The organism is Azospirillum sp. CT11-132 (assembly GCF_047302835.1).
Lineage (GTDB): Bacteria > Pseudomonadota > Alphaproteobacteria > Azospirillales > Azospirillaceae > Azospirillum.
This window is the reverse complement of the sequence record NZ_JBGLZA010000006.1, coordinates 1-114,068: the sequence shown is the minus strand read 5'-3', so window position 1 is coordinate 114,068 and position 114,068 is coordinate 1. Positions and strand designations below refer to the sequence as shown.

The 114,068-nt window shown below is 68.3% G+C and carries 104 protein-coding genes, 1 tRNA gene and 1 pseudogene (1 of these 106 running past the window's edge); 63 read left to right on the top strand and 43 right to left on the bottom strand.

The features are described 5' to 3' along the window. A protein-coding gene (locus ACCD06_RS24540; protein WP_413344167.1) for an ATP-binding protein crosses the window boundary here: on the top strand, positions 1–972 show its 3' portion. It extends 1,248 nt beyond the left edge of the window; the window shows 972 of its 2,220 coding nt (coding positions 1,249–2,220); the start codon falls outside the window, past its left edge; its stop codon occupies positions 970–972. A gap of 386 nt (positions 973–1,358) precedes the next feature. Continuing rightward, positions 1,359–1,967: a transcriptional regulator gene (locus tag ACCD06_RS24535; RefSeq protein WP_109156451.1), complete on the top strand. Its 609-nt coding sequence runs from the start codon at positions 1,359–1,361 to the stop codon at positions 1,965–1,967. Between the two features lie 15 nt (positions 1,968–1,982). On the opposite strand, the gene ACCD06_RS24530 is transcribed toward ACCD06_RS24535, so the two are convergent. Next, positions 1,983–2,486, bottom strand: coding sequence for a helix-turn-helix domain-containing protein (locus ACCD06_RS24530; protein ID WP_109149696.1), 504 nt, complete (start codon positions 2,484–2,486; stop codon positions 1,983–1,985). A 585-nt stretch (positions 2,487–3,071) separates the two neighbouring features. Here ACCD06_RS24530 and fliF point away from each other — a divergent pair. The 10 genes from fliF to ACCD06_RS24480 are packed head-to-tail and all read left to right on the top strand — an operon-like array spanning position 3,072 to position 15,057. Beyond that, a complete protein-coding gene (gene fliF, locus ACCD06_RS24525; RefSeq protein WP_109156450.1) occupies positions 3,072–4,733 on the top strand; it encodes a flagellar basal-body MS-ring/collar protein FliF in 1,662 nt (553 codons plus the stop codon). A 47-nt stretch (positions 4,734–4,780) separates the two neighbouring features. Continuing rightward, positions 4,781–5,557, top strand: coding sequence for a FliH/SctL family protein (locus ACCD06_RS24520; protein WP_109156449.1), 777 nt, complete (start codon positions 4,781–4,783; stop codon positions 5,555–5,557). A gap of 34 nt (positions 5,558–5,591) precedes the next feature. Beyond that, on the top strand, positions 5,592–5,909 hold the full coding sequence (gene fliN / locus ACCD06_RS24515) for a flagellar motor switch protein FliN (protein WP_109156448.1): 318 nt from the start codon (positions 5,592–5,594) through the stop codon (positions 5,907–5,909). Beyond that, entirely contained in the window at positions 5,909–6,853 is a 945-nt protein-coding gene (locus tag ACCD06_RS24510; RefSeq protein WP_109156447.1) for a motility protein A, read from the top strand. The genes fliN and ACCD06_RS24510 overlap by 1 nt, the downstream gene beginning before the upstream one ends. Positions 6,854–6,857: 4 nt before the next feature. Continuing rightward, positions 6,858–8,417, top strand: a complete 1,560-nt coding sequence (locus ACCD06_RS24505) for a sigma-54-dependent transcriptional regulator (RefSeq protein ID WP_109156446.1) — start codon at positions 6,858–6,860, stop codon at positions 8,415–8,417. Positions 8,418–8,458: 41 nt separating this feature from the next. Next, on the top strand, positions 8,459–10,639 hold the full coding sequence (gene flhA, locus ACCD06_RS24500) for a flagellar biosynthesis protein FlhA (RefSeq protein ID WP_109156445.1): 2,181 nt from the start codon (positions 8,459–8,461) through the stop codon (positions 10,637–10,639). A 46-nt stretch (positions 10,640–10,685) separates the two neighbouring features. Further along, positions 10,686–11,963: a GTPase gene (locus ACCD06_RS24495; protein ID WP_109156444.1), complete on the top strand. Its 1,278-nt coding sequence runs from the start codon at positions 10,686–10,688 to the stop codon at positions 11,961–11,963. Further along, positions 11,960–12,757 carry a MinD/ParA family protein gene (locus ACCD06_RS24490; protein WP_109149703.1) on the top strand — a complete coding sequence of 266 codons (798 nt, stop codon included), beginning with the start codon at positions 11,960–11,962 and terminating at the stop codon, positions 12,755–12,757. Before ACCD06_RS24495 ends, ACCD06_RS24490 begins: the two co-directional genes overlap by 4 nt. 21 nt (positions 12,758–12,778) lie before the next feature. Beyond that, entirely contained in the window at positions 12,779–14,638 is a 1,860-nt protein-coding gene (locus tag ACCD06_RS24485; protein WP_109156443.1) for a hypothetical protein, read from the top strand. Beyond that, on the top strand, positions 14,635–15,057 hold the full coding sequence (locus ACCD06_RS24480; protein WP_413344161.1) for a hypothetical protein: 423 nt from the start codon (positions 14,635–14,637) through the stop codon (positions 15,055–15,057). Before ACCD06_RS24485 ends, ACCD06_RS24480 begins: the two co-directional genes overlap by 4 nt. A gap of 54 nt (positions 15,058–15,111) precedes the next feature. Here ACCD06_RS24480 and ACCD06_RS24475 read toward each other — a convergent pair whose 3' ends face one another. From ACCD06_RS24475 to ACCD06_RS24455, 5 genes are all read right to left on the bottom strand, one after another. Further along, positions 15,112–15,561, bottom strand: coding sequence for a diheme cytochrome c (locus tag ACCD06_RS24475; RefSeq protein ID WP_109157108.1), 450 nt, complete (start codon positions 15,559–15,561; stop codon positions 15,112–15,114). A 10-nt stretch (positions 15,562–15,571) separates the two neighbouring features. Next, entirely contained in the window at positions 15,572–16,018 is a 447-nt protein-coding gene (locus ACCD06_RS24470) for a DUF1924 domain-containing protein (protein WP_109157107.1), read from the bottom strand. Continuing rightward, the gene (locus tag ACCD06_RS24465) at positions 16,015–16,566 is read right to left on the bottom strand and encodes a hypothetical protein (protein ID WP_109157106.1); all 552 of its coding nucleotides are present in this window, start codon (positions 16,564–16,566) and stop codon (positions 16,015–16,017) included. The genes ACCD06_RS24470 and ACCD06_RS24465 overlap by 4 nt, the downstream gene beginning before the upstream one ends. Positions 16,567–16,591: 25 nt before the next feature. After that, positions 16,592–16,744: a hypothetical protein gene (locus tag ACCD06_RS24460; RefSeq protein WP_158282063.1), complete on the bottom strand. Its 153-nt coding sequence runs from the start codon at positions 16,742–16,744 to the stop codon at positions 16,592–16,594. Positions 16,745–16,823: 79 nt separating this feature from the next. Next, entirely contained in the window at positions 16,824–17,237 is a 414-nt protein-coding gene (locus tag ACCD06_RS24455; RefSeq protein ID WP_109157105.1) for a cytochrome c maturation protein CcmE, read from the bottom strand. 240 nt (positions 17,238–17,477) lie between these two features. On the opposite strand from ACCD06_RS24455, the gene ACCD06_RS24450 reads away from it, so the two are divergent. From ACCD06_RS24450 to ACCD06_RS24405, 10 genes are all read left to right on the top strand, one after another. Next, positions 17,478–17,804 (top strand): PepSY domain-containing protein, encoded by a 327-nt coding sequence (locus ACCD06_RS24450; protein WP_247871569.1) that lies wholly within the window; start codon positions 17,478–17,480, stop codon positions 17,802–17,804. 4 nt (positions 17,805–17,808) lie between these two features. Then, complete coding sequence (locus ACCD06_RS24445) at positions 17,809–18,468, top strand: response regulator transcription factor (protein WP_109157104.1); 660 nt, start codon at positions 17,809–17,811, stop codon at positions 18,466–18,468. A gap of 22 nt (positions 18,469–18,490) precedes the next feature. Further along, positions 18,491–19,852, top strand: a complete 1,362-nt coding sequence (locus ACCD06_RS24440; RefSeq protein WP_109157103.1) for a sensor histidine kinase — start codon at positions 18,491–18,493, stop codon at positions 19,850–19,852. Positions 19,853–20,070: 218 nt separating this feature from the next. Then, complete coding sequence (locus ACCD06_RS24435; RefSeq protein WP_109157102.1) at positions 20,071–20,457, top strand: EF-hand domain-containing protein; 387 nt, start codon at positions 20,071–20,073, stop codon at positions 20,455–20,457. Between the two features lie 335 nt (positions 20,458–20,792). Beyond that, positions 20,793–21,866, top strand: a complete 1,074-nt coding sequence (locus ACCD06_RS24430; protein ID WP_109157101.1) for an aldose epimerase family protein — start codon at positions 20,793–20,795, stop codon at positions 21,864–21,866. A 48-nt stretch (positions 21,867–21,914) separates the two neighbouring features. After that, positions 21,915–23,414, top strand: a complete 1,500-nt coding sequence (gene pyk / locus ACCD06_RS24425; protein ID WP_413344156.1) for a pyruvate kinase — start codon at positions 21,915–21,917, stop codon at positions 23,412–23,414. 331 nt (positions 23,415–23,745) lie between these two features. Beyond that, the gene (locus tag ACCD06_RS24420; protein ID WP_109157099.1) at positions 23,746–25,221 is read left to right on the top strand and encodes an MHYT domain-containing protein; all 1,476 of its coding nucleotides are present in this window, start codon (positions 23,746–23,748) and stop codon (positions 25,219–25,221) included. A 199-nt stretch (positions 25,222–25,420) separates the two neighbouring features. Beyond that, positions 25,421–28,630 carry an EAL domain-containing protein gene (locus ACCD06_RS24415; RefSeq protein ID WP_413344153.1) on the top strand — a complete coding sequence of 1,070 codons (3,210 nt, stop codon included), beginning with the start codon at positions 25,421–25,423 and terminating at the stop codon, positions 28,628–28,630. Between the two features lie 111 nt (positions 28,631–28,741). After that, positions 28,742–29,077 carry a hypothetical protein gene (locus ACCD06_RS24410; protein WP_413344151.1) on the top strand — a complete coding sequence of 112 codons (336 nt, stop codon included), beginning with the start codon at positions 28,742–28,744 and terminating at the stop codon, positions 29,075–29,077. Positions 29,078–29,197: 120 nt separating this feature from the next. Next, entirely contained in the window at positions 29,198–30,016 is an 819-nt protein-coding gene (locus tag ACCD06_RS24405) for a formate/nitrite transporter family protein (RefSeq protein WP_413344148.1), read from the top strand. A gap of 64 nt (positions 30,017–30,080) precedes the next feature. Here the strand turns inward: ACCD06_RS24405 and ACCD06_RS24400 are convergent. Continuing rightward, positions 30,081–30,157: transfer RNA gene (locus ACCD06_RS24400), tRNA-Arg, on the bottom strand. Between the two features lie 274 nt (positions 30,158–30,431). Here ACCD06_RS24400 and ACCD06_RS24395 point away from each other — a divergent pair. The 8 genes from ACCD06_RS24395 (at position 30,432) to ACCD06_RS24360 (ending at position 39,263) form a co-directional block, all read left to right on the top strand. Then, a complete protein-coding gene (locus tag ACCD06_RS24395) occupies positions 30,432–31,469 on the top strand; it encodes a LacI family DNA-binding transcriptional regulator (protein ID WP_413344146.1) in 1,038 nt (345 codons plus the stop codon). Positions 31,470–31,498: 29 nt separating this feature from the next. Next, positions 31,499–32,515: an ABC transporter substrate-binding protein gene (locus ACCD06_RS24390; protein WP_413344144.1), complete on the top strand. Its 1,017-nt coding sequence runs from the start codon at positions 31,499–31,501 to the stop codon at positions 32,513–32,515. Then, complete coding sequence (locus ACCD06_RS24385) at positions 32,512–33,399, top strand: ABC transporter permease (protein WP_413344142.1); 888 nt, start codon at positions 32,512–32,514, stop codon at positions 33,397–33,399. Before ACCD06_RS24390 ends, ACCD06_RS24385 begins: the two co-directional genes overlap by 4 nt. 6 nt (positions 33,400–33,405) lie before the next feature. Further along, a complete protein-coding gene (locus ACCD06_RS24380; RefSeq protein WP_413344140.1) occupies positions 33,406–34,209 on the top strand; it encodes an ABC transporter permease in 804 nt (267 codons plus the stop codon). A gap of 12 nt (positions 34,210–34,221) precedes the next feature. Beyond that, positions 34,222–35,271: an ABC transporter ATP-binding protein gene (locus tag ACCD06_RS24375; RefSeq protein WP_413344138.1), complete on the top strand. Its 1,050-nt coding sequence runs from the start codon at positions 34,222–34,224 to the stop codon at positions 35,269–35,271. A gap of 229 nt (positions 35,272–35,500) precedes the next feature. Continuing rightward, a complete protein-coding gene (locus tag ACCD06_RS24370) occupies positions 35,501–36,319 on the top strand; it encodes a phosphodiesterase (protein ID WP_413344136.1) in 819 nt (272 codons plus the stop codon). An 85-nt stretch (positions 36,320–36,404) separates the two neighbouring features. Further along, positions 36,405–37,406 carry an ABC transporter substrate-binding protein gene (locus ACCD06_RS24365; protein WP_413344134.1) on the top strand — a complete coding sequence of 334 codons (1,002 nt, stop codon included), beginning with the start codon at positions 36,405–36,407 and terminating at the stop codon, positions 37,404–37,406. Positions 37,407–37,595: 189 nt separating this feature from the next. Beyond that, positions 37,596–39,263, top strand: a complete 1,668-nt coding sequence (locus ACCD06_RS24360) for an ABC transporter permease (protein ID WP_247871733.1) — start codon at positions 37,596–37,598, stop codon at positions 39,261–39,263. A gap of 24 nt (positions 39,264–39,287) precedes the next feature. Here ACCD06_RS24360 and ACCD06_RS24355 read toward each other — a convergent pair whose 3' ends face one another. Beyond that, a complete protein-coding gene (locus ACCD06_RS24355; RefSeq protein ID WP_109157782.1) occupies positions 39,288–40,304 on the bottom strand; it encodes an oxidoreductase in 1,017 nt (338 codons plus the stop codon). 69 nt (positions 40,305–40,373) lie between these two features. Then, the gene (gene pgl / locus ACCD06_RS24350) at positions 40,374–41,063 is read right to left on the bottom strand and encodes a 6-phosphogluconolactonase (protein WP_109157783.1); all 690 of its coding nucleotides are present in this window, start codon (positions 41,061–41,063) and stop codon (positions 40,374–40,376) included. Between the two features lie 294 nt (positions 41,064–41,357). Between pgl and ACCD06_RS24345 the strand changes: the two genes are divergently transcribed. From ACCD06_RS24345 to ACCD06_RS24315, 7 genes are all read left to right on the top strand, one after another. Continuing rightward, entirely contained in the window at positions 41,358–42,323 is a 966-nt protein-coding gene (locus tag ACCD06_RS24345) for a carbohydrate ABC transporter permease (protein WP_247871734.1), read from the top strand. Further along, complete coding sequence (locus ACCD06_RS24340) at positions 42,316–43,206, top strand: carbohydrate ABC transporter permease (protein WP_109157784.1); 891 nt, start codon at positions 42,316–42,318, stop codon at positions 43,204–43,206. The genes ACCD06_RS24345 and ACCD06_RS24340 overlap by 8 nt, the downstream gene beginning before the upstream one ends. Before the next feature lie 7 nt (positions 43,207–43,213). Further along, positions 43,214–44,323 carry an ABC transporter ATP-binding protein gene (locus tag ACCD06_RS24335; protein WP_109157785.1) on the top strand — a complete coding sequence of 370 codons (1,110 nt, stop codon included), beginning with the start codon at positions 43,214–43,216 and terminating at the stop codon, positions 44,321–44,323. Positions 44,324–44,616: 293 nt separating this feature from the next. Beyond that, positions 44,617–45,135 (top strand): 2Fe-2S iron-sulfur cluster-binding protein, encoded by a 519-nt coding sequence (locus ACCD06_RS24330; RefSeq protein ID WP_109157788.1) that lies wholly within the window; start codon positions 44,617–44,619, stop codon positions 45,133–45,135. Then, entirely contained in the window at positions 45,132–46,121 is a 990-nt protein-coding gene (locus tag ACCD06_RS24325; protein ID WP_413344130.1) for an FAD binding domain-containing protein, read from the top strand. The genes ACCD06_RS24330 and ACCD06_RS24325 overlap by 4 nt, the downstream gene beginning before the upstream one ends. Beyond that, positions 46,118–48,403 carry a xanthine dehydrogenase family protein molybdopterin-binding subunit gene (locus ACCD06_RS24320; protein WP_413344128.1) on the top strand — a complete coding sequence of 762 codons (2,286 nt, stop codon included), beginning with the start codon at positions 46,118–46,120 and terminating at the stop codon, positions 48,401–48,403. The genes ACCD06_RS24325 and ACCD06_RS24320 overlap by 4 nt, the downstream gene beginning before the upstream one ends. Positions 48,404–48,542: 139 nt before the next feature. Then, positions 48,543–49,367, top strand: coding sequence for an aldo/keto reductase (locus tag ACCD06_RS24315; protein ID WP_413344126.1), 825 nt, complete (start codon positions 48,543–48,545; stop codon positions 49,365–49,367). Positions 49,368–49,415: 48 nt separating this feature from the next. Here the strand turns inward: ACCD06_RS24315 and ACCD06_RS24310 are convergent, their stop codons facing one another. The 4 genes from ACCD06_RS24310 to ACCD06_RS24295 form a co-directional block, all read right to left on the bottom strand. Further along, complete coding sequence (locus tag ACCD06_RS24310; protein ID WP_109154215.1) at positions 49,416–49,712, bottom strand: CcdB family protein; 297 nt, start codon at positions 49,710–49,712, stop codon at positions 49,416–49,418. After that, a complete protein-coding gene (locus tag ACCD06_RS24305) occupies positions 49,712–49,966 on the bottom strand; it encodes a type II toxin-antitoxin system CcdA family antitoxin (RefSeq protein ID WP_247870961.1) in 255 nt (84 codons plus the stop codon). The genes ACCD06_RS24310 and ACCD06_RS24305 overlap by 1 nt, the downstream gene beginning before the upstream one ends. 86 nt (positions 49,967–50,052) lie before the next feature. After that, positions 50,053–51,513 (bottom strand): ATP-binding protein, encoded by a 1,461-nt coding sequence (locus tag ACCD06_RS24300; protein WP_413344123.1) that lies wholly within the window; start codon positions 51,511–51,513, stop codon positions 50,053–50,055. Continuing rightward, entirely contained in the window at positions 51,503–52,264 is a 762-nt protein-coding gene (locus ACCD06_RS24295; protein ID WP_413344121.1) for a response regulator, read from the bottom strand. Before ACCD06_RS24295 ends, ACCD06_RS24300 begins: the two co-directional genes overlap by 11 nt. 249 nt (positions 52,265–52,513) lie before the next feature. Between ACCD06_RS24295 and ACCD06_RS24290 the strand changes: the two genes are divergently transcribed. From ACCD06_RS24290 to ACCD06_RS24280, 3 genes are all read left to right on the top strand, one after another. Then, positions 52,514–53,782 (top strand): ABC transporter substrate-binding protein, encoded by a 1,269-nt coding sequence (locus ACCD06_RS24290; protein ID WP_247871430.1) that lies wholly within the window; start codon positions 52,514–52,516, stop codon positions 53,780–53,782. 623 nt (positions 53,783–54,405) lie between these two features. Next, the gene (locus ACCD06_RS24285) at positions 54,406–55,851 is read left to right on the top strand and encodes a hypothetical protein (RefSeq protein ID WP_413344119.1); all 1,446 of its coding nucleotides are present in this window, start codon (positions 54,406–54,408) and stop codon (positions 55,849–55,851) included. Positions 55,852–55,951: 100 nt separating this feature from the next. After that, positions 55,952–57,076: a hypothetical protein gene (locus ACCD06_RS24280; RefSeq protein ID WP_413344117.1), complete on the top strand. Its 1,125-nt coding sequence runs from the start codon at positions 55,952–55,954 to the stop codon at positions 57,074–57,076. A gap of 25 nt (positions 57,077–57,101) precedes the next feature. Here the strand turns inward: ACCD06_RS24280 and ACCD06_RS24275 are convergent, their stop codons facing one another. The 3 genes from ACCD06_RS24275 to ACCD06_RS24265 form a co-directional block, all read right to left on the bottom strand. Further along, positions 57,102–58,178, bottom strand: a complete 1,077-nt coding sequence (locus ACCD06_RS24275) for an NAD(P)-dependent alcohol dehydrogenase (RefSeq protein ID WP_109156684.1) — start codon at positions 58,176–58,178, stop codon at positions 57,102–57,104. Positions 58,179–58,310: 132 nt separating this feature from the next. Then, positions 58,311–58,694: a type II toxin-antitoxin system HicB family antitoxin gene (locus ACCD06_RS24270; RefSeq protein WP_109156685.1), complete on the bottom strand. Its 384-nt coding sequence runs from the start codon at positions 58,692–58,694 to the stop codon at positions 58,311–58,313. After that, positions 58,691–58,969 carry a hypothetical protein gene (locus ACCD06_RS24265; protein ID WP_109156686.1) on the bottom strand — a complete coding sequence of 93 codons (279 nt, stop codon included), beginning with the start codon at positions 58,967–58,969 and terminating at the stop codon, positions 58,691–58,693. Before ACCD06_RS24265 ends, ACCD06_RS24270 begins: the two co-directional genes overlap by 4 nt. A 487-nt stretch (positions 58,970–59,456) precedes the next feature. Here ACCD06_RS24265 and groES point away from each other — a divergent pair, with 487 nt between their 5' ends. Both groES and groL read left to right on the top strand, forming a co-directional pair. After that, entirely contained in the window at positions 59,457–59,774 is a 318-nt protein-coding gene (gene groES / locus ACCD06_RS24260) for a co-chaperone GroES (protein WP_109154222.1), read from the top strand. A gap of 18 nt (positions 59,775–59,792) precedes the next feature. Further along, positions 59,793–61,418 (top strand): chaperonin GroEL, encoded by a 1,626-nt coding sequence (gene groL / locus ACCD06_RS24255; protein WP_109156687.1) that lies wholly within the window; start codon positions 59,793–59,795, stop codon positions 61,416–61,418. 77 nt (positions 61,419–61,495) lie between these two features. Here groL and ACCD06_RS24250 read toward each other — a convergent pair whose 3' ends face one another. Further along, positions 61,496–62,527, bottom strand: a complete 1,032-nt coding sequence (locus ACCD06_RS24250) for a sensor histidine kinase (protein ID WP_158282075.1) — start codon at positions 62,525–62,527, stop codon at positions 61,496–61,498. A 222-nt stretch (positions 62,528–62,749) separates the two neighbouring features. Here ACCD06_RS24250 and ACCD06_RS24245 point away from each other — a divergent pair, with 222 nt between their 5' ends. Then, a complete protein-coding gene (locus ACCD06_RS24245; protein WP_109156689.1) occupies positions 62,750–63,895 on the top strand; it encodes a PQQ-dependent sugar dehydrogenase in 1,146 nt (381 codons plus the stop codon). 31 nt (positions 63,896–63,926) lie between these two features. Continuing rightward, positions 63,927–64,403: a GNAT family N-acetyltransferase gene (locus ACCD06_RS24240; RefSeq protein ID WP_109156690.1), complete on the top strand. Its 477-nt coding sequence runs from the start codon at positions 63,927–63,929 to the stop codon at positions 64,401–64,403. A 19-nt stretch (positions 64,404–64,422) separates the two neighbouring features. Here the strand turns inward: ACCD06_RS24240 and ACCD06_RS24235 are convergent, their stop codons facing one another. Beyond that, a complete protein-coding gene (locus tag ACCD06_RS24235) occupies positions 64,423–65,400 on the bottom strand; it encodes a quinone oxidoreductase family protein (RefSeq protein WP_199232035.1) in 978 nt (325 codons plus the stop codon). 115 nt (positions 65,401–65,515) lie between these two features. Between ACCD06_RS24235 and ACCD06_RS24230 the strand changes: the two genes are divergently transcribed. Continuing rightward, positions 65,516–66,391, top strand: a complete 876-nt coding sequence (locus tag ACCD06_RS24230) for a LysR family transcriptional regulator (RefSeq protein ID WP_109156692.1) — start codon at positions 65,516–65,518, stop codon at positions 66,389–66,391. 346 nt (positions 66,392–66,737) lie between these two features. Here the strand turns inward: ACCD06_RS24230 and pcl are convergent, their stop codons facing one another. Continuing rightward, positions 66,738–67,967 (bottom strand): 4-coumarate--CoA ligase, encoded by a 1,230-nt coding sequence (pcl, locus tag ACCD06_RS24225; RefSeq protein WP_109156693.1) that lies wholly within the window; start codon positions 67,965–67,967, stop codon positions 66,738–66,740. A 10-nt stretch (positions 67,968–67,977) separates the two neighbouring features. Beyond that, positions 67,978–68,367 carry a photoactive yellow protein gene (pyp, locus tag ACCD06_RS24220; RefSeq protein ID WP_247870963.1) on the bottom strand — a complete coding sequence of 130 codons (390 nt, stop codon included), beginning with the start codon at positions 68,365–68,367 and terminating at the stop codon, positions 67,978–67,980. Positions 68,368–68,806: 439 nt separating this feature from the next. On the opposite strand from pyp, the gene ACCD06_RS24215 reads away from it, so the two are divergent. The 3 genes from ACCD06_RS24215 to arsB are packed head-to-tail and all read left to right on the top strand — an operon-like array spanning position 68,807 to position 70,812. Then, the gene (locus ACCD06_RS24215; protein ID WP_247871431.1) at positions 68,807–69,205 is read left to right on the top strand and encodes an ArsR/SmtB family transcription factor; all 399 of its coding nucleotides are present in this window, start codon (positions 68,807–68,809) and stop codon (positions 69,203–69,205) included. A 22-nt stretch (positions 69,206–69,227) separates the two neighbouring features. After that, positions 69,228–69,746, top strand: a complete 519-nt coding sequence (locus tag ACCD06_RS24210) for an arsenate reductase ArsC (protein WP_109156694.1) — start codon at positions 69,228–69,230, stop codon at positions 69,744–69,746. A gap of 34 nt (positions 69,747–69,780) precedes the next feature. Next, the gene (gene arsB, locus ACCD06_RS24205; protein WP_109156735.1) at positions 69,781–70,812 is read left to right on the top strand and encodes an ACR3 family arsenite efflux transporter; all 1,032 of its coding nucleotides are present in this window, start codon (positions 69,781–69,783) and stop codon (positions 70,810–70,812) included. 13 nt (positions 70,813–70,825) lie between these two features. Here the strand turns inward: arsB and ACCD06_RS24200 are convergent, their stop codons facing one another. Next, a complete protein-coding gene (locus tag ACCD06_RS24200; protein ID WP_109156736.1) occupies positions 70,826–72,418 on the bottom strand; it encodes a DHA2 family efflux MFS transporter permease subunit in 1,593 nt (530 codons plus the stop codon). Beyond that, the gene (locus ACCD06_RS24195; protein ID WP_109156695.1) at positions 72,415–73,545 is read right to left on the bottom strand and encodes an HlyD family secretion protein; all 1,131 of its coding nucleotides are present in this window, start codon (positions 73,543–73,545) and stop codon (positions 72,415–72,417) included. The genes ACCD06_RS24200 and ACCD06_RS24195 overlap by 4 nt, the downstream gene beginning before the upstream one ends. Before the next feature lie 540 nt (positions 73,546–74,085). Between ACCD06_RS24195 and ACCD06_RS24190 the strand changes: the two genes are divergently transcribed. The 3 genes from ACCD06_RS24190 (at position 74,086) to ACCD06_RS24180 (ending at position 78,405) form a co-directional block, all read left to right on the top strand. Beyond that, positions 74,086–75,741: an SLC13 family permease gene (locus ACCD06_RS24190; RefSeq protein WP_109156696.1), complete on the top strand. Its 1,656-nt coding sequence runs from the start codon at positions 74,086–74,088 to the stop codon at positions 75,739–75,741. 138 nt (positions 75,742–75,879) lie between these two features. Beyond that, a complete protein-coding gene (locus tag ACCD06_RS24185) occupies positions 75,880–76,464 on the top strand; it encodes a GAF domain-containing protein (protein ID WP_109156697.1) in 585 nt (194 codons plus the stop codon). A 123-nt stretch (positions 76,465–76,587) separates the two neighbouring features. Then, positions 76,588–78,405, top strand: coding sequence for a sensor domain-containing phosphodiesterase (locus ACCD06_RS24180; protein WP_247871433.1), 1,818 nt, complete (start codon positions 76,588–76,590; stop codon positions 78,403–78,405). A 1-nt stretch (position 78,406) separates the two neighbouring features. Here the strand turns inward: ACCD06_RS24180 and ACCD06_RS24175 are convergent, their stop codons facing one another. Continuing rightward, positions 78,407–79,810, bottom strand: coding sequence for a VOC family protein (locus tag ACCD06_RS24175; protein ID WP_109156699.1), 1,404 nt, complete (start codon positions 79,808–79,810; stop codon positions 78,407–78,409). Positions 79,811–79,926: 116 nt separating this feature from the next. Next, the gene (locus tag ACCD06_RS24170; RefSeq protein WP_109156700.1) at positions 79,927–80,838 is read right to left on the bottom strand and encodes a LysR family transcriptional regulator; all 912 of its coding nucleotides are present in this window, start codon (positions 80,836–80,838) and stop codon (positions 79,927–79,929) included. A 191-nt stretch (positions 80,839–81,029) separates the two neighbouring features. Between ACCD06_RS24170 and ACCD06_RS24165 the strand changes: the two genes are divergently transcribed. Next, entirely contained in the window at positions 81,030–82,325 is a 1,296-nt protein-coding gene (locus ACCD06_RS24165) for an NAD(P)/FAD-dependent oxidoreductase (protein ID WP_109156701.1), read from the top strand. Positions 82,326–82,353: 28 nt separating this feature from the next. Here the strand turns inward: ACCD06_RS24165 and ACCD06_RS24160 are convergent, their stop codons facing one another. The 3 genes from ACCD06_RS24160 to ACCD06_RS24150 all read right to left on the bottom strand — a co-directional run bounded on the left by ACCD06_RS24160 (position 82,354) and on the right by ACCD06_RS24150 (position 84,502). Continuing rightward, a complete protein-coding gene (locus ACCD06_RS24160; protein ID WP_109156702.1) occupies positions 82,354–83,055 on the bottom strand; it encodes a CBS domain-containing protein in 702 nt (233 codons plus the stop codon). A 237-nt stretch (positions 83,056–83,292) separates the two neighbouring features. Further along, positions 83,293–84,159, bottom strand: a complete 867-nt coding sequence (locus ACCD06_RS24155; protein WP_109156703.1) for a cell wall hydrolase — start codon at positions 84,157–84,159, stop codon at positions 83,293–83,295. Between the two features lie 148 nt (positions 84,160–84,307). After that, entirely contained in the window at positions 84,308–84,502 is a 195-nt protein-coding gene (locus tag ACCD06_RS24150; RefSeq protein WP_109156704.1) for a hypothetical protein, read from the bottom strand. A gap of 326 nt (positions 84,503–84,828) precedes the next feature. On the opposite strand from ACCD06_RS24150, the gene ACCD06_RS24145 reads away from it, so the two are divergent. Together ACCD06_RS24145 and ACCD06_RS24140 are read left to right on the top strand one after the other, a co-directional pair. Next, a complete protein-coding gene (locus ACCD06_RS24145; RefSeq protein ID WP_109156706.1) occupies positions 84,829–85,365 on the top strand; it encodes a dihydrofolate reductase family protein in 537 nt (178 codons plus the stop codon). Then, the gene (locus ACCD06_RS24140; protein WP_109156707.1) at positions 85,362–85,925 is read left to right on the top strand and encodes a TetR/AcrR family transcriptional regulator; all 564 of its coding nucleotides are present in this window, start codon (positions 85,362–85,364) and stop codon (positions 85,923–85,925) included. The genes ACCD06_RS24145 and ACCD06_RS24140 overlap by 4 nt, the downstream gene beginning before the upstream one ends. A 94-nt stretch (positions 85,926–86,019) precedes the next feature. On the opposite strand, the gene ACCD06_RS24135 is transcribed toward ACCD06_RS24140, so the two are convergent. From ACCD06_RS24135 to ACCD06_RS24075, 13 genes are all read right to left on the bottom strand, one after another. Continuing rightward, complete coding sequence (locus ACCD06_RS24135) at positions 86,020–86,499, bottom strand: VOC family protein (protein WP_109156708.1); 480 nt, start codon at positions 86,497–86,499, stop codon at positions 86,020–86,022. Positions 86,500–86,548: 49 nt separating this feature from the next. Continuing rightward, positions 86,549–86,983: a CopD family protein gene (locus ACCD06_RS24130; protein ID WP_247871434.1), complete on the bottom strand. Its 435-nt coding sequence runs from the start codon at positions 86,981–86,983 to the stop codon at positions 86,549–86,551. A gap of 43 nt (positions 86,984–87,026) precedes the next feature. Then, entirely contained in the window at positions 87,027–87,977 is a 951-nt protein-coding gene (locus ACCD06_RS24125; protein ID WP_109156710.1) for a zinc-dependent alcohol dehydrogenase family protein, read from the bottom strand. A 320-nt stretch (positions 87,978–88,297) separates the two neighbouring features. Continuing rightward, the gene (locus ACCD06_RS24120) at positions 88,298–89,257 is read right to left on the bottom strand and encodes an isoaspartyl peptidase/L-asparaginase family protein (RefSeq protein WP_109156711.1); all 960 of its coding nucleotides are present in this window, start codon (positions 89,255–89,257) and stop codon (positions 88,298–88,300) included. 11 nt (positions 89,258–89,268) lie between these two features. Further along, positions 89,269–90,102: a M55 family metallopeptidase gene (locus tag ACCD06_RS24115; protein WP_109156712.1), complete on the bottom strand. Its 834-nt coding sequence runs from the start codon at positions 90,100–90,102 to the stop codon at positions 89,269–89,271. Next, complete coding sequence (locus ACCD06_RS24110; protein WP_109156713.1) at positions 90,099–91,178, bottom strand: P1 family peptidase; 1,080 nt, start codon at positions 91,176–91,178, stop codon at positions 90,099–90,101. Before ACCD06_RS24110 ends, ACCD06_RS24115 begins: the two co-directional genes overlap by 4 nt. Next, entirely contained in the window at positions 91,153–92,040 is an 888-nt protein-coding gene (locus tag ACCD06_RS24105; RefSeq protein ID WP_109156714.1) for an ABC transporter permease subunit, read from the bottom strand. The genes ACCD06_RS24110 and ACCD06_RS24105 overlap by 26 nt, the downstream gene beginning before the upstream one ends. Then, positions 92,037–92,957, bottom strand: a complete 921-nt coding sequence (gene gsiC, locus ACCD06_RS24100; RefSeq protein ID WP_109156715.1) for a glutathione ABC transporter permease GsiC — start codon at positions 92,955–92,957, stop codon at positions 92,037–92,039. The genes ACCD06_RS24105 and gsiC overlap by 4 nt, the downstream gene beginning before the upstream one ends. A 214-nt stretch (positions 92,958–93,171) precedes the next feature. Next, positions 93,172–94,704, bottom strand: coding sequence for a glutathione ABC transporter substrate-binding protein (locus ACCD06_RS24095; RefSeq protein ID WP_109156716.1), 1,533 nt, complete (start codon positions 94,702–94,704; stop codon positions 93,172–93,174). A 23-nt stretch (positions 94,705–94,727) separates the two neighbouring features. Beyond that, positions 94,728–96,638 (bottom strand): ABC transporter ATP-binding protein, encoded by a 1,911-nt coding sequence (locus ACCD06_RS24090; RefSeq protein WP_109156717.1) that lies wholly within the window; start codon positions 96,636–96,638, stop codon positions 94,728–94,730. Beyond that, entirely contained in the window at positions 96,635–97,480 is an 846-nt protein-coding gene (locus tag ACCD06_RS24085; protein WP_109156718.1) for a D-amino acid aminotransferase, read from the bottom strand. The genes ACCD06_RS24090 and ACCD06_RS24085 overlap by 4 nt, the downstream gene beginning before the upstream one ends. A 41-nt stretch (positions 97,481–97,521) precedes the next feature. Continuing rightward, positions 97,522–98,415, bottom strand: coding sequence for a MurR/RpiR family transcriptional regulator (locus ACCD06_RS24080; protein ID WP_109156719.1), 894 nt, complete (start codon positions 98,413–98,415; stop codon positions 97,522–97,524). A gap of 155 nt (positions 98,416–98,570) precedes the next feature. Next, positions 98,571–99,272 (bottom strand): MORN repeat-containing protein, encoded by a 702-nt coding sequence (locus tag ACCD06_RS24075; protein WP_109156720.1) that lies wholly within the window; start codon positions 99,270–99,272, stop codon positions 98,571–98,573. 171 nt (positions 99,273–99,443) lie between these two features. Between ACCD06_RS24075 and fliG the strand changes: the two genes are divergently transcribed. The 6 genes from fliG to ACCD06_RS24045 all read left to right on the top strand — a co-directional run bounded on the left by fliG (position 99,444) and on the right by ACCD06_RS24045 (position 105,410). Then, entirely contained in the window at positions 99,444–100,466 is a 1,023-nt protein-coding gene (gene fliG, locus ACCD06_RS24070) for a flagellar motor switch protein FliG (RefSeq protein WP_085084489.1), read from the top strand. A gap of 225 nt (positions 100,467–100,691) precedes the next feature. Beyond that, entirely contained in the window at positions 100,692–101,705 is a 1,014-nt protein-coding gene (locus ACCD06_RS24065) for a TRAP transporter substrate-binding protein (RefSeq protein WP_109156721.1), read from the top strand. A gap of 101 nt (positions 101,706–101,806) precedes the next feature. Further along, positions 101,807–102,316: a TRAP transporter small permease gene (locus ACCD06_RS24060; RefSeq protein WP_109156722.1), complete on the top strand. Its 510-nt coding sequence runs from the start codon at positions 101,807–101,809 to the stop codon at positions 102,314–102,316. Between the two features lie 3 nt (positions 102,317–102,319). Next, positions 102,320–103,621 carry a TRAP transporter large permease gene (locus ACCD06_RS24055; RefSeq protein WP_109156723.1) on the top strand — a complete coding sequence of 434 codons (1,302 nt, stop codon included), beginning with the start codon at positions 102,320–102,322 and terminating at the stop codon, positions 103,619–103,621. Continuing rightward, a complete protein-coding gene (gene pxpB / locus ACCD06_RS24050; RefSeq protein ID WP_413344102.1) occupies positions 103,618–104,352 on the top strand; it encodes a 5-oxoprolinase subunit PxpB in 735 nt (244 codons plus the stop codon). Before ACCD06_RS24055 ends, pxpB begins: the two co-directional genes overlap by 4 nt. Further along, entirely contained in the window at positions 104,349–105,410 is a 1,062-nt protein-coding gene (locus tag ACCD06_RS24045; RefSeq protein WP_413344100.1) for a biotin-dependent carboxyltransferase family protein, read from the top strand. The genes pxpB and ACCD06_RS24045 overlap by 4 nt, the downstream gene beginning before the upstream one ends. Before the next feature lie 36 nt (positions 105,411–105,446). On the opposite strand, the gene ACCD06_RS24040 is transcribed toward ACCD06_RS24045, so the two are convergent. The 3 genes from ACCD06_RS24040 to ACCD06_RS24030 form a co-directional block, all read right to left on the bottom strand. Continuing rightward, positions 105,447–107,147, bottom strand: coding sequence for an ELWxxDGT repeat protein (locus tag ACCD06_RS24040; RefSeq protein ID WP_158282076.1), 1,701 nt, complete (start codon positions 107,145–107,147; stop codon positions 105,447–105,449). Positions 107,148–107,323: 176 nt separating this feature from the next. Next, positions 107,324–108,463 carry a GGDEF domain-containing protein gene (locus tag ACCD06_RS24035; protein WP_109156725.1) on the bottom strand — a complete coding sequence of 380 codons (1,140 nt, stop codon included), beginning with the start codon at positions 108,461–108,463 and terminating at the stop codon, positions 107,324–107,326. A gap of 240 nt (positions 108,464–108,703) precedes the next feature. After that, on the bottom strand, positions 108,704–111,250 hold the full coding sequence (locus tag ACCD06_RS24030) for an EAL domain-containing protein (protein ID WP_158282077.1): 2,547 nt from the start codon (positions 111,248–111,250) through the stop codon (positions 108,704–108,706). Positions 111,251–111,587: 337 nt separating this feature from the next. On the opposite strand from ACCD06_RS24030, the gene ACCD06_RS24025 reads away from it, so the two are divergent. The 3 genes and pseudogenes from ACCD06_RS24025 to ACCD06_RS24015 all read left to right on the top strand — a co-directional run. After that, positions 111,588–112,226 carry a tyrosine-type recombinase/integrase gene (locus tag ACCD06_RS24025; RefSeq protein WP_413344817.1) on the top strand — a complete coding sequence of 213 codons (639 nt, stop codon included), beginning with the start codon at positions 111,588–111,590 and terminating at the stop codon, positions 112,224–112,226. Between the two features lie 83 nt (positions 112,227–112,309). Then, complete coding sequence (gene glmU / locus ACCD06_RS24020) at positions 112,310–113,662, top strand: bifunctional UDP-N-acetylglucosamine diphosphorylase/glucosamine-1-phosphate N-acetyltransferase GlmU (protein WP_109156727.1); 1,353 nt, start codon at positions 112,310–112,312, stop codon at positions 113,660–113,662. A gap of 52 nt (positions 113,663–113,714) precedes the next feature. Beyond that, a pseudogene (locus tag ACCD06_RS24015) lies at positions 113,715–114,068 on the top strand (glutamine--fructose-6-phosphate aminotransferase); the annotation flags it as partial.

The window sequence follows — 114,068 nt, the reverse complement described above, 5'->3', positions numbered from 1 at the left end:
ATCTGCAAGCGGCTGGTGGAGGCGATGGGCGGCGAGATCACCGTCTCCAGCGCGCCCGGCCGCGGGTCCACCTTCCGCTTCTCGATCCGCAGCCGGCTGGCGGAGGCGCAGCCGGCCGCCGACCTCGGTTCCCGGCCGGCCCTGTCGGCGGCGGAGATGCCGGAGCCGACGCGGGTGCCGCTGCGGCTTCTGCTGGCTGAGGACAACGACATCAACCGCATGCTGATCGTCGCCATGATGACCCGCATCGGCCATCAGATCGACGCGGTGGCCGACGGGCGGGCGGCGCTGGCCGCGGTCACGGCGGCCGATTACGACGCGCTGATCCTGGACATGGAAATGCCGGTGCTGGATGGCCGGTCGACGGCGCGGGCGATCCGCCGGATGGACGGGCCGGTGGCGCGCATCCCCATCGTCGGGCTGTCGGCCGACGCCCTGCCGGAGCATCGCGACGGCCATATGGCCGCCGGGCTGGACGCCTATCTGACCAAGCCGATCGACTGGGAGCAGTTGAACGCCGTGCTGATCGATCTGGCGACCCGGCCGCAGGACGGACGGGTGGTGCCGATGCCCAGCCGCCCGGCGGCGGAGGGCGGCCAGTTCTCGTCCCTGCCGCTGATCGACCGGGTCAAGCTGGCGGAGCTGCGGCTGGCGCTGGGCGGCGAGGCGCTGGACGGCATGCTGCAACTGCTGCCGGAGACGGCGTTGCGCGAACTGACGGCGATCCGCTCCGCCCTGCAGGCCGGCCGGCCGAAGGAGCTGAAGCAGGCGGCCCACACGCTGACCGGGCTGGCCGCCAATTTCGGCGCTCCGCGCATGGCCGCCATCGCCCGCGCCATCAACGACAGCCCGGCCGACACCGAGAAGGTCGCAGCATTGCTGCCCCTGCTGGAGACCACCGTCGCCGCCACCAGCAGCCTGGTGCGCGACCCGGCAGAAAGTATCCCCTCTCCCCCCCGGGGAGAGGGTTAGGGTGAGGGGGTCGCGCGGCGAGGATCTTCAAGAATCGCGCACTCTCCGCTTCCCACCAAATCCACCCTGTGCATCCCCCTCACCCCGACCCTCTCCCCGGGGGCTATGGCATTCACACAATCCCAACTATTGCTAAGCATCTGGAACAAAAGGAACTTTGCGTCATCCCCGCGAAGGTGGGGAACCAGGAAACTCCGCGGATCAGCGGCGGATGTGGCTGGATTCCCACCTTCGCGGGAATGACGGCCGACAAAAGACGGCCGACAAAATTGCTTTATCCCAATGCCTTACGTGACGCTGAGATGTGTGAATGTCATAGCCCCGGGGGGAGAGGGAGATTACGCGCGGTTGAGCGGCGCGGGACCGATCTGCTAGAGACTCGGGGCATGAAGAAAGCAGCGCCGAAGCGGCGCGGCGGGTCGCCGCGCGTCACCCATCCCGACCAGTTCGATCTGCTCGACGTACCCGAGCCGACGGCGGTGATGATCACCTATTCGGGTCGCACCGTCGATCTGGAGCGGCCGGACTTCGGCCCCTTCGACATCGAGGACATTGCCCGGCCGCTGGCCTACCAGTGCCGCTTCGTCGGCAACACCCAGCGCTTCTTCAGCGTGGCCCAGCACTGCGTCCTGGCCAGCCGGCTGGCGCCGCAGGGCTATGCCTACGACGCGCTGATGCATGACTGCGAGGAGGCCTTCACCGGCGACTGGCCGACGCCGTGGAAGGTGCGGATCGGCCGCGACGCCATCCGGCAGGCAGTGGAGCCGATCAAGAGCGCGCTCGCCCTGCGCTTCGGCTTCCGCCATCCGGAGCCGAAGGCGGTCAAGCTGGCCGACCAGCGGGCGCTGGCGACCGAACTGCGCGACCTCTGCGCGCCGCACCGCGTCAACTGGCGCGACCTGCCCGACCCGGACGAGGCCGCCATCGTGCCGCTCGGCCCGGAGGAGGCGCTGGCCGATTTCCTGGAGCATTACCGGCGGCTGAAGCCGGCCTGAGACCCCCAGTCGGAATCAGGCGTGGCCGCCCTGCTCCGCCCTGCGGCCACGGCCGCGCTTGGGGGCCGGCGCCGCGCCGGTGGAGGCGCCGTCGGCCTGCTGCTCGGCGCAGCGCTCGGCAAGCTCGCGGATGGCCGCGCGGATCTGCGGGTCGCGGATGCTCTGGAAATAGCGCGCCAGCATCAGCGCCTCGCGCGATTGCAGCGTGTTCTCCTGCTCCTCGCCGCCGGCCGCCGCGGGCATCTCGCCGCCCTCGCCCGCCTGCTGGCGGTTCTCCAGCCCTTCGAAGAAGACGGAGACGGGCACACGGAAGAACTGGCCCAGCTTGAACAGGCGGCTGGAGGACACGCGGTTGAAGCCGCGCTCGTACTTCTGCAATTGCTGGAAGGTCAGCCCCAACGCCGCGGCGACGTCGCTCTGGCTGAGGCCGGCGAGCATGCGCAGCTCCCGCAGGCGCTGGCCGACGAACACATCGACCTCGTTCAGGCCTTCCTTCTTTTCGCGCCCACGCCGTTTCATGGCTTTTCCCCTTCGATCCTGTACTGGCCCGCACTGGTCCCGGCAGCCGACTCCTCCCGCCGCCATCCGGAACGCCTCCACTGGCGCCGAAGCTTAGGAACACGTCGCCGGGAAGACGAATCGGCCGGTCACGGGGACGGATTGCAACTCAGCTATGACCGCGACCTGCCGATGTCAACCGCTGCTGGACCAGTTACCTCTTTTGGGCAGGGCGGTTTTCGCGGGAATCGGCCGGTTGGTCATAGGACCGCACTCTTTTCGCGCATTGAGCGGTATCGCCCTACCCACAGTCGCGTCCGCCGGGCGGCTCCGCTCACGCCCGGAGCCGGCTGCGGCATTGTGACCCAAGGTTGCGAGCGAAGCCGTTGCACAGCCGCCGCAGGGCTGCAACATTTGCGGGGCACTAGGCATATTTTGCCGGGCGCCCGGCAAAAACTGCCGCCGATTAACCCTCTCTTCATCAAGACACCGCAGCATGCCCCAACATAGGCATGCCCGGCGCGGAACTTGCACAAACCGTCTCGCAATCGCGAAACGGAGACGTGTGGAGAGTATGCCGGGAAGATTTCCGATCGGGGACCGCGCGTGAACAACCTGCTGCAGACCTTGCGCAATCTCGGACCCGCACGCCTTGCGGCGATCGGCGGCGTCGGGCTGTTGCTGATCGGATTCTTCGTCTATCTGACCACCCGGCTGTCCACGCCGGAAATGGAGCTGCTCTATTCCGACCTCCAGCAGTCGGAGGCGGCGGCCATCGCCAAGAAGCTGGAGGAGGCCAAGGTCCCCTACAGCGTCGACAAGTCCGGCACCAAGATCACCGTCCCCGCCGATCAGGTCGGACCGATGCGCATGCGCATGGCGGCCCAGGGCCTGCCGTCGGGCGGATCGGTCGGCTACGAGCTGTTCGACAAGGGCGAGGGGTTCGGCGCCACCAGCTTCATGCAGAACATCAACCACCTGCGCGCGCTGGAAGGCGAGATGGCGCGCACGGTGCAGACGCTGAACGGCGTCATGCAGGCCCGCGTGCATCTGGTGCTGCCCAAGCGCGAGCTGTTCGCCCGCCAGCAGAACCCGGCGACCGCCAGCGTCTTCCTGAAGCTGCGCCCCGGCGCCAAGCTGAGCCGCGAGAACATCCAGGCCATCCAGCAGCTGATCGCCGCCTCCGTCCCCAACCTGGACCCCAACCGCATCTCCATCGTCGACGACAAGGGCAACCTGCTGGCGCGCGGCACCGGCAGCGACACCGCCGAAGCGATGATGGCGAGCGCGGAGGAGAAGAAGCAGGCCTTTGAGGGGCGGATGGCCCGCACCATCGAGGATCTGTTGGGCCGGACGCTGGGCTACGGCAAGGTCCGGGCCGAGGTGTCGGCCGACCTCGACTTCGACCGCATCACCACCCAGTCGGAAATCTTCGATCCGGAAAGCCAGGTCGTCCGCTCGACCCAGACCGTCAACGAATCGAACGAGAGCAGCGACCGCGATCCGCTGGCCCCGGTGACGGTGGACCAGAACCTGCCGACGGCCCAGGCCAGCAGCAGCGCCAGCCCGCTGTCCTCCAACAAGTCGTCCCGCGCCGAAGAGACGATCAACTACGAGATCACCAAGACCACCAAGTCGCATGTCCGCGAGGCGGGTCAGGTGCGCCGCATGTCGGTCGCCGTCCTGGTCGACGGCACCTATCAGACCAGCAAGGACAACGGGCCGACCTACCAGCCGCGCAGCGAGCAGGAGATCGAGAGCATCAAGGCGCTGGTGCGGTCCGCCGTCGGGCTGGACGCCGTGCGCGGCGACTCGCTGGAAGTGGTGAACATGCGCTTCTGGTCGCCCGAGGACGACATCCAGAAGCCGGAAGAGCTGTTCATGGGCATGACCAAGGACGACCTGTTCCGCATCGCGGAGATGGTCGTGCTGGGCATCGTCGCCGTCCTCATCATCCTGCTGGTCATCCGCCCGCTGATCTCCCGCGCCTTCGAGAAGGCGGAGATGCAGGAGGAGGACGAGATGGACCGCCTGCTGACCGATCAGGCCGGCATGCCGGCCGCGCTCGCCGCCCCCACCGGCGCGCTGGCCCAGGATCTGGCGCTGGAAGCGGCGCAGGCCGACGAGGAGCTGGAGCAGATGATCGACATCAACCGGGTGGAAGGCCGCGTCCGCGCGTCCTCCCTGCGCAAGGTCGGCGAGATCGTCGACAAGCATCCGGAAGAGGCGGTCTCCATCCTGCGCAACTGGCTGTATCAGGAGAGCTGAGCGATGCCGGCCTCCGTTTCCACTGACTTCGGGGAAGGACCGCGGCGATGAGCGTGCGCAAATTCCTCTTCGACGAGTCCTTCGACGTGGACGCCGTTCCCCGCATGACCCATGTGGAGGACGACGACCTGCTGCCCGAGGACGAGCTGTCGGCCCATCCGGAACCCGAGCCGGAGCCGGAACTGCCGCCCGCCCCGACTTTCGGCGAGGAGGAGCTGGCTGCCGCCCGCGCCCAGGGCTACGAGGAGGGCATGGCCGCCGGTAAGTCGGCGGGCACCTCCGAGGGCTATGGCAAGGGCTTCACCGACGGCATGGCCGCCGGCCAGAACACCGGCTACGAGCGCGGCAAGGCGGAGATCGAGGCGACGGTGAACAACCGCATCGCCAACGCCCTGTCGCAGATCGCCGACGGGGTGCAGCGGCTGCTGGCGGAGCGCGAGGCGGGCAACGCCGCGCGCGGCGAACAGCCGGTCCATCTGGCGCTGGCCATCGTCCGCAAGCTGCTGCCCGAATGGGCGCGGCGCGGCGGCATGGTCGAGGTCGAGGGCATGGTCCGCGCCTGCCTGACCGACCTGATCGACGAGCCGCGGCTGGTCATCCGGGTGGCCGAGGACACGATGGGGCTGGTGCGCGACCATCTGGACGAAACGGTGGGCTCGCGCGGCTTCGGCGCCAAGCTGATGGTGATCGGCGACCCGTCGATCGCCCCCGGCGGCTGCCGCATCGAATGGGCCGAGGGTGGCATGGAGCGGGACACCGCCCAGCTGCTGGCCGAAATCGAACGCCGCGCCGCGCACATGCTGGAGGCTCCGGCCCCCGTCTAAGGGGTGTCCGGAATGAAGGAGGTCCGAGACCGACATGCCGAGCGACAATTTCTCGCTGAACGATCTGCAGAGTGGCGATGGCGACGAATACGCCAGCCCCGGAATCACCAAGGATCTGGAGGCGGTGTACGACATCCCCGTCCAGATCTCCGCGGTGCTGGGCAAATCGACCATGCAGGTGGCGCAGCTGCTGAAGCTGGGCCGCGGCGCGGTGGTGGAGCTGGACCGCAAGGTCGGCGAGGCCATCGACATCTACGTCAACAACCGCCTGGTCGCCCGCGGCGAGGTGGTGGTGGTGGAAGACCGGCTGGGCGTGACCATGACGGAAATCATCAAGTCGGACCGGGGCTGATGGCGATTTCGTCCGACAGCGCCGCGTCCCGCGCGAAGGCCGCCGCCGGCAATGGCGCAGGCGGCCCCCGTGCCGCTGCTGCTCAGGCCGAGCCGGCCGGCGCCCATACCGGCGCCACCGCGCCGGGGCGGAGCGTGCGGCTGCGCGGCGGGCTGGACGTGGCGACGCTGGTCGGGCTGGCCGCCGCCGCCGCGGTGATCCTGATCGCCATCACCACCGGCGGCTCGGCCCGCGCCTTCCTCGATCCGCCGTCGCTGCTGATCGTGCTGGGCGGGACGCTGGCGGTCACCACCGCCTCCTTCTCGCTGGGCGACGTGGCGGTGGCCTGGAGGAACGCGGCGGCGGTGCTGGTCCACCAGACGCTGGACCCCAAGGGCGTGGCCCGGCAGGTGATCCTGCTGGCCGAGGCCGCCCGCCGGGCCGGGCCGGAGACCCTGCGCAACGTCCTGCCGGAACTGCGCGGCGAACCTTTCCTGCATCGCAGCGTCACCCTGATCACCGAAGGGCTGCCGCCCGACGCCATCGAACGGATGCTGACCGGCGAGGTCGAGGCGACCGCGGGCGGCCACGGCAAGAGCGCCGGCGTGCTGCGCCGCGCCTCGGAAGTGGCGCCGGCGATGGGGCTGATCGGCACGCTGGTCGGTCTGGTGCAGATGCTGGGCAGCCTGAGCGACCCGTCGGCCATCGGGCCGGCGATGGCGCTGGCGCTGCTGACGACCTTCTACGGGGCCGTGCTCGGCAACGTCGTCCTCTCCCCGCTCGCCGCCAAGGTGGAGCGGGCGGCGGAGGAGGACGCGCTGGTCAAGACCCTCTATACCATCGGCGCCGTGTCCATCGCGCGCCAGGAGAATCCGCGGCGTCTGGAGATGCTCCTGAACGCCGTCCTGCCGCCTGGAAAGCGGATCCAGTATTTCGACCGGGAAGCCCCGAGAGTGGGAGCGTAAGGCTATGCGTCTGCTGATCGTTGGAACGTTGGAAGGCTACATCACCGCCGCCGGCAAGATCGCCATGAAGCGGGGGGCCAAGGTGTCGCACACCGACAGCATCGAAGGGGCGCTGAACGCCTTGCGTACCGCCGCCGGCGCCGATCTGGTGATGATCGACGTCAAGCTGGATATCGCGACCTTCATCGACAGCCTGAAGTCGGAGCGGATCACCATCCCGGTGGTCGCCTGCGGCATCGGCACCGATGCGGCCGCCGCGGTGCGCGCCATCCGCGCCGGTGCCAAGGAATACCTGCCGCTGCCGCCCAACGCCGAGCTGATCGCCGCGGTGCTGGAGGCGGTTGCCGAGGAAAGCCATTCCATCGTCTGCAGCGACCCCGCCATGCTGGCGACCCTGCGGCTGGCCGAGCAGGTGGCGCCAAGCGACGCTTCGGTGATGATCACCGGCGAGAGCGGCACCGGCAAGGAGCTGATGGCCCGCTTCATCCACCGCAAGAGCCGGCGGTCGGGCGAGCCCTTCGTCGCGGTCAACTGCGCCGCCATTCCGGAAAACCTGCTGGAATCGGAGCTGTTCGGGCATGAGAAGGGCGCCTTCACCGGTGCCGTCGCCCGGCGTCTCGGCAAGTTCGAGGAGGCAAACAACGGCACCCTGCTGCTGGACGAGCTGTCGGAGATGCATCCGCGCCTGCAGGCCAAGCTGCTGCGCGCCATCCAGGAGAAGGAGATCGACCGCATCGGCTCCAGCCAGCCGGTGAAGGTCAATGTCCGCCTGATCGCCACCTCCAACCGCAATCTGGAGGCGGAGGTCCGCTCCGGCAATTTCCGCGAGGATCTGTACTTCCGCCTGAACGTGTTCAGCGTGGCGATCCCGTCCTTGCGCGAACGCCCGGCCGATATCCCGATGATCGCCGAGCATTTCCTGAAGAAATACGCGGAGGCCAACGGGCTGGGCGACAAGCGCCTGACCGAGGACGCGATGCTGATGCTGAAGTCGCATCACTGGCGCGGCAATGTGCGCGAGCTGGAAAACACCATGCACCGCGCCGTCCTGCTGTCGCGCGGGGAAGAGGTCGGACCGGAAGCGATCATGCTGACCAGCAAGCTGCTGGCCCCGGAAGGCAGCGCCCAGGCCTCCATCCCCAGCGATTCGCCGGTCGCCAACCCGTTCGCCGGACCCGGCGGCACCGTGCCGGCCGCGCCGTCCCAGCCGCAGCAGCCGTCCACCCCGCTGGTGGTTCCGCCGCAAGGCGCCCTGCCGAGCAGCTACGGCCCGCCGAAGGGCGGCAAGCCCGGTCCCTATGGCATGGCGGCCAACAGCAGCGCGGCGGCAGCCGCCAGCGCCGGGAACAGCGGCGCCGGCCTGGCGGCGCTGATCGGCCGCACGGTGGCGGATGTCGAGCGCGACCTGATCCTGGAGACGCTGACCCACTGCCTGGGCAACCGCACCCATGCCGCCAACATCCTGGGCATCTCGATCCGCACGCTGCGCAACAAGCTGAAGCAGTATGGCGACGAGGGCCGCAGCGTGCCCACCCCGGGCAACGACGAACGGGCGACGGCCTGACGTCCCGACCGGGACCTGGGACCTGAGCGGCGGGAGCATCCATGGCGCTGACGGAGCAGAATAGCGGCGGGGGCGGCGGCCCTGGTTTGGGGGGCGGCAACATGGCCGCCTTCGGCGAGATGTGGGCGGTCACCAAATCGTCGCTGAAGCGCGGCGACGTGGCGATGGCCATCGGCATCCTGATCGTCGTGGTCGGGCTGATCATGCCGCTGCCCAGCGTCATGCTCGACATGATGCTGGGGCTGAACGTCACCATCTCCATCCTGATCCTGATGGTGGTGCTGTTCATCTCCAAGCCGCTGGAGCTGTCGTCCTACCCGACGATCCTGCTGATCACCACGCTGTTGCGCCTGTCGCTCAACATGGCGTCCACGCGCCTGATCCTGACGCATGGACATGAGGGCACGTCGGCCGCCGGCCATGTGATCGAGGCCTTCGCCAGCCTGGTCATGGGCGGCGATTTCGTCATCGGCGTGATCATCTACGCCATCCTGACCATCGTGAATTTCAAGGTCATCACCGCCGGTTCGGGCCGCATCGCCGAAGTGGCGGCGCGTTTCACCCTCGACGCCATGCCCGGCAAGCAGATGGCCATCGACGCCGACCTGTCGGCCGGCATGATCGACGAAGGCACGGCGCGGGCGCGGCGCAAGGAGCTGGAGGACGAAAGCGCCTTCTTCGGCTCGATGGACGGTGCGTCGAAGTTCGTGAAGGGCGACGCCGTTGCCGGCTTGATGATCATGTTCATCAACATCATCGGCGGCGTGACCATCGCGGTGCTGCGCCACGACATGCCGGTGATGACGGCGCTGGACACCTTCACCAAGCTGACCATCGGTGACGGTCTGGTGTCGCAGATCCCGGCGCTGGTGATTTCGATCTCCGCCGGTTTCCTGGTGTCGAAGGCCGGCATGGGCGGCTCGACCGACAAGGCGGTGGTCGGGCAGCTGACCGGTCACAGCCAGGCGCTGGCCCTGTCGGCCGGCGCCATCGGCGTGCTGGCCCTGCTGCCGGGCATGCCGATCCTGACGCTGGCCCCGGTCATCGGCATCGTCGGTGCCGCCGCCTGGTACATGCCGCGCCTGCGCGCGAAGCAGGAGGCGGAAGAGGCCGCTGCGGCGGAGGAAGCGGCGGCGGCCGGCGGAGCGCCGGGCGGCGGGCCGGGCGGCGGGCCGGCGCCGGACGAACCGATCGCCACCGCGCTGGCCATCGACCTGATCCGGCTGGAGCTGGGCTATGGCCTGCTGTCCCTCATCAACCAGCCGCAGGCGGGAAGCCACCGGCTGACCGACCAGATCAAGGGCCTGCGCCGGCAGATCGCCGGCGAGGTCGGCTTCGTCATGCCGGCGGTCCGCATCCAGGACAACCTGCAGCTTCCGCCCAACACCTACATCATCCGCGTCAAGGAGATCGAGGCCGGGCGCGGCGACATCCGGCCCAACATGCTGTTGGTGATGGACCCGCGCGGCGACGCCATGAGCTTGCCCGGCGAACAGACGGTGGAGCCGACCTTCGGCTTGCCCGCCATCTGGATCGAGCCGGGTTATCGCGAGGAGGCGCTGTTCAAGGGCTACACCGTGGTCGATCCGTCGACCGTGGTGACCACCCACCTGACCGAGCTGATCAAGGACAACATGCCGGAGCTGCTGTCCTTCACCGAGACGCAGAAGCTGCTGGACGAGACCGACAAGGAACACCAGAAGCTGATCGCCGATGTGGTGCCCAGCCAGATCACTGTGGGCGGATTGCAACGGGTGTTGCAGAATCTCCTTGCCGAACGGGTCTCGATCCGGGATCTTCCCACCATATTGGAAGGGGTATCCGAAGCGACCAGCCAGACCCGCAGCATCACCCAGATCACCGAGCATGTGCGGTCCCGCCTTGCCCGGCAGATTTGCGACGCGAACACGAACGAGATGGGCTTCATCCCGCTCGTCACCCTGTCGCCCGAATGGGAGCAGGGGTTCGCCGAATCGCTGGTGGGCGACGGCGACGACCGGCAGCTGACGATGGCCCCGTCCCGCCTGCAGCAGTTCATCACCTCCGTCCGTCAAACCTTCGAGCGACATGCCATGATGGGCGAGAGCCCCGTACTGCTGACCAGCCCGCTGATCCGGCCCTTCGTCCGCTCCATCGTCGAGCGGTTCCGACCGGCGACCGTGGTCATGTCGCAGAACGAGATCCACCCGAAGGCCCGCATCAAGACCCTGGGGCAGATCTGATGGTGCGTGCCCGTCCCCTCCCCTTACCTGACGGAAGGCGCTGCCGATGCGGCTGAAGTCCTTCCACGCCAAGACCATGTCCGACGCCATGCGGATGGTGCGCCAGTCGCTGGGCGACGACGCCATCATCGTCGCCACGCGCGAGGAGGAAGGCGGCGGCGTGCGCGTGACGGCGGCGGTGGAAGAGGACGACCTGCCGCCGGCCCAATCCTCCGGCACCGCGCGCGGCGGCCGGGGCAAGGCACCGCCGAAGCCGGTGGAACCCGAGATCGACGTGGGCGAGGTGGTGGCCGACGCCCTGCAGCGCCATGGCGTGCCGGCCGCGCTGGCCGAACAGCTGATCGACGCGGCGTCCGGGCTGGACACCGAGGATCCGCGGCTGGCGCTGGGCTCGGCGCTCGATTCCTTCTTCACCTTCAACCCGCTGCCCGACGGCCGGTCGCCGGTGAAGCCGCTGGCGCTCGTCGGGCCGCCGGGATCGGGCAAGACGCTGGTCGCGGCCAAGCTGGCGGCGCGGGCGGTTTTCCGCAAATGCTCGGTCGGCGTCATCACCACCGACACGGTGCGGGCCGGCGGCGTCGACCAGCTGGCCGCCTTCACCCGGCTGATGAAGCTGAAGCTGGCGACGGTGGAGGACCCCGACGCGCTGGCCGGCGCCTTCGAGGTGCATCGCCGCACCGATCTCGTGCTGGTCGACACAGCCGGGCGCAACCCGTTCGACGCCGAGGACATGCAGGATCTGCGCGCCATGCTCTCCGCCGGGGAGGTGGAGCCGGTGCTGGTGCTGCCGGCCGGGCTGGACGCGATGGAGGCCGCCGACATGGCGCTGGCCTTCAAGGCGGTCGGCGTGCGGCGCATGCTGGTGACCCGGCTGGACATCGCGCGCCGGCTGGGCAGCGTGCTCGCCATCGCCGCGCGCGCCCGGCTGTCCTTCTGCGACGCCAGCATCTCGTCCAAGGTGGCGGAAGGGCTGACGGCGTTGAACCCGCTGGCGCTGGCCCGCATGATGATTCCGGCCGAGGAGAAGGCCCCCGCCGTCAAGGAGCCGGCGCCGCGCCGCGCCGCCCGCACCGCGGAGTGGGACGAGGACGACGACATCGGCGAAGGCGGCCAGCCGGATCATGAGCCGGACCATACGCCCGAGCGCAAGCCGAAGTTCGGGCGGGGCTATGAGCCGGAAGAGGACGAGCCGGAGATGGAACCGGCACCACCGCCGCCGCCACCGCGCAGGGCCGCCGCCGCCAAGCCGACGAAACCCGCATCCGCAAAACCCGCAACCAAGGCTAAGGCCGCCAGTTCCCCCTCGTCGAGGACCCTGCCATGACCGATCCGGTGTTCCCGGCCGCCCTCAAGAACGTTCGCCCGCTGCGCGGCGCCAACGTCATCGCCGTGGCCAGCGGAAAGGGCGGCGTCGGCAAGACGTGGTTCTCCATCACGCTGAGCCACGCCCTGACCAAGGCGGGCATGAACACGCTGCTGTTCGACGGCGATCTGGGCCTTGCCAACGTTGACATCCAGCTGGGCTTCTCGCCCAAGAACGATTTGGGTGCCGTCATCAACGGCGAGGTGACGCTGGCCAAGGCGGCGCAGCGCTTCCCCGACACCGGATTCGACATCATCGCCGGCCGGTCGGGATCCGGCACGCTGGCGCAGCTGCCGAGCCAGCGGCTGTCGGGCCTGCGCAACGACCTGCTGGAGCTGGCGAAGAGCTATGACCGGGTGGTGATGGACATGGGCGCCGGCGTCGACCGCACGGTGCGCACCCTGTCCGGCCCGGCCGGCACCACGCTGGTGGTGACGACGGACGAGCCGACCTCGCTGACCGACGCCTATGCCTTCATCAAGCTGACCCATGCCACCAACCCGTCGGCCGACCTGCGGATCGTCGTGAACATGGCGCAGAGCGTGAAGGACGGCGAGCGCACCTACGGCACCATCCTGAAGGCCTGCCAGAACTTCCTGAAATACAAGCCGGCGTTGGCGGGCATCATCCGCCGCGACCTGAAGGTGCGCGACGCCATCCGCAACCAGACCCCGCTGCTGACCCGCTCGCCGTCCAGCGATGCGGCCCGCGACGTCGAGGCGATCGTGCAGCGGCTGCTCGCCAGCGCCAAGTAACGGCCGGGAGTAACGGCAAAAATGGGCGGGGCGATCCCACCGTCGGTCACGCCTGCCGCCGCCACCGCCGCGGCAGCCCCCGCCGCGCCCGCCCCCGTCACGGCCGAGGCCACGGTCGTCCAGCTTCCCGAACGGCTGCCGGAGGTCACGCGCCCGGTGGTGCTGACCGGCACCGTCGCCGGCCAGACTCCGGAAGGCCTGACCCGCGTGCGCACGGCGGCGGGCGAACTGCTGCTCGACAGCGCGGCGGAGCTGCCGCCGGACAAGCAGGTCACGGTGCAGATCACACCGGGAAGCACGCCCTCGACGGGGGCGCCCACCACCGCCCTGCCGGCCAAGCCGACGGCGCTGATCCTGCTGCAATCCTTGGGGAATCCTACCGTAGGCAGCCCGGCCGCGCCGCAGACGGGTGGAACGACCGCGACCCCGGCAGGCGGAAGCGGCGCGGCGCCCGCCGTCCTGCTGCCCACCCCGACAGGGGCGACCGTCCCGACCAACCTGCCGCCGCTGCTGCCGGGCACCGTCGTGCCGGCGCTGGTGCTGGCCGGCGGGTCGGGCGCCAAGCCGTTGGCTCCCGCCGCGACGCCGTCGCAGGGTACGCCCGCCACGCCGGCTCCAGGGACGCCCGGCCCGGCGAAGCCCGAGGCTCCGGCTGGTGGAGCGCCAGCCACGCCGACAGCTGGTTCACCGACACCCGCCCCGACGATGGGCGGCGGCAGCGCCACCTTCGGCACGCCGGTCCAACTGGGCGGCGACGCTGCCCATCCCGGCGCCGAAACGCCGACGATGCCGAACCAGCCCGGCAAGACCGCCAGCAATCCCGAACCGCCCGACCTGCCGCGCGGCGCCACGGTGGCGCTGAAGATCCTGACCGTCACCCCGCCGCCGCAACAGCCGCGCCCGCCCGGCGACCCGGAGGCGGGCGGACGCAACGGGCAGGCCGGGAACCAGCCGGGCCAGCAATCCGCCGGGCAATCAACTCCACTGTCCCAACCTTCGCCCGACGAGGCGGCGCTGCCGCCCGACACGCCCATCCTGCACGGCACGGTGGCCGGCAGCACGCCGCAGGGGCAGCCGATCCTGGCGACCAAGCAGGGCATGCTGGCGCTGAACGTCCCGGCCAGCCTGCCTCCGGGGGCCAAGGTGACGGCGGCGCTGGCCGACCTCGCCCAGGCGACCCAGGCGGCGGCCCCCACCCTGCCCGGCCCGCCGGGTCCGCTGGACGGGCGCGACTGGCCGGCGATGCGGCAACTGATGGAGACGCTGGCGGCGGCCGATCCGGCGCTCGCCAAGTCGATGCTGGCGACGATGCCGCAGCCGAACCGCAAGCTGACCGCCGCCATCGGCTTCTTCCTGGCGGCGATGCGCGGCGGCGACGCGCAGGGCTGGCTGGGCGACGACGCGGCAAGCGCCCTGGACAAGGCGGGCCGCCGCGATCTGCTGGAGCGGCTGGAGAAGGATTTCGACGGTCTGCGCCGCGAGGCGGCCGAGCCGCTGCCGGGCGACTGGCGCAGCTACACCATTCCGCTGATGGACGCCAACGGGCCGAAGCCGATCAAGCTGCATGTCCATCCGCTGAAGGAGGACGAGGAGGGCGGCGGCAAGGAACGGTCGAAGCCGGGCAGCCGCTTCGTCATCGACCTGGACCTCAGCCGCTTCGGACCGATGCAGCTGGACGGTCTGGTGCGGCCCAATCATTTCGACCTGATCCTGCGCAGCCATGCCGCTTTGCCGCCGGAGCTGCGGGTGGAGCTGATCCAGGTCTTCGCCGACAGCGTGCGGGCCGTCGGCTACACCGGCGGCCTGTCCTTCCAGTCGGGGGCGCGCAGCTGGGTGAAGCTGACCCGCGCCGGGCAGGCCGGCCTGGGGGTGTCGGCATGAGGCGCGAGCGTTTGACCACCCGCCGCTCCCCCGACGCCCGCCACGACTTCCTGGTCGAACTGCGCGGCGAGCCGCTGCCGGGGGTGCGTCTGACCCTGCGGCTGGTGCCGGACCTGCTGGTGCCCGATCCGGCGTCGGTGGTGGCCTATCTGGCGGAGTTCGCCGGCTTCGCTGATGGGCTGGAGGCGCTGGCCATCGCCATTCTGGACGACGTCAACAACGAGCTGGTTCCGCGCTGGGTCGAGGTGGCGGTGGAGAGCGACACGCCCCTGCCCCACCGCGTGGTGATCGAGGACCGGCAGCCGACCTGGGACAATCCGCGGCTGTTCCCCCTCTCCCCCCTGGGGAGAGGGCCGGGGTGGGGGGGGGGCACGGAGTGGATTTTCGAGAATCCTCGCTGTGCGTCCCCCTCACCCTAACCCTCTCCCCGGGGGGGAGAGGGGATTGTTGCGGTGTTGCGAGGGCCGGGCGGCTCAATCGTCCTCATACAGCCCCTGCGCAGCGGTGCGGTGGCAGGCTTCGCAGTTGCTCTTGGCGCCGACCGACTTGCGCGTCCAGATCGACGGCGAGAAATCATGCTTGTGCAGCCACCAACGCTGTTCGGTGATGCGGATCAGCCGGCCGTCGCCGCTGCCGGCATTTTGCGTCAGATAATTGCGGATGGCCGCGGCGGTGTCGGCCGGCAGGCTGGCATTCTCGCCGAAATGGTCCTGCAGGCCGTCCATGATGCGGTTCCAGGACGCCGCCGGCAGCAGGCCCGGCTGATAGGCCATGTGGCACTCGCCGCATTCCTTCTGGGTGGCGGCGTGGGTGACCGGCCGCACCCGTTCGAACTCGCTGGCGATTGCCGCTCCAGCGGTCACGGCAAGCATGGCGAGCACGGCGATGCCCGTGAGCGGGCGGAGGCTGCGGTTGGGGGACATCGGCGGCTCGCTATTGGTTCGACAGGAAGGTGATGAAGTCGCCCTTTTCCTGCGCCGTGCAGGCGCGGCCGAGGACGTTGACGCAGTCGCGCTCGAAGCGCTTTTCGACCTCGGCGGGATCGGTGAAGCGCTTGGGATTGGCCGACACCGCCATCGGCAGGATGTCGCGCCCGGTCTTGTAATGGCGGCCGGTTCCGGCCGGATCGCGGGTGTGGCAGCTGGCGCAGCCGGGGGTGTCGGCCACCTTGCCGCCGGCATGCGGCCCGAGATAGAGCGCGCGTCCACGCTCCGCCGAGAAGCCGGCGAAGCCGGGTGTCTGCGCTTTCGCCTGGGCGGCATAGCCGTCGAGGATGCGGGCACGCTCCGGATCGCCGGACGCCGCCAGGGCGACCCCGGCGCCCAAGGACACCGCGGCGGCGAGGAGGAGGATCGGTTTGGTCGGTCTGGTCGGTCTCATGGGATCACCCGGTTGGAAATGGTGGACAGCCACGCGGTGCAGCGGGACGCGATATCGGACGGAATCCGCTTCAGGCCGTGCAGCGCGAAGACCAGGGAGATGTGCGCCAGGATGAGGAAGAGGGAGGCCTCGCCGATCTCCTTGTGCAGATGCTCGACCTTGACGAAGAAGTCGGCGAGAGCACCGGTCGCCGCCGCGATCCCGACGCCGATCAGAAGGGCGGCGGACATCCAGGCGGTCAACGGGCTGCGCTCCGCCCTCGCCTTCGCATCGCCGGTGAACAGGCGGCGGAGCCATCCGGCGACCGCCGCCACCGAGGGGCGTGGAAGGCGCAGCGGGCTTCCCGCCGGGGCCAGCACGCCGGCCGCCACGCGCAGGCCGATGGCACCGAGGACGGCATAGCCGGAGAAGACATGCATGCCGTAGGTGTCCTCGTCGCCGGTGAGATTGGCGACGATGAAGGCGCCCGAGACGATGGCGTGGAAGGCCAGCAGGGCGGTCATCTCGGCGCGGGAAGGTTTGCGGGCTATCGGCTTGCAAGCGGACATGGCGGTCTCCCTTTCCGAAGGCGGCTCAGTCGTCGTGGCTGGCGTCGTGGCTGGCGTCGTGGGTGAGGCCGCCGGTCAGCAGGGCGGCGATGCCGTCGGCCCTGGCCTGATAGGCGGTGGCGAGGGCACCGACGACCAGGGCCGTCAGCAGGGTGTGGAGGATCATCTTCTTCAGCATGGCGCGGACCCGGTTCGGGAGTGGTCGGGGGTGGCGGAGCGGACCGGGAGCGGATCACCGGCCGGCTCCGCGGCTCCGGTCAGTCGTCGTCGCGGTCGCTGTCATGGCCGTGACGGCGGCCCTCATGCTTACCCATGGCGTCGCGGCCGAAGGCGGTGCCGTCCTGGCGGATGATCTGGCCGGCCTGGATCGCGCCCTGGCGGACGCCGCCGACGACGGTGATCTGGTCGCCGCTCTGGATGCCGTCGGGCAGGAAGCCGCGGCTGGCGACGTCGATGCGGTCGCTGCCGTCGGTCATGACGAACCAGTTCGCCGCGACCTTCTCCACGGTGCCGGTCACGGTGCCGCCGCCGGCCTTCACCACGTCGGCGATCGGCTGCGGGCTGGTCGGCTGGATGGCCGCGCCGCGGTGGTGGTCGCCGGCGAAAGCGGCAGTCCCGGCGGTCGCGAGGGTGGCGGTCAGGAGGGCGGCGAGGGAAACGGCTTTCAACATGGCATCACCTGTGGTGTGGAGGAGAGCGTCGAAGCGCCCGATGAACCGCACTCTGACCCACCGTGGCTGAGCCGAGCCTGAACGGACCGTTCATCCGCCGTTCAGGATCAAAAAATGTGATGCCCCCGACATTCAGCCGTCATCCGGGGGCCATTCAGCGGCGGTTCAGGGATGCGACGATATGCTGGTTCGATCGCGCGTCCCCGATGCGCGATGGTGTCCCAGGCAGAGAGGTCGATCATGAGGACCGGTCCCGCATTGCTCCTTCTCCCCATCCTGCTGTTCGCAGCGGGGACGGGTGCTCATGCCGGCGACGACCACGAGCGCGCCCGCGACGCGCTGCGGGAGGGGCGCATCCTGCCGCTGGAGCGGATCGTCGAGAGCGCCAAACAGCAATTCGGCGGCGACGTGCTCGACGTCGATCTGGAGGATGAGGAGGACGGCTTCCGCTATGAATTGAAGCTGATCGCGCCGGACGGCCGGATCCTGAAGCTGGACTATGACGCCGCCACGGGGGAACTGCTGCGGACCAGGGGCCGCCACCGGTCCCACGGCGACGGGAGGTAAGGCCATGCGCGTGCTGGTGGTTGAGGACACGCCGGAACTGGCCCGGCAACTGAAGCAGCGGCTGGAGGGTGAAGGTTATGCCGTCGACACCGCCGCCGACGGCGAGGAGGGCCGCTTCCTGGGCGAGACGGAGCCCTATGACGCGGTGATCCTGGATCTGGGGTTGCCGAAGGTCGATGGGCTGACGGTGCTGCGGTCGTGGCGACGGGCGGGCATGGCCGTGCCGGTGCTGATCCTGACCGCGCGCGACGCCTGGAACGAAAAGGTGCAGGGCATCGACGCCGGCGCCGATGATTATCTGGCGAAGCCCTTCAGCATGGAGGAGCTGCTGGCCCGCGTCCGCGCGCTGATCCGCCGCGCCAAGGGCCACGCCACCGCCGAAATCGCCTGCGGCGGGGTCGTGCTCGACACCCGCACCGGACGGGTCACGGTGGATGGCGAGCCGATCGAGCTGACCGCCTTCGAATACCGGGTCCTGTCCTACCTGATGCACCGCAAGGGGCAGGTGGTGTCGCGCACCGAGCTGATCGAGCATGTCTATGCCCAGGATTTCGACCGCGATTCCAACACCATCGAGGTCTTCGTCGGACGCCTGCGCCGCAAGCTGGGGGTGGACGTCATCAAGACGGTGCGCGGGCTGGGATACCGGGCGGACGAGCCGTAAGGACAGGGCATAGGAGCGGGCGATGAGATGGACGGAGTCGCTGCGCTTCCGGCTGCTGGCCGGCGCGGCCGTTTGGGTGGCGCTGGCGCTAATGCTGGCGGGATGGATCATCGCCGACCTGTTCCAGAGCCATGTCCGCCAGCGCTTCGAGGCGGAACTCAGCAACCATCTGGAACAGCTGGCGGCGGTGCTGGAAATCGGCCCGGACGGCAGGCCGGCGCTGCGCCAGCCCTTGAGCGACCCGCGCTTCCGCCGGCCGCTGTCGGGCCTGTACTGGCAGGTGGGAGAGAGCGGGGACGCGCCGTTGCGCTCGCGCTCGCTGTGGGACAGCGTGCTGACCCTGCCCGACGACCGGGTGGAGGATGGGGTGCTGCACCGGCACGACGTGACCGGGCCGGCGAACCAGTCGCTGTTCGTGCTGGAGCGCTTCGTCCTGCTGCCTGAACGGGCGGAGCCGATCCGCATCGCCGTGGCCGCCGACCGCGCCGAGTTGGCCGGCGTCACCCGCGCCTTCAACGCCACGCTGGCGCTGTCGCTGGCCGTGCTGGCGGCGGCGCTGATCGTCGCGGCGCTGATCCAGGTTCAGATCGGGCTGAGGCCGCTGTCCCGCCTGCGCGGCGCGCTGGTCGAGGTGCGGGCCGGGCGGAAGAAGCGCTTCGACGTGGCGATGCCGACGGAGATCCGGCCGCTGGTGGAGGATCTGAACGCGCTGCTGGCCCATGCGGAGGAAACCGTCGGGCGCGGACGGCTGCAGGCCGGCAATCTGGCCCACGCGCTGAAAACCAACCTCGCGGTGCTGGCGAACGAGGCCGCCACGCTGGACGAGCGCAACGCGCGCGAGGTGGGGGCGGCGATGGTCCGGCAGGTGGAGTTGATGCGCCGGCATGTCGATCATCACATGGCCCGCGCCCGCGCCGCCGCCGCCCGTGGCGTGCCGGGCATCAGCACGCCGGTGCCGGACTGCGTCTCGGCGCTGGCACGGGTGATGCGCAAGCTGCATTCGGACAAGGGGCTGGACATCCGTGTCGATGTCGCCGACGGCCTGCTGTTCGCCGGCGAGCGCGAGGATCTGGACGAGATGCTGGGCAACCTGCTGGACAATGCCTGCAAATGGGCGCGCGGCCGGGTCGATGTGACGGGCCGAGTGGGGGTTGGCGGCATGCTGTCCGTCACGCTGGACGACGACGGCCCCGGCTTGCCCGATGACTGCCGCGAGGCGGCGCTGGAGCCGGGGGTGCGGCTGGACGAGAGCACGCCGGGGACCGGGCTCGGCCTTGCGGTGGTGCGGGATGTGGCGCGGCTCTATGGCGGCGACATCCAGCTCGGCGCATCGCCGCTGGGCGGGCTGCGTGCGACGTTGCGGCTGCCGGCGGCGGGGGCGTGACGGGGGCAGGGTCTTGCGCCGGGGGCATCGCGGTTATGCGTCGGCCAACACCGCCGCGCCATGGAATCGGGCTGGCGCAGGGCCTTGCGCTGCATGTTGGGCGCATTCCAAATCCAAGGCTCCGCCGGCCCGGATCTGCGACAAGCTGGCGCGGTCGCCCTTTTATCAGAGGGGACTAATATCGCGGTGGGGGTGCTGATTTCCGACGGGAGGTTCCGATGAAACGCTTCCTCATCGCTGCGTTGTGCACCGGGTTGCTGGTTGGCGGCTCCGCTCTCGCCCAGACCGGGCCGGGTCCCGGCATGGGTCAGGGAATGGGTGGTCAGGGTATGGGTGGCCAAGGAATGGGCCAGGGCATGGGTCCGGGTAAGGGCATGGGCGGCACCGGTGCGATGCACCAGCAGATGTTCGACCAGCTCGACACCGACAAGGACGGCGCCATCAGCCGGAAGGAGTTTGTCGATGCGCCGCGCGGCGGTCCCGGTTCGATGACCGACCTTGCCAAGGATCGCCGGGGCGCCCGGTTCGACCAGTTCGACAAGAACAAGGACGGCAAGCTGACGCCCGAGGAATGGGGCGCCTGGACGCCGGCCAAGACCAAGTAAGCCCTCTGCCAGACAAGCACACCGGCAGGAGCCCGGCCAACGCCCCTCCGCCACCATTTCCACCCTGTTGGGAATGACGGCCGAGGGGCATTGGCGTCTCGGCATCATGCACGGCTTCCCCCTCCCTGCGGCAAACTGTCCGGCGGGAGTTTGGGCTGCGAATGCGATTTGCCTTTCACGCTGATATATTAGTATAATAATCTCACGATCCATCCGGTGAGGCTCCATCATGACCGCGGATCCATTGGAGACGGCGCTGCTCCTGCGCGTGGTGATGATCCTGGGGCTGCTGCTTCTCGGTTTTTACTAACCACTTCCACAGGGATGCCTGGACCATGGCGACCGACCTCAAGCGTGAGAATTTCTCCGCCACCATCGACGGCAAGCCGGTGGATCTGTTCACCCTGCGCAACCGCCGCGGCATGGTGGTGCGCATCACCAATTACGGCGCCAAGATCGAGCAGATCCTGGTCCCCGACCGCGACGGCGTGATGGGCGATGTCGTCCAGGGCTATGACGGGATCGAAGGCGTGATGGGCGGGCAGGCGTCGATGGGGTCCTTCATCGGGCGCTATTGCGGGCGCATCGACGGCGGGCGCTTCACGCTGGACGGCGTCGCCCATCAGGCCGCGGTGAACAGCCCGCCCAACACCCTGCATGGCGGCCTGCGCGGGTCGCGCTTCCGCGTCTTCGACGCCCGGCAACTGGACGAGGCCAGCCTGGAGCTGACCTATGTCTTCCAGGATGGCGAGGAGGGCTTTCCCGGCACCCTGCCGCTGCGGCTGGTCTATACGGTCGGCGACGACAACGCCCTGACCATCGCCTGGACCGCGGTGGCGGCCGACAAGACCACCATCGCCAACTTCACCGACCACACCTTCTTCAACCTGTCGGGCAATCTGGGGTCGTCGATCCTCGACCATGTCGCCACCGTCCAGGCCGGCCGCTATCTGGCGCTCGGCGAGACGGCGGTGCCGACGGGGGAGATCGTGGACGTCACCGGCACCCCGCACGACTTCCGCACCCCGGCGGCGCTGGGCGCCCGCATCGACGCCGACGACCCCATGCTGGCGCTCGGCAAGGGCTATGACCTGCATTACGTGATAGACAGACCGGCGAACGGGTCGGCGCCGGTCCTTCATGCCCGCTTCCTGCACCCAGCCAGCGGCCGGACGCTCGAGGTGCTGTCGACCGAACCCGGTCTGCAGCTCTACACCGGCAATTTCCTGGAGGGCAAAGCCCCGCGGGACGTCGGCAAGGGCGGCATCCTCTACACCAAGCACAGCGCCTTCTGCGCCGAGCCGTCGAAATTCCCCAACGCCGTCAATATCCCCTCCTTCCCGTCGACGGTGCTGCGTCCCGGCCAATGGTCCGCCGGGTCCATCGTCTACCGGTTCGGGGTCGCCTGAGGCGGCGCCACGCCGCCCGCCCCCATCCTTTTCGGAGTCTCTACCGTCATGAACACCGCCAAACCGATCCGCCGTTACCGGCAGACGAAAGTCGTCGCCACGCTGGGTCCGTCCTCGTCCTCGCCGGAGATGATCCGCCGCCTGTTCGAGGCCGGCGTCGACGTCTTCCGCCTGAACTTCAGCCACGGCAGCCACCAGGACCATGGCGAGCGGGTCCGCGCCATCCGCGCGCTGGAGGAGGAGACCGGCCGCCCCATCGCCATCATGGCCGACCTGCAGGGGCCGAAGCTGAGGCTGGGCCGCTTCGCCAATGGACCGGTGACGCTGACCGCCGGCCAATCCTTCTGCCTCGACCTGCTGGCGGAGCCGGGCGACGCCCGCCGCGTCGGCATGCCCCATCCGGAGATCTTCGCCGCCCTGGTGCCGGATGCCGAACTGCTGCTGGACGACGGCAAGGTGCGGCTGCGGGTGACCGCCTGCGGCGCCGATTTCGCCGAGACCGTGGTGGTGTCGGGAACGAAGCTGTCGGACCGCAAGGGCGTCAACGTCCCCGGCGTTGTGCTGCCGCTGTCGCCGCTCACGCCCAAGGACCGCGCCGATCTGGACTTCGCGCTCGACCAGGGAGTCGACTGGGTGGCGCTCAGCTTCGTCCAGCGGCCGGAGGATGTGGCGGAGGCGCGCAAGCTGATCGCCGGCCGCGCCGCCCTGCTGTCGAAGCTGGAGAAGCCGCAGGCGATCCAGCATCTGGACCGCATCGTCGAGATGTCGGACGGCGTCATGGTGGCGCGCGGCGACCTGGGCGTCGAGATGCCGCCGGAGGATGTGCCGTCGATCCAGAAGCGCATCATCCGCGCCGCCCGTCTGGCCGGCAAGCCGGTGATCGTCGCCACCCAGATGCTGGAATCGATGATCTCGGCCCCCGCCCCGACGCGGGCCGAGGCGTCCGACGTCGCCACCGCGGTGTTCGACGGCGCCGATGCCGTCATGCTGTCGGCGGAGACCGCGTCGGGCGAGTATCCGGTGGAAGCGGTGTCGATCATGGACCGCATCGCGCGGCGGGTGGAAGGCGATCCGCTGTACCGCGGGTTGATGGACGCTCAGCATGCCGATCCGGAACAGACGGAATCGGACGCCATCACCGCCGCCGCCCGGCAGGTCGCCCATACGGTGAAGGCGGCGGCCATCGCCACCTTCACCACCAGCGGCTCCACCACGCTGCGGGCGGCGCGCGAGCGGCCGGAGGTGCCGATCCTCTGCCTGACCGAAAACCCCGCCATCGCGCGGCGGATGGTGCTGGCCTATGGCGTCCACGCGGTGCTGACGGAGGATGTGCAGAGCTTCTCCGACATGGTGCACAAGGCGGCCCGGCTGGCCTATGTCCACGGGCTGGCCGAGGAAGGGCAGCGGCTGGTCATCACCGCCGGCGTGCCGTTCGGCATGCCGGGATCGACCAACGTCCTGCGCATCGCCTGGGTCGAGCCGCCGAGCCGTCTGAACCGCGAGCGTGATGACCGCGAGCGCCAGCCGATGGCCTTCGCCGACGCCTGAGTCGGGAGCCAAATCCAACCGGAGCGGTGCGGCTTTCCGGCCGCCCTGCCCCCGGTTCGGATCGCACCTTTCGCAGGCCGCCAAGCTTCCGATCCGAACAAAGGGCGGCTTGGCAAAGTACCAAACATATGATTGCTCGGCCTTGCGGCCTATCGACTTCTGTAGCCTTGACATCGATCAAATAAAGATAGCTTTTTAGATAACTACCGGACGTTGCCGGGCGCCAGCCGGTGCCCGACCACCGCAGTCGGGGTTTCCCCCTTCTTGAACCCGTCCGGTGGAGCGGGCAATCAGGAAGACCGGCGGTCGGGTGTTGCAGGAGAGCTGTTGGATGTCGATCGAACTGGCCGGGCTTTGTTTCACGTCGGCGTCCGGCCTGCCGTTCTCCCATGACCATTGGCTGGTGGCGCTGTCCTATGCCGTCGCCGCCTTCGCCTCCTACTCCGCGCTCGACATGGCGGAACGGATGCACCGGACCGCCGGGGTCGCCCGCATCATGTGGCAGGGCTGCGCCGCGGCGGCGCTGGGCGGCGGCATCTGGGCGATGCACTTCATCGCCATGCTGGCGCTGACCATCGACACGCCCGTCGCCTACGACCCGATGAAGACCCTGCTGTCGCTGGTGACGTCGGTCTCCTTCGTCGCCATCGGCTTCCGCATCATCCAGGGCCGCCGGTCGCCGGCCGCGATCGCTGCGGCCGGCAGCATCGTCGGGCTTGGGGTGGCGGCGATGCATTATCTCGGCATGGCGGCGATGGTGCTGCCGGCCCGGATCGCCTACCAACCCGGTCTGTGGAGCCTGTCGGTCGCCATCGCCATGGCGGCGGCGACCGCGGGGCTGTGGCTGTCCACCCGCATCCACCACCGTCTGCGCGACCGCGTGCTGGCCGCCCTGGTGATGGCGGTCGCCGTCTGCGGCATGCATTACACCGGCATGGCCGCCCTGGTGGTGCAGGTCGACCCGATGTTGATGCCGGCGGACGGCGCGCTGGCGGATGGGGTGTCGAGCGGACCGCTGGCCGCAGCGGTGGCGATCGGCAGCTTCGGCCTGCTGCTGCTGGCGCTGGTCTCCACCGCCGCCGACCGCCGGATCTCCGCCGCCGCCGCACGCGAGGCCGCCGCCCTGCGCATCGCCAACATGGAGTTGCAGGCCGCCCGCCTGCAGCTGGAGGCGACCCAGCGCGAGATCATCCGCCGCCTGTGCAGCGCCGGGGAGTTCCGCGACAACGAGACCGGCCAGCATGTGGCGCGCATGGCGCAGATCGCGCATCATCTGGCCCTGTCGGCCGGCTGCGCGCCGGGGTTCGCCGCACAGCTGCTGGAGGCGGCGCCGCTGCACGACATCGGCAAGATCGGCATCCCCGATCATGTGCTGTTGAAGGCCGGGCGGCTCGACGCCCAGGAGTGGGTGACCATGCGCCAGCATGCGGTCATCGGCCAGCGGCTGTTGGGCGGCAGCGGGCTGCCCCTGCTCGACCTCGCCGCCGAGATTGCCGGGACCCACCACGAGAAATGGGACGGCACCGGCTATCCCGCCGGCCTGCGCGGCACCGACATCCCGCTGTCCGGCCGCATCGTCGCCATCGCCGACGTGTTCGACGCCCTGCTGTCCGCGCGCCCCTACAAGGAGCCCTGGCCGCTGGAGGCCGTCGTCGCCCACATGCGCGAGCAGGCCGGCCGCCATTTCGACCCGGACCTGGTGACGGTCTTCCTCGGCCGGCTCGACGCCATGCTGGAGATCCGCAGCCGCTTCGTCGACGAGGGGGCCGCTCCGCAGCTTTTGTCACAGTCGGACGCCGCCGAGTGAGTATCGGGGTTTTCCCCTATGGAGTTCCTTGAAAACAGTCGATCCCGGCCGTCGATGTTCTGGAAACGCTTCACAATTACCGCGACTGAATTGGCAAGAACCGCCATCCGCCATTAACTTTTTCTTCGGCGATACAGGAATAAGCGTGTGATCCGGCCCTCTTCACGCCGGACATCGCCATCCTTATCGATCCGGGACAATGCACCAAACCCTGAGCGCCGAGTTCGACTTGCTCCCGGACCGCAAGCCCGCGCGGATCAACGCGATCTACGACGCGATCCCGGTGGGGATTGCGTTCCTCGACCGCCAGCTCCGCTGCCTGCGGATGAACCGGCGCATGGGGGCGCTGGCGGGACTTCCCGCGACCGCCGCGACGGGACTGCCCTTCATCGATGTCTGGCCGGAGGCGGAGGACGCACTGCTGGCCGCCGCATCGCTCGCCCTGGCCGGCACGGTGGTGGAGGACATCGCCCTGACCGGTCCCCTCACCGGTGCGGAGCGGGCGCTGGTCGCCAGCCTGCATCCTCACAGCGATGGAAATGGGGACGGCGCCGCCCTGCTCTGCATCGTGGAGGACCGGACCGCGCTGCGGCGGTGCGAGGCCGAACTGCGCCACTTCAAGGAGCTGCGCCGCCAGACGCTGGAACTGAGCGACCTGTATCCATGGTACGGCGCCCCGGACGGCACGCCGCGCACGACCCGGCGCTGGCGCGAGCGCACCGGTCTCGGCGCGGCGGATGTCGCGACGCCGCAGGGCTGGATCGCGGCGCTCCACCCCGACGACCGCGCGCCCTTCGAGGCCGCCTGGACCTGCAGCCTGACCGGCGGTGCCGCGCTGGAGATCGACCTGCGCCTGCGCGTTGCCGGGGACGGAGTACCGGGCAGCGAGTATCGCTGGTTCCGTCGCCGCGCCGCCGCCCAGCGCGACGCGGAGGGACGCATCGTCCAGTGGCACGGCACCGACGAGGACATCCACGAACGCCGCCTTGCCGAAGACGCCCTGCGCGAGAGCGAGGACCATTACCGCCATTCGGTCGAGCTGAACCCGCAATTCCCCTTCACCCTCGACGCCGACGGCCGGCTGCTGGAGGTCTCGTCGCGCTGGCGCGCCCTGGTCGGGCTGAGCCACGAGGAGACGCTGGGGCATGGATGGATGCGCGCCGTCCATCCCGACGACCTGAACGGCGCCCGGCAGAACTGGGCCGACGCCATCGCCAGCGGCGTCCGCATCGACAACGAAAAGCGCATCCGCATGGCCGACGGCAGCTACCGCTGGTTCCGCGCGCGCGCCACCGCACGCCGCGACGCCACCGGCCGGGTCGTCCGCTGGTACGGTTCGACCGAGGACATCCACGAACGCAAGATGACCGAGGCGGCCCTGCGCGAAAGCGAATCCTTCGCCCGCCAGATCCTGGACAACAGCCCGGAATGCGTGAAGGTGCTGGACATGGAGGGGCGGCTGACCTTCATGAACATTCCCGGCGTCCGCCTGATGGAGCTGGACAGCTTCGAGTGCCTGAAGAACCAGCCCTGGGAGGCCAACTGGCCGGAGGAGCGCCGGCCGCAGCTGCGCGCGTCGATCGACATCGCGAAGCGGGGCGGCACCGGGCGTTTCCTCGGTTTCTGTCCGACAGCCAAGGGCACGCCGAAATGGTGGGACAATCTGGTCTGCCCCCTGCCCGGCGCCGACGGACGGCCACAGCGGCTGCTCGCCATTTCCCGCGACGTCACCGACATCCAGATGGCCCGGCAGGCGCTGGAGGAGACCACCGCGCTGTTGTCCGGCGTGCTGGAAAGCACCACCGACGCCGTGGTGTTCATCGACCGCGACTGGCGCATCACCTACCGCAACCCGGCCGCCGCCGCCATTCATGAGGGCCGCGGCATCCGGCTGGGCGACGCCTTCTTCGACGCCTTCCCGCAGCAGACCGAAAGCCGCAGCCTGTTCCGCAAGGCGATGGCCGACCAGACGCCGGTCGTCTTCGAGGAATTCGTCACGGCTCTCGGCCAATGGACGGAAATCCACGCCTTTCCGACCGCGCAGGGACTGTCCGTCTTCTTCCGCAACGTCACCGAACGCCGGCGGGTGGAGGAGGAGCGGCGCGCCGCCCAGGAGAAGATCGCCCAACTCGCCCGGCTGGATTCGCTGACCGGCCTGTCCAACCGGCTCTATTTCCAGGAACGGCTGGAACAGGCGCTGCGCGAGGCGCCCGACGAGGGCGTGATGGCGGTCCATTACATCGACCTCGACCAGTTCAAGGCCGTCAACGACACGCTGGGCCACCATGCCGGCGACGCGCTGCTGCGGCAGGTGGCCGGCCGTCTGCGCGGCTGCATCGGCGGCGCCGACCTCGTTTCCCGCTTCGGCGGCGACGAGTTCGCCGTCCTGCAGCCCAACCTGTGGGGACCGGCGGAGGCGGAGGATCTCGCCCGCTGCATCATCTCGGCGCTGGCCGAGCCGATCGAGATCGACGGCGCCCAGGTCCGGACCGGAACCAGCATCGGCATCGCCCTGTCCCGGCGCGACGGCGTCGAGGCCGACGCGCTGCTGAAGGCGGCCGACATCGCGCTCTACCGCGCCAAGGCCGACGGCCGCAACACCCACCGCTTCTTCGCGCCCGAGATGGCGGAGCGGCTGAAATCCTTCCACGACCTGAAGCTGGGACTGCACGAGGCGCTGCGACAGGGCGAGTTCGAGCTGCATTACCAGCCGCTGGTCTGCACCGGCGAGTCCCGCATCCGCGGGTTCGAGGCGCTGATCCGCTGGCGCCGTCCCGGCCGCGGCCTGATCCGCCCGGCCGACTTCATCCCCGTCGCGGAGGAAACCGGCCTGATCGGCCCGATCGGCGAGTGGGCCCTGCGCGAAGCCTGCCGCGAGGCGACGCGCTGGCCAGACGGCATCGGGATCAGCGTCAACGTGTCCTCCGTCCAATTCCGCGACAAGGGGCTGGTGGAGTCGGTGCGCCAGGCGCTGGCCGACACCGGGCTGGCGCCGGAGCGGCTGGAGCTGGAGATCACCGAGTCCGTCCTGCTGCAGGACGACGACGCCAATCTCGGCACCCTGCGCGAGCTGCGGGCTCTCGGCGCGCGGATCGTCATGGACGATTTCGGCACCGGCTATTCGGCGCTGGGCTATCTCTGCCGCTTCCGCTTCGACAAGGTGAAGATCGACCGCAGCTTCGTCGCCAATCTGCCGCGCTGCGACGGCTCCACCGCCGTGGTGCAGGCGGTGGCCGGGATGGGCCGCAACCTGGGCATCGTCATCACCGCCGAGGGGGTGGAGGAGCAAACCCAGCTCGACGCCGTCCGCCGGCTGGGCTGCCACGAGGCGCAGGGCTATCTGTTCTCCCGCCCGGTCCCGGCGGCGGAGGTGCCGGCGCTGATCGCGCGGCTGCAGGACGAGGGCTGAACCATCCAGGAATCCGGACGGACCGCAACGCCTTCCGGTGACGGCTGTTCTGGTACGGGAACGCATCCTGCCAGGACACCGCCCCGCCAGGACACCGATCCGGAGGACCACATGGCCAAGACCACCACCGACCACGACGAGATCCGCCGCTGGGCCGAAAGCCACGGCGGCAAGCCGGCCGTCGTCCGCAGCACCCATGACGAGGCGCATGGAAGCGGCAAGAAGAGCCGCAAGACCGGCGTCGGCCTGCTGCGCCTGATGTTCCCCAAGGCCCGCCAGTCCGACCATGGCGAGCTGGAGGAAATCGACTGGAACGAGTTCTTCCAGCAGTTCGAGGACTCCAAGCTCGCGCTGCTCTACGAGGAGGACTCCAACTTCAACAAGCTGATCGGCCGCGATACCGCGGAAAAGCGCGAGCATGGCGACCACAAGGTGGCACGCCATTGACCGGCATACGATCGGCCGCCCCGCCCCTCTCCCGCTCAAACGCGTAATGGATATCGAAGGGAACGCCCTGCAGGACGTTCCCTTTTCTCTTTCGTCAGCCCTTTATCGGAGGTTCCGCCCGTGCCCGACGCCAGCGATACCCGCCTGAACCAGGATGAGCGGGACGAGGTCAAGGAACGCTCCAACCCGCCGGCGCTGATCCTGCACGAGGCCATTCGCCTGGAGGGGCAGGAGGAGCTGAAGCGCCCGACCTCCTCCCTGCTGTGGTCGGGTCTGGCGGCCGGGCTGTCGATGGGCTTCTCGATGGTGGGCGAGGCGCTGATGACGACCCATCTGCCGGACGAGCCGTGGCGGCCGCTGATCGCCAGCTTCGGCTATTGCTTCGGCTTCCTGATCGTCATTCTGGGGCGCCAGCAGCTGTTCACCGAGAACACGCTGACGGTGATCCTGCCGCTGCTGCATCGCTGGTCGACCGATACCCTGATGAAGGTGGTGCGGCTGTGGGCGCTGGTCTTTGCCGCGAACATCGTCGGCACTCTGCTGTTCTCCGCCTTCGCCGTCGGAACGGAGGCCTTTTCCCCGCAACTGCGCGCCGCCTTCGTCGAGTTGGGCACGACCGCGGCGCGGTCGGGATTCACGACGACGCTGCTGCACGGGGTGCTGGCCGGCTGGCTGATCGCGCTGCTGGTCTGGATCACGCCGTCGGTCGGGCAGGCGCGCTTTTTCATCATCGTCGCCCTGACCTGGCTGATCGCGTTGGGCAAGTTCGCCCATGTCATCGCCGGCTCGGTCGAGGTGTCCTTCGCCGCCATGTCCGGCGAGATCGGCTGGGACCGCTACGCCTTCGGTTTCCTGCTGCCGTCGCTGATCGGCAACGTGCTGGGCGGAGTCGGCATGGTGGCGCTGATCAACCACGCACAGGTGCGGCAGGACCAGTGAGGGAAATCAGGAGCGCGCAAACGAAAAGGGCCTAGCCGCTGAAGCGGCTAAGCCCTTGAATTCGTGGCGGACCCGACGAGATTCGAACTCATGACCTCTGCCTTCGGAGGGCAGCGCTCTATCCAGCTGAGCTACGGGTCCATCGCTGGTGGAGGCGCAACATAGCCTAAGGTCTGCGGGGACGCAAACACTAAAATCGCTGTTTTTTCGGCGGCTTGCAGAGGCCGCTTCCATCCCCATGACCGCTGCCTTCGGAGGGCAATGCTCACGCCGTAAGGCCGTATGGAAACGTTTCCATTCTTCACGAAACCGTTTTCACGGCGTCACGCGATTGCAACACGCCGCCGCCACTCTGCAGCCGCACCGGATCGACGGGTGCGGGAACAGGGATGATGGACGGCAGATGGATGGCGGGATGACGGATCGGCGGACCATGGACCGGGTGGCGACGATCCGCGACGTGGCGGCGCTCGCCGGGGTGTCGATCGCCACTGTGTCGCGCGTCCTCAACGGCAGCGGCAACGCCACGCCGGAAACCATGGAGAAGGTGCGCGCCGCCGCCTCCGACCTGTCCTTCCGGCCCAGCACCATCGGACGCAGCCTGAAGGCGGCGCGCACCCGCACCGTCGGTGTGCTGGTGCCGTCGCTGACCAACCCCGTCTTCGCCGAAAGCGTCGCCGGCATCCAGGACGCGGCGGCGGAGGTTGGGTACAGCGTGCTGATCGCCTCCACCGACTATGATCCGGCCCGCGAATCGCGCGCCATCGAAGGGCTGCTATCGAACCGTGTTGAAGGGCTGGTGCTGACCGTCGCCGATGCCGATCGCAGCGGCTCGCTCGATACGCTGGACGAGGTGCGGCTGCCCTATGTGCTGGCCTACAACCAGCCGGAACGGGCACCGCGCGCCCATGTGTCGGTCGACAATGTCGCCGCCTCCCGCGCGGTGGTGGAGCGGATGGCGGAGCTGGGACACCGGCGCATCGGCATGATCGTCGGGCGCTTCCGCCAGTCCGACCGCTCGCGCCGGCGCCATGCCGGCTGGCTGGCGGCGCTGGCCGATGCCGGGTTGCCGCCGGGGCCGGTGGTGGAGGTCGATTTCAACGAATTGCGGCTGGCCCACCGGCTGGCCCCCCATCTGGAGGGGGCGGAGCGGCCGACGGCCTTCTTTGCCTCCAACGACATGCTGGCGCTCGCCACCATCCGGGCGCTGCGCGACCTCGGCCTGTCGGTGCCGGACGATGTTTCGGTCTGCGGATTCGACGGCATCGAGGTCGGACGGCTGATGGCGCCCAGCCTCGCCACGCTGGTGCAGCCGGCCCGCGCCATGGGCGCCACCGCCTTCGAATGTTTGCGCACCGGCTTTTCCGGCGAGCTGCAAGGCCGCGCCGTGATGATGCCCTTCACCCTGCGTCCGGGCGAATCGCTCGGGGCCGCACCGTCAGAATCGACCTAAGCGCTTTCCGAACGGAGACACACGCCATCATGTTCAAGCCGTTCCTTCTTGGTGCCGCCGCCCTGGCTGCCGCCCTCACCGCCACGGCCGCTCCCGTCCTGGCGGCGGAGCAGACCGCCATCTGCTACAACTGCCCGCCGGAATGGGCCGACTGGGCGTCGCAGCTGAAGGCGATCAAGGCCGATCTCGGCATCGCCGTACCGTTCGACAACAAGAACTCCGGCCAGTCGCTCGCCGCCATGCTGGCGGAAAAGGACAAGCCGGTGGCCGACGTCGTCTATCTCGGCGGGCCGGTGGGCATCCAGGCCAAGGCGGCCGGCATCGTCACCCCCTACAAGCCGGCAGCCTGGGCCGAAATCCCCGACGGGATGAAGGACGCCGACGGCAACTGGTTCGCCATCCACAGCGGCACGTTGGGCTTCTTCGTCAACACCGAGGCGCTGGGCGGCAAGCCGGTGCCGCAGAGCTGGGCCGATCTGCTGAAGCCGGACTATTCGGGCATGATCGGCTATCTCGACCCGACCAGCGCCGCCATCGGCTATGTCGGCGCGGTGGCGGTCAACCAAGCGCTGGGCGGCGATTACGGCAGCTTCGACAAGGCCATCGGCTGGTTCAAGGACCTGCAGAAGAACCAGCCCATCGTGCCGAAGCAGACCTCCTACGCCCGCGTGCTGTCGGGCGAGATTCCGATCCTGATCGACTACGACTTCAACGCCTACCGCGCCAAATACACCGACAAGGCGCCGGTCGCCTTCGTCATCCCCAAGGAAGGCACGGTGTCGGTCCCCTATGTGATGGCGCTGGTCAAGAACGGCCCGAACCCGGAGAACGGCAAGAAGGTTCTGGACTACGTCCTGTCGGACAAGGGCCAGACCCTGTGGGCCAACGCCTTCATGCGCCCGGTCCGCGCCGAGGCGATGTCGCCGGAGACCGCCGCAAAGTTCCTGCCGGCCGCCGACTACGCCCGCGCCAAGCCGGTCGACATGGTGCGCATGGCCGAGGCGCAGAAGGGCTTCATGGACCGCTATCAGGCGGAGGTGAAGTGAGCGCCTGCGTGCAGGACGCTCCCCTCCCCCACCGGCCGGCGGCGAGTCCGTCGGCCGGTGGGGGTTGTGCGGGCGAACCGCTGCGGCTGGCGGCCCTGCTGGCGCCGGCGGCGGCGGTGTTCGCGGCCTTCTTCCTGCTGCCGCTGGTCCGCCTGATCCTGATCGGCGCCGGCGGGGCGGAGGGGTGGTCGGCCTATGTGACCACGCTGGCCGATCCCGGCCATCTCGACAGCCTGCTCTCCACGCTGGCGCTGTCGGCGGGGGTGACCCTGGTGACGCTGGCGGTGTCCACTGTCGCCGGGCTGTTCCTGGTGCGGCACCGCTTCCCCGGCCATGCCCTGCTGGTGGCGCTGCTGACCTTCCCGCTGGCCTTTCCCGGCGTGGTCATCGGCTTCATGGTCATCATGCTGGCCGGCCGCCAGGGGCTGATCGGCACCATCACCCAGGTGCTGACCGGGGGAAAGCTGGTGTTCGCCTATTCCATGGCCGGGCTGTTCCTCGGCTACGTCTATTTCTCGATCCCGCGCGTGATCCTGACGGTGATGGCGGCGGCGGAGAAGCTGGACCCGCGGCTGGAGGAAGCGGCGCGGTCGCTGGGAGCGGCCCCGTGGCGGGTGGTGGCCGACGTGATCCTGCCGGCGCTGAATCCGGCGCTGATCTCGGCCGGCGCGCTCAGCTTCGCGACCTCGATGGGCGCGTTCGGCACCGCCTTCACGCTCGCCACCCGGATCAATGTGCTGCCGATGACGATCTATACCGAATTCACGCTCCAGGCGAACATCGCGGCGGCGGCAGCGCTCAGCGTCCTGCTCGGCCTCATCACCTGGGCTGCCCTGGCGGTGGCGCGCAGCATCGCCGGCACCTCCGTTGCGGCGGCGGGGTGACGGGCGATGCACAGTCTGTCGAATCGCCGGGGCTGGGGGTTCTGGCTGCAATTGGGCTTCACCCTGCTGGTCTGCGCCCTGCTGACCGTGCCGATGGTGATGTCGATGCTGGCCGGGCTGACCGCCAACTATTTCGTCGGCTTGAAGAGCGGCCTGACCCTGCGCTGGGTCGATGAGGTGCTGCGGGTCTATTCCGGCACCATCCTGCTGTCCTTGCAGATCGCCTTCGCCTGTCTGGCCTGCACGCTGGTGCTGGGCGTACCGGCGGCCTATGCGCTGGCGCGCCGTCCCGGCCGGATCGCGCGGCTGGTGGAGGAGATGCTGATGATGCCGGTCGCCATCCCCGGCCTCGCCACCGCGCTGGCGCTGATCGTCACCTATGGCGGCGTCGGGGATCTGCGCAGCAGCTGGCTGTTCATCCTGATCGGCCATGTGCTGTTCACCCTGCCCTTCATGGTCCGCGCCGTGCTGGCGGTGATGGGCGCCATCGACCTGACGACGCTGGAGGAGGGGGCGGCCAGCCTGGGCGCCGGCTTCCTGCGCCGCTTCGCCACGGTGGTGCTGCCCAACTGCCGATCCGGCATCCTGGCCGGGTCGCTGATGGTGCTGACCCTGTCGGTGGGAGAATTCAACCTGACCTGGCTGCTGCACACGCCGCTGACCAAGACGCTGCCGGTCGGGCTGGCCGACAGCTATGCCTCGCTGCGGATCGAGATCGGCAGCGCCTACACCCTCGTCTTCTTCCTGATGATTGTGCCGAGCCTGATCCTGCTGCAGGGTCTGGCGAAGCGCGGCCGTCCGTCCGTTTGAGGCCACCCCCAGATGCCCGACAGCTTCCACCTCGACGCCGTGCCGATCCGCCTGGAGCGCTGCGGCAAGACCTTCGCCGGCAGCGCCCGCGCGCTGGAGCCGCTGGACCTGACCATCCGCGGCGGCGAGACCATCGTCTTCCTGGGCCCCAGCGGCTGCGGCAAGACCACGACGTTGCGCATCATCGCCGGGCTGGAAAGCCCCGACCCCGGCGGCCGCGTGCTGTTCGGCGAGGAGGACGTCACCGCCCTGCCGATCGAACGGCGCAATGTCGGCATGGTATTCCAGAGCTACGCCCTGTTCCCCAACATGACGGTGGCGGAGAACGTCGCCTACGGCCTGAAAGTACGCAAGCTGCCCAGGCCCGAGCGCGCCCGCCGGGTGGAGGAGATGCTGGACCTGATGCATCTCGGCGAGTTCGCCGGGCGGCGGATCGACCAGCTGTCCGGCGGCCAGAGGCAGCGGGTGGCGCTGGCCCGCGCGCTGGTGGTGCGGCCGCGCGTGCTGCTGCTGGACGAGCCGCTGACGGCGCTCGACGCCAAGCTGCGCGACAGTTTGCGGCTGGAGATCGACCGGCTGCTGCGCGGGCTGGGCATCACCGCCGTCTATGTCACCCACGACCAGGGCGAGGCGATGGCGCTGGGCGACCGCATCGTGGTGATGGCCAAGGGGCGGGTGGCGCAGGTCGGTACGCCGCGGGAGATCTACTATCAGCCGGCCGACGGCTTCGTCGCCGACTTCATCGGCACGATGAACCGGCTGGGCGGGACGGTGCGCGGCGGGACGCTGAGCATCGGTACGGCGTCGCTGCCCTGGTCCGGGGCGGACGGTGCGGTGGAGTTGCTGGTGCGGCCGGAGGATCTGGCGCTGGCTGGCGAGGCCGACGGGCATCTCGGCGGCACCGTCGCCGCCGCGGTGTTCCTGGGCGACCGCACCCGGCTGGTGGTGGAGCCGGCGGACGGGCCGGCGCTGACGGTGGACACCTTGGGGCGCAGCGAGTTGGGGCGTGGCGACCGGGTGTGGCTGCGGGTCGATCCGGCAAGGGTGCTGGCGGTGCCGTGAGGTTCTTCGATGCGGAGTTAGACCCCCACCTAACCTCCCCCGCTCTCAGCGGACCTGCGGTCCGCCTGCCGCGTCAGCACAAAGCGAAGCTTTGTGCGAGAGCTGGGCGAGGGAGGGACTGCCGCCACTCTCCCGCCTCAGCACCTGCCCCCTCCCCCGCCCAGCGGGGGAGGGTTGGGGTGGGGGTCTAACGCTTCCAAATTAAACACTTACTCCCAAGGCGCACCCCATGATCATCGTCCAGATCACCGACACCCACATCAAGCCCCCCGGCCGCCTCGCCTACCGCCGCGTCGACACCGCGCCCTTCCTGGAGCGCGCCGTCGCCGCCATCCTGGCGCTCAACCCGCGCCCCGACGTCATTCTCGCCACCGGCGACCTCGTCGACGCAGGCCATGCCGAGGAATATGAGCGGCTGCTCGGTCTGCTGCGCCCGCTCGACATCCCGCTGTTCGCGGTGCCCGGCAACCATGACGAACGCACCGGGCTGGCCGAAGCCTTTCCCGACCTCAAGGCCCGCGTCGGCGACAGCCGTTTCTTCCACTACACGGTGGAGGACTGGCCGGTGCGGCTGATCGCCATGGACACCGTCCTGCCCGGCTCCGGCGCGGGAGAGGTCTGTGCCGAGCGGCTCTCCTGGCTCGACGCGCGGCTGGCGGAGCAGCCGGAGCGGCCGACCATCGTCTTCCAGCACCATCCGCCCTTCGCCACCGGTATCGGCCATATGGACCGGCTGGGCTTGAACGGCGCCGACGCGATGGCCGACGTGGTCCGCCGCCATCGCCAAGTGGAGCGGGTGCTGTGCGGCCATCTGCACCGGCCGATCCAGGTGCGCTGGGCCGGCACCATCGCCTCCACCGCGCCGTCGACCGCGCATCAGGTGGCGCTCGACCTGCGCGACGACGCGCCGTCCGCCTTCGTGATGGAACCGCCGGGCTATCAGATCCACATGTGGCGCGCCGACACCGGCGTGGTCAGCCACACCGCCGTGATCGGCGACTATGACGGCCCCTATCCCTTCTTCAAGGACGGAAAGCTGATCGACTGACTGGGTCATTCGACCGGCCGTCACATGCCTGTCACGGGCTTGGGCTAAGACACAGCTCACCGCCGATCCAACGGAGACGACAGAGATGAAGGCGTTCCTCACCACCCTCGCCACGGTGCTGACGCTGGCGCTCGGCCCAGCCGCCGTTTCCCAGGCCGCGCAGGCGGACGGCGCCACCGGCAAGCTGGTGCTCTACACCTCGCAGCTGGAGCCGGACGCCCGCCAGACGGTGGAGGCCTTCAAGGCGAAGAACCCCGACGTCGAGGTGGAGTGGATCCGCAACGGCACCACCGAGCTGATGAACAAGCTGCGCGCCGAGTTCACCGCCGGGGCGCCGCAGCCGGACCTGCTGCTGATCGCCGATGCGGTGACGATGGAATCGCTGAAGGCGGAGAAACGGCTGCAGCCCTATCAGGGCGCGCCGGTGGCCGGCTACCGCCCCGGTACGCACGACCCGCAGGGCTATTGGTTCGGCACCAAGCTGATCACCACCGGCATCGTCTACAACACCGCCGCCCCGATGAAGCCGACCTCCTGGCAGGATCTGCTGAAGCCGGAGGCCAAGGGCACGACGGTGATGCCGAGCCCGCTCTATTCCGGCGCCGCCGCCATCCACATGGCGTCGATCAAGGCGCAGCCGTCGCTCGGCATGGCCTATTACGAGGCGTTGCAGCGCAACGGCGTCACCGCGGCAAAGGGCAACGGCGGCATCTTGAAGGATGTGGCCGGCGGGGCGAAGCTCTATGGCATGGTCGTCGATTACCTGCCGATCCGCGAGCATCTGAAGGGCGCCCCCGTCGCCTTCGTCTTCCCCACGGAGGGCGTCAGCGCGGTCAGCGAGCCGGTGGCGATCCTCAGCACCGCGAAGAACCCGGCGGCGGCCAAGGCCTTCATCGACTTCCTGCTGAGCCGGGAGGGGCAGGAGCTGGCCTCGGCCCAGGGCTTCCTGCCGGCGCTGCCAGGGGTGACACCGCCGGCGGGCTTCCCCAATCCGGCGACGATCACCCTGCTGCCCTTCGACCCTGCCAAGGCGCTGGCCGAGGACGACGCCAACAAACGCGCCTTCGCCGACCTGTTCGGCGGGTGAGTGGGTTGGTGCGGACCGAGACGGATCCCCTCTCCCCCCCGGGGAGAGGGTTAGGGTGAGGGGGACGCGTTGCGAGGACTTTCAAGAATCGCGCACGTGGACCCTCCTGGGAAAATCCACGCCATGCATCCCCCTCACCCCGACCCTCTCCCCGGGGGGGAGAGGGGGATCGCCTCGGGTAGTCGAACGGTGGGGAAAGGCGCGTTCCCCACCCTCCCCGGCTGGCCCCTGCTCATCGGCCTGCTCGTCCTGCTCCCGGTCCTGCGCCTCCTATGGGAGGCCGGCGACGCGGCGGTGCTCGCGCGCGTGGCCGACTCCCCCGCGACTTGGCGGGCCACCACGAACAGCATCGCCATCGCGGCCGGCGCCACGCTGACCGCAGCGCTGATCGGCGGGCCGTTCGCCCTGCTGGTCGGGCTGACGAACCTGCGCGCCCGCACCGCGATGACCTTCGCCCTGATCCTGCCGCTGATGATTCCGCCGCAGATCGTGGCGATGGCCTGGACGCATCTGGCCGGGTCGGGCAGTCCGATCCTGAAGCCGCTCGGCCTTGCCCCGCCGGTCGGAACGGCGAACCCGGTGCAGTCGGCGGCCGGCATGATCCTGGTGATGGGGATCGAGCATGCGCCTCTGGTCTTCCTCGCCCTGCGCGCGGCGTTGCGCGCCATTCCCGGCGATGTGCTGGAGGCGGCGCGGGCGTCGGGGGCCGGGCTGTGGCGGGCGGTGCGAAGCGTGGTGCTGCCGCTCTGCCTGCCGGGGCTGATCGCGGGTCTGGCGATGGCCTTCGTCGCCGCGCTGGGGAATTTCGGGGTGCCGGCTCTGCTGGGCGTGCCGGCGGGCATTCCGATGCTGCCGACGCTGATCTACCGGCGGCTGGCCGGCTTCGGGCCGTCTGCCCTGCCGGAGGTGGCGGTGCTGGCCGCCCTGATCGGCATCGTCGCCTGCCTCGGCATCGCCACCCAGACCATCCTGCAGGCCCGCATCTCCAGCCGCCTGCCCGGCGGCGCCCGGTCGATGGCGCCGGTGGCGCTCGGCTCCGCCCGTGTGGCGGTGGAGGGGCTTGCCTGGGGCGTGCTGGCGCTGATGGTCGCGGCGCCGCTGACGGCGCTGCTGGCGACCAGCCTCGTCAGCGTCTATGGCCTGCCGATCGGTTTCGGCACGCTGACGCTGGCCCATTACCGCGAGGTGCTGGCGCTCGATCAGGTCGGACGGGCCTTCGTCAATTCGGTGCTGCTGTCGGGATCGGCGGCGCTGCTGCTCGCCCTGCTGGCGGTGCCGCTGGCCCATGCCATGGCGCTGGGCGGAGGGACCGGACGGATCGCGCGGGCGGTCGGTGTGCTGGTGGAGTTGCCGCACGCCGTGCCGGGGGTGGTGCTGGGCATCGGCTGCATCCTGCTGTTCCTGAAGCCGCTGCCGGGGCTGGGCGTCAGCCTCTACGGCACGCTGTGGATCATCCTGGCGGCCTATCTGGTCCGCTTCCTGCCGCTGGCGCTGCGGCCGGTGCAGGCGGCTTGCGCCGCGCTCGACCCGACGGTGGAGGAGGCCGCCCGCGCGTTGGGCGCCGGCCCGCTGCGGCGGCTGGTGACGGTGGTGGCGCCGCTGGTTGCCCCGGCTGCTGCCGCCGGCGGGCTGCTGGTCTTCCTGACCGCATTCAACGAGCTGACCGTCTCCATCCTGCTATGGTCGCAGGGGCGGGAGACGCTGGGCGTCGTCGTCTATGCGCTGGAGGAAGGCGGCAGCCCGACGCTGGGTGCCGCCCTCGGCGTCATCGCCATCCTGGTGGTGCTGGCGGCGATGATCGCCGCCGGGCTGCTGGGCCGCCGACTGCCGCCGGGCGTGGTGCCCTGGCGGAATTAAAATTAAGGGGGCGGGGGTGAGATCTCAGGCCGGCAGTCCCGCCGCCTTGCGCACCGCTTCCAGCACCGTCAGCACGTCGCGTGCCTGCTCGGCCGTCACCGGCGGCGGGGCGCCGTCGAGGATGGATGCCGCCACGCCGCGGTAGAAGGCGGGATAGTCGCCGGGGATGGTCTCGACCCGCCGCTCCGTGCCGTCGGCCTGGACCAGCAGGGCGAAATTCTCCGGATCGTCGCCGCCCCAGCCGGCTTCGGTCGGCAGGCGGCCGGCGCGCAGGGCCGCCTCCTGCCCGTCCATGCCATGCTTGAGGAAGCTGCCGCGGTCGCCATGCAGCTGGAAGCGCGGACCCGGCCGGCAGACCACCGTGCCGCAATGCAGGATCGCCCGCATGCGCCCATAGCCGAGCACGATGTGGAACCAGTCGTCGACCTGCGCGTCCGGCCGCTGGGATCCCACATCGGCGAGGATGCGATCGGGCATGCCGAACAGGGTCAGCGCCTGATCGATCAGATGGGCGCCGAGGTCGAACAGCACGCCCGACCCGGCCAGCGTCTGCTCGCGCCAGCCCTGCTTGATCTGCGGGCGGAAGCGGTCGAAATGCGCCTCGTAATGATAGGGGCGGCCGACCTCGCCCTTGTCCAGGCAGGCGCGCAGGGTCAGGAAGTCGTTGTCCCACCGCCGGTTGTGGAAGACGGTCAGCAGCCGGCCCTGCCGTTTGGCGAGGTCGATCAGCTCGTCGGCTTCGGCGGCGGTGGTCGCCATCGGCTTGTCGATCACCACATGCTTGCCGGCCAGCAGAGCCTCGCGGGCCAGGGGGGCGTGGCTGGTGTTGGGGGTGGCGATCACCACGAGGTCGATGCTTGGGTCGGCGATCACCGCGTCCGCCGTCGTCGCAACCGCCTCCGGTGCTGCACGGCGGATGTCGTCGGTGCGCGAACTGGCGATTGCCGTCAGGCGCAGGCGCGGCTCACATTGGATCAGCGGCGCGTGGAACACCGACCCGGCAAGGCCGAAACCCAGCAGGCCGACCGACAGGCTCTTCATCGTCGCACAAACTCCTATTCACATTGCCAGCGCGTCAACGCCCTCTCCCGCTCCGGGAGAGGGCATTCATCACGGCGCCCAGCAGACCATGGTGTCGACCCCGCCCCGGCGCAACAGGGCGCGCACCGGCATCGCGTCTTCCGGCCCTGCCGCGCGGGCCTGTTCCAGCACCGCGCGCTTGGCGCCGCCGGTGATCAGCACGACGATGCGCCGGCTGTCGAGCAGGCGCGGCAGGGTCAGCGTCATGCGCGGATGCGGCGCGGTGGGGGAGCGCATCGCCCGGCAGGGTGCGGTTCCTTCCCACGCAGAGGCGAGGGCCGGCGCATCGGGGAACAGCGAAGCGACATGCCCGTCCTCCCCCATGCCGGTCACCATCAGGTCGAACGGTCCGTCGAGGACGCGCAAAGCCTCGGCGCAGGCGGCCTCCCCCTCCTCCGGCGTCTTGGCGCCGGTGTAAAGCGGGATGAAGCGGATGGCGGGAGCGGCGGCCAGCAGCGTTGCGTGCAGGGTGGAGGCGTTGCTGTCCGGGCTGTCGGGCGGCAGCCAGCGGTCGTCCACCAGCGTCGCCGTCACCCGGCTCCAATCCACATCGCGCCGGCCGAGCGCCGTCAGGAACGGCGTCGGCGTCCGCCCGCCCGGCAGCGCCATGGTGGCCCGCCCGCGCGCCGCGATGGCGGCGGTCAGCAGGGCCGCCGTCTCGTCGGCCAGCGTCTCGGCAAGGTCCTGGGCATCGCGGAACACACGAAGGCGCGCGGTCATGATGGAAGCTCCCCGATAAGTCTTGTTCGTTGGCGCAGACCATAATCCGCCCGCCACGCATGTGCGCGCGCATCTGTGTAACAGCCACGTAACAACGTGGGCTCCGGGAAAGCGCCGCGTTACCAAATTGTCCGCCCCGCGCATCATCGGCGGCGTACAGTGACCGCCAAGCGAACGACCGCCGGGCGAGACCTCATCCGGGTGGTCCAACAGCAACCCGTCACGGGAGGGAACCGACATGCGCGACCTGCATCCGTGTGCAGCGCCGGCACAAATGCTGCCGAGCATCTCACCATGACCATGCAGACCCCATCCTATCGGCCGGCCCCCGGAGAAGATGCCGGGACCGTCGTCAGCAGCGCCGCTCCGCCGCGGGCGACCGGGCTGCGCGCGGTGGCGCAGCGACATCTGTCGAAGCTGGTGGTTGCCCCGTCCTTCGCGGCGATCCTGCTGTTCGTCTACGGCTTCATCGCCTGGACGGTCTATATCAGCTTCACCAATTCGAAGATGCTGCCGTCCTACGATCTGGTCGGCGCCGACGCCTTCTCCAAGCTTTGGCGGATCGAGCGCTGGTACGTCGCCATCGAGAATCTGCTGATCTTCGGCGGGCTGTTCATCGGCATCAGCCTGATCGTCGGCATCCTGCTGGCGGTGCTGCTCGACCAGCGCATCCGCGGCGAAGGGGCGTTGCGCACCATCTATCTCTACCCGATGGCGCTCAGCTTCATCGTCACCGGCACCGCCTGGAAATGGATTCTCAATCCCGGTATCGGCATCCAGCAATTCGTGCGCGACCTGGGATTCCCCGGCTTCACCTTCGACTGGATCGTGCAGCAGGACACCGCCGTCTACACGCTGGTGATCGCCGCGGTCTGGCAAAGCTCCGGCTTCGTGATGGCACTGTTCCTGGCGGCGCTGCGCGGCGTCGATCAGGAGATCATCAAGGCGGCCTATCTCGACGGCGCCAGCCTGCCGCGCATCTATTGGGGCATCGTCCTGCCGTCGGTCCGGCCGGTGTTCATGAGCGCCTTCGTCATCCTCGCCCACCTCGCGGTCAAGAGCTACGACCTCGTGGTGGCGCTGACCGGCGGCGGTCCCGGCTATGCCTCCGACCTGCCGGCGACCTTCATGTACGAGATGACCTTCCGCCGCAACCAGATCGCCATCGGTTCGGCCAGCGCGCTGATGATGCTGGCGACCGTGGTGGCGATCATCGTGCCCTACCTCTATTCCGAACTGAAGGGAGGCAAGCGTGTCTAGCCTGACCTCCGCCCTGCCGCCGGCGCAGGGCACCGGCGCGCGCATCGCCCGCTGGGGCCTGTACCTGATCCTCCTGCTGTTCGCGGCCTATTACCTGCTGCCGCTGCTGCTGATGATCACCACCTCGTTCAAGAGCCCGGAGGAGATCCGCACCGGGTCGCTGCTGTCGCTGCCGCGCGACTTCAGCCTGGATGCCTGGAGCTATGCCTGGAACCGCGCCTGCATCGGCGCCGATTGCCGCGGCATGGCACCCTATTTCCTCAACTCCATCGTCATCGTCGTGCCGGCGGTCGTCATCTCCACCATCTTCGGGGCGTTGAACGGCTATGCCCTGACCAAGTGGCGGTTCCGCGGCGCCAACATTGTGTTCGGCATGATCCTGTTCGGCAGCTTCCTGCCGTCGCAGGTGATCCTGCTGCCGATGGCGCAGACGCTGGGCTTCCTCGGGCTGGCCGGCAGCGCCGGCGGGCTGATCCTGGTGCATGTGGTGTACGGCCTCGCCTTCACCACGCTGTTCTTCCGCAATTACTACGTCAGCATCCCCGACGATCTGGTGAAGGCCGCGACCATCGACGGCGCCGGCTTCTTCCAGATCTTCACCAAGATCATGCTGCCGCTGTCGCTGCCGATCCTGGTGGTGACGATCATCTGGCAGTTCACCCAGATCTGGAACGACTTCCTGTTCGGGGCGTCCTTCGCGGCGGGCGGCGCCCAGCCGGTGACGGTCGCGCTGAACAACCTCGTCAACACCACCACCGGCGTGAAGCAGTACAACGTCGACATGGCGGCGGCGATGATCGCCGGCCTGCCCACCCTCGTCGTCTATGTGCTTGCCGGGAAATACTTCATCCGCGGTCTGACCGCCGGCTCCGTCAAGGGGTGATCTTCCGATGGCGACTCTCAGCATCAACAACGTCCGCAAGCAGTATGGCAGCGTCGAGGTCCTGAAGGGCATCGACCTGGACCTGACGGACGGCGAATTCCTCGTCCTGCTCGGTCCGTCGGGCTGCGGGAAATCCACCCTGCTCAACATGATCGCCGGCCTGGAGACGATCAGCGCCGGCGAGATCCGCATCGACCAGCGCGTGGTCAACGAGGTCCATCCCAAGGACCGCGACATCGCCATGGTGTTCCAGTCCTACGCGCTCTATCCCAACATGACGGTGGCGCGGAACATCGGCTTCTCGCTGGAGATGCGCGGGCAGTCGAAGACCGAGCGCGACGGCGCCATCCGCCGCGTCGCCCGGCTGCTGCAGATCGAGCATCTGCTGGACCGCAAGCCGGCGCAGTTGTCGGGCGGCCAGCGCCAGCGCGTCGCCATGGGCCGCGCCCTGGTCCGCGACCCCAAGGTCTTCCTGTTCGACGAGCCCCTGTCCAACCTGGACGCCAAGCTGCGCGTCGACATGCGCACCGAGATCAAGAAGCTGCACCAGCGGCTCGGCACCACCGTGGTCTACGTCACCCACGACCAGATCGAGGCGATGACGCTGGCCAGCCGCATCGCCATCATGAAGGAGGGCGTTGTCCAGCAGTTCGCTCCGCCGCAGGAGGTCTACGAGCGGCCGGCCAACATGTATGTGGCGAGCTTCATCGGCTCCCCCACCATGAACTTCGTGCGCGGCACGCTGTCGGCCGAGGGCGACCGGCTGGGCGTCAGCGTCGGGCGCGAGCGCAGCGGCTTCCTGCCGCTGTTCCAGGCGCCGGAGCAGGCCGGCAATTGGCTGGGCCAGGAGGTGATCCTGGGCATCCGTCCGGAGGCCATCACCTGCCACGACCCGGCGATCGCAGCCGGCAACCCGGCGCTGGTGAAGGTCGCCTGCGGCGTCAACGTGCTGGAGCCGACCGGCGCCGACACCATCACCTATGTCGAGCTGAACGGCCACGAGGTGGTCGCCCGCATCAAGCCGAGCGACCGGGTGGCGGAGGGCGAAACCGCCGACTTCATGATCGACATGGCGCGGGCGAACCTGTTCGATCCGAAAACTGAACAGCGGATCTGAATGGCGATAGATCCCCTCTCCCCCCGGGGAGAGGGAGGGGACCCGCGCCGCAGGCGTGGGGAGGGTGAGGGGTAAGGCAAGGATCAAAAATCCATGTCTGGATCACCCCTCACCCTTCCCATGCTCCGCATGGGCCCCTTCCCTCTCCCGGGGCGGGAGAGGGCTTTTTTACCCGACCAGCGTGATTTCCAGCGCCGTTGACGGTTGACAAGCCGGCTCAATCCGCCAGCGAGGCGGGGGCCGGCCGTGGTCTGCCGTCGGGCAGGACCCGTTCCGATATGGGGAATGCGCTGATGAACTTCACCATCAATGGGCAAAGCGTCGAGGTCGAAGCGGACATCCGCAGCTCGCTGCTCGACCTCCTCCGCAACAGCCTGGGATTCACCGGGACCAAGAAAGGCTGCGATCAGGGCGCCTGCGGCGCCTGCACCGTACTGGTCGACGGCGAACGCATCAATTCCTGCTTGGCGCTGGCGGTCCAATATCAGGGCCGCAACATCACCACCGTCGAAGGGCTGGGCAGCGACGGTACCCTGCATCCGCTGCAGCAGGCCTTCGTCGAGCATGACGGCTTCCAGTGCGGCTATTGCACGCCCGGCCAGCTCTGTTCCGCCGTCGCCATGGCGCGCGAGATCGAACGCAACATCCCGAGCGTCGTTACCGCCGACCTGTCGGCGGACAGCGTCGCCATCGACGAGACCGAACTGCGCGAACGCATGAGCGGCAATCTCTGCCGCTGCGGCGCCTACAACGGCATCATCGAGGCCATCTCCGAAACGCTGGTCAAGACGCAGGAGGGGGCACGGGCATGAACCCCTTCACCTATGAACGGGCTTCCGACGCCTCCGCCGCCATCGAACTGGCCAAGGGCAACGCCGCGGCGCGTTATCTCGGTGGCGGCACCAATCTGATCGATCTGATGCGCGAAACGGTCGAGCGGCCGGAGATGCTGGTCGATGTCACCGGCCTGCCGCGCACGATCGAGCCGCGCGCCGACGGCGGTCTGCTGATCGGGGCGGCGGCGACCAACACCGCGCTGGCCGCCGATGGCCATGTGCGCAAGCATTACCCGCTCCTCACCCGCGCGATCCTTGCCGGGGCCAGCGCCCAGATCCGCAACATGGCGACGGTCGGCGGCAACATCCTGCAACGCACGCGCTGCCGCTACTTCTATGACAATGCTGCGGCCTGCAACAAACGGCAGCCGGGGTCCGGCTGCGACGCGCGCGACGGCTTCAACCGATACCACGCCATCCTCGGCGCGTCGCCGGCCTGCGTCGCCACCCATCCGTCCGACATGTGCGTGGCGCTCGCCGCGCTCGACGCCACGGTGCATCTGGAGGGTCCGGCGGGGCCGCGCAGCATCCCACTGATCGACCTGCACCGCCTGCCCGGCGACCGGCCGGACATCGAGACCGAACTGAAGCCGGGAGAACTGATCACCGCGGTCGAGATCCCAGCCCTGCCCTTCGCCCACCGCTCCACCTACCGCAAGGTCCGCGACCGCGCGAGCTACGCCTTTGCCCTGGTTTCGGTCGCCGCCGCCCTCGACATCGACAATGACGAGACGGTGCGCGACGTGCGGCTGGCGCTCGGCGGTGTCGCCCACAAGCCGTGGCGGGCCTCGGCGGCGGAAGCGGCGCTGAAGGGCCGGCCGGCCAGCCCGGAGAGCTTCCGTGCCGCTGCGGAGGCGGAACTGGCCGCCGCGACCGGGCTTCGCGACAACGCCTTCAAGATCGAGCTGGCGAAGCGGACGATCGTCGCCGTCCTCGGCGAACTGACGGGAGACGACGCATGAGCATGCAATCCGATTCCGCGAACACCCGGCCCGGCCGCTGGCAGCCGGCAGTCACGCAGGATCCGATGCTGCACAAGCATGGGGCACTGGGGCAGCCGGTCTCGCGCATCGACGGGCCGCTGAAGGTGCAGGGCAAGGCTCAATTCGCCGCGGAGTTTCCTTATGAGGGCCTGTGCTACGCGGCGCTCGCCTTCAGCACCATTGCGCGCGGGCGGATCACGGCGCTCGATACCGCGGCGGCCGAAGCGGCGCCCGGCGTCGTGCTGGTCATGACCCACCGCAACGCGCCGCGGATGAAGGCGCCGTCCCTGATGATGTCGTCGCCGACCGCCGCCGGGGCGAGCGACCTGCCGGTCATGCAGGATGACGAGATCCATTGGAACGGCCAGCCCATCGCCGTCGTCCTGGCCGAGACTCAGGAGCAGGCCGACCATGCCGCCTCGCTGGTGACGGCCGACTATGCGCCGCTGCCGGCCGTGACCTCCTTCGACGAGGCGAAGAAGACGCCGCGCCAGCTGGACAACATCCTGGGCCAGCCACCGGTGGTCGAGATCGGCGATGCCGAGGCCGCCCTGAAAGCCGCCGCGGTGCAGGTCGACCAGATCTACCGGACGCCGCGGCACAACCACAATGCCATCGAGCTGCACGCCGCGACCGTGGCCTGGAGCGGCGACGAGCTGAGGGTGCATGACGCCAGCCAGCTTCTCGACCTGACGGCGGGGCAGTTGGCCGACATCTTCGGCCTGGCGCCCGACAAGGTCCGCGTCTCCTCCCCCTTCGTCGGCGGCGGTTTCGGCGGCAAATGCCTGTGGGACCACCAGATCCTCGCCTGCGCCGCCGCCAAGCTCGCCGGCCGGCCGGTGCGCATCATGCTGTCGCGCGAGGGGGTGTTCCGCATCGTCGGCGGCCGGACGGTGACGGAGCAAAGGGTGGCGCTGGGCGCCGGCGCCGACGGCAAACTGGACGCGCTGATCCACATCGGCATCGTGGCGATGACCACCCACAACTCCTGTCCGGAGCAGTTCACCTTCCCGGCCCGCCACCTCTATGCCGCCAAGTCCATCCGGCTGGCCCAGGAGGTCGCCGACATGGACATGCTTGCGAACACCTTCATGCGGGCGCCCGGCGAGTCCGTCGGCACCTTCGCGCTGGAATGCGCGATTGATGAGCTTGCGGAAAAGCTCGGGCTCGATCCGATCGAACTGCGCCGCCGCATCGAGCCGGACAAGGACCCGACCAGCGGCAAGCCCTTCTCCTCCCGCCACCTGATCGACGCCTATGACAAGGGCGCGGAACGGTTCGGCTGGGACCGCCGCAGCCCGACGCCGCGCGGGCGGCGGGACGGCGAATGGCTGATCGGCATGGGCTGCGCGACGGCAACCTACCCCTACCACCGCTTCCCCGGCGGTGCGGCGCGGATCAGGCTGACAGCCGGCGGGCAGGTCACCGTCTCGACCGCGGTGCACGACATGGGCATGGGCACGGCGACGGCGCAGGTCCAGCACATCGCCGCCCGGCTCGGCGTGCCGCTCGAAAAGGTCAGTTTCGAGTATGGCGACACGACCCTGCCGCGCGGGGTGATCGCCGGCGGATCGACGCAGACGGCTTCGGTCGGCGGCGCCGTCATCGCCGCGGCGGAGGTCTTCGTCGAGGAACTGCTGAAGCTCGCCGGCAACGATTCGCCGCTGGCCGGCCTGTCGCTCGCCGAGGTCGAGACGCGGGACGGCGGCATCGGCCACCGCGACGATGCCGCGCGCTTTGAAAGCTACGAGTCGATCCTGCGGCGGGCGGCCCGCGACGAGCTGGTCTGCGAGGCCGCCGCCCCGCCGCCGGCGGAGATGGAAGCCTTCTCGATGCACTCCTACGGCGCGCAGTTCTGCGAGGTCCGGGTTAGCGAGATCACCGGCGAGGTCCGCGTCTCGCGCTTTCTCGGCTCCTTCGACGCCGGTCGCATCCTGAACGCCAAGACGGCGACGAGCCAGTTCAAGGGCGGCATCATCATGGGGATCGGGCTGGCGCTGACCGAGGAGACCAACTTCGACCCGCGCAGCGGCCGCGTCGTCAACGCCTCGCTCGCCGAGTATCACGTGCCGGTGCAGATGGACGTTCCCAACATCGAGATCCTCTATACCGACATCCCCGACCCGCAGGCGCCGATGGGTGCCCGCGGCATCGGCGAGATCGGCATCACCGGCGTCGGCGCCGCCGTCGCCAACGCCGTCTACAACGCCACCGGCAAACGCATCCGCGACCTGCCGATCACGCTCGACAAGCTGATGTGACGCTTCGCCGGGTAGGATCTGTGAATTGAATTCACAGGTGATATGGCGGGAGAGGCGGTTTCCAGACTGCGCCTCCCGCCATATGTCTCCATCCGACACATGAAGAAGCGCTGCGGCGCCGATCAGGAGAGAGAGCAGGATGCAGACCGTGAAGGCGAATGGAGCCGAGATCCCCGCGCTGGGCTTCGGCGTGTTCCGCATGTCGGACGAGGAGGTCGAGCGGGTGGTCCCGGCCGCGCTGGAAGCCGGTTTCCGTCATTTCGACACCGCACAGATCTACCGCAACGAGGCGGCGCTGGGCCGCGCCCTGCAAGCGGCGGGCGCCCGCCGTGACGAGCTGTTCCTGACCACCAAGGTCTGGGTCGACAAGTACAGCCCCGACCTGTTCGCCGCATCAGTGGACGAGAGCCTGGAAAAGCTGAAGGTCGACAGGGTCGATCTGCTTCTGCTGCACTGGCCGGCCGATCAGGTCGCCATCGCCGACCAGATCGAGATGCTGAACGCGGTGCAGGCCGCCGGCAAGACCCGCTTCATCGGCGTCAGCAACCAGAACATCGCCCAGCTGCGGGAGTCGGTGCAGCGCAGCCGCGCCCCCATCGTCACCAACCAGATCGAGGTGCACCCCTATCTCGACCAGAGCAAGATGGCGGCGGCGGTCAGGGAACTGGGCGTGGCGATCACCGCCTATTACGCCATGGCCGACGGCAAGGTGCCGCGCGATCCGGAATTGCAGCGGATCGGCGCCAAGTACGGCAAGACGGCGGCGCAGGTGGCGCTGCGCTGGCTGATCCAGTTGGGCCACATCGTGCTGTCGAAGACCGCCAAGCCGGAACGGGTGCCGGAGAACTTTGCGGTGTTCGACTTCGCGCTGGACGACGGCGACATGGCCGCGATTGCGAAGCTGGCGCAGCCGAATGGACGGATTGTCAGCCCTGCGGGGCTGGCGCCGGTTTGGGACAAGTGAGAAGCGAACAAAGCTGACGATTGAGGCGCGTGTCGTCGGCTCTCCGACTCACGCGCCAATCAGCATGTCCAAGGCGGCTACGATTGCGGTGTCCTCGGACAGCAAGTTACTGACCTGGGGGCCAAGCTCTGAAAGCATCACCGCACTGGCGAACTGGGTCACCATGACATGCGGGCGGCCTTCGACAGAGAACACGGGGTTAAGACGCGCTGCCGGACGCGGAGCCTTGTCCGGCGGAAGCAGCGGAGCCACGAAGCGCGTGTTCAGATCACGCAAAATATCGGCTTGAAGGTCCAGTAGATAACCCGGTCCGTCCAGCCGGCGATAAACGTCGAAACGCGCCATCAGTACGGCCGGTTCTTCGCCAGCGGAAGGCCATGCGCCTCCACATAGGCATTGGACGACTGTATGGCTTCCCGGTTCTCTTCCAGCCACTGCCGGTCGCGCAGTTCGGCAATCTGCTGTGCCAATCCGCGTTCGCAGGCACGCGACACATTGATGCCGAGTGCCTTTGCCTGCTCCAGCAAATCGCTGTTCAGGCTGATGTTCGTTGCCCGCCGGGGTGCAGACGCATCGAAGGAGTGGCGCTCACCGGCCATCGGAGCCTCCATGATAATACGCATAGAGAGTGCGCACACCTGACGCCCAAATCAAGCCGCAACCGCTCCCATAGCGACCAGAACAGTCACAACATCCGCGGCAGCGTCACCCTGACGCGCAACCCGCCGCTGGCGCGGTTGCTCAGCTCGATGCGGCCCTGGTGGGCCTCGACGATCGACTTCACGATGGACAGGCCCAGCCCGCTGCCGCCGGTCTTGCGGTTGCGGGAGCCTTCCAGCCGGACGAAGGGCTTGAAGACGTTGGCGATCTCCGCCTCCGGGATGCCCGGCCCCTCGTCGCAGACATCGACCACGATCTCGGCGGCGTCGGCATCGACGGAGATGGTGGCGCGCTCGCCATACTTGATGGCGTTGTCGATCAGGTTGGCGAAGGCGCGGCGCAGGCTGGACGGGCGGCCGGCGAGGCGGAGCTGGCGCGGCTGGTCGAAGCGGTCGTTGCGCTCCACCCCGCCGCCGAAGATGGTGCGGACGGCGGCGAACTGCAGCGGCGGCGGCTCGTGGTAGGTCACCGGGGCGCCGGTGTCGGCGTAATCGTCGCACAGGCTCTGCAACAGGCTGGCGAAGGCGACGACCTCCACCTGTTCGCGCAGCACGTCGTCGCCGAGGAACTCCAGCGTCGCGGTCACCATCGCCGCCATCTCGTCGATGTCGGCCATCATCTTGGCGCGCAGCGCGTCGTCGTCGACATACTCGGCGCGCAGCCGCAGCCGCGTCGCCGGGGTGCGCAGGTCGTGGCTGATCGCCGCCAGCAGATGGGTGCGACCCTCCATCAGGTCGCGCAGCGCGTTGCGTGCCTGGTTGAAGGCGCGAGCGAGCGAGGCGACCTCCTCCGGCCCGTCTTCCGGCAGCGGGCGGGGGTGGAGGCGGTCGTGCGGGCGGGTCGCCTGCTCCGCCAGCGCCTCCAGCGGGCGGACCAGCCGGCCGGGCAGCCAGAGCAGCAGTCCCAGCGCCAGACCTAAAGCCGCCAGACCGGCCAGCACCATCTCGAACGGCGTGCTGCGCGGCCGCCAGAAGCGCGGGCTGGCGAACTCCAGCCAGCCGCCGCCGGCAAGCTGGACATAGACGCGGGCGTCGCGCAGCTGGGCCGCCGTGTCCTCCGCCACCATGGACAGCGATTCGGCGAGTGTCTGGGCATGGGCGGGCTGGAGCGGCAGCAGGGCGCGCGCGGCGGCGACGAACACCGGACGCGGCGCGTCGACAACGCCGTCAAGCACCCAGCCTGCAGGCACGGTCGGGGTTCCGGGGGCCTGCCAGGATACCGACAGGTCGGGCAGTCCGCTCAGCGCCAGCGCCGGCCCGGCGGCAACCCCGTCCAGTACGGCGCGGTCGGCCGCCTCCACCGCCGCGGCCATCGCCGGTCCCAGCCGGTGGGCGGTCAGCAGTTCCCGCGCGCGGTCATCCACCAGCCGCATGCCGACCAGCGCCCCGCCATGGGTCAACGCCAGCAGCGCCACCATCGCCAACAGGATACGGTGGCGCAGGCGGGCGGCGCGCAGCCGGGCCGGCAGCAGACGCTCAAGCGCCACGGCCGGTCCCGGAGCTGGGTCCGGAAGAGGCGGATTCGCCCTGGTCCACCACCGTCGCGATGAACTGGTAGCCGATGCCGCGCACCGTCTTGATCAGGGCCGAGCCGCCCGGCCCCTCCTCCAGCTTGCGGCGCAGGCGGCTGATCTGGATGTCGATGCTGCGGTCGAAGGGGATGGAGGTGTCGCCGCGGTGCTTTTCCAGCAGTTCGGTGCGCTCCACCACCTGCGGCGCGCGTTCCAGCAGCGTGCCGAGCAGAGCATATTCCCCCTGGCTGAGATGCACCACCACCCGGTCCGGCGTGCGCAGCTCCCGCCGGCCCTGGTCGAGCGACCAGCCGGCGAAGCCCAGCACGCGCGGCCGTTCGCGCACCGGCTCCGGCCCGCCGCAGCGGCGCAGGATGGCGCGGATGCGGGCCAGAAGTTCGCGGGCGCTGAAGGGCTTCACCAGATAATCGTCGGCGCCGACCTCCAGCCCGACGATGCGGTCGACCTCGCTGCCCATGGCGGTCAGCATGATGACCGGGGTTTCCGACTTGGCGCGCAGTCCGCGGCACAGGCTGGTCCCGTCCTCCCCCGGCAGCATCACGTCCAGCACGATGAGGTCGACCGGCCATTGCGCCAGCACCCGCGCCATCTCGCGCCCGTCGCCGGCGGTGGAGACGCGGAATCCGCTCTTCACCAGGAAATCATGCAGCATGTCCCGGATCTCGGGATCGTCGTCCACGACCAGGAGATGGCGCGCGCGCTCCATGGTTTCCCTTCCCTATTCCGTATGGCGCATTCTTCTTTGTTGGCGCCGAGTGTAGCCTCCCCGGCCGGTCCGGGTACAGTGCGCCGCCAGGGCCGGTTTGTAACGGTTGCGTAACAGCGGCGGCGCCGTGAAAAGGCGTTGTTACCAAATAATCCGGGCGCCGAATTGCGTGCGGGATAGAGTTCCTCCAGCGGCCGAACGGCCAGCCGGAATACCGAACGAAGAAGGGAACAGGGGGAAATGTCCAAGATGCCGTCTCTCAGCACATCGATCCTCGGCATGACCGCGATCGCGACCGTGATGGCCGGCGCCCTGCTGGCCGCTCCGGCCCGGGCCGAGCCGAAGGTGGAGGTGCTGCATTACTGGACCTCCGGCGGCGAATCGAAGGCGGCGGGCGCGCTGCGCCAGGACTTCGAAGCGGCGGGCGGCAAGTGGATCGACGCGCCGGTGGCCGGCGGCGGCGGCGACGCGGCCAGCACCGTGCTGCGCTCCCGCGTGCTGGCCGGCGATCCGCCGAACGCGGTGCAGCTGAAGGGCCCGAACATCAAGGACTGGGCGGCGCAGGGCAAGCTGGCAACGCTGGACGATGTCGCCAAGGCGGAGAATTGGGACGCCATCCTGCCGCCGCAGATTCGCGACGTGGTGACCTACAAGGGCCATTATTACGCCGTTCCGGTGAACATCCACCGCGTCAACTGGATGTGGGTGAACCCGCAGGCGATGAAGAAGGCCGGCGTCGAGATCCCCAAGACCTGGGACGAGTTCAACGCCGCCGCCGAGAAGCTGAAGGCCGCCGGCATCATCCCGCTCGCCCATGGCGGCCAACCCTGGCAGGAAGGCGCGCTGTTCGAGGATGTCGTCCTCGGCCTCGGCGGTCCCGACTTCTACCGCAAGGCCCTGGTGGAGCTGGACGAGAAGTCGCTGACCAGCGACACGATGGTCAAGGTGTTCGACCAGATGCGCAAGCTGCGCGGCTATGTCGACGACGGCTTCCCCGGCCGCGAATGGAACCTCGCCGCCGGCCTGCTGATGAACGGACAGGCGGCCATGCAGATCATGGGCGACTGGGAAAAGGGCGAGCTGACCGCCGCCGGCAAGGTGCCGGGCAAGGACTTCGTCTGCGCCCATGTGCCGGGCAAGTCGGGCTACATCGTCAATTCCGACAGCTTCGTCATGTTCAGCTCGGCCGACCCCGACCGCGCCGCCGGCCAGAAGCTGCTGGCCAAGCTGATCCTGGGCAAGAAGTTCCAGGAGACCTTCAACGTGCTGAAGGGCTCGATCCCCGCCCGCCAGGACATGGCGCGCGACAGCTTCGACGAATGCGCGGTGAAGTCGATGGATGATCTGAAGGCCGCCATCGACAACAACAGCGCCGTGCCGTCGATGGCGCATGAAATGGCGGTGCCCGGCGCCGTGCGCGGTGCCTTCCTGGACGTCGTCACCGCCCACTTCAACTCCACCATGTCCTCGCAGGACGCGGTGAAGCGTCTGGCCGAGGCGGTCGATCTGGCGAAGTAAGTCTCCGTTTTTCTTTGGTGTCGTCTCTCCTTCTCTGGTGTTGCGCGTGACCTTGAAGCCCCCCTTCCACCATGGGAGAGGGGCTTTCTTCTTTCGCCCCGCGAATTGCGGGAGCCCCGCGGTTCCGGTGGTGAAACAGGATGGCGCCGGGCAGCCGAAAGTTCGCCGCGGCAACCCGACAGCCATTCCGGTGATCTCCGATGGGAACCGGATGGGTCCGACAGGCCGGACATTTGCCGGCGGCTTGCGGCCCACTTACCCCGATCGTGCGGAAGCGAAGGAAACCGGCGCGCACGCAAGGCGAATGGCCGCCGTCCGACAGGCAATGCGGGCATTAGCGCCGGAGCAATCTCTCTAGAATCTCTTTAGAAATTTATCGGTTCCGCCGACTTCCGCTAACGTGTTCACCGGCCTTTCCGTCGGGAACATCATTGGTGGGCGAAATGCGGATGCCGTTCCAAAAACAAACACTGCCTGCGGACACCAGTTTACCCGGCGGATTCGGCAACGGATCAATCAAGATCCTTGACCGTCTTGGACTGACGACAACCCTGTGCCTTTTGTCGCTCTCGGTGTTGAGCTATTTCCTCGCCGCGTCGAATACCCATTATGGGGAAGTCGGCTTGCCCAATCAGGCGGCGTTCTTCGACCGCTTGGCGGCCTCCATCGCCGATCTGCCCATCCCGCTGGCCCTCCAGTTGGCCCACGCGCTGACCGCCGGCAACGTCTTCACCCATGACGGCCTGTATTTCCTGGCCTATTGCCTGCCGCTCGCCCTTCCGGTCGCCTTGGCCGCATGGCTGTTCCGCTGGCTGTCCGACGCCGACGGGCCGGTTCCGAAGGCGGTGACGGACCGGCTGTTCCTGTGGCCGGTCGTCTTCACCGCCGTCAGCATCCTCTCGTTTCCGGTGATGACGCAGGACATCTGGTTTTCCGCGCTGTGGGGCGAGGAAGTCGTTCGGGGACAGAACCCCTATTATGTCCCCTTCACGCCGGAGCAGGCCGCCGCCTTCCCGTTCGACGAGGTGCCGGCAATGATGACCTACGGCCCGCTGTGGGCGGTGGTCTCGGCCGGCGTCATGGCGCTCAGCGGCGGGAACGTCTGGGTGACCGCGCTTCTGTTCAAGCTGCTGCTGGCGGGGGCCTGGATCGGCGGGCTCGCCATCATCCGGAAGATCGGCCGCAGCCATGACGAGGCGACCGCCGCCACCGGGCTCGTCGCCTTCGGCTGGCTGCCCATCGGCCACATCTATTCGGCCGGCGAGGCGCACAACGACATGGCGATGGTCGTCCTGATGCTGTTGTGGCTGATGCGCCTTTCCGCCGGCGACCGCGCCGGCCCGCTGGCTCTGGCGGCCTCGGCCGCCTGCAAATACACCAGCGCCGCCTTGGTCTCCGTCGACCTGCTCTACAGGTTCGGCAAATCCAGGAAGCTGGATTTCAAGGACAGGCTCACCGCCTACCTGCTGCGCGGAATCCCGGCCGCCGCCTTCTTCCTGGCCGTCCTGTTCCTCTTCTACCGCTCGCCCGCCTTCTTCGACGCCGTGCGCGGCATGTCCGGATGGCAGTGGCTGCAGCCGGCGGACGTCGTCCGGGTGGCGGAACGGATGCTGGGCATCGACATGGCCCCCTTGCGCTGGCTGGTACGCGGAGCCTTCGCCGGCTTCGCCCTGTGGACGCTGGCCGCGCTGTACCGGCGGCCGACCTCGGAGAATGCCTGGAAGGCCGCCACCGCGGTGATGGCGGCGGTGGTGTTCGGCCTGTCGACCCACCTGTGGCCCTGGTTCATGCTGTGGCCGCTGGCGCTGGCCGCGCTGGTGCCGTCCTGGTGGTTCTCGCGCTGGATCTTCGGCGTCGCGGCCCTGGCCCCCTTCGCGGTCGTCCCCTTCTGGCGCTACGAAGACGGATTCGATCCCTTCTACACCAAGACGCTGACCGCCCTGCCGCTCTATGCGGGGGCGACCCTCTTCATGGTCTGGATGCTTGGCCGCGGGGAGAGGGCGGCGGTCGCCGCATGGGCGGCGTCGCTGCCGGGACGCCTGCGCATGGCCCGGGCGCACCGATCATGAGGGGCCGGCCATGAGCGAGCACCGGATTCCAGCCAGCACGATCGAAACCCTCGCCACGACAGGCCGGACCACGGCTCCGCCCTTGCCTGGGAGTGACCCTATGCTGATGCCGACCCCGCAGCCGGCCAGGGACAGAAGCCTGGACGTCATCCGCGTCACCGCCCTTGTCTTCATGGTGGCGGCCCATTGGGGCCGCACGATCAAGGACGCCGACCACTTCGTCAACGTCCTGCAGTTCGTATTCGAACTGGCGCCGGTGATGTTCTTCTTCGCCTTCGGAATGACGCTCGATCATTTCCTGAGAAAGCCGCTGGCCCGGCGGATCGAAGGCCATCTGAAGCTGTTCATCCTGGCGGCCATCCACGGCCTGTACCAGGAGAAGAATCCGTTCACCAGCGACTTCTTCATGTTTCTCTTCGCCGCCCGGCTTCTGTTCGACATCCACGCCAGTGTCGGCGCCGCCAACCGGGTGTTCATCGCCCTTTTCCTTCTTGCGCTGTGCGGCGCCTGGGTCGTCCTTCCGCTCCCCTACGTCTACGACCTGTTCGCGTCGCCGTTTCCGGGCTGGTTTCCGGTGTTTCCCTGGATCCTCTTCGTCGTCGCCGGGCGGATGTTCGCCCATCACCGGCAGTCCTCCCGCACCGCGGTCATCGCCCTGCTGGGGTTGTCGGTGGCGCTGTTCGACATCCTGATCCTCGGGCACAGACTGTCGAAATGGCCGCTGTCGCCCGATTATGCGCTGCTGTTCGGCAGTGCGACCGCGCTGGCGTTCCTCGCCCTCGACCGCGTTCGCTGGCCGGGCTTCCTGTCCTGGCGGACCGTGGACCTGCTGTCCGGCAATCTGCTGCTGGCGACCGCGCTGCATTACTTCGCCGTCGCCGCGGTGAGGTCGGCGCATGGCGCGCTGTCTCCGGTCCTCGCCGGATCGGTACCCGCCGTCTATCTGCCGGCGGCAATCACCCTGGAATATGTCCTGCTTGCCGGCATCGCCTTCCTCATCCTGATCGCGCTGGTCCGCGCGACCCTGGCGGTGGGAGCCTGGCTGGACGGCCGCGGCATCCTGGGCATCGCCGACGCCCTGCTGCCGACGATCGCGGTGACCGGCATCGGTCTCTATGCCGCCATGCTCCACCTCAACAACGACCTGCGCGACGCCGGGCTCCCCTTCCTGTGCGCCGTGGCCTTCCTGATCGTCTACAAACGAGGCATAGGAGGGCGCACGTAGGGGGAAGCCGGCGTCGCGACGGCGATCAGTTCGGCGTGATCGCCACTTTCAGCACGCCGTCGCGCTGGTGGCCGAACAACTCATAGGCCGCCTCTATCTGGTCCAACGTGAAGCGGTGGGTGACCAGCGGCTTCAGGTCGACGCGGCCGGAGGCGACGACGCCAAGCAGCCGGCGCATCCGCTCCTTGCCGCCGGGGCAGAGCGAAGTGACGATGGTGTGGTCGCCCAGCCCTGCCGCGAACGGCCCCAGCGGCAGGCGCAGGTCGCCGGAATAGACGCCGAGGCTGGACAGCGTGCCGCCGGGCCGCAGGACGCGCAAGGCCGCCTCGAACGTCGCCTGGGTGCCCAGCGCCTCGATGGCGACATCGACGCCGCGGCCGTCGGTAAGGCGCATGATCTCCTCCACCGGATCGACACTGCGAAAATCCACCACATGGTCGGCCCCCATGCGCCGCGCCATCTCCAGCCGCGCCGGCACGGTGTCGACGCCGATGATGGTGGTGGCACCCTTCAGCTTGGCCCCGGCGGTGGCACAGAGGCCGATGGGGCCCTGCGCGAACACCGCCACCGTGTCGCCGATGCGGATGTTGCCGCGCTCCGCCCCGGCGAAGCCGGTGGACATGATGTCGGGGCACATCAGCACCTCCTCGTCCGTCAGCCCGTCGGGGACGGGGGCGAGGTTGGTCATCGCGTCGGGCACCAGCAGATATTCGGCCTGGGCACCGTCGATGCTGTTGCCGAAGCGCCAGCCGCCCAGCGGCTTCCAGCCATGCCTGGTGCCGGCGCCGTCCTGGGAATGGCAGCCGCACAGGCAGGCGTTGCTGTGGCCGCTGGGGGTGATGGCCCCGGCGATCACCCGCTGCCCTTCCTGGTAGCCGGTGACGGCGGAGCCCAGCTTTTCGATGATGCCGACCGGCTCATGGCCGATGGTCAGGCCGCGATTGACCGGATATTCGCCCTTCAGGATGTGGATGTCGGTGCCGCAGATCGTCGTCGTGGTGATGCGGATCAGCGCGTCGAGCGGTCCGACGTCGGGGACCGGCTTGTCGTCCAGCACGATGCGGCCCGGTTCGACGAACACCGCCGCTTTCATCATGACCATGGCGTCCTCCCCTGGATGGTGGCCGCCGGTCCCGGAGCTGCGTCGCGCAAACATCGCAAACGGCCCGCGGCCGGCGTTGTGCTTCACGCCGTCCAGTCTGGCATGGCGGGGAGGGCCTCGCGTTGATGCAGATTAAATGGAGGGAGCTTTGGCGTCGGGGCCCGCGCTGTCACGACGCCCCAACCCTTCCGAGAGGAGCGAGACGACCAGGGTGTTCAGGCTGACGCCCTCACGCCCGGCCCGTTCGGTGAGCCGCCGATGCAGCGATTTCGGCACCCTCTGCTGCCACTTGCCGCTGAAGGCCCCGTCATCGGCGACCGACGGCGGCGGGATCTCCCGCCCTGCGGCACGCATCGCCTCGATCCAGCCGTGCATGGCGTCGGCACCGTTGGCAAGCGCCTCTTCGATGGAGTCACCGTCGGACATGCAGCCGGGAAGATCCGGAAATTCGATCAGGTATCCGCCGCCATCCTCTTCGCTGAGGGGCCGGATGGTGAAAGGATAGTCGAGTTTCATCGGTCATTCTCCTGTGCTTCACGCCGCTCCGTCGCCTGCCGTTCTCGGACGGCTTCGATGAAGGAGAGGAAGGCTTTGACATAGACCGCCTTGATCGGGCGATGAGCGGGAACGGATGGCGCCTCGACAACACCGGCATAGTCGAAAATGACGTGGCTGCCGGAGGGTTTGCGGATATTCACACCTTGTGCGCGGGCGACAGCCTCAAGATCCTCGATCCGCCAATCCCGCGGATTGTTCTTCATGCGGGCGAGGATCTTGTCCGTCTGAGTCATGAACGGATAGTATCACGGGCGGTACTGACGAACAAGCTGCCGACGGTCTCGCCGCCCCATCTTGACGCTCGCCCGGGCCTGGCTAAATTTTGCCCGCGCCGGGTTGCCTTACCCAACAGGGTCCCGGCTTACCCGAAGACCGTGTCCTGCATGTTGCTCTGCGGAGGATGTGTGCGATGCCGACGACAAGACTCTTGCGCGCCCCACCCCACCCGGTCCAGCCGGAATCGGCGCCCGCCTGAGACGACGGCCACTCCCGGCCGGCAAGACCTCAAGAACAGCCGAACAGATATATCGACCCGTGCCTGCAACAGCGGCCACGGACACTTGCCGTTGTCTAAGAAAAAACAAAAATACGCTGATTTTTCCTTCAAAAATCCCCTTGACGACCAAAACAGCCTGAGTAAATTTCCCAACCGAAAGCGCGGCCCATTCGGGCGTGCTTGGGAAAGACAGACATTCGCTTACGCTCAAGGAGTGTCACACCATGAAGTTCAAACCGCTTCACGACCGCGTTCTGGTCCGCCGCGTCGAATCCGACACCAGGACGAAGGGTGGCATCATCATCCCCGACACCGCCAAGGAAAAGCCGCAGGAGGGCGAGGTCATCGCCGTCGGTGCGGGCGCGCGGGACGAGGCCGGCAAGCTGATCGCCCTCGACGTGAAGCCCGGCGACCGCGTGCTGTTCGGCAAATGGTCCGGCACCGAGGTGAAGATCGACGGCGAGGATCTCCTGATCATGAAGGAGAGCGACATCCTCGGCGTGATCGAGGCTGCCGCCGAACCCGCCAAGAAGGCCGCGTGATAGGGGAGGAACAGGACCATGGCTGCGAAGGACGTGAAGTTCGGCTCCACCGCCCGCGACAAGATGCTGCGCGGCGTGGACATCCTGGCCGACGCCGTGAAGGTCACGCTGGGCCCGAAGGGCCGCAACGTGGTGATTGAGAAGTCGTTCGGCGCCCCGCGCATCACCAAGGACGGCGTGTCGGTCGCCAAGGAAATCGAGCTGGCCGACAAGTTCGAGAATATGGGCGCGCAGATGCTGCGCGAGGTTGCGTCGAAGACCGCCGATCTGGCCGGCGACGGCACCACCACCGCCACCGTGCTGGCCCAGGCCATCGTTCGCGAGGGCGCCAAGTCGGTCGCCGCCGGCATCAATCCGATGGACCTGAAGCGTGGCATCGACATGGCAGTCGACGCCGTGGTGACCGAGCTGAAGGCCCGCTCCAAGAAGGTGACCACCAACGAGGAGATCGCCCAGGTCGGCACCATCTCCGCCAACGGCGACCGTGAGATCGGCGACATGCTGGCCCGCGCGATGGAGAAGGTCGGCAACGAGGGCGTCATCACCGTCGAGGAGGCCAAGAGCCTGGAGACCGAGCTGGACGTGGTCGAGGGCATGCAGTTCGACCGCGGCTATACTTCGCCCTACTTCGTCACCAACGCCGACAAGATGCAGGTGGAGCTGGATGACCCGTACATCCTGATCCACGACAAGAAGCTGTCCGGCATCCAGGCCATCATCCCGGTGCTGGAGAAGGTCGTGCAGTCGGGCAAGCCGCTGCTGATCATCGCCGAGGAGGTCGAGGGCGAGGCCTTGGCGACCCTAGTGGTCAACCGCCTGCGCGGCGGCCTGAAGGTCGCGGCGGTGAAGGCCCCCGGCTTCGGCGACCGCCGCAAGGCCATGCTGGAGGACATCGCCATCCTCACCGGCGGTCAGGTGATCAGCGAGGAGGTTGGCATCAAGCTGGACGGCGTCACCATCGACATGCTGGGCCGCGCCGGCAAGGTGGTCATCACCAAGGACAACACCACCATCGTCAACGGCGTCGGGTCGAAGGACGACATCAAGGCCCGCTGCGGCCAGATCCGCCAGCAGATCGAGGAGACGACCTCCGACTACGACCGCGAGAAGCTGCAGGAGCGGCTGGCCAAGCTGGCCGGCGGCGTCGCGGTGATCCGCGTCGGCGGCGCCACCGAGGTGGAGGTGAAGGAGCGCAAGGACCGCGTCGACGATGCCATGCACGCCACCCGCGCGGCGGTGGAGGAAGGCATCCTGCCGGGCGGCGGCGTGGCGTTGGCCCGTGCGGTCGCGGTGCTGGAGAGCGTCAAGCCGGCCAACGACGACCAGCGCGTCGGCGTGGAGATCGTGCGCCGGGCGCTGACCGCCCCGGTGCGCCAGATCGCCACAAACGCCGGCGTCGACGGCTCGATCATCGTCGGCAAGCTGACCGACAGCAAGGACTACGGCGTCGGCTATGACGCGGCCAAGGGCGAGTGGTGCGATCTGGTGAAGGCCGGCATCATCGACCCGGCCAAGGTGGTGCGCACCGCGCTGCAGGATGCGGCCTCCGTCGCCGGCCTGCTGATCACCACCGAGGCGATGGTCGCCCAACTGCCGGAGAAGAAGCCCGCCATGCCCGCCCCCGGCGCCGACATGGACTTCTGATCCGGACGGCCGCACATCGCCTGCAGTCTGGATGTTCCCTGGACGGGGTCGCGCCCATGGTGGCGCGACCCCTCTTTTCATGAGGCGGCGGGCCTGTCGTCCGGCAATGCCTCCCGGCAGCAGGGAAAGCGCAGGGTGACCTTCAGTCCCTGCTCCGGCCGGGGCTCGAGGTCGAGGCTGCCGCGCAGCTGCATGGCAAGCTGCCGCATGATCCGGCCGCCCAGCCCGGTTCCCTGCGGCCGGTCGGACAGGATGCCCACGCCGTCGTCGCAGACGCGCAGCACGCACTCCGTCTCCTCCTTGCGGAAGGACAGGTCGATGCGGCCGGATCGGCCGTCGGGGAAGGCGTATTTCAGCGCGTTGGTGATCAGCTCGTTGGCGACGGTGCCGACCGCCACGGCGACGCCCATGTCGAGGTCGACGTCGTCCACCTCCGCGCTGACCGCAACCGGCCGGACCCCGACGACGCCGAGCTGGATGTCCTCCACCAGGCTTTCCAGGAAGTCCCTGGAACCGACGATGTTGACGCCCTCCACCCGGCGCAGGCGGACATAGACGCGGGACAGCACGCCGATCCGCTCGATGGTGCCGTTGACGATGTCCTGCCCGGTCCCCGACTTGTGGGCCGCGAGTGTCAGCTGGGCGCAGATCTGCTGCAGGTCGTTGCGGATCCGGTGATGGATCTCGTGCAGCATCAGGTCCTTTTCCGCATTGGCGGCGGACAGCTGGTCCCAGGACAGACGCAGCTGCTCGTTCGCCCGGCGCAGGGCGTGAGCCCCGGCGGCGATCCCGAAGCCCAGCGCCATATAGATGAGGAAGGCCAGCCGGTCGCCCGGTTCGGCGATCCACAGCTGCCATTCCGGCTTCATGAAGAACCAGGCCGAACACAGCCCGGACAGGGCCACGGACAGATAGCCCGACCCGCGGTCGAACAGCAGCGAGATGACGAAGATGGTCGGGATGAAGACCAGGAACGGGTATTTGAACAGCAGCGGGTCCAGCGCGTAGCGCAGCAGTGCCGTCAGCCCCACCAGCAGCAGCGTGATCCCATATCGTGCCCAGGCCGCGTGCGGCAAGCTGGAACTCAGCCGGCGCAAGATGCTGTCCATACCCCGTGCCTTGCTCCCCGCAGCGCAACCCACGACACAACCGACGGGATAACAGCCGGGATCCGGATTCGGATGACCGGGGTATGCGCACAATGTTGTGACGAATTTCGTCGATGCCCCTTTTCGCGGTGGCGGCATCGAAGTCTTTCGGAGTGGCCGGCCTTGGCCGCCGGTGCGGCACCCCCACCTACAAGGCCAACCAATTGAAACCGGAGGATCGTGATGCGCAGCACCCTGACCCTGTCGGCCCCAAGCCCTGTTGCCGCCCTTGTTGCCGCCGGTCTTTTCGCCACCGGCCCTGCCCTGGCGCAGGCGGTCAAGACCGTTCCGACCAGTGCCGGGCCGGTGGAGGTCAGCCGCTTCGCCGACGGGCTGGAACGGCCCTGGGGCATCGATTTCCTGCCGGATGGCCGGGCGCTGGTTACGGAGAAGCCGGGGCGGCTGAGGATCATGGCGCGCGACGGCTCTCTGTCCCCGCCGCTGGCCGGCACGCCGAAGGTCTTCGCCCAGGGCCAGGGCGGGCTGATGGACGTGGCGGCCGATCCGGATTTTGCCCGCAACCGCACCGTCTATCTCGCCTATGCCGAGCCGGGCGAGAACGGAACCGCCGGGACGGCGCTGGGACGCGGCACGCTGGGCGAAAGCGGAATCGAGGACTTCCAGGTCATCTTCCGCCAGTCGCCCAAGGTGGACGGCGGCAACCATTTCGGCACCCGTATCGCCTTCGCCCCCGACGGCCACCTCTTCCTGACGCTGGGCGAACGCTACAAGTTCGACCCGGCGCAGAAGCGCGACAACACGCTGGGCAAGGTGGTCCGGCTGAACCGCGACGGCTCGCTGCCGAAGGACAACCCCTTCGCCGGCGAGGGCAAGACGGCCGGCGCCATCTGGTCCTACGGCCACCGCAACATCGAGGCGGCGGCCATCGACCCGCGCAGCGGCTCGCTATGGATCGGCGAGATGGGACCGCTGGGCGGCGACGAGTTGAACCGGCCGGAAGCCGGCAGGAATTACGGCTGGCCGGTGGTCAGCTGGGGCAAGCATTACGACGGCCGCGACATCCCCGATCCGCCGACCCGCAAGGACTTCGCCGATGCGGCGATCCATTGGACGCCGGTGATCTCGCCCTCAGGCATGGTTTTCTACACCGGCGGGCTGTTCCGCGACTGGCAGGGCAGCGCTTTGCTCGGCGGCCTGAGCGCCAGGGGACTGGTGCGCGTCGCCATCGACGGAAGCAGCGCGAAGGAAGTGGAGCGCATTCCGCTCGACGCGCGCATCCGCGATGTGGCACAGGGACCGGACGACGCCCTCTATGTCATCACCGATGCCGCCGACGGCGTGGTTCTGAGGCTGGCGCCGGCGAAGTGACCGCCTGAAGATGGGCCGAAAGAAGGGGCAGATGAGGATCAGAGACTACCGACCGTCGGACGCCCCGGTTCTGGCGGAGATCTATGCCCGCTCCGTCCGCGGCATCGGCTGGCGATTCTACAGCCCCGAGCAGGTGGAGGCCTGGGCCGCGCAGGCGCCGACGGTGGAGCGGGTGCGGGAGGCCTATGGCGACGGCCGCGTCGCCCTGGTCGCGGTGGACGAGGCCGACCGGCCGGTGGCCTTCAGCGACGTCGAATCCGACGGCCACATCAACTTCCTCTATTGCGCGCCGGAAGCCGCCGGCCGCGGCGTGATGTCGGCGCTGGTCGACATGCTGGAGGCGCGCGCCCGGGCGCTCGGCCATCCCCGCCTGCATGTGGAAGCGAGCGAGGCGGCCCGCCCCTTCTTCCTGCGCCGCGGCTTCACCCTGCTGGAGCGCCGCGAGCTGCGGATCGGCGACGTGCCGATCCACAACTATGCGATGGAGAAGTGGCTGGCGCCGCGATAGGCGGCGCGTCAGGCCGGCGTCAGTTGGGCATCAGCACCAGGGCGCCGCTGGTGCCGCGCCCTTCCAGCGCGCGATGGGCCTCGGCGGCGGCGTCCAACGGCAGGCAGGTCACCGGGCCGGCACTCAGGCCATTGGCGACACGCGACAGCACCTCCTCGGCGGCGACGCGGTAGGCGGCGAGGTCGGACATGTAGCCGAACACGCTGGGCCGGGCGAGGCAAAGCGAACGGCGCGGCCCAAGTTCGGACAGCTCGATCGGCGAAACCGGGCCGCCGGCCTGACCGACGCTGGCCACCGTGCCGAACAGCCGCACCGCGTCGAAGGTCCGGCGCAGCGTGTCGCCGCCGATGCCGTCCACCGCGACGTCGGCTCCGCGCCCGCCGGTCAGGTCGCGCACCGCGGCGACGAAGTCCTCCTCCTGGTAAAGGATGGCGTGGTCGAGCCCGTGGGCGCGGGCGGTCTCCGCCTTGGCGGCGCTGCCGACGGTGCCGATGACGGTGGCGCCCAGGCTCTTCGCCCATTGGGTCAGCAGCAGGCCCAGCCCGCCGGCGGCGGCGTGCACCAGGATCGTACTGCCGGGACCCACCGGGCAGACCCGGTTCAGCAGCATATGCACGGTGATCCCGCGCAGCATCAGCGAGGCGGCAGTGACCGGCTCGACACCGTCGGGCAGGCGTACGGCGCGGTCGGCGGCGAGCAGGCGCGCCTCGGCATAGCCGCCGGCCGGCAGACCGGCCCAGGCGACGCGGTCGCCGACGGCGAGCCCCTCCACGCCCGGCCCGACCGCCTCCACCACGCCTGCGCCTTCGACGCCGAGCGTGGCGGGATAGCATGGCAGCGGGTACAGGCCGGTGCGATGGTAGATGTCGACGAAATTGACCCCGGCGGCCTCATGGCGCAGGCGGATTTCCCCGGCGCCCGGCGCCGGCAGGTCGATAAGGGCGTGCTTCAGCACCTCGGCGCCACCCGGCGCGGTCATCTGAATGGAGCGGATCATCGCGGCTGTCTCCGTCAATCGTTGCGATGGAGCGGAGGTTAATCTGTGGCGCAGTACGCGGACATTCGGCAAGATTGCTCACAAGCCGGGTGTTTTTACGCAGAACTGGTGAGCGATGAATTGGGATGACTTGCGCATCTTCCTGGCGCTGGCGGACAGCGGCAGCCTGTCGGCGACGGCGCGGAGGCTGGGAGTCGACCATTCCACGGTCGCCCGCCGGGTGGCGGCGCTGGAAGCCGATCTGGGCGTGCGCCTGTTCGACCGGCTGCCGCGCGGCTACGCCCCGACGGCGGAGGGGGAGGAGTTCGCGGCGCTGGCCCGCCGGGTGGAGGACGGCGTGCTGGCGGTGGAGCGCCATGCCCGCGGCCAGCCGGGCGAGCCGGCCGGCACGGTGCGCCTGTCGGCCCCGCCGGCCTTCGCCAGCCATTTCCTCGCCCCGCGGTTGGCCGGGCTGCGGCGGACCTTGCCGAAGTTGGTGGTGGAGCTGGTGGGCGATGCCCGCGCGGTCAGCCTGACCCGGCGGGAAGCCGACCTCGCCCTGCGCCTGCAGCGGCCGGAGGACGAGGGGCTGGTGGCCCGGCGCGTCGGCGCGATGGGCTACGGGCTTTACGCCACGCAAGGCTATCTCGACGGACGGGACGAGGCCGGCTGGGAGTTCATCGGCTATGACGAGAGCCTTGACCATGTGCCGCAACAGCGCTGGCTGCGCCAGATCGCCGGCCGCCGACCCTTCGTCTTCCGCGCCAACGACCTGATGAGCCTGCGCGGCGCGGCGGCGGCCGGCGTCGGCATCGCGGCGATTCCGCATTTCCTCGGCCGGTCCGATCCCGCCCTGGTCGCGGTCATGCCCGACCCCGCTCCCCCGCCGCCGCAGCCGCGCGAGCTGTGGCTGCTGGTGCATGGCGATTTGCGGCGGTCGGCACGGGTGCGGGCGGTGATGGACGCCCTGGTGTCGATCATCGCCAACGGGCGGCAACTGCTGGAGGATTGAGGGAGTTCATCGCCTGCCCACCGCCCAATTCCGAACGGTTCCATCGGCGACGCCCTCGAAATTTTTGCGTCTACCGTGAGCGCGGCAAAAAAATGATGGAACAGATGCCCACGCTGTTTCGTTGAATCGGCAGCATCGAAGAGTTCTGCTCTTCCAACCTGTCCCTCGGAATATGGAGGCGTCGCATGCCTATCTTGCTTTGGCTTCTGGGTGTCCCCGGAATTATCGTGATCCTGCTTTGGATGACCGGCATCATCGGCTTCTAAGCCCGGCGAGGGGAGCGGTTGGCCCGCGTCTTCCAGACGAGTTCCGCGGGCAACCCGCCCCGCCGCTCACCCCTGCGACGTCAGCGGTCAGTCGCCAGCGGCCAGTCGCAGGGCTTTCCCATTCCATTCACCGGCAATGCCGGGCCGAAGGCAAGGGCACGCGGACGGTGCGGGGCGGGAAGCGTCGCCTCGATCCAGTCGGTCAGCCGCCGATACAGCTCCTCCCGTGGTGGTGCCGTGCGTGCCGGGACGATGAAGGCCTTGAGGCGTGTCCCCTCCTCGGGCCGCATCAGCCTTACGGCGGCGGCTTCGACATCGGGATGGCCGGCCAGATGCGCCTGCACCCCCGCCAGTGACACGTTCACCCCACCGACCTGCACGACCGTGTCGAGGCGACCGCTTGGACGGAAGCCTTCTTCGTCGTGACTCAACCGGTCTTGGAGTGTGGCGGACAGGACCGTTCCGTCGGCCAGACGCCGGGTCACCCTGCCGTCGTCGCCGAAACGCCACCAGGGAAAGGGCCGGAATGGTGCGTCGGGGCTCTCGCGCCAGCCGAGCCCGGCGGTTTCCGAGGACCCGAACACCTCCACCAGCCGCGCCAACCCGACCCCACGCACGCCGCGCGCCGTGTCCGGCGGACAGGGCGCGGTGGAACTGGCGCCCGTCACCCCGTCCGGCAGGGCCGCGCCGGAACGCAGCAAGGCGCCCCACCAGTCGGGGTGAGCGACGACGAGGTCACCGGGGCCGAGCCGGGCCGCAAGACCGCCGGGCGAGGTGCCGCGTCCATCCACCACCGGGACGGCGAGGCGGTCCGGCAGCAGCACCGTGAACAGGAAGCCGTAGATGTGGTGGGCGGGGACGACGCTCACGACACGCCGCGGCGCCTCCGCGCCGCCGGACAGGAGAGCGGCCAGCGCGTCGGCCTCTTCCTCCAGCGCGGCCAGCGGATGCTCGCAACGCTTCCCCTCGCCGGTGCTGCCCGACGTGCGGAAACTCAGCGCACCATCGAAGCGGCCGAGCGCCGCCTCGCAAACGTCGAGCCAGTCCCCGACCGTCCGATGCACCAGAAGGTAATCCTCGATGCCGCTGCGGTGCAGGTGCAGCGCCTCGTTGAGGGCCGCGGCGAGTTGCAGGAGATCGAGGGAGTCGGCTCCTACCCCGTCAGGGCCGAGCGGAAGCGTCTCCGGCCAGCGATGGGGATGCGCCGGCGGCGAACCGCCCGGCCGAAGCCGTGCGAATTCGCCGGCCAGCAAATCGCACACGACCCGGCTCAGGCTCTCGCGATTTCGCCACCATCGTTGGATCGTCATGGCAACCCGCTCACAGGCGCTTGACGAACACCCAATAGCTGTCGCCGATCAACGCCTTCTTCATGTGGACCTTCACCTTGGTCGGCTGCATCTGGTAGTTGAAGGTGTACTCGATCATCGTGTTCAGGTCTCCGGACTTCACTCCCTTGTCGAACACGCCCTTGAAGGCCGGGGTGTTGGTGCAAGGGGCGATCTCGGTGAAGAAATTCTTGCCGACGACGGTCTTCGGGTCGCGTCCGGTGATGGCGCCTTCGGCGGAATTGTATTGGAGGATGCGACCGGTGGCATCGAGCTGAACGGCGCCGAACGCCAGACGGTCGATCTCCGACGCGCTCATTTTGCCGAGGGTGTTTTCGATGTCGGAGGAGCCGAACTCGACGAGTTGCATGGTCGCGGGCATGGTGGGGAGTTCTCCGTATCCAGAAAGACGCGCGCCGCGCCGGGCGCGCAGCGGACGAAAGTCGATGCCTGTTGGCGGACATCGCTCATGAATGGACAATGAATTCGAAGAAGGCGTTGATCGCCCCAAACCTCTTCGTCATCGGCGTTATCGATAGAGGTATGTTTGGATGGCTCGCTTGTCTATAGGGACTCAAAAGCATAGAGATAAAATCATTCTGAATTATGACGTAATATGATTTTGGTTGTGCCGCATTCTTAACTGGATCTTGACACTCGCCGCGCCGCCGATGCGGCTGCCGACAATCTCCGGAAGGCAGTCCTGTCCACGGCGCCGGCCGGCCACCGGTCATTTCGACTGTCATCGAAATGAGATTGACAGCCCTATCCACGGCAGTTAATTCGATACTTGTTGAAACATCGAATTTACGGGGGCCGGCATGGAGAAGAAGGACGTCCTGGCCGGACTGGCGGCGCTGGCGCAGGAGACGCGGCTGGACATCTTCCGCCTGCTGGTGGAAGCGGGGCCGGAGGGCAGCTCCGCCGGGGCGATCGCGGAGGCGCTGGCGGTCGCGCCGGCCACCCTCTCCTTTCACCTGTCCAACCTGACCCATGCCGGGCTGATCGTGCAGCGGCGCGAGAGCCGGTCGCTGATCTACTCGGCCGATTTCGAACGGATGACCGGTATCGTCGGCTTCCTGTCGGAGAATTGCTGCGGCCGGTCGGCCAATCCCGCCGCCTGCGTGCCGCTCTGCGCGCCGACGCCGGGACCGGCCAACACGGTGACCGAGGAAAATCCCTGCCAAGGAGCGTCCGCAGGGCCGCGCCGCGGCTGCTGACCGCCTGCAAACGGAGCGAAGAATGGTCGAGCATCGCGTCTACAACGTGCTGTTCCTGTGTACCCACAACAGCGCCCGCAGCGTCATGGCCGAATGCCTGCTGAACCGGGAGGGCAAGGGCCGCTTCCGCGGCTTCAGCGCCGGCAGCCAGCCGTCCGGGCGCATCAACCCCCATGTCCGCGACCTGCTGGAGCGGCTGGGCTTCCCGACGGCGGAATTGCGGTCGAAGACCTGGGACGAGTTCGCCGCCCCCGGCGCCCCCCACATGGACTTCGTCGTCACCGTCTGCGACAACGCCGCCGGAGAGGTCTGCCCGGTCTGGCCGGGCCAACCGATCAGCGCCCATTGGGGCTTCCCCGATCCGTCCAGCGCCACGGGCACCGAGGCGGAGAAGGCCGCCTTCACCGCCACGGTGTTCGGGCAGATCCAACGCCGCATCCAGGCTTTCGCCGCCCTGCCCATCGCGTCGCTCGACCGTATGGCGCTGAAGCGGAAAATGGACGACATGGCACGGGCGGAGGGCGGCACCGATGTCCGCTGACGTCCACTCCACCGCCCCGGCGGCGCCTCCCGCCATGGGCCTGTTCGAGCGCTATCTCAGCCTGTGGGTGGCGCTGTGCATCGTCGCCGGCATCGCGCTCGGCCATCTGGTGCCCGGCCTGTTCCAGGCGATCGCGGCGGCGGAGGTCGCCCAGGTCAATCTGCCGGTGGCGGTGCTGATCTGGCTGATGATCGTGCCGATGCTGCTGAAGATCGACCTCGGCGCGCTGGGACAGGTTGGTGAGCATTGGCGCGGCATTGGCGTGACGCTGTTCATCAATTGGGCGGTCAAGCCCTTCTCGATGGCGCTGCTCGGCACGCTGTTCATCGGCCATCTGTTCGCCCCGCTGCTGCCGCAGGAACAGATTTCCTCCTACATCGCCGGACTGATCCTGCTGGCGGCGGCGCCCTGCACCGCCATGGTGTTCGTCTGGTCGAACCTGTGCGAGGGCGAACCGCATTACACGCTGAGCCAGGTGGCGCTGAACGACCTGATCATGGTGTTCGCCTTCGCGCCCATCGTCGGGCTGCTGCTGGGCGTCGCGTCGATCACCGTGCCGTGGGGGACGCTGCTGCTGTCGGTGCTGCTCTACATCGTCATCCCGGTGCTGGCGGCCCAGCTCTGGCGGCGCAGCCTGCTGGCGGCCGGCGGCGAGCCGGCGCTGGCGCGCGTTCTCAGCCGGATCCAGCCGGTGTCGCTGCTGGCGCTCCTGACCACGCTGGTGCTGCTGTTCGGCTTCCAGGGCGACCGGATCCTGGCGCAGCCGTTGGTCATCGTCCTGCTGGCGGTGCCGATCCTGATCCAGGTCTATTTCAACGCCGGTCTGGCCTATTGGCTGTCGCGCCGGTTCGGGGTGGCGTGGTGCGTGGCGGCGCCGGCGGCGCTGATCGGCGCCTCCAACTTCTTCGAACTGGCGGTCGCCGCCGCCATCAGCCTGTTCGGGCTCGGCTCCGGCGCCGCGCTCGCCACCGTGGTCGGCGTGCTGGTCGAAGTGCCGGTAATGCTGTCGGTGGTGCGCATCGTCAAGGCATCCAAGCCTTGGTACGAAGGACAGGCCGGGGCGTGAGTCCCGCCGGTCTTCAGTGCTTCACCCGCCGCAGGATCAGGGCCAGCGGCACGGCCGAGGCGGAGATCAGCATCAGGGCGAAGAACACGTCGATGTAGGCCCAATAGGCGGTCTGCATCTGCACCTGCTGCCCGATATAGGCGATGGCCCGGTCCCGCGCCCCCGCCTGTCCGCCGGCGGAGGAGAAATAGGTCGTCGCCTGTTCAAGGGTGCGCTGATAGGCCGGGTTGGAGGGGACGATGGTCTCGACCAGCCGGCTGTGGTGGAACTGCTCGCGCATGGCCAGCACATTCTGGGCGATCGACACGCCGATGGAGCCGCCGACATTGCGCGCGACATTGATGAGGGCGGAGGCCTGATCGGTCTTGTCGCGCGGGATGCCGTCATAGGACGCCGTGGTGATCGGAATGAAGATCAGCGGCAGCCCGATGCCGATATAGATGCGCGACCACGCGAAGAACCAGAAGGTCGACTCCGGGTTCAGCCGCGTCAGGTCCCACATCGCCAGCGCGACGATGGTGGCGCCGGTGGCGATCAGGTATTTCGGCTGGATGCGTCCGGACAGCCGGCCGACGACGATCATCATCACCATGGTCACCATGCCGCCCGGCGACAGGGCGAGGCCGGCCCACGTGGCGGTGAAGCCGTAATAGGCCTGCAGCAGCTCCGGCAGGAACTGGGTGGTCGCGATCAGGATGGCGCCGGTCGCCAGCATCACCAGGAAGCAGGACCCGAACTGCCGCGTCGCCACCATCCGCAGGTCGAGCATCGGGTTCTCCCGCGTCATCTCCCACGGGATCATCAGGCAGAAGGCGGCGATGCAGATGACGGTGAAGATAATGATGAAGCCGGACGCGAACCAGTCGTCGGTCTGGCCGCGGTCGAGGATCACCTCCAGCGAGCCGAGGAAGGTCGCCACCAGCAGGAAGCCGACCACATCCATGCGGATGCCCTGCCGCTTCATCCGCTGGCGCTCCTCGATGGCGGATTTCGGCTCCTGAACCAAAAAGCTGACGAGCGCGAAGGCGAACAGCCCGACCGGTCCGTTGATCAGGAAGCACCAGTGCCAGGACAGATTGTCCGACAGCCAGCCGCCCAGCGTCGGCCCGACCACCGGCGCCACCACCACGGCGATGCCGAAGATGGCGAAAGCCTGCCCGCGCTTGGCCGGCGGGAAGCTGTCGGCCAGGATCGACTGCGAGATCGGCACCATGCCGCCGCCGGCGAAGCCCTGGAGCACCCGGAACAGCAGCAGCGATTCCAGATTCCAAGCGAAGCCGCAGGCGATCGAGCTGGCGGTGAACAGCCCCAGGCAGGTCAGGTAGAAGCGCTTGCGGCCATAGCGCTTGGCGATGAAGCTGCTGGCCGTCAGCACGATGGCGTTCGCCACGAGGTAGGAGGTGACGACCCACGACGCCTCGTCGGCGCTGACCGCCAGCGTGCCGGAGATGTAGCGCAGGGCAACGTTGGCGATGGTGGTGTCCAGCACCTCCATGAAGGTGGCGATGGAGACCACCACGGCGATCATCCAGGGATTGCGGCCGCCGGCGGCACTCTGCGACGCATCGAAGCCGCCGGCGTTGGCGCCTTCCGCCGCGGCGCTCATCGCACCGTCACCCGCGGCACCACCGACATGCCGGGGCCGATCGACACGCCGTCCGGCCATTGGTCGACGACGATCTTCACGGGGATGCGCTGCACCACCTTCACATAGTTGCCCGTCGCGTTCTGGGCCGGCAGCAGCGAGAAGGCGGTGCCGGAGCCGGGCTGCACGCTGTCGACATGGCCGGTGACCTTTTGATCGGGATAGGCGTCGATGCGGATGTTCACCGGCTGACCCGGCCGCATGTCGGTGATCTGGGTTTCCTTGAAGTTGGCGGTGACCCAGATGTCGTCGGGCACGAAGATGGCGAGGCTCTGGCCGGCCTGCGCGAACTGCCCGACCGCCCCGCTCAGCTGCACCACCCGGCCCGGCTGCGCCGCGGTGATGGTGGTGTAGGACAGGTTCAGCTTCGCCTGGGCCAGCTGCGCCCTGGCGCGCGCCAGATCGGCCTCGGCGCTGGTGCGCTGGGCCTGGAGCGCGCCGACCTGCCGTTCGGCGGCGATCACCGCGGCGTTGGCGCTGGTCAGCTTGGCCTGCTGTTCCTGCAGGTTGGCGGTCGATTGCTGCGCCTGCTGCACTGTTCCGGCGCCGCGGGACTGCAGGTCGCGGTAGCGCGCCGCATCCTCCTTGGCGAAGCCGACCGCCGCCTCCGCCTGTGCGACCTCCGCCCTGGCCTGATCGATCTGGGCGCGCTGGGCGGCGATCTGGGCGTCATAGCCGGTGATCGCGGCTTGGGCGGAGTCGATCTGCGCCTGCGCCTGCTCCAGCGCGGTCTGATAATCGCGCGGATCGATGCGGAACAGCAGGTCGCCGGCCTTCACATGCTGGTTGTCGCCGACCGCCACCTCCGCCACATAGCCGGACACCTTGGGCGCGATCGGGAACTGGCGGGTGTCGATAAAGGCGTCGTCGGTCGATTCATAGGGATGGATGTTGCGCTGCCAATAGATGTAGCCGGCCACCGCCAGCAAGGCGACGACCACCAGCCTGACGATGATGGCCAGCGGATGGCGCCGGATGAATCCGGGCTTCTTGCGGCCGGCTTCGGCGGCCGGCTGTCCGCGTTCGCTGCGGCCGGCATCCTGATCCGCAAGTGTGACGACGTCCCTGTGCTGCTGGTCGTCCGGCATGCTGTGACGCTCCTGACCGAAATGCCGGGCGATCGGTAAAGGCCCGGTCGTTGTCGCGCGGGAGCGGCACGGCTCCCCAGCGCGAAACACGTCAGCCCCCCATTGCGTTGCACCAACACGGCAGAAAGCTGACCGGCACGACTGCAAACCGGCCATGTCATCGGCGGACAATCACATCAGGGCGTCCGCTCCGTTGTTGGGGTAGAGGAAAGTGGCCATCCGCAATCATCCTGGAGTCACCACGGTAGTCGCCAAGTAAACTCCGATGATGGTTGGCGATATCCTGGCGATCCCCACACAGTTTTAACTCCCCTCCACCATGACCGTCTGCCGTCATGGCTGAGTCCATATTTCCGCATGACATGCGACATTTTGGCGCCAAGGTCTCCGGGCTCGGTTACCATGTTGTCGACCCACTTTAATATATTAGTATAGTCGAGTAACGAACACGGAAGCGACGCCGGCGGGAGTTGCCATCGAACTGCCGTTGAACTGCCGCTGAACCGGGGGCGCCGTGACTCAAGAACCGGGGAGCCGACCATGAGGCCCATCGTCAAGCTCATGGCCTCCACAGCCGCGACGGTCGCCGCAACCGTGAATCTGTTGGCACCGACCGCCGTCCTGGCCGATACCGGTCACTTCGCCTATTCGACGGACGGCGGCGCCCAGATCGCCGTCGGGCTGCTGCTGGCGGCGCTGTTCGCCACGCTGATCGCCGAGACCTTCCACAAGACGCTGGCGGCCGGCGCCATCGTCGCCGTGATGCTGATGGTCTCGGCGGCGACGCCGCTGCACATCATGGATTTCGACACGGCAGTGCGCGCGGTCGACTGGAACGTCATCTTCCTGCTGGGCAGCATGATGGCGATCGTGTCGGTCCTGATCGGCACGCGCGTCTTCGACTGGCTGAACGCCCGCATGGTTGCCTGGGCGCGCGGCCGGGCGAAGCTGCTGGCGAACACGGTCATTGTGGCGACGGCGGTGCTGTCGGCCTTCGCCGACAACGTCACCACCGTGCTGTTCATGGCGCCGGTGGTGTCGAAGGCGGCGCGCAGCCTGCGGGTGTCGGTGTGGGCGTTGGCGATGCCGATGGTGATGGCCGCCAACATCGGCGGCACGGCGACGCTGATCGGCGACCCGCCCAACGTCATCGTCGGCGTGGCGGCCGGCCTGCCCTTCATGGACTTCATCTATTTCCTGACCGTGCCGGTGATCTTCATGATCGTCGCGCTCTGCGCCTTCAGCGCCTTCTGGTACCGCAAGGATCTGGCCGGCGCCCATGCCGAGAGCGAGGGCGACGCCGAAACGGTGGAACTGCAGGATCCGAAGGTGCTGTCCTGGACCCTGGGCGTGGTCGGGCTGACCTTCCTCGGCTTCTTCACCCACAGCATCACCCATCTGCCGGTCGGCGTCGTCGCCTTCACCGGGGCGGTGCTGACCATGGCCGGTCGGCACATCATCCTGCGCGGCCCGCTGGGGGCCAAGAAGGCGGAGCATCTGTTCACCCATGGCTTCGAACATGGGATCGAGTGGCTGACGCTAGGCTTCTTCATCTTCCTGTTCATGGCCATCAGCTCGGCCGAGCATACCGGCCTGATCGCTGCCGCTGCGGCGAAGCTGCAGGATCTGGTGCAGGCGGTCTCCGTCGGCTTCGGCATGGGGCTGCAGGCGAAGCTGCTGACCGCGGCCCTGCTGATCCTGGTGTTCAGCGCGGTGGTGTCGGCGGTGGTCGACAACATCCCCTACACCATCGCCGCCGCCGCCATCGTGCGGGTCCTGGCTGCCTCCTTCGCCACGGAGTTCACGGCGGCCGGGCTGGGCGGTGCGGAACTGCAGATGACCACCAACGTGCTGTGGTGGTCGCTGGCGCTCGGCGCCTGCCTGGGCGGCAACGGCACGCTGATCGGCGCCAGCGCCAACGTCACCACCGTCGGGCTGCTGGAAAAGGACGGGCACCACATGCCGTTCGTCTCGTTCCTGCGCTTCGGCGTGCCGGTCACCGCCATGACGGTCGGCATCGCGGCGCTGTACCTCACCAGCTATGTCTATGGCGGGGCGATCCAGACCAATCTGGTGGGGGCGATGGCGCTGCTGGCGCTGGGCGTCGCCGCGGTCCTGCGCGGCATGAGCCGGCGGATGCCCAAGACGGCGGAAGAGGCGGCCGATGGGACGCTGTCCCCGCCGGTGGGGGAATAGCGCGGACTGCCCGCAGGCAAGGATGGGGGCGGTCGTCCCGCTACGCGGCAGCAAATAATTCCAAATCCGCAAATCCAAAACTGCGCCCAAACGTAGAAGGAACGCAGCCCTATCCATCGCACTGCGGAGCCCCAGCCCATGACATTTCTGACGGAGACCGGCGCGAGCGGCACCGCCCGGGAGGTTTCTCCAAGCATCATCCCGCGCGGCGCGGTCCCCATCGATGACGAGGCGGCAAGGCTGGATGCACTGCGGCGCACGGGACTGCTGGACAGCGAACCGGAGCCGGCCTTCGACGATCTGGTCTGCTGGGCCTGCGACCATTTCCACGTGCCCATCGCGCTGGTGTCGCTGCTGGATGCCGACCGCCAGTGGTTCAAGGCGCGCCGCGGCCTTGCCGTGCAGGAAACCTCGCGCGACATCGCCTTCTGCCGCTTCACCATCCGCCAGAGCCTGCCGATGGTGGTGGAGGATGCCGCCTGCGACCCGCGTTTCCAGAACAATCCTCTGGTGCTGGGGGAACCGCACATCCGCTTCTATGCCGGCGCGCCGATCATCAACCGGGAGGGGCTGGCGCTCGGCTCCGTCTGCCTGATCGATACGGTGCCGCGCAGCTTCGGCACGGTGGACCGCATGGTGCTGGCCCAGTTGACGGTGACGGCGCTGGCCGCCATCGAGCGGCGCCGGGACGAAAAATTGCAGAGCGAAAATCGGCGTAGTTGAGGACGACGGGTTGTTTTTATGCTGCGCTGCACCATTCTCACTGGCTCATTGACGGATTTGACGGCAGGATCGGTGCCGGACTTTGTTGAAGACGATATTGCCGGGAACAGGATGACCATCCCCATGATGCCCGCGTCGGCCTTGCCGCCGATCCCGGCCCGCGAGGACGACCGCCTCGTGGCGTTGCAGCGGTACGAGTTGCTCGACACACCGGCGGAACCTGCCTTCGACCAGATCACCCGGCTGGCGGCCAAGCTGCTGAAGGTGCCGGTTGCGCTGATCTCGCTGGTGGACCGCGACCGGCAATGGTTCAAGTCGCGGATCGGGCTGCCGGTGCAGGAGACGCCGCGCGACCACGCCTTCTGCGCCCATGCGCTGGAATCCGACGCCCTGCTGGTGGTCGCCGACGCCCGGCAGGACGAGCGGTTCGCCGACAACCCGCTGGTCACCGGCGATCCCAACATCCGCTTCTATGCCGGGGCGCCGTTGCGGACGACCGACGGGCTGGCGCTGGGCACCATCTGCGTGATCGATGACCAGCCGCGCGCGGCCCTGACTCCGGAGGAGGAGGAGGCGCTGCGCGACCTGTCGGCGATGACGATGGCGCATATCGAGGCGCGGCGCGCGGTCGGCTATCTGCATCCCGTTACCGCGCTGTCGAACCGCTTCCGCTTCCTCGCCGATGTCGATGCCATGACGGCCGAACCGGCGGAGTCCGCGGAAACGGCGGTGGTGATCGACACCGCGGCATCCCAGCAATATGCCGAGCTGACCCGCGTGCTGGGGCAGGTCTGCGCCGATGCGTTCGAGGTGGATTGCGCCCGCCGCATCCTCGCCTGCCTGCCGGAGCGGACGCGGCTCTACCATGTCTCGCCGGCCCGCTTCGCCTTCATCCTGCAGGGCCACGGCGCGGCGGACGGCGAGCTTGTTTCCACGCTCCACCGCGTCAGCACCGCCATTCGCAGCCCCTTCAAATATCAGGGCGTGCCGATCGCCACATCCACCGGCATCGGCTTCGTCCACCGGTCGGACAGTCCGCCGGGAGGCGTCGAGTTGCTGCGCGCGGCCACCAGTGCCGCCCACCAGTCGCTGGAGGAGCAAAAGCCCTGGTGCGCCTATGACGAGGAACAGGACCGCGCCGCCCATCGTGCCTTCCTGCTGCTGCGCAGCCTGACCGAGGCGATGGGCGCGCGGGATCAGCTGCACATCGCCTACCAGCCCAAGGTCGACCTGCGCACCGACCGCTGCATCGGCGCGGAAGCGCTGCTGCGCTGGACCCATCCGGAACTGGGGCCGATCTCACCGGCCGAATTCGTGCCGCTGGCCGAACGCACGGCGCTGGTGCGGCCGCTGACCGAATGGGTGATCGCGGCGGTGCTGGCGCAGGTCGCGCACTGGCGTCGGCGCGGCATCGCCCTGCCGGTGTCGATCAACATCTCGATGCTGGATCTCGGCACCGGCGATTTCGCCGACCGGGTGGCGGCGATGCTGGACCGCCACGGGGTGCGGGCGGACTGGATCGATTTCGAGGTGACGGAAAGCGCCCTGATGACCGATCGGGCGGAGGTCGACCGCCAGCTCCGCCGGCTGCGCCACCTGGGCATCGCGGTGGAGATCGACGATTTCGGCACGGGGCAGAGCGCCCTGTCCTATCTGAAGGACATTCCGGCGACGGCGGTGAAGATCGACCAGCGCTTCATCCGCGCCATCGCCGCCGAGCGCAGCGACCAGATCATGGTCCGCTCGACCATCGAGCTTGCCCATGACCTGGGATATCTCGTCATCGCCGAGGGGGTGGAAACCGACGAGGCTTACGACTGGCTGCGCCTGCACGGCTGCGATTTCGGCCAGGGCTACCTGATTTCCCGGCCGCTGGCGCCGACGGCGTTCGAGGACTGGCTGGCGGCGGGCGCCTTCCGCCCCGCCGCCATGTCCGCTTGACCTACTTCGCCGCGACGCAGGCGGCGATGGAGGCCCGTTCGACCTCCGCATAAAGGTCGAACGGGTTCAGCACCGCGGCGCCGAGATCCGCTTCGAAGCGCTGCTGGTTCGGGCTGGCGGTGAAGTCCTGCTGCGCATCATCGCCCAGGTTGGACTGGAAGATTCCGGCGGCGCTGACCGGCAGGAAATCCTCGTAGACCACCGGGTCGAAGCGGACGAGGCCGCTTTCGATCAACGTTTCAAGGTCGGCACCCGGCGCCGGCGGGTTGCGGCGGCCGGCCTCGGTCAGCGAATAGGCGAAGTAGCCGAGCCCCTCGCGGCGGATTTCATCCCAGCTGTCGGGGAAGGGCGCGAACACCTCCTGCAGCGCCGCCATATACTGCGCGGCGTTGGAGCCGTCAGCGGCCGGAGCGACGAGGCGGCGGGAGTCCTGCAGCAGCGTGTCGTACAGCGCCCGTCCCTTCGGCGTCAGTGCGATGCCGCGCTGTTCGATCTCGCCGAAGCGGGCGGTGTGGACACCCGACCGCCAACCGTCACCGTCATTGTCACTGGCCCGGAAATCGACTGGCTCGCTCAGCGCCTTGAAGGAGGTCTGGCGCAGCAGGATCGGGCAGCGGCGGGTCGGCGGGCCTTCCACCACCGCCTTGGGCGCGATGCCCTTTTCCGGCATCATCCGCTGGACCGCGTCGATGTCCAGCGTGCGCGGAGTCAGGTGGTTGATGTGCGGCCCCTTGAAGGACACCACGTCGGCGATCAGCCGGTGGGCGTCGTGCAGGCGGTTGTACAGGTCCAGCGGAACGTTGGCCCGGCTGTGCCAGCGGAAGGTCTCCAGCGCCTCCGCAACGAAGCGGTCGGCATCCTCCTCGTCAAGCCCACCCTCGGCCTCCGCCTTTTCGATCAGGGCGAGGCAGCCGGGAGTGAAGATGCTGCGGGCGGCCAGCACCCGCTCCGCCTCCCGCCGCAGATCGGCGTCGGCGATCAGGTCGAGCCGCAGCAGCGAGGTGAAGACCCGGAAGGGGTTGCGGTTCAGCGCCTCCCCGTCCACCGGGCGGAAGGCGGTGGAATGGACGGGGACGCCGGCCTCCGACAGGTCGTAATAGCCGACCGGATGCATGCCCATCACCGCGAACAGCCGGCGCATGGTCGACAGCTCCTGCGCCGTGCCGAGGCGGATGGCACCGTGGCGCTCCTCCGAAATGCGGGCAAGCCCGCCGGCGGCCTCCAGCCGGTGGCGTTCGGCCGGGTCGGCGGCCAGCACCGCCGCGTTCACCTCCTCCACCAGCTCGACGAGCGTCTGATAGGCCGGAACCTCCGTCCGATACATCTCCGACATGGCGGTCGAGAACAGGGTGCGGATCGCATTGGGGCTGATGGCAACGGCACGGGTAATCGTCTGGACGCTCATTCCAAATCTCGCTCGCGTTGGCTTGCCGGACCTGTGCGGTCCCTTCCAAGCCGCTGCTATAGCAACGATCTGCCGCGCTGGATTGCGATTGTTTTTCCCGACTTCATGACCAAAGCTCATGACCCTGCAGGGTCGCGGCAGTCCGCCGTCTCCGCCAGGATCCAGTCGCGGAAGGCGGCGAGCGGCGGATAGCCCGCCCGCTCCGCCGGCCAGACGACGTAATAGGCGTTCTCGCTCTCCATCGGCAGGTCGAGCGCCGGGACCAGCTGTCCCGACCGCAACTCCTCCTCGATCAGGAACAGCGGCAGCAGGGCGACGCCCAGCCCGGCGATGGCCGCCTGGGACGCCGTGGCGAACTGGTCGAACAGCATGCCGTGCACGCCGTCGGCGGGGGTGCGGTGCAGGGTCAGCCAGCGCTCCCACGCATCGGGGCGGCTGGTCAGATGCAGAAGCGGGGCGAGCCGCAGGTCGGCCGGCTGGCGGAAGTCGAAGCGGTCGCGCAAGCCCCGGCTGCAGGCGGGGATGACGGTCTCCCGGCGCAGCAGCGCCATCTCCCCGCCCGGCCAGTCGGGACGGCCGAAATGGATCGCCGCATCCGCCGGGTCCAGCCGGAAATCGAAGGGCGCCATCCGCGTCACCAGATTGATGGTGATGCCGGGATTGTCGGCCAGGAAGTTCGGCAAACGCGGCGCCAGCCAGCGCGTGCCGAAGGTCGGCAGGATGGCGATGCTGAGCGTGCCGCCGAAGGGGTTGGCGCGCAGGTTCAGCGACGCGGTGCTGATCTTGCGCAGCGCGTCGCGGACCTCGCGCACGTAATATTCGCCGCCGGCGGTCAGGCGGATGGTCTGCCGTTCACGGTGGAACAGCTCGACCTCCAGCAATTCCTCCAGCGCCTTGATCTGACGGCTGACCGCGCTCTGGGTCAGGGAGAGTTCCTTGGCGGCCGCGGTGATGCTGCCGGTACGCGCCGCCGCCTCGAACGCCGAGAGCAGGGCCAGGGAGGGAAGGAAGCGGCGGGGGCTCTGCATCTCATTCCTGGGAAGAATGACTGGTTGAGCAAACATCACTTGGCCGAAGGAGGTAGGCAAGTCAATCTTCCCAACCATCCAGGGGCTGCGGCGGCCCGTTCCGCCCATGGATGCGGTGGGGACAGTGTTTCCAGCCGGGAATGACGGGCGTACAAAAGCAAAAGCAACAGACGCGAAAAGGACCACAGGGGATGCAGAACGATCCGCGGTCGCACGGGCTTTGGGAACGCACCGCACCGGCGGCACCGCCGACCGCACCGCTGGCCGGCAGCGTCCGGGCCGACGTGGTGATCGTCGGCGCCGGCTACACCGGCCTGTCCGCCGCGCTGCATCTGGCCGAAAGCGGCGTCGACGCCGTGGTGGTGGAGGCGGTGGAGATCGGCTTCGGCGGCGCCGGCCGCAATGTCGGGCTGGTCAATGCTGGCATGTGGGTGATGCCGGACCAGCTGGTCAGCACCCTGGGGCCGGTCTATGGCGAGCGGTTGATCGATCTGCTGGGCAATGCCCCCCGGTATGTCTTCGAGCTCATCACCAAGCACGGCATCGCCTGCGAGGACGAGCGCGCCGGCACGCTCCATTGCGGCGTCGGCGAGGCGGGCCTGCGCGAACTGGAACAGCGGGCGGCGATCTGGCAGAAGCGCGGTGCCCCCGTCCGCCTGCTGGACGCGAGGGAAACCGCTGAGAAGGTCGGCACCACGGCCTACACCGGTTCGCTGCTGGATCGCCGCGCCGGCACCATCCAGCCGCTGGCCTATGCGCGCGGACTGGCGACGGCGGCGATTGCGGCGGGTGCCCGCATCTTCACCGGCAGCCCGGTGCAGTCGGCGGGACAGACCGGGTCGAAGTGGGAGGTGAAGACGCCGAACGGGTCGGTCACCGCCGATTGGGTGCTGGTCGCCACCGACGCCTACAGCATCGGCCCCTGGCAGCAACTGCGCACCGAACAGGTCCACCTGCCCTATTTCAATCTGGCGACGGAGCCGCTGTCCGACGCCATGCAGCGGGCCATCCTGCCGGAACGCCAGGGGGTGTGGGACACCAAGTCGGTGCTGAGTTCCTACCGCTTCGACCGGCAGGGCCGGCTGGTGTTCGGCAGCGTCGGCGCGCTGCGCGGGACCGGGACGGCGGTGCATCGGGCCTGGGCGCAGCGGTCGCTGGCGGCCCTTTTCCCGCAGCTCGGCCCCGTGCGGTTCGAGGCGGAATGGTACGGTCAGATAGGCATGACCAGCGACAACCTGCCCCGCTTCCACCGGCTGGACCGCAACGTCATCGCCTTCAGCGGATACAACGGCCGCGGCATCGCCCCCGGCACCGTGCTCGGCCGCTGCCTGGCCGAGCACGTCACCGGCAAGCTGCCGGATGCGGAGATGCCACTGCCCAACACGCCCACCGGGACGGTGTCGGGCCGCGCCATGCGGGAAGCCGTCTATGAGTATGGCGCACAGGCGACCCATCTGGTCGGGGCGAGGCTGCCGGGGCGGATCTGAACGCCGGAAACCCGCCCCGGCATCCTGATCACAGCCCCCAGGCGCCGCTTTCCGCCGCGTCGACGACCTGGATGTTGTTCTCCACCGCCTTGACGCCGGGGACGCTTTCCGCCGCGACGCGCACGGCGTCGCGCTGAGATCCGCTGCTGGCAAAGCCCCAGAGCTGGACCACCCCGTTGCGGACGACGATGGCGTCGTGCGAGCGCGAGTCCCAGGAAACCTCTCTGACGGCGGCGGCCACCCGCTCCTTCAGCGCGCGGTCGTCGGGGGCGGCGGCCGGGGTATCCGGCGCGACGCTGGCCAGCGCGCGCAGCAGGTTGGCGCGGCTGACGATGCCGACCAGGGCGCCCTGGCGCACCACCGGCACGCGCTTGATCCGTCGGGTCTCCATCAGCCGCACGACGTCCTCCGGCGTGGCGTTCTCGTCCACCGTGGTGACGTGGTTGGTCATCACGTCCGCGACCTTGCGGGCATGGGACTTGATGAAGTCCTCCGTCGGCAGGGTGCCGCCGGACACCATGCTGAGCCACCAGGAGCGATGACGCTCCGTCCCCAGTTCCACACGGCGCAGCAGATCGCCTTCGCTGATGATCCCCACCACCTTGCCGGCCGCATCGACCACGGGCATGCCGCTGATGTTGTTCTCCAGCATCTTGCGGGCGGCATCGGCGACGGTCGCATCGGGACCGATGGTGATGACCCGCGGCGTCATAAGATCGACTGCCTTCATCGTTTCTCTCCCCTTCGAAGTCGTTGGCCGTCATGTCGTTCGACAAGAACAGCCTAGGGGATCGACAGACGGGTACGATTGATCTGCAGCAATTCACGACCCGGCTTTCCGCCTGATGGAAAATACGGATCAACTATCCGCAATTTCAGGCGGTTAACAGACATTCCCTCGTCTTTGAGACGAGATGACGTACTCCTAGCCGCTCATCCGCCTTTCCCGAATCTCACGCCCCGCCGCCTATTCGCTGATTTCCGCCACCAGCGTGCCGATCGGATCGGCGAGCTTGGTGGGGGCCGTCTCGGCAGGCGGCGTCGGATAGCGGTAGAAGGCATGGCCGCCGATGGAGGTGGTGTGCAGCCGCGCCTCCGCCCAGTCCGGTTTCTGGCGGCGGAGCGCCGCCTGCGCCGGCGGGCTGTAGAACAGCGAGGCGCGGGCGGTGGGATCGGGCATGTCGTCGTCGTTGAGATACCAGGCCAGCCCCCGCGCGACGTGCAGCGCCTCCTGATCGGCGGTGAGGCGGGGCTTCGGCCAGGACGGCATGCCGCCCGCCCGGATGACATGGGCCTGCCGGCGGATCTCCGCCAGGATGCGCCGCGCCTCCACACGCGGATCGGCGGCGAGTTTCGCCTGTTCGGCGGCCTTCTCCCGCTGTGTGGCCCGCTGCTTTGCCGTTTTGCCGTGCTTCTCCCGCGTCTTCGGCTCGACCGGCGGCACCGCGAAGGGTTCGAACTGGCCTGCGGCGACGACGACCCGGCAGGGCAGCGACGGCTGGTCGGCCGAGGCGGCGCGGTTGGCGACCACCCACATCACGGCCGCCATGGCGTCGGCCCCCTCCCCCCTCGCCTCGGCCCAGCCGGCCAGCGCGAGACAGCGGCGCTCCCGTTCGGCCTGCCAGGGCGTCAGCATGTAGACCGACGTGCCGATGACGACCGGCTGCTTGGCGCCACCCCGCTTCGGCATGCCCCCCTTCACATCACCGACGAACCGGGCGCACCCGCTGTCGCCCGGCCGGCAGACGGCGTCGCCGGCATCGATGACCTGCGCACCGGCACCGGCCGGCAGCAGGACGGTCGCGAGCATCAGGGCTGGAAGGAGATTGCGCATCCCGGTCTCTCCGTCGTCGGAAGGGGGACTTCCTTCGACAGGAGGGCGGACGGCAAGTTCCCTGATTCGTCCACTTCTCAGACAGCTTAAGCCTGAGGGCGGAGGATGTACGCCGTTCGGGTCCGGGAAGGGTCCGTCCCCGTGCCTGTTACGCCGGAGAGCGCCCGGACCCTTCCGGCTTTCCGCCGTCGCCGGTCCAATCGTCGGTCAGATACTCCTGCGAGCGGCTGATCTCCTCGACCTCCGCGCGTGAGGGCGGCTTCGGCACCTGGGCCTGACCGGAGGTGCGGTCTTCGGTGCGGTCGTTGGTGGACTCGGGGCGGGGATCGGGGGTGCTGGGCATGGAGGACTCCTTGTCGGTCTGGGTAGAGCCCCAGCAAACAGGAGGCGGACCGCAAGATCGCGCCGTTCTGGATTGCGGCGGCACGGCACTGTCGAGCGAACGCGTCGCATCGTCGGTGGGCGAAAGCTATCGCCTGATCCTCAGGCACGGACCCTGCGAGAGGTGGCGCCGGGGCACTCGGTGGCGTGCATTCGGGATGATGTGGGGGTGAGAGTCCGTTTTGCGCCAGGAGTTGCCCTTCACCTCCGGCTCCGATGCGACGCAGCTTGACGCAAACGACGTCCATCTCTAATTATTTATACGACGTATAAATAAGGGGGTCGAGAATGATCAGCGGTCATGTCTTCATCGCGACCAGTCTTGATGGATTCATTGCACGCAATAACGGGGACATCGGCTGGCTACTGGAAAGGGACGACCCTTCCGAGGATCATGGCTATGACGCCTTCATCGATAATATCGATGTCATCCTCATGGGACGCGGCACCTATGAGAGCATTCAGAATATAAGGCCCTGGCCCTACACACGTCCGGTTGTGGTCATGTCGGGCTCACTTAAGGGCCAGCAGGTTCCAGAGGACATGGCGGAAAAGGTCCAGTTCTCCGACAAATCTCCAAAGCAAGCGATGGCAATGCTCGAGGCTGCGGGAAATCGCCGTGTCTATGTAGATGGCGGCTTAATCATTCAATCATTCTTGCGCGAAGGACTGATTACAGACATGGTAATCACTCGCGTCCCGGTGCTGCTTGGACAGGGGCGCAGCCTGTTTGGCGCGATCCCTTCCGATATTGCGCTCATCCATGAAGAGACCCGCAGTTTCGCTTCCGGTCTCGTCCAGTCACGCTACCGGATCGCACCATGACGCGCCCACGGGGACGTCCGCCCCACAACAAGGCAGCCGTCTCGCGTGACGACATGCTGTCAGCCGCACTAGACTTGGTTGATACCAATGGGGTCGATGCGTTCACCATGCGTACATTGGCTGAACGGCTCCAGATCAATCCTATGACGATATACCACCATTTCGGTGATCGTGACGGTTTGATCGGTGCCATGTCGGAACGGGTCTACCGTGACGTCTCAGCACCAGCATCAGGCGCCCCCCGGAGCCGGATCGAAGCCCTCTTGCGGGCCTATCATGGCCAAGTGCTGAACCATCCCGGCCTCACCCTGCTCATCTTCAGCCGACCCACGGTCTTTCCGGAACAGGCGCAACGAATAACCAAAGAGATTAGCGAACTTTTGGTCGAAGCTGGATTGTCGCCGCAGAGAACCAAAATTTGGGTAAACATACTCGTCGATTTCACCCATGGTGCCGCAATCGCAACTGCGATCAGTGGCGGTTTCCATTCTGAGGGCCCTGGCTCGAAGGATGATTACGACAAGGCCCTTACTGAACTATTGAACGGACTCAACAACTGATTGCAGGCCAATTCGTAGCGGGTGCGCCGCCAGCTTGAATGGCGGCTTTGGGCTAAGCCGACACACACTTTCGCCGCGCCTCCATGACTCTCCCTCACCCCCGCCGCGCCGCCTCGATCGCCGCCACGTCGATCTTCGTCATCCCCATCATCGCCTCGAACGCCCGCTTGGCCTCCTCGCCACCCGCCGCCAGCGCATCGGTCAGCACGCGGGGCGTGATCTGCCAGGAAATGCCCCAGCGGTCCTTGCACCAGCCGCAGGCGCTCTCCTGGCCGCCGTTGCCGACGATGGCGGTCCAATAGCGGTCGGTCTCTTCCTGGTCGTCGGTGGCGATCTGGAACGAGAAGGCCTCGCTGTGCTTGAAGGCCGGGCCGCCATTCAGGCTGAGGCAGGGGATGCCGGCGACGGTGAACTCGACCGTCAGGACGTCGCCCGCCTTGCCGGACGGGTAGTCGGCGGGGGCGCGGTGGACGGCGTGCACGGCGCTGTCGGGGAAGGTCTCGGCGTAGAAGCGGGCTGCGGACTCGGCGTCCTTGTCGTACCAGAGGCAGATCGTGGTCTTGGCGACGGCCATGGCTTGTCCTTTCGCGCTGGAATCCTCCCGGTTCGACACCATACCGTGTTCAATAGGGCTTCACCACCACCAGTGTGACGATGGCGATGACCCCGACGATCACCGCCAACGGGGAAAAGCGCAGCAACGGGGAAACCGGGCGGACACCAGAAGCCGGTGCCGGTTCGGACAGCCGGCGCAGTCCGGCGGCGAGCTTGCCGTGCAGGGCGGACAGGGCGATGACGATGGCGACCTTCGCCACCAGCCACGGCTCGAAGCCCCAGCCGCCGACCACCACCAGCGTGGGCCCGAGAATCCAGGCGAGCCCCATCGCCGGGGAGGTCACGCGGCGGTCCCAGCGCAAGGCCGCGCGCAGGACGCGGGCCGGTCCCTCCTCGGCGGCGGTCGTGGGGTCCAGGGCGCTGATCAGGATGGCGGCGACGGACATGCCCGCGATCCACACCGTCACCGCGGCGACGTGCAGACCGATCAGCCAGATATACACAACGACTGCCCCCCGAAAGCCCCACGCAAGCCTCGTGCGGGCGTCAGGCGCCCACTTGGAGGATGATCTTACCGCGACCGTGGCCGGAATCGAGCCGTTCATGCGCCTTGCCGACCTGTTCCAGCGGCAGGACGGCATCGACGATCACCCTGGCCTGCCCGCGCTCGAACAGCGGCGCCATCTCGCGCAGGCGGGCGCCCTCGCGGGTCAGGAAGGTGCCGTAGAGGGTCTGGTTCTTCACATAGAGCGCGTCGAGGTCGCCGGTCGGCGGCAGGATGGTGGCGATGCGGCCGAAGGGACGGGTCGCTAGCGTGCTCATCGGCACATTGCCGCCGGCAGTGTCGAAGGAGGCATCCACCCCCGCCCCGCCCGCCTCGCGCAGGATCTGGTCCATCACGTCGGTGTCGCGGTAGTCGAGCGTCACGTCGGCGCCGAGGTCGCGCATCGCCTCGTGGTTGGCCTTGCTGGCGGTGGCGAGCACGCGGGCGCCGGCCGCCTTGGCGAACTGGATGGCGAAGCTGCCGACGCCACCGGCCCCGCCATGGATCAGCACCGTCTCGCCCGGCCGCACCGCCAGACGGCGGACGATGGCCTCCCATGCCGTGCCGCCGGCCAGCGGGATGCCCGCCGCCTCGACATGGCTGAGGCCCGGCGGCTTGTGCGCGACGATGGACGCGGCGGCGACGGTGTATTCGGCATAGCTGCCGTTGGGGTTGCCGAAGATCTCCGGCGTGTAGAACACCTCGTCGCCGGCCCTGAAGCCGGTCACACCAGGGCCGACCTCCTCCACCACGCCCGACACGTCATAGCCGAGCACCGCCGGGAAGGGGATGCCGGCCCAGCTGCCGGCCTGCCGGATCTTGGCGTCCACCGGGTTTGTGCCCGACGCCACCACCCGCACCAGCAGCTCGCCCGGTGCCGCGACCGGGCGCGGCCGATCCTGGAGTTCGAACACGTCGGGACCGCCGAACCGCGAAATCACCATCGCACGCATGCCGTCATCCTCCGTTCCGGGGCGTTGCCGTTCAAGCCGAAGCGTCGCAAGCCGGCTCCCACCTGTCCAGCCGGGGAAACGGGGCAGTGCGGGACGATCACGGTCGAAAATCAGGATACGTGTCTGCCGACTTGGCAAAATCCCCCTCTCCCCCCCGGGGAGAGGGTCGGGGTGAGGGGGATACATAGGGTGGATCGGCGGGAGAGCGGGAGGCGCACGATGCTTGAGGATCCTCGCCACGCGTCCCCCTCACCCTAACCCTCTCCCCGGGGGGGAGAGGGGACTTTCCTTGGGGGAGAGGAGGCCTTCCCGTCGGAGGGTCAGCCGATGCGGAACTCCTCGCGGTGGATCGCCGTCATCGGCAACCCCTCCGGCCCGATGACGCCGCGATACATGCCGGAGCAGTTGAAGGGCAGCGCCACCCGGCCGTCGCGGTCGATGGCGATCAGCCCGCCGGAGCCGCCGATCACGCCCAGCTCGTCCACCACGTCGCCGGCGGCGCGCTCCAGGCTTTGGCCGGCCCAGCGCATGCGGGCGTCGATCTCGTGGGCGGCGCAGCGGCGGATGAAATGCTCGCCGTGGCCGGTGGCGGAGACCGCGCAGGTGATGTTGTCGGCGAAGGTGCCGGCGCCGATCACCGGGCTGTCGCCGACGCGGCCCTTGGCCTTGGCGGTCATGCCGCCGGTCGAGGTCGCGGCGGCGAGGTTGCCGTCGCGGTCGCGGGCGACAGCGCCGACCGTGCCGTGGCGGCGCTGTTCATCCCCGTCGTCGGGCGCACCGGAGCGGCGGCGCTCCAGTTCGGCCTGCAGGGCATCCCAACGCGGTTGGGTGAAGAAATAGGGGGCTTCCTCCATCGCCAGACCCTGGCGGCGGCAGAGATCCAGCGCGCCCTCGCCGATCAGCAGGACATGCTCCGTGTGCTCCATCACCGCGCGGGCGGCCAGGATGGGATTGCGCGGGCCGAACAGGCCGGCCACCGCACCGGCGGCGCGGTCGCGGCCGTCCATGATGGCGGCGTCCATCTCCTGCACACCCTCGGCGGTGAAGACGGCGCCGCGGCCGGCGTTGAACAGCGGCTCGTCCTCCAGCGCCATGACGGCGGCGGTGACGGCGTCGAGCGCGCTGCCGCCGTCGGCCAGCACCTCGTGCCCGGCGGCGAGCGCCCGGCGCAGGCCGGCGTGATAGCCCTCGGTCAGGGCCGGCGTCAGGGCGCTGCGCTTGATGGTGCCGGCGCCGCCATGGATGGCCAGCGCGAAGGGCTGCGGGTGGGAAAGGGTCATGGGTGCGGATCTCAGCGCAGGGTGGCCGACATGGCCGACAGGGTGTTGATCCAGCCCAACGCAGCGGCCATGCTGGCGGCCGGCAGGCGGACGGTGATGGGGTCGAGGCGCTCGGACACCGGGATCAGCGACGCCAGATCGGCCAGCGCCGGGCTGTTCATCTCGATCTCCAACCGATAGGGCGCGCCTTCGTCCTGGGGCGGGACGCGGAAGGGCGGGATGGTCGCGGCCCCGCGCACGGCGCGGGTTGCCGCCGCGCGGATGCGGTCGCGGGCGACGGACGGCGCCACGGAGCGGGCGGCGCGCTGGCCGAGCGCCTGCTTGACCACCACGCGCTCGGACGCCGGGAACAGCGGTTCCATCTCGGCGGCGAAGCGGTCGTCGCCGCTCAGCAGGATCACCGGCACGCCGATCTCGCCGGCATAGGCGCCGTAATTGCCAGCCTCCCCCAACTCCAGCCCATTCACCCGGACTCGACCGAAGGCGAAGCTGTTGGTGGTGTGGGCGAGGATGCCGTATTGGCGCGCCGAGGTGTGGAAGCCGACGCACATCACCCCGGCGCTGTCCGGCTCCAGCCCGGCGAACATGCCGATGGGCTTGGGCCGGCCGAGGATCAGCTCGGCGGCGGGGTGCAGCTCGTCCGGCAGCAGGTTGACCATCGGGCCGTGGCTGTCGTTGACCAGGATTTCGCTCGCCCCGCCAGCCAGCGCGCCTTCAATTGCGGCGTTGACCTCGGCGGTCATCAGGCGGCGGGCGCGCTCGTACTCGGGGTTGCCCTGCGTCACCTGCTGCTGGGAGACGACGCCGGCCACCCCTTCGATGTCGGCGGAGATGTAGATCTTCACGGCGTGCTCCCGGAGGTCAACAGGTCAGACAGGCAGGGCCGGGTGGCGCCGCCGCGGCCCACCACCGGCGTGGCGGCGGCCAGCGCGTCGAGAACGGCCTCCTGCGTCGCGTCGGCCATCGCCTCGAACAGGCTGTCGATGCGGCGTTCGTTCAGCATGCGCAGGCCAACGATGTCGGCCCGCTCGTCATGGTCGATGCGGTTGGCGGTGGTGAAGCCCAGCGCGATGTCGCCGCTGCCATGGCCCCAGAAGGACCCCACCCGCGCCAGTCCGACTCCGGCGCGGCGGATCACCCGGCGCAGCTGGCGGTGGTCGAGCGGAACGTCGGTGGCGGCGATGACGATGACGGAGCCCTTCTCCGGCGCATCGTCCTTCGCCGGTGGAGCGACGCGGCGGCCGTCGGGCAGCCGCAGCTCCCCCGGCCGGCCGAAATTCGCCAGCACCAGGACGCCAAGGTGATGGCGCTTGCCGTCCAGCTTGAGGCGGCGCGAGGAGGTGCCGATGCCGCCCTTGAAGCCGAAGCAGGACATGCCGCGCCCGGCGCCGACCGACCCGACCGCAACCTCCGCCCCGTCCGGCTCGGACAGCGCGGCGGCGAGCGCGGCAGCGGCGTGCGCCTCCGTCACCGCAAGCGCCTGGATGTCGTTCAGTGGGCCGTCGTTGCACTCCATCACCAGCGGATTGACGGTGGCGGTGGTGCGGCCGATGTCGGGATTGGCGGCGATGGCGTGGCGGACCAGCGCGGTGGACGCGGTGCCGACCGACAGGGTGTTGGTCAGCAGGATCGGCGTTTCCAGCGCGCCGAGTTCCTCCACCTGCATCAGCCCGACGCTCTTGCCGAAGCCGTTCAGCACGTCGACCGCCGCGACCGGCTTGTCGCGGTAGAGGTTGCCGGCATGGGGCAGGATGGCGGTGACACCGGTCTGGATGGCGCCCTCATCCAGCGTGACATGGCCGACGCGCACGCCCGGAACGTCGGTGATGGCATTGCGCGGCCCCGGCGTCAGCCGGCCGCAGGCCAGCCCAAAGGCCCGCGCCCTGCCCTTGCGGTCAGCGCAGTTTGGGGTCGAGGGCATCGCGCAGTCCGTCGCCGAGCAGGTTGAAGGCCAGCACCGTAAGAAAAATGGCGAGGCCGGGATAGAAGGTGACGTGGCTGGCGACGCCGATGTAGCTGCGCCCGTCGGCCAGCATGGCGCCCCATTCCGGGCTGGGCGGCTGGGCACCGAGCCCAATGAAGCTCAGGCTCGCCGCCGTCAGGATCGAGGTGCCGATGCGCATGGAGACATAGACGATCACGCTGGGCAACGTGCCCGGCAGGATGTGGCGGACCATCAGCAGCCGGTCGCGCACGCCGATGGCGCGGGCGGCGTCGACATAGACCGCGCGCTTCAGCGACAGCGTGCTGCCGCGCACGAGGCGGGCGAAGACCGGCACGCTGAAGATCGCCACCGCATAGATGACGTTCTCGATACCCGGCCCCAGGATGGCGACGATGCCGATGGCGAGCAGGATGCCGGGGAAGGCCAGCAGCACGTCGCAGATGCGCATGATGAGGCTGTCGATCCAGCCGCCGCGGAAGCCGGCGATCAGCCCAAGCGCGACGCCGGCCGCCCCGCCCAGCAGCACCGACAGCAGCCCGACCGACAGCGAGATGCGCGCCCCCCACAGGATGCGGCTGAAGATGTCGCGGCCATAGGCGTCGGTGCCGGCCCAATGATCGATGGACGGGCCTTCCAGGATGCGGTCGTAATCGAAGGCCGCCGGATCGAACGGCGCGATCCAGGGCGCCGCCGCCGCGGCCAGTGCCAGCGCCAGCAGACAGATGCCGGCCGCCATGGCGGTGCGGTTGCGCCGGAACTTGCGCCAGAACTCGCGCAGCGGCGAACGGACGGCTTCATGAGTTGCGGCGGCCACGCCGGTTGCGTCTGTCGTGGTCATGAGTAGCGAATCTCGGGGTTGGCGAGGGCGTACAGCACGTCGACCAGCAGGTTGATGATGATGAACTCCAACGAGAACAGCAGGATCTCGGCCTGGATGACGGTGTAGTCGCGGTAGTTGACGCTATCCACCAGCAGCCGGCCCAGCCCCGGCCAGGAGAACACCGTCTCCACCACGATCGACCCGCCGAGCAGGAAGCCGAACTGCAGGCCGACCATGGTGATGATCGGGATCAGCGCATTGCGCAACGTGTGCTTCCACACCACCAGCCGGGCCGGCACGCCCTTGGCCCGCGCGGTGCGGACGTAATCCTCGCGCGCGATCTCGATGAAGGCGGAGCGGGTGAAGCGCGCCATCACAGCGGCGACGCCGAGGCCGAGCGTCAGCGACGGCATGACGAAATGCTGCCACGTGCCATAACCGCTGGTCGGCAGCCAGCCGAGCTTGACCGAGAACAGGTCGATCATCAGCAGGCCGAGCCAGAAGGACGGGAAGGCGATGCCCGACACCGCCACCACCATGCCGACATGGTCCTGCCAGCGCCCGCGCTTGGTCGCCGACGCGACGCCGATCAGCAGCCCGGCCAGCGTCGCCCAGATCATCGCGACGACGGTGAGATAGAGGGTCGGCATGAAGCGTTCGCCGATCTCCTGCGACACCGGCCGCTTGGACTTCATCGACCGCCCGAACTCGCCCTGCACCGCATTGCCGAGGAAGCGGCCATACTGCACCCACAGCGGCTTATCGAGGCCGAGATCCTGGCGCACCAGTTCGACGTCCCGCTGCGTCGCATCCGGCCCGGCGACCAGCCGCGCGGGATCGCCCGGCAGCAGATGGACGAAGCCGAAGACGAAGACGGAAATCACCAGCAGAACCGGCAGGATGCCGGCGAGACGGCCGACGAGATATTTCAGCATGGGGCAGAGGTCCTGGTGGAGGCCGAGAAGAAATTCCCTCTCCCCCCTGGGGAGAGGGTTAGGGTGAGGGGCAGCACGGGCCTTAGCCCGTGCCAGGGGATGGCGAAGGGGCAGTATGCCCTTCGCGGCGCGCGAGCGCGCCGGCCCCCTCACCCTCCCCACCGCTACGCGGCGGGTCCCCTCCCTCTCCCCGGGGGAGAGAGGGCATTTAAACTCACTGCAGATCGGCCTCTTCCATCTGCAGACCGCCGTCGGCGACGTAGTAGAAGCCGGTCAGCTTCTTCGACTTGCCGGCCAGCAGGTTCTCGACGCCGAGGAAGATCCACGGCGCGTCCTTCCAGATCTGTTCCTGGGCGACGCGATAGGCCTCGGCGCGCTTGGCGGTATCGGCGGTGCCGATGCCGGTCTCGATGGCCGCATCGACCGTGTCGTTCTTATAATATGCGACGTTGAAGAACTTCGGCGGGAAGCCCTTGCCCCACAGCAGCGGACGCAGGCCCCAGTCGGCGTCGCCGGTCGAGGCCGACCAGCCGCCATACTGCATCTGCACCGTGGCATCCTCCGGCTTCTCGACGCCCCAGACGCGGGCGGTCTCGACGCCGGCTTCCAGCGGGGTGACGGTCAGCTTGACACCGATCTGCGACAGCTGCTGCTGGACGAACTGCATGCCGCGGATGAAGTTGGTGCTGTTGCGGCCGAACATCTCGGCCTCGAAGCCGTTCGGATAGCCGGCTTCGGCCAGCAGAGCCTTCGCCTTGGCGAGGTCGTAGGTGTACTGGTTCGGCTGGGTGACATGGAAGCCCAGCTTGGACGGGATCGCCGAATCCAGCGGGCCGGCATAGCCGCGATAGACCACCTTCGCGTAGGCGTTCTTGTCGATGGCGTAGTTCAGCGCCTGACGGACGCGCGGGTCGTTGAACGGCTTCTTCATGGTGTTCATCGCCACATAGCGGGCGATGATCGACGGGGCGTCGATGACCTCCAGCTGGGTGTTGGCTTCCACCATCTTCACCATTTCGGGCGGCAGCGGATAGATGAACTGCGCCTCGTTGGTCTGGAGCATGGCGATGCGGCTGCCGTTCTCCGGCACGCTCTTCAGCGTGACGTGGTCGATCTTCGGCAGACCCTGCTTCCAGTACTTGTCGTTCTTCTCGACCTTCAGCGTGTCCGCTTCCCAGCTGACGAACTTGTAGGGGCCGGTGCCGACCGGATGGCGGCCGATCTCCTTGCCATAGGTCTCCAGCGCCTTCGGGCTGTGGATCATGGCGCCGGGATGGGCGAGGTTGTTGTTCAGCGCGCCGAAGGGCTGCGACAGCTTCAGCGTGACGGTGTAGTCGTCGACCACCACCGTCTCGGCCAGCATCGCCAGCAGGCTCTGGCGCTTCAGCCGGTTGGCCGGGTTGGACAGGCGGTCGAAGTTGGTCTTCACCGCCTGGGCATTGAAGGGCGAACCGTCATGGAAGGTGACGCCCTTGCGCAGGTGGTAGGTGTATTCGGTGGCGGTGTCGTTGACCGTGAAGCTTTCCGCCAGCAGCGGCACCAGCTTCATGTCCTTGTCGAAGCCGAACAGGCCCTGCATCATCGTGCGGCTGGCCGACTGCGACAGGGTGTCGTTGATGTCGGCCGGGTCCAGCGTGGTGATGTTGTCGGGGATGCCGACGACCAAATCCTTGGCGGCGAAGGCCGGACCGGCCAGCGCGGTGCCGGCGAGCAGGCCGGCCAGCAGGGGAAGAGCGAAACGCTTCACGTGAGAACTCCCTGTTTTTTGGTTCAGAAATCGCCGCCAACGGCGTGGCGCGCGACGAAATGGTCGTCGCCGACCGGCACCAGTGGCTGGACCAGCGGCTCGTCGCCGAGGTTGCGGATCGGGCTCGGGATCTCCCCGGTCAGCAGCCGCAGGTCGCGGGTGCGGCGGCTGGGGTCGGCGATCGGCACCGCCGCCATCAGACGGCGGGTGTAGGGATGCTGCGGATTCTCGAACACGGCGCGGCGGGGGCCCAGTTCGACGATCTGGCCGAGATACATCACCGCGACGCGGTGGCTGACCCGCTCCACCACCGCCATGTCGTGGCTGATGAACAGGTAGGACAGGCCGCGCTTGGCCTGCAGTTCCATCAGCAGATTGACGATCTGCGCCTGAATCGACACGTCGAGCGCCGCCACCGCCTCGTCGGCGATGATCAGCTTGGGATCGCAGGCGATGGCGCGGGCGATGCAGATGCGCTGGCGCTGGCCGCCGGAGAATTCGTGCGGATAGCGGCGCGCATGCTCCGGCTTGAGGCCGACCTGGGTCAGCAGCTCCGCCACCCGCTCCTCGATGGCGCGGCGGCGCGACATGCCCGGCTTGGCGGCCGGCGCATAGTCGTGGACCAGCATCGGCTCGGCGACACTGAAGCCGACGGTCATGCGCGGGTTCAGCGAGGCGAAGGGATCCTGGAAGATGTATTGGATCTTTTCCTTCAGCTTCGCCTGACCGTTGGAATCCAGCGTGGCGGTGTCGACGCCGTCGAAACGGATGGTGCCGGAGGTGGCCGATTGCAGCCCCATGATGGTGCGGCCGGTGGTCGACTTGCCGCAGCCGGACTCGCCGACCAGCGCCAGCGTCTCGCCCGGACGGACGGCGAAGCTGACCTTCTCCACCGCATGGACGCGGGCCTTCAGCGAGCCGAAGATGCCCTTGCGCACGTCGAAGCGGGTGGTGAGGTCGCGCACCTCCAAGAGCGGCGCGTCGGCGGCGCGCACGGTGTCCTGCACCGGCGGGGCCGGCGGAGGCGCATCGGCCTTGGCGTCGTCCACCACGAGCAGGGGAAAGCGGATCGGCAGATCCTGGCCGCGCAAGGCGCCCAGCTTCGGCACCGCGGACAGCAGCGCCTTGGTGTAGGGGTGCTGCGGCGCCTGGAAGATGCGCTCGACAGGCCCCTCCTCCACCTTGCGGCCACGCCACATCACGACGACGCGGTCGGCCACCTCCGCCACAACGCCCATGTCGTGGGTGATGAAGATGACGCCCATCCCCATCTCGTCCTGCAACAGGCGGATCAGCCGCAGGATCTGCGCCTGGATGGTGACGTCCAGCGCCGTGGTCGGCTCGTCGGCGATCAGCAGCGACGGGCGGCAGGACAGCGCCATGGCGATCATCACGCGCTGGCGCATGCCGCCGGAGAGCTGGTGCGGGTGGCGGTCGAGCAGCCGGGCCGGTTCGGGAATGCGCACCTTCTCCAGCATGCGCAGGGCTTCCGCCCGCGCCGCCTTGCGGTCGAGACGCTGGTGCAGCATCACCGCCTCGGCAATCTGGTCGCCGATGGTGAAGACCGGGTTCAGCGACGTCATCGGCTCCTGGAAGACCATGGCGATGTCGTTGCCGCGCATGTCGGTCAGCGCCTCGGCCGGCGGGGAGGCCAGATCGCGCTCGCGCCCGTCGCGGCCCTTGAAGCGGATGCGCCCGCCGACGATGCGTCCGCCGGCATAATCGACCAGCCGCATCAGCGACAGCGAGGTCACCGACTTGCCGGAGCCGGACTCGCCGACGATGGCGACCGTCTCGCCCGGCGCCACGGTGAAGCTGACATCGTCGACCACACGCACGGGACCATGCTCGCCGTCGAAGGCGACGCTCAGCCCCTCGACCGACAGCAGGGCCGGCGCGGTGTCGACCGCTTTCACGGCTGCGGCGACACTCATCGGCCGAGCCTTTCGGCGAACAGCGCGAACAGGCGGCGCCAGACCATGCCCGGCGCGCCGCTGCCGACCGGCTTGCCGTTCAGGCTGGTGACCGGAGTGATTTCCTTGGTGGTGCTGGCGATCCAGATTTCGTCGGCGGTCTCAAGCTCCGCCGCCGGGATGTCGCGCTCCTCCAGCCGCAGGCCGGCCTCGGCGGCCAGCCGCAGAATGACGGTGCGGGTGATGCCCTCCAGGATGCGGGTGTCGTTGATCGGGGTGGCGATGACGCCGTCCTTCACCACGAAGATGTTGGTGGCGGCGCCCTCGGTCACCATCCCGTCGCGCAGTTGCAGCGCATCGACCACCCCGGCGTCGGTCGCCGCCTGCTGCGCCAGCACGCTGCCGAGCAGCGCCACCGTCTTCAGGTCGCAACGCCCCCAGCGGATGTCGGGGATGGTGATGGCGGCGACGCCCTGGTCGCGCCACGCCGCGGGCGGACGCTTCAGCGGGCTGGCCATGCCGAAGACCGACGGGGTGACGCCGGCCGGGAAGGCATGGCCGCGGCTGGATGCTGCGCCGCGGGTGACCTGCAGGTAGACCGTCAGGTCGCCGTCGATGCCGGACTCCGCCGCCAGCCGCTCCATGATGCCCAGCCAATCGCCGGCCGACAGGGCGCAGTCGATGCGCAGTTCGGACAGGCCGCGCTGCAGGCGGGCGATGTGCGCCTCCGGCTCGAACAGGCGGCCATTGTAGGCGGCGGTCACCTCATAGAGGCCGTCGGCGAACAGGAAACCGCGGTCCAGCGGCGACACATGGACCTCGTCCAGCGGCAGGTAACGCCCGTTCCAATAGGAGATCGTCATCGCTTTTCGGCTTCTTTGTCGCGTGGAAGGGAAAGCCCGGCTCAATCCGTCGGCTGCTTGCTTTTCGGCACGACGTGCAGGTAGGGCAGGATGCGTTCGGCCATGTCGGCGGCCTGATGGACGCTGTCGGGACCGGAGCGCGACAGCGCGGTGCCCAGCGCCACGATCAGCGCCATCAGCCCCGTTGGGGAGCTGTGGCGCACGCCATGGTCGGCCCCGGCCAGCAGGGTGACGTCGGCCAGCGGCACGATCGGGCTGTCCGGCGCGTCGGTCAGCGCGATGGCCTTCGCCCCGTGCTCCCGGCACATCTGCAGATGCTCGATGGTCCGGCGCGAATAGCGTGGCGAGGTGATCGCGATCACCAGATCGCCGGGCTTCATCGTCATCAGCCGGCGGATGGTGCGCTCGGTGCCCGCGAACTCGATCGCTTCGTGGACATTGTCGACATAGGGCTCCAGCACGTCGGCCAGGAACAGGGCGAGATAGGCGCTGTCGCCCAGGCCCAGAGCCACGACGCGGCCGGCCTCGCGGATCAGGCGGATGGCGGCCTCGCACTGTTCGGGCTGGAGCAGATCCATGGTACGGGTGATGTTGCCGGCGTCGCTGGCCAGCGATTCCCGCATGATCTCGGCATTCGAGGTGTCGCGCTGCACCGCGACGCGCAGCTTCTCCACCGGCGCGAAGGTGGATTCGAAGGCGCGCAGCAGATCCTCGCGGAATTCCGGAAAGCCGTCATAGCCGAGAAAGCGGGCATAGCGGTTGACCGACGCCACCGAGACCTCCGCCGCCGCCGCCAGCTCGCCGATCTTCAGCGTCGCGGTGCGGAAGGGATAGGCCAGCGCCCAGGCCCCGACCTTGGCGAGCGCCGCCGGAAGCTGCTGCTGGCAGTTCTGCATGCGGATCAGCAGCGATCCCGTCTGAATGGGCGACACCATCCCCCGATCCCCTTCGCAGCGTCAGCGCGGCCTCTATGTCGATAGAGTTACAGGATCGGCATATTTCTGTAAATCCATTTTCACATAGTGGCGTATGCGGTGGGCGTGGGTCCGGGTGAGGATCCCCTCTCCCCCGGGGAGAGGGGGATTGCCCCCTAGCGGGAGCTGTCGCGAAGGAGATGATCCGGCTGGTTCAGCCACTCCTCCAGCTTCTGCGGCCGGCCCGCTCGGACCGGAGCCGAAACGGCGTCGGGCTCCGCGGCCGACGAGGCCTCCGCCGATTGCGGCGGGCGGTCCAGCGGGGCGCCGGCACTGACCTTGCCGCCGGCGTCGATCCGCGCCCGATAGCGGTGGCCGTCCGCCGTGACGAACTCGCCCGGCCCGGTCGGGCGGTTGCGGTGGAACCGGCCGACATATTTGTTCCCGCTGGGGAAGGTGAGCGTGCCGAAGCCGGTGCGGCGGTCGTCCTTCCACTCCCCCTCATAGACGCGCCCGTCGGGCCAGACATGGGTCGCCTGCCCCGAGACCAGACCGTCGCGGAAATTCCCGTCGAGGCGGCGTCCATCGCGCCAAGTGACGCGCGCCTGCCCTTCCAGCCGCCCGTCGACCAGCGTGCCCTCCACCTGCCCGTCATAGCGGCCGTCGTAGGACCAGCTCAGCACGCCGGGACCGCTCGCCCAGCCGTTCGGGCAGGCCCCGGACCAGCGGATGGTCTTGCGCCGGTCGGGATACTGGTCCCAGACCTGGCAGTCGGCCCCCTGAACCGTCACCGCAAGTTCCGCCAGGGCGGAGGCCGGCAGGATCGCCGACAGGACGGCCCCGAGGCAGGGCAGCAGAAGGGCGGCACGGGCGGGCATGGAGGCCACCTTTCGCGCGGGAGGTTGGGGCTGCCCCCACCAACCGCCCCACCCGGATTCGGTTCCGGCCCCGCCCTTTCGCAACGTCCCCAGCGCCTTCCTTATCGTTTGTTAACGATGTTTGCCGCAATCATCGCGCATTGTCGGAATCGCGCATCATGAAGGGTAGCAATGGCTCAGAAGGTTCGTGAGGACTACCGGACCCTCACCGGCCCGGAAAAGGCCGCCATCATGATGCTGGCATTGGGCGAGGAGCATTCGTCCAAGCTGTTCTCGCTGATGGACGACGAGGAGATCAAGGAACTGTCCCAGGTGATGGCGAACCTGGGCACGGTGTCGGCCAACCTGATCGAGCGCCTGTTCGTCGAGTTCGCCGAGCAGATGTCGTCGAGCGGCACTGTGGTCGGCTCCTTCGATTCGACCGAACGGCTGCTGCTGAAGACCCTGCCGAAGGACAAGGTCGACCAGATCATGGAGGACATCCGTGGTCCGGCCGGCCGCACCATGTGGGACAAGCTGACCAACGTGAACGAGTCGGTGCTGTCCAACTATCTGAAGAACGAGTATCCGCAGACCGTCGCCGTCGTGCTGTCCAAGATCCGCTCCGACCATGCCGGCCGCGTCCTGGCCCAGCTGCCGGAAAGCTTCGCCATGGAAGTCATCATGCGCATGCTGCGCATGGAGGCGGTGCAGAAGGAGGTCCTGGACGACGTCGAGCGCACCCTGCGCACGGAGTTCATGACCAACCTCGCCCGCACCAGCCGCCGCGACAGCCACGAGATGCTGGCGGAGATCTTCAACGGCCTGGACCGCACCACCGAGCACCGCTTCATGGCCGCCCTGGAGGAGCGCAACCGCGACAGCGCCGAGCGCATCAAGTCGCTGATGTTCACCTTCGAGGATCTGTCGAAGCTCGACCCCACCGGCGTCCAGACGATGCTGCGCACGGTCGACAAGCAGAAGCTGGGAACCGCATTGAAGGGCGCGTCGGAGTCGCTGAAGGATCTGTTCTTCTCCAACATGTCCGAGCGCGCCGCCAAGATCCTGCGCGAGGATATGGCGGCCATGGGTCCGGTGCGTGTCCGCGACGTGGACGAGGCGCAGATGTACATGGTGCAGCTGGCGAAGGACCTTGCCGCCCGCGGCGAGCTGGTCCTGGCCGAAGGCAGCGGCGAGAACGAGCTGATCTACTGACCGGCGGATGCGTTGCAGCCAATAAGCGGCGGGCAGCGCTGACTTTTTTTCCCGCATTCCTCACAGGAGGTTTGACGGAAGGTCCGGAACGGTGAACCTTTGGAGTCCGAAGCAGGGCGGGATCAGGGGGGCGGCCGGGCCGGTGATGCGGCTTCCGCTCCCGTCCGACCGGCCATAAGGCCGGCGGGTGCCGCATCGGCCAACAACAGGGAGCTTCCGAACATCATGACCGCTGACACGCTGCAATCCCGTCTCACCCGCCGGATCGCCGGTCCGGTGGTCGCCAGCCTGCTCGGCCTCGGCGTCGTCGCCGCCGGGCCGCTGGCCGCCGCGGCCGAGACCTGGGACATGCCGACCCCCTATCCGGACACGAACCTGCACACCGTGGTGGTGAAGCAGTTCGCCGACGACGTGAAGGCGGCCACCAACGGCAAGATCAGCATCACCGTCCACACCAACGGCTCGCTGATCCGCCATCCGGAGATCAAGCGCGCGGTCCAGTCCGGTCAGGCCCAGCTGGGCGAGGTGCTGATCAGCTCCTGGGCGAACGAGGATCCGCTCTACGGTCTCGATTCCGTGCCCTTCCTCGCCACCGACTTCAAGGCCGCGCACAAGCTGTACGACGTCTCCAAGCCCTTTCTGGAGAAGAAGCTGGAGCGCCAGCGCCTGAAGCTGCTCTATTCGATCCCGTGGCCGCCGCAGGGCCTGTATGTGAAGGACGAGATCCAGTCGGTCGAAGGGCTGAAGGGCCAGAAGTTCCGCGCCTACAACCCGGCCACCACCCGCATCGCCGAGCTGTCCGGCGCCATTCCGGTGAAGATCGAGGCGGCGGAGGTCGCGCAGGCCTTCGGCACCGGCATCGTCACCGCGATGATCACCTCGGCCGCCACCGGCGTCGACACCAAGGCCTGGGACTTCGTGAAGGTCTATTACGACGTCCAGGCCTGGCTGCCGCGCAACATGGTGTTCGTCAATTCCGAAGTCTGGAAGGGTCTGGACGCCAACACCCAGAAGGCGATCCAGGAGGCCGCGGCGAAGGCCGAGGCCAAGGGCTGGGCCGAGTGGGAGAAGAAGACGGCCGAGCTGAACAAGACCATGTCGGACAACGGCATGAAGGTTCTGCCACCGTCGGACAAGCTGAAGGAAGGCCTGTCCGCCATCGGCAAGACGATGACCGAGGAATGGATCAAGTCGGCCGGCGCCGACGGCGAGGCCATCATCGCGGCCTATCGCAAGTAAGGTGTTGAGTTCGGCCGGCCGCCAGCAGCGTGGGCGGCCGGCCGGGCCTCTCCATTCCTGACGCCCCTTCGTCACGACCGACCGCAGGAGGTGGTTGCGCCATGCGCACCGCACTGTCCATTCTTTACCGAACCGCCGAGATCCTGGGCGCGGTTTCGCTCGCCGCCATCGCCGTCCTGATCGTGACCCAGGTGGCGAGCCGCCTGTTCGACCGCATGGTGCCGGGCGCCGACGAGCTGGCGGGCTATTGCATGGCCGCGTCCTTCTTCCTCATGCTGGGGCCGGCGCTGCGCCGCGGCGCCCATATCCGCGTCGGCGTGCTGGTGGAGCGGCTGAACGGCACCGCCCGCCGCGTCATGGAGCTGCTGTGCCTGGGCTTCGCCACCGCGCTCAGCGCCTATTTCGCCTGGTACTGGGTGCGCATGACCTATGATTCCTACGATTTCGGCGACCTCAGCCAGGGCGTGCTGCCGATCCCGCTGTGGATCCCGCAGGCGCTGATGGCGGCGGGTCTGGTGGTGCTGGTCATCGCCCTGATCGACGACCTGCTGGCCGTGCTGCAGGGGCGCGACGCCTCCTACCAGCATGCCGGCATGCAGAGCGAGGGCTGAGCGATGGACGAGACGACCGCATCCATCGTCGTCGTGGTGACGATGTTCCTGATGCTGGGGGCCGGCGTCTGGGTGGCGCTGGCGCTGGCCGGCGTCGGCTTCGTCGCCATGGCGCTGTTCACCGCAAGGCCGGTCGGCATGGTGATGGCGACCAACGTGTGGGGCGCAAGCACCTCCTGGACGCTGACCGCCCTGCCCTTGTTCATCTGGATGGGCGAGATCCTGTTCCGCACCCGCATCTCGTCCGACATGTTCAAGGGTCTGGCGCCCTGGACCGGCTGGCTGCCCGGGCGGCTGATGCATGTGAACATCATCGGCTGCTCAATCTTCGCCGCGGTGTCCGGCTCGTCCGCCGCCACCGCCGCCACCATCGGCCGCATGACCATTCCGGAGCTGAACCGGCGCGGCTACGACCCGATGATGACCTTGGGATCGCTGGCGGGGGCCGGCACGCTGGGGCTGCTGATCCCGCCGTCGATCATCATGATCGTCTATGGCGTGGCCGCCGACGTGTCGATCGCCCGGCTGTTCATCGCCGGCGTCATTCCCGGCATCGTGCTGACCGGGCTGTTCATGCTGTATGTCGGCGGCTGGTCTCTGCTGAACCCCGGCCGGGTGCCGCCACCGGAGGCCTCGCAGAGCTTCGCCGAAAAGATCCGTGACACCGGCGCGCTGATCCCGGTCATGCTGCTGATCGCGGCGGTGCTGGGCTCCATCTATGTCGGCATCGCCACCCCGACGGAGGCGGCGGGCATCGGCGTGCTGGGCTCGCTGGTGCTGGCGCTGGTGACCGGCACGCTGAACTGGACGACCTTCCGCGACAGCCTGTTCGGCGCCGCCCACACCTCCTGCATGATCGGCTTCATCCTGGCCGGCGCGGCCTTCCTGACGGTGGCGATGGGCTATACCGGCATCCCGCGCCTGCTGGCGGAGTGGATCACCACCATGCAGCTGTCGCCGGCGGCGCTGCTGGTGGCGCTGACCGCCTTCTTCGTCGTGATGGGCTGCTTCCTCGACGGCATCTCGATGGTGGTGCTGACCACTTCGGTGATCCTGCCGATGGTGCAGCAGGCGGGGATCGACCTTCTGTGGTTCGGCATCTACATCATCATCGTGGTGGAGATGGCGCAGATCACCCCGCCGGTGGGCTTCAACCTGTTCGTGCTGCAGGCGATGACCGGCAAGGACATCTTCACCATCGGCAAGGCCAGCATGCCCTTCTTCCTGCTGATGGTGGTGATGGTGGTCCTCCTGTGGGTGTTCCCCGGGCTGGTCACCTGGCTGCCGTCGAAAATGATCGGGTGAGGAGCGACAGCGTGGAGGTCCGCTTCACCAGCGCCGGCGACACCGCCTTCAACGTCGAGTTCGGCGAGACCATCGACCGGGCGACCAACGCCCGCGTCATGGCCCTGCACGCCCGGCTGAAGGCCGCCCCGCCGCCGGGACTGGTGGAAACGGTGCCGACCTTCCGCTCGCTGCTGGTGGTCTATGATCCCGTCACCTCCAGCCGCCGCGAGATGCAGGCGGCGGTCGAGGCGGCGCTGGCCGGCAGCGACGCCGCCCCGGCGGAGGGACGGCTGTGGCGCCTGCCGGTCTGCTACGACCCCGACCTCGGCCCCGATCTGGCGGAGCTGTGCGACACGCTGGGCCTGACGGCGGAGCGGGTGGCGGAGTTGCACGGCTCGGTCGAGTATTTCGTCTACATGCTGGGCTTCATGCCGGGCTTCGGCTACATGGGCGATCTGCCGGCCGAACTGGACCGGCCGCGCCGGACGGAGCCGCGGGTGCGGGTGCCGGCCGGCTCCGTCGCCATCGCCGGACGGCTGACCACCGTTTATCCGTGGGAGAGCCCCGGCGGCTGGCACCTGATCGGCCGCTGCCCGGTGCCGCTCTATGACGGCACCCGGCCCGACCCGGTGCTGCTGGCGGCCGGCGACCGGGTGCGCTTCGACGCGGTGGATCGCGCGGCGTTCGACGCCATCGCCGGGGCGGCAAGCGCCGGCCGCTTCGACCCGGCCAGCCTGAGGGCCGCATGATGGCCGCCTGTCTCACGGTGGTTCGGCAGGGCCTGTTCGCGACGATCCAGGATTTGGGCCGCTTCGGCTTCCAGGAGCTGGGCATACCGGTGGCCGGGGCGCTCGACCCGGTGGCGCTGCGGCTGGCCAATGCGCTGGTCGGGAATCCCCAGGGAACCGCCGGGCTGGAGATTGCCCTGCTCGGCCCTGCCCTGCGGGTGGATGCGCCCACCGTCCGCATCGCCGCCGTCGGACCTCTGGCCTTGACGCTGGAGCGCGAGGGAGATGCCCCGCAGCCGCTCGCCCCGCACCGCAGCCACACCCTGCGGCAGGACGACGTTCTGCGGCTGGGCGCGGTGGACGGCACTTCCGTCGCCTATGTGGCGGTGGCCGGCGGCTTCGCGCTGGCGCCGGTGATGGGCAGCCTGTCCACCTATGTGCGCGCCGGCATCGGTCCGCTCGGCGGACGGCCGCTGGCCGAGGGCGAGCGGTTGCCACTGGTCTGCGACAGCGCCCCTGACGGTTCCGATGTCGAATTGCCGCAGCCGCCCGATTATGGCGCCGGCCCGCTGCGGGCCGTTTTGGGGCCGCAGGAGGATCGCTTCACCGAAGCCGCGGTGGAGATCTTCCTGTCGGCGACCTACCGCGTCGGCAAACAGGCCGACCGCATGGGACTGCGGCTGGAGGGGCCGGCGCTGGCGCATCGGGGAAGCGCCGACATTCCGTCCGACGGGCTGGTCACCGGCTCCATTCAGGTGCCGGGCAACGGCCAGCCGATCCTGCTGCTGAACGACCACCAGACGGCCGGCGGCTATGCCAAGATCGCCACGGTGATCTCCGCCGACCTGCCCCGCGCCGGCCGCCTGCGCCCCGGCGACAGCCTGTCCTTCCAGGCGGTGACGGTGGAGGAGGCCGAAGCGATCCGCCGCCGCCAGGAACAGGCGATCGCCGGCTGGATCCGAGCCATCCGCCCGGTGCGCCCCACCGGCGGCATCGACCTGGAGGCGCTCTATGCCGAGAACCTGATCTCCGGCACCGTCGACATCGTGAACGGCGGCAGCGACATTCCCCTGCTGTGACGCCCCCTGCTGTGATGGGCACCCGCCGGAAACGGGTCAGACACCGACGATCTGCAAGCCGCCGCTGGGCAGGGTGAAGGTCTGCGAACCGGCGAGTTCCCTCACCACGCCACTGTCCACATCCATGCGGAACAGGGCTCCGGCCTGGGTGGAGTCCGTCGCGCTGAAATACAGCTGGTCGCCGACCGCATCCACGCTGGTGGGCTGCGTCCAGCTGGTGCGGTGGGCCTTGTCGGTGACCATCCGCGTGCCGGCCTCGGTGCCGTTGGTTCTCCACAGTGCGTTGCCATGCACGCCGTCATCCGCGGTGAAGAAAAGCCTGTGATCGGCGACGGTCAGGTTTCCGATGGCGGCGCTGGCGCTGCCGGGCGCGATGTCCTTGACCATGTGCGTTCCCTGCTCCGTCCCGTCCGAGATCCAGAGTTCGTAGCCGCTCTGCTCGGTGCGGGCGTTGAAGACGACCTCGTCGCCGACGGCAAGGAACTGGTTGGGACCGGAAAGGCCAGACGTTGGGAACGGCTTGACCAGGACCGTGCCCGTCGGCGTACCGTCGCTCTTCCACAGATCATTGCCACTGTTGAAGAACAGCGTATCTCCCGCGGCGACCAGAGACACCGTGCGCCCGATCCTCACATTCTCACCGAGACCTTCGCGCAGCTTGACCGTGCCCTCCTCCGTCCCGTCGGTCACCCACAACTGGCTGTAGGAGCCGGTGCCATCCCACGCCGTCAGGAACAGCCGATCGTCGACCGCCGTGAAATGGTTGGGAAAAATCGGCAACGGGACCGGGATCGGCGGATCGACCGCTCCGGGATAGAAGTCCTTCACCAGCACCGTTCCAGCCGCCGTTCCATCGGAGCGCCACAGCGCGATGCCGTGATCGCTGTCGGTGGCGGAGAAGAACAGCTCGTCCCCCACCGCCGTCAGATTGCCCGGAGAGGAACCGGCCGAGTTGGCGCCGATATCCTTGACCATGTGCGTCCCGGCGGCGGTGCCGTTGCTGACCCACAATTCCGACCCATGCTGGCCGTCGTCGGCCCGGAAGAACAGCTTGCCGTCCGCAACGGTCAGCGCCGTCGGCGACGAGCCCGTCGCCCCCGGATTGATGTCGGCCACCATGCGGGTCCCGCCCGGTGTTCCGTCGGTCGTCCACACTTCGCGGCCATGCACCCCGTCATCCGCGCTGAAATACACACGCTTACCCAACCGGACCAAGTCCCGCGGGTCCGACGAGGCCGTACCCGGAGCGATGTCCCGCAGAAGGAAAGTCCGGTGGCCGTCGGTTCCCCACAGCTCATCGCCATGACCGGTGTCCACGGCCGCGAAGACGGCATCGGCCCTGACATGGCTGGTCTTGAGCAGCAGATTGTCGGCGCTCAGGTCGTCCCGTGTCAGCCCCATCAGCTTGACCCCGTCGCGTGGCCCGAAATCGAGGACCAGCCCGTCGCGATCCTGATGGGAATGGGCCAGCACATCCTCCAGGCTGCCGATGCCGCCCCAGCCCTGCAGGTCCAGCAGGTCGCCGCCCGCACCGCCCTGGAAATCGCCGATGCAGTCCCACCCGTCACCGGGCTTGAGGACGAAGCGGTCACTGCCGCCGTCGCCTTCCATGTAGTCGTTGCCGCGATTGCCGGTGATGGTGTCGTCGCCGCTGCCGCCGAACAGAAGATCGCGATGCGGGCCGCCCGTGATCCGCCGACCGGACACGCCGTGATTCTGCGCCTGATCCCACGCCATGACCGCACCCTCCCAATGGTGCCGACGCGGATGGCATCGGCAGGGTGTCTATATTATACGGCTCTCATATGTGTATTCCGCATGTGCACGCAGCCAGTGATCCATCGCTCCGCGCCGCTACCCCGGTTCGGCCGGGGACATCCCACCATCGTCCGAAAGAAAGTACGGCGGATGCTTCACTCCGCGGCCGGCGCCGGCTCCCTCACGCCGCTTTCGCGATGGCGGCAGACCCGGTCCCGGCCGCCCTGCTTGGCGCGGTAGAGCGCCATGTCGGCCGCCTTGATCATGGCGTCGGCCCGGCCGATGTCGGGGGTCAGGGTCGACAGGCCGATGCTGACGGTCACATGCAGGATCGTGCCGTCTTGCGGAATGCTCATGTCGCGGACGGCGCAGCGCAGGCGTTCGGCGAGTTGGAAGGCTCCATCGCCCGGCGCATTGGGCAGCAGGATGGCGAACTCCTCGCCGCCGAAACGGGCGACGAGATCGCTCTGCCGCACGCTGCACTGGAGCAGACGGCTGAGCGCCACCAGCACGGCGTCGCCGGCATCGTGCCCGCGGCTGTCGTTGACGTCCTTGAAATGGTCGATGTCGAGCATCAGGAGCGACACCGGCGTGTCGTGGCGCAGCGCGCTGGCCACGGCCCGGTCGATGAAAGCGAAGAAGGCCCGGCGGTTGGCCAGTCCGGTCAGCGGATCGCTCAGTGCCGCGTTGCGCAGCACATGCTCGGTGTCGACGCGGCGGCGTTCACGCGCCAGCATTGTGCCGAGCAGCAGGATGCCCGCCATCGTGAACAGGGCGACGGGAATCCCACCTTCGATGAAGACCGGCAGCGCGACCTCCCACGGCAGCACGAAGATGCTGAGGGGGTGGAAGGACGCAACCGGGCCGAGGATGAGCAGCGGTCTGGTGTTTCGCCACTCCGCATCCGGCACCAGCCGCCGGAGCAGCAGACCGACGGAACCGGCCACCAGGATCCCGATCACCCCCGGAAGCGTCCCGGCGCCGCCGATCGCGATGCGGACCGCCGACACGATCCCGGCGGCGAGCACGGCGGCCAGCGGTCCACCGAAGGGAGCGGCCAGCGCGACCGGCACCGCCTTCACGTCCAGAAAAACGCCGGGGGAGACGGGAACCGATTGCAGCATGGCGGCCACCCCGCCGATGCCGAACAGCAGCCCCAGGCAAAGCTGCCGGACCCGGGGCCGTTCCTCCATCCGATACAGGATCGTCCCGTAAACGAGCGTCACCAGCGCCAGCAGCCCGACACCGCCCGCGAGTGCCGTTGCGATCGTCGTCGTGGCGCTGGGTTCCTCCACCTGCCGCTCCCCTACGAACCGCCGGGTTGCCGACCTTCAGGCATCCATCTTCGTGTAAATATTCTAATATGCTTAGTGCGGACATCCTAGTGCGATGCAGAGGGTTTGCCGCAAATGCGGCGCATTGTCCGGGACGTGCCGGACCGGAACCGGTTTTCGGGCACCGCCTCCCCGCCGATAAGCCGAAGACGCCCGACGGAGTGATGCGTATTGCGCGAAAAGCAGGCCGATCGCGGCTCGTCAGCTCTCCTCATCACCGACAGGACACAGCGACTCGCCTCTCCCGCCCGCGGAAGCCGCCGCCACCGGGCCGAACGCCGGATTGAACGCTTCTGCCGGAATGGGCCGACCGAGGAACGCCCCCTGCGCGAAGCCGCAGCGGACCTCTTCGGCCAGGAGCTGCAGCTCTCCCGTCTCGACCCCTTCGGCGATCACCGTCAGGTTCATGCTGCGGGCCAGTGCCACGATGGCGCGCACCGTCTCCTGGTTGGCGGGATTGCGGATCATGTCCAGCAGGATGCCCTGGTCGATCTTCAGGAATTCCACCGGAAGCCGCCTCAGATGGCCGAGCGACGCATAGCCGGTGCCGAAGCCGCCGACGGAGAAGGTGACGCCCAGCGTCCTGAGCGACTGCATGGTCCGCGTCATCTCCGCCGACGGCGCCAGCATGGCGGCCTCCGGCAGTTCCAGGATCAGCCGGTCCGGCAACGCGCCATGACGGGCGAGGCAGCCGGTGACCTGATCGCCGAAGCCGGAATGCTTGAGCTGCAGGGTGGACACCGGCACGGTCAGCCGCAGCCCGGCGGCGCCACGGTCGCGCCAGCCCGCCAGTTGCCGGCAGCCGGCATCGAGAAGCCATGCGCCGATCTGCAGGATCAGCCCGTTCGCCTCGGCCAGATGCAGGAAGTCGGTGGGGAGCAGCAGGCCGCGGTCGGGGTGGTTCCAGCGCACCTCCGCCTGCGCGCCGGCCAGCAGGCCGCTGCCGACCTCCACCACCGGCTGGAGGAACAGCGCCAGCTGGCCCTTGGCCACCGCGTCGTGCAGCAGGTTCTCCATCTGCAAATGGTCGAGCGCGTCGGCGTCCATCGCCGGATCGTAGAAGGTCCAGTTGGCCGTCCCCTGCCGCTTGGCCTGATACATGGCGACATCGGCGTTCTTCACCAGCAGTTCGGGGTCGGTCCCCTGTTCCGGCGCGAAGGTGACGCCGATGCTGGCCGAGATGTGCAGGGTCTGGCCGGCGATGTGGAAGGGTTCGCCCAGGCATTCGAGCAGGCGGCGGGCCACCGTCTCCGCCTCCGCCCGGTCGCCGACCTGCGACAGGATGACGGTGAACTCGTCGCCGCCGATCCGGGCGATGGTCTCCGACCCGCGGACGCAAGCCGCCATCCGGTGCGCCGCCTCGCGCAGAAGCACGTCGCCGGTCTGGTGGCCCAACGTGTCGTTGACCCATTTGAAGCGGTTCAGGTCGATGAACAGCAGCGCCATGCAGGTCCGGTCGCGCGCCGCCCGCCGCAGCGCCTGTCGCAGCCTGTCATAGAACAGCGGCCGGTTGGGCAGCCCGGTCAGTGCATCGTAATTGGCCTGATGGCGGATCGTCTCCTCCGCCCGGCGGCGCGAGGTGACGTCCTGGATGGCGGTGATCAGCCCCAGCACGAGGCCGCCGGCATCATGGAAGGGTTCCCCGACCTCCTGAAGGTCCAGATGGTCGCCGCCGGGCCGGGCGACGCGGTATTCGATGTCGAACCGCGCGTTCTCGGCCCACGCCCGGCGATAGGCGTCCTGCACGTCCGGCCGCTGTTCCGGCACCACCCGGTCCAGAAGCTGCCCGACGGTGAGCCGTTCGGCCCCGCCGCCCGAGCCGGTCGGGTTCAGGCCATTCGGGTCCACGCCGACCAGTTCGCGGAAATTGGCCGAGACCTCCAGCAGGTCGTTGGGCAGATGGACGGTGTAGGCCAGCTTTGCGACCCGCTGCGCCTGGGCCAGCCGGGCCTCGCTGAGGCGCAGCGGCTCCTGCCGCTTCAACCGTTGCAGCACGCGCTGAAACAGGAACAGCAGGGCCAGCAGCGCCAGGGCGAAGCCGCCGGCATAGGGCGCCGTCTCGCGGACAAGGGTATGGCCGGGCTGCTCCGGCGTCCAGGTCAGCACGCCGAACCGCTGTCCGGCGATGCTCTCCAGCGGCAGGCTGACGACATCCATCAGAGCAGGTCCGTCGGCCGCGGCCACGCGCAGATCGGCGATCCGGCGCGAGCTTGCGAGTTTCGCCAGCTCCGAGTCGAGCCTGGTCAGGAAGACCTGGACCGGCAGTTCGGGATTCGGCGGCAGGGGATCGTGCCCGTATTCGTACTCGATCACCCGCGCGCCGAAGACGAAGGGGATCTGCCCGATATGGACGATGCCGCTGACCGGCTTTCCGAAGGCGCGCGCCGCCACCAGAACCGGCCGCAGATCGGCGGCCTCGCTGGTCGCCGCGTCCATGTCATCGCGCAGGGCGCCGTCCTTCGACGCATAGATCAGCCCGTCACGGCCATTCCAGGCATAGGAGCGGTCGAGCCCCCACAGCCGCTCCGCATAGGGGCCGACATTGGCGTTGGCCCAGACGGGGTCGTAACCGACGACCAGATGGTCGACGGCGTCGTTCCACAGGCTGTATTCCTCGGCCTTCTTTCCCATCGCGGCGCCGAGGTCCGCGACCGCGTCGGCGATCTCGCCCTTCGTCCGCTCCGCCGTGGCCATATCGATCCGACGTGCCGTCTCCAGCGCCATAAACAGCACGAACGCAATGGTCATCACAACCATGGCGACAAAAAGCAGGCCGGCCACGTTAAGGCGACGGGCATCACCCGTGGTGTTATCGAAGTTTCCTGGAGGGCGGGCGGAGATCATCGCAGCGGTTACCAAATTCCCGACATTGCAATTATTCTACCCCGGCCTCCGTTAATTTTCCGCTTATGAGAACAGCTCGCAACGCAAGCACACCAATCTTTTGTTTACGCCGAGCAGCCCATGGCCGGAGTCCCGCCAGTCTTTCGTCGATTTTCGTCGATACAGACAAACCGCAATTGAAAAAGCGATCCGGCAGCTGGACCGGGCGGGCGGTTTCGCCTTCGCCCACGTCAAGGAGCCTATGCGCCGGGCCATGGTTCTGGCGCTCTACACCGGCCGGAGGTCATCGGACCTCATCAGGATGCGGTGGGATGATTATGACGGCCCTGCGATCCAGGTTACCCAGGAAAAGACCGGTAGCCGGCTGTGGGTACCGTGTCACGCGGACCTAAAGGTCGAGTTGACGGAGTGGAAGAGAAACGCTACCTCCGTAACAATACTGATCAACCCCGCCTCCGGACAGCCCTGGAACAGAATAGGATTTTCCAACGCCCTATGTTTGGCAATCAAAGCTCATCCGGAGGTGAAGGGTTACGTTTTCCATGGCTTGCGGAAATCCTCTGCCTCGCTGCCGGCACAGACCGGCTGTTCGGCTCTGGAGATCGCGGCCATCACCGGGCACATGTCACTGAAAAATCGCGAAATCTACACACGTCGGGCGGACCGGCGACAAAGGGCGAACGCCGCCATCGCGAAGCTGAAAGATCACCGGCGGGAAACGCAGAAAAATTGGGCAGGCAACCCGTTGGAAACATTTATTTATTGCAGATTGAAACAAAAGTTGACTTGGGCTTCCCCGGCGTGCTGTGGCACACCACTCTCGGAATTGCCGATGGTGCGGCGCCCACTCCGGAAGAAGCGTCGTCCTTTCCGGCAGTGATGTCTTAACCTTTCCCGGCTCAAGTACGACGCCATTTGCGACCGGTTTCCCCCTCCACACAAGGCTCGACCAGGAACACCACCATGGCCCATCGTCCGCTCGCCTGCGTGATCCTCGCCGCCGGCAAGGGCACGCGCATGAAATCCGATCTGCCCAAGGTGCTGCACCGGGTTGCCGGCCGGCCGATGGTCGGGCATGTGCTGGCCGCGGTGAAGACGCTCGACCCCGACCATGTGGTGGTCGTGGTCGGCCCCGGCATGGACAGCGTGGCCGCCGCCGTCGCCCCCTACCCCACTGCTGTCCAGCATGAGCAGCGCGGCACCGCCGACGCCGTGCGCGCCGCCTTCGGCCTGCTGGAGGGCTTCACCGGCGACGTCATCGTCCTGTACGGCGACACGCCGCTGGTCACGCCGGACACGCTGCGCGCGCTGGTGCAGGCGCGCCGGCAGGCGAGCGACCCGGCGGTGGTGGTGCTGGGCATGCGCCCCGACGATCCCGGCGCCTATGGCCGGCTGATCCTGAACGCCCGCGGCGGGCTGGAGAAGATCGTCGAATATCTCGACGCCAGCGAGGAGGAGCGCGCGGTCACCCTGTGCAACGCCGGCCTGATGGCGTTCGACGGCGCCCGCATGTTCGACCTGATCGGCAGCGTCGGCAACGACAACGCCAAGTCCGAATATTACCTGACCGATGTCGTCCAGATCGCGCGGCGCGCCGGCATGGCCTGCGCCGTGGTGGAGGCCGCCCCGGCCGAGGTCGTCGGCGTCAACTCCCGCGCCGAGCTGGCGGAGGTGGAGAAGCTGCTGCAGCGCCGCCTGCGCAAGGCCGCGATGGACAACGGCGCCACCCTGATCGATCCCGACAGCACCTTCCTCAGCGTCGACACCAGGCTCGGCCGCGACGTGGTGGTCGGTCCCGGCTGCTTCTTCGGCGCCGGCGTGACGGTCGGCGACCGGGTGGAGATCAAGCCCTACTGCCATCTGGAAGGCGTGCGCATCGACAGCGGCGCCGTCATCGGCCCCTACGCCCGTCTGCGTCCGGGTGCGGAGATCGGCCCGGACGTCCACATCGGCAACTTCGTCGAGGTGAAGAACGCGGTGATCGAAGCCGGGGCCAAGGCCAACCACCTGACTTACATCGGCGACGCCCGCGTTGGCGCCAAGGCCAACATCGGCGCCGGCACCATCACCTGCAACTACGACGGTTTCACCAAGAGCCGGACGGACATCGGAGCCGGGGCCTTCATCGGCTCCAACAGTGCGCTGGTCGCCCCGGTCGTCATCGGCGACGGCGCCATCGTCGGCGCCGGCAGCGTGGTGACGATGGCGGTGGAGGCCGACGCCCTGGCGGTCGCCCGCGGCAGCCAGAAGCTGTACGCCGGCTGGGCAAAGCGCTTCCGCGAACGGAAGCAAAACGAGAAAGCGAAAAAGGCGTAAGGTCGGTTCGGGTCTTCTCTCCGGTCGGCATCTATTCAGGAGCATCAGGTCCATGTGCGGCATCATCGGCATCAACGGCATTCACGACGCGTCCCCCCGGCTGGTGGAAGGCCTGCGCCGGCTGGAATACCGCGGCTATGACAGCGCGGGCGTCGCCACCCTGGTGAACGGCCACATCGAGCGCCGCCGCGCCGAGGGCAAGCTGGCCAACCTGGACATGAAGCTGCGCGACCAGCCGCTGTCCGGCACGGTCGGCATCGGCCACACCCGCTGGGCCACCCATGGCGGGCCGACGGAAAACAACGCCCATCCGCACGCCACCAAGCGCGTCGCCGTCGTCCACAACGGCATCATCGAGAACTATCAGGAGCTGAAGGACGAGCTGACCGGCCACGGCTATGTCTTC

Coding starts and splice junctions, on each gene's coding strand:
- ACCD06_RS24535 (WP_109156451.1), top strand. CDS start 1,359: ATGAAGAAAGCAGCGCCGAAGCGGCGCGGCGGGTCGCCGCGCGTCACC.
- ACCD06_RS24530 (WP_109149696.1), bottom strand. CDS start 2,486: ATGAAACGGCGTGGGCGCGAAAAGAAGGAAGGCCTGAACGAGGTCGAT.
- ACCD06_RS24520 (WP_109156449.1), top strand. CDS start 4,781: ATGAGCGTGCGCAAATTCCTCTTCGACGAGTCCTTCGACGTGGACGCC.
- fliN (WP_109156448.1), top strand. CDS start 5,592: ATGCCGAGCGACAATTTCTCGCTGAACGATCTGCAGAGTGGCGATGGC.
- ACCD06_RS24510 (WP_109156447.1), top strand. CDS start 5,909: ATGGCGATTTCGTCCGACAGCGCCGCGTCCCGCGCGAAGGCCGCCGCC.
- ACCD06_RS24505 (WP_109156446.1), top strand. CDS start 6,858: ATGCGTCTGCTGATCGTTGGAACGTTGGAAGGCTACATCACCGCCGCC.
- flhA (WP_109156445.1), top strand. CDS start 8,459: ATGGCGCTGACGGAGCAGAATAGCGGCGGGGGCGGCGGCCCTGGTTTG.
- ACCD06_RS24495 (WP_109156444.1), top strand. CDS start 10,686: ATGCGGCTGAAGTCCTTCCACGCCAAGACCATGTCCGACGCCATGCGG.
- ACCD06_RS24490 (WP_109149703.1), top strand. CDS start 11,960: ATGACCGATCCGGTGTTCCCGGCCGCCCTCAAGAACGTTCGCCCGCTG.
- ACCD06_RS24485 (WP_109156443.1), top strand. CDS start 12,779: ATGGGCGGGGCGATCCCACCGTCGGTCACGCCTGCCGCCGCCACCGCC.
- ACCD06_RS24480 (WP_413344161.1), top strand. CDS start 14,635: ATGAGGCGCGAGCGTTTGACCACCCGCCGCTCCCCCGACGCCCGCCAC.
- ACCD06_RS24475 (WP_109157108.1), bottom strand. CDS start 15,561: ATGTCCCCCAACCGCAGCCTCCGCCCGCTCACGGGCATCGCCGTGCTC.
- ACCD06_RS24470 (WP_109157107.1), bottom strand. CDS start 16,018: ATGAGACCGACCAGACCGACCAAACCGATCCTCCTCCTCGCCGCCGCG.
- ACCD06_RS24465 (WP_109157106.1), bottom strand. CDS start 16,566: ATGTCCGCTTGCAAGCCGATAGCCCGCAAACCTTCCCGCGCCGAGATG.
- ACCD06_RS24460 (WP_158282063.1), bottom strand. CDS start 16,744: ATGCTGAAGAAGATGATCCTCCACACCCTGCTGACGGCCCTGGTCGTC.
- ACCD06_RS24455 (WP_109157105.1), bottom strand. CDS start 17,237: ATGTTGAAAGCCGTTTCCCTCGCCGCCCTCCTGACCGCCACCCTCGCG.
- ACCD06_RS24450 (WP_247871569.1), top strand. CDS start 17,478: ATGAGGACCGGTCCCGCATTGCTCCTTCTCCCCATCCTGCTGTTCGCA.
- ACCD06_RS24445 (WP_109157104.1), top strand. CDS start 17,809: ATGCGCGTGCTGGTGGTTGAGGACACGCCGGAACTGGCCCGGCAACTG.
- ACCD06_RS24440 (WP_109157103.1), top strand. CDS start 18,491: ATGAGATGGACGGAGTCGCTGCGCTTCCGGCTGCTGGCCGGCGCGGCC.
- ACCD06_RS24435 (WP_109157102.1), top strand. CDS start 20,071: ATGAAACGCTTCCTCATCGCTGCGTTGTGCACCGGGTTGCTGGTTGGC.
- ACCD06_RS24430 (WP_109157101.1), top strand. CDS start 20,793: ATGGCGACCGACCTCAAGCGTGAGAATTTCTCCGCCACCATCGACGGC.
- pyk (WP_413344156.1), top strand. CDS start 21,915: ATGAACACCGCCAAACCGATCCGCCGTTACCGGCAGACGAAAGTCGTC.
- ACCD06_RS24420 (WP_109157099.1), top strand. CDS start 23,746: ATGTCGATCGAACTGGCCGGGCTTTGTTTCACGTCGGCGTCCGGCCTG.
- ACCD06_RS24415 (WP_413344153.1), top strand. CDS start 25,421: ATGCACCAAACCCTGAGCGCCGAGTTCGACTTGCTCCCGGACCGCAAG.
- ACCD06_RS24410 (WP_413344151.1), top strand. CDS start 28,742: ATGGCCAAGACCACCACCGACCACGACGAGATCCGCCGCTGGGCCGAA.
- ACCD06_RS24395 (WP_413344146.1), top strand. CDS start 30,432: ATGACGGATCGGCGGACCATGGACCGGGTGGCGACGATCCGCGACGTG.
- ACCD06_RS24390 (WP_413344144.1), top strand. CDS start 31,499: ATGTTCAAGCCGTTCCTTCTTGGTGCCGCCGCCCTGGCTGCCGCCCTC.
- ACCD06_RS24380 (WP_413344140.1), top strand. CDS start 33,406: ATGCACAGTCTGTCGAATCGCCGGGGCTGGGGGTTCTGGCTGCAATTG.
- ACCD06_RS24375 (WP_413344138.1), top strand. CDS start 34,222: ATGCCCGACAGCTTCCACCTCGACGCCGTGCCGATCCGCCTGGAGCGC.
- ACCD06_RS24370 (WP_413344136.1), top strand. CDS start 35,501: ATGATCATCGTCCAGATCACCGACACCCACATCAAGCCCCCCGGCCGC.
- ACCD06_RS24365 (WP_413344134.1), top strand. CDS start 36,405: ATGAAGGCGTTCCTCACCACCCTCGCCACGGTGCTGACGCTGGCGCTC.
- ACCD06_RS24355 (WP_109157782.1), bottom strand. CDS start 40,304: ATGAAGAGCCTGTCGGTCGGCCTGCTGGGTTTCGGCCTTGCCGGGTCG.
- pgl (WP_109157783.1), bottom strand. CDS start 41,063: ATGACCGCGCGCCTTCGTGTGTTCCGCGATGCCCAGGACCTTGCCGAG.
- ACCD06_RS24345 (WP_247871734.1), top strand. CDS start 41,358: ATGACCATGCAGACCCCATCCTATCGGCCGGCCCCCGGAGAAGATGCC.
- ACCD06_RS24335 (WP_109157785.1), top strand. CDS start 43,214: ATGGCGACTCTCAGCATCAACAACGTCCGCAAGCAGTATGGCAGCGTC.
- ACCD06_RS24330 (WP_109157788.1), top strand. CDS start 44,617: ATGAACTTCACCATCAATGGGCAAAGCGTCGAGGTCGAAGCGGACATC.
- ACCD06_RS24325 (WP_413344130.1), top strand. CDS start 45,132: ATGAACCCCTTCACCTATGAACGGGCTTCCGACGCCTCCGCCGCCATC.
- ACCD06_RS24320 (WP_413344128.1), top strand. CDS start 46,118: ATGAGCATGCAATCCGATTCCGCGAACACCCGGCCCGGCCGCTGGCAG.
- ACCD06_RS24315 (WP_413344126.1), top strand. CDS start 48,543: ATGCAGACCGTGAAGGCGAATGGAGCCGAGATCCCCGCGCTGGGCTTC.
- ACCD06_RS24310 (WP_109154215.1), bottom strand. CDS start 49,712: ATGGCGCGTTTCGACGTTTATCGCCGGCTGGACGGACCGGGTTATCTA.
- ACCD06_RS24305 (WP_247870961.1), bottom strand. CDS start 49,966: ATGGCCGGTGAGCGCCACTCCTTCGATGCGTCTGCACCCCGGCGGGCA.
- ACCD06_RS24295 (WP_413344121.1), bottom strand. CDS start 52,264: ATGGAGCGCGCGCGCCATCTCCTGGTCGTGGACGACGATCCCGAGATC.
- ACCD06_RS24290 (WP_247871430.1), top strand. CDS start 52,514: ATGCCGTCTCTCAGCACATCGATCCTCGGCATGACCGCGATCGCGACC.
- ACCD06_RS24280 (WP_413344117.1), top strand. CDS start 55,952: ATGCTGATGCCGACCCCGCAGCCGGCCAGGGACAGAAGCCTGGACGTC.
- ACCD06_RS24275 (WP_109156684.1), bottom strand. CDS start 58,178: ATGGTCATGATGAAAGCGGCGGTGTTCGTCGAACCGGGCCGCATCGTG.
- ACCD06_RS24270 (WP_109156685.1), bottom strand. CDS start 58,694: ATGAAACTCGACTATCCTTTCACCATCCGGCCCCTCAGCGAAGAGGAT.
- ACCD06_RS24265 (WP_109156686.1), bottom strand. CDS start 58,969: ATGACTCAGACGGACAAGATCCTCGCCCGCATGAAGAACAATCCGCGG.
- groES (WP_109154222.1), top strand. CDS start 59,457: ATGAAGTTCAAACCGCTTCACGACCGCGTTCTGGTCCGCCGCGTCGAA.
- groL (WP_109156687.1), top strand. CDS start 59,793: ATGGCTGCGAAGGACGTGAAGTTCGGCTCCACCGCCCGCGACAAGATG.
- ACCD06_RS24250 (WP_158282075.1), bottom strand. CDS start 62,527: ATGGACAGCATCTTGCGCCGGCTGAGTTCCAGCTTGCCGCACGCGGCC.
- ACCD06_RS24245 (WP_109156689.1), top strand. CDS start 62,750: ATGCGCAGCACCCTGACCCTGTCGGCCCCAAGCCCTGTTGCCGCCCTT.
- ACCD06_RS24240 (WP_109156690.1), top strand. CDS start 63,927: ATGAGGATCAGAGACTACCGACCGTCGGACGCCCCGGTTCTGGCGGAG.
- ACCD06_RS24235 (WP_199232035.1), bottom strand. CDS start 65,400: ATGATCCGCTCCATTCAGATGACCGCGCCGGGTGGCGCCGAGGTGCTG.
- ACCD06_RS24230 (WP_109156692.1), top strand. CDS start 65,516: ATGAATTGGGATGACTTGCGCATCTTCCTGGCGCTGGCGGACAGCGGC.
- pcl (WP_109156693.1), bottom strand. CDS start 67,967: ATGACGATCCAACGATGGTGGCGAAATCGCGAGAGCCTGAGCCGGGTC.
- pyp (WP_247870963.1), bottom strand. CDS start 68,367: ATGCCCGCGACCATGCAACTCGTCGAGTTCGGCTCCTCCGACATCGAA.
- ACCD06_RS24215 (WP_247871431.1), top strand. CDS start 68,807: ATGGAGAAGAAGGACGTCCTGGCCGGACTGGCGGCGCTGGCGCAGGAG.
- ACCD06_RS24210 (WP_109156694.1), top strand. CDS start 69,228: ATGGTCGAGCATCGCGTCTACAACGTGCTGTTCCTGTGTACCCACAAC.
- arsB (WP_109156735.1), top strand. CDS start 69,781: ATGGGCCTGTTCGAGCGCTATCTCAGCCTGTGGGTGGCGCTGTGCATC.
- ACCD06_RS24200 (WP_109156736.1), bottom strand. CDS start 72,418: ATGAGCGCCGCGGCGGAAGGCGCCAACGCCGGCGGCTTCGATGCGTCG.
- ACCD06_RS24195 (WP_109156695.1), bottom strand. CDS start 73,545: ATGCCGGACGACCAGCAGCACAGGGACGTCGTCACACTTGCGGATCAG.
- ACCD06_RS24190 (WP_109156696.1), top strand. CDS start 74,086: ATGAGGCCCATCGTCAAGCTCATGGCCTCCACAGCCGCGACGGTCGCC.
- ACCD06_RS24185 (WP_109156697.1), top strand. CDS start 75,880: ATGACATTTCTGACGGAGACCGGCGCGAGCGGCACCGCCCGGGAGGTT.
- ACCD06_RS24180 (WP_247871433.1), top strand. CDS start 76,588: ATGATGCCCGCGTCGGCCTTGCCGCCGATCCCGGCCCGCGAGGACGAC.
- ACCD06_RS24175 (WP_109156699.1), bottom strand. CDS start 79,810: ATGAGCGTCCAGACGATTACCCGTGCCGTTGCCATCAGCCCCAATGCG.
- ACCD06_RS24170 (WP_109156700.1), bottom strand. CDS start 80,838: ATGCAGAGCCCCCGCCGCTTCCTTCCCTCCCTGGCCCTGCTCTCGGCG.
- ACCD06_RS24165 (WP_109156701.1), top strand. CDS start 81,030: ATGCAGAACGATCCGCGGTCGCACGGGCTTTGGGAACGCACCGCACCG.
- ACCD06_RS24160 (WP_109156702.1), bottom strand. CDS start 83,055: ATGAAGGCAGTCGATCTTATGACGCCGCGGGTCATCACCATCGGTCCC.
- ACCD06_RS24155 (WP_109156703.1), bottom strand. CDS start 84,159: ATGCGCAATCTCCTTCCAGCCCTGATGCTCGCGACCGTCCTGCTGCCG.
- ACCD06_RS24150 (WP_109156704.1), bottom strand. CDS start 84,502: ATGCCCAGCACCCCCGATCCCCGCCCCGAGTCCACCAACGACCGCACC.
- ACCD06_RS24145 (WP_109156706.1), top strand. CDS start 84,829: ATGATCAGCGGTCATGTCTTCATCGCGACCAGTCTTGATGGATTCATT.
- ACCD06_RS24140 (WP_109156707.1), top strand. CDS start 85,362: ATGACGCGCCCACGGGGACGTCCGCCCCACAACAAGGCAGCCGTCTCG.
- ACCD06_RS24135 (WP_109156708.1), bottom strand. CDS start 86,499: ATGGCCGTCGCCAAGACCACGATCTGCCTCTGGTACGACAAGGACGCC.
- ACCD06_RS24125 (WP_109156710.1), bottom strand. CDS start 87,977: ATGCGTGCGATGGTGATTTCGCGGTTCGGCGGTCCCGACGTGTTCGAA.
- ACCD06_RS24120 (WP_109156711.1), bottom strand. CDS start 89,257: ATGACCCTTTCCCACCCGCAGCCCTTCGCGCTGGCCATCCATGGCGGC.
- ACCD06_RS24110 (WP_109156713.1), bottom strand. CDS start 91,178: ATGCCCTCGACCCCAAACTGCGCTGACCGCAAGGGCAGGGCGCGGGCC.
- ACCD06_RS24105 (WP_109156714.1), bottom strand. CDS start 92,040: ATGACCACGACAGACGCAACCGGCGTGGCCGCCGCAACTCATGAAGCC.
- gsiC (WP_109156715.1), bottom strand. CDS start 92,957: ATGCTGAAATATCTCGTCGGCCGTCTCGCCGGCATCCTGCCGGTTCTG.
- ACCD06_RS24090 (WP_109156717.1), bottom strand. CDS start 96,638: ATGAGTGTCGCCGCAGCCGTGAAAGCGGTCGACACCGCGCCGGCCCTG.
- ACCD06_RS24085 (WP_109156718.1), bottom strand. CDS start 97,480: ATGACGATCTCCTATTGGAACGGGCGTTACCTGCCGCTGGACGAGGTC.
- ACCD06_RS24080 (WP_109156719.1), bottom strand. CDS start 98,415: ATGGTGTCGCCCATTCAGACGGGATCGCTGCTGATCCGCATGCAGAAC.
- ACCD06_RS24075 (WP_109156720.1), bottom strand. CDS start 99,272: ATGCCCGCCCGTGCCGCCCTTCTGCTGCCCTGCCTCGGGGCCGTCCTG.
- fliG (WP_085084489.1), top strand. CDS start 99,444: ATGGCTCAGAAGGTTCGTGAGGACTACCGGACCCTCACCGGCCCGGAA.
- ACCD06_RS24065 (WP_109156721.1), top strand. CDS start 100,692: ATGACCGCTGACACGCTGCAATCCCGTCTCACCCGCCGGATCGCCGGT.
- ACCD06_RS24060 (WP_109156722.1), top strand. CDS start 101,807: ATGCGCACCGCACTGTCCATTCTTTACCGAACCGCCGAGATCCTGGGC.
- ACCD06_RS24055 (WP_109156723.1), top strand. CDS start 102,320: ATGGACGAGACGACCGCATCCATCGTCGTCGTGGTGACGATGTTCCTG.
- ACCD06_RS24045 (WP_413344100.1), top strand. CDS start 104,349: ATGATGGCCGCCTGTCTCACGGTGGTTCGGCAGGGCCTGTTCGCGACG.
- ACCD06_RS24040 (WP_158282076.1), bottom strand. CDS start 107,147: ATGGCGTGGGATCAGGCGCAGAATCACGGCGTGTCCGGTCGGCGGATC.
- ACCD06_RS24030 (WP_158282077.1), bottom strand. CDS start 111,250: ATGACCATTGCGTTCGTGCTGTTTATGGCGCTGGAGACGGCACGTCGG.
- ACCD06_RS24025 (WP_413344817.1), top strand. CDS start 111,588: ATGCGCCGGGCCATGGTTCTGGCGCTCTACACCGGCCGGAGGTCATCG.
- glmU (WP_109156727.1), top strand. CDS start 112,310: ATGGCCCATCGTCCGCTCGCCTGCGTGATCCTCGCCGCCGGCAAGGGC.